This is a genomic window from Herbidospora sp. NBRC 101105 (genome assembly GCF_030269205.1).
GTDB lineage: Bacteria > Actinomycetota > Actinomycetes > Streptosporangiales > Streptosporangiaceae > Herbidospora > Herbidospora solisilvae.
In genome coordinates this window covers 1076541-1191883 of record NZ_BSSX01000001.1, presented here as the reverse complement: position 1 = coordinate 1191883, position 115343 = coordinate 1076541, and the positions used below count along the sequence as shown (strand labels likewise).

Annotated in this window: 95 protein-coding genes (2 of these 95 cut by a window edge); 40 read left to right on the top strand and 55 right to left on the bottom strand. The window is 70.3% G+C overall.

Annotation, left to right across the window (positions count from 1 at the left end; all coding sequences use genetic code 11):
• The 6 genes from scpA to QSK34_RS05310 all read right to left on the bottom strand — a co-directional run.
• Positions 1-1853, bottom strand: partial view of a methylmalonyl-CoA mutase gene (gene scpA / locus QSK34_RS05335; RefSeq protein ID WP_285580528.1) — the 5' portion only. The gene continues 265 nt to the left of window position 1, outside the view; 1853 of the gene's 2118 nt are visible here — the first part of the coding sequence; the start codon lies at positions 1851-1853; its stop codon lies beyond the left edge, outside the window.
• Positions 1850-3499, bottom strand: coding sequence for a methylmalonyl-CoA mutase subunit beta (locus tag QSK34_RS05330; protein WP_285580526.1), 1650 nt, complete (start codon positions 3497-3499; stop codon positions 1850-1852). The genes scpA and QSK34_RS05330 overlap by 4 nt, the downstream gene beginning before the upstream one ends.
• 55 nt (positions 3500-3554) lie before the next feature.
• Positions 3555-4367 (bottom strand): peptidoglycan recognition protein family protein, encoded by an 813-nt coding sequence (locus tag QSK34_RS05325; RefSeq protein WP_202609562.1) that lies wholly within the window; start codon positions 4365-4367, stop codon positions 3555-3557.
• Between the two features lie 71 nt (positions 4368-4438).
• Positions 4439-5557, bottom strand: coding sequence for a 5-methyltetrahydropteroyltriglutamate--homocysteine S-methyltransferase (locus QSK34_RS05320; protein WP_285580523.1), 1119 nt, complete (start codon positions 5555-5557; stop codon positions 4439-4441).
• A gap of 76 nt (positions 5558-5633) precedes the next feature.
• Complete coding sequence (gene mtnA, locus QSK34_RS05315) at positions 5634-6563, bottom strand: S-methyl-5-thioribose-1-phosphate isomerase (RefSeq protein WP_285580521.1); 930 nt, start codon at positions 6561-6563, stop codon at positions 5634-5636.
• Entirely contained in the window at positions 6560-7654 is a 1095-nt protein-coding gene (locus QSK34_RS05310; protein ID WP_285580520.1) for an amidase family protein, read from the bottom strand. Before QSK34_RS05310 ends, mtnA begins: the two co-directional genes overlap by 4 nt.
• Before the next feature lie 99 nt (positions 7655-7753).
• Between QSK34_RS05310 and QSK34_RS05305 the strand changes: the two genes are divergently transcribed.
• Positions 7754-8824, top strand: coding sequence for a DUF5925 domain-containing protein (locus tag QSK34_RS05305; RefSeq protein ID WP_285580517.1), 1071 nt, complete (start codon positions 7754-7756; stop codon positions 8822-8824).
• Between the two features lie 319 nt (positions 8825-9143).
• On the opposite strand, the gene QSK34_RS05300 is transcribed toward QSK34_RS05305, so the two are convergent.
• Complete coding sequence (locus QSK34_RS05300) at positions 9144-9950, bottom strand: hypothetical protein (protein ID WP_285580515.1); 807 nt, start codon at positions 9948-9950, stop codon at positions 9144-9146.
• A 70-nt stretch (positions 9951-10020) separates the two neighbouring features.
• On the opposite strand from QSK34_RS05300, the gene QSK34_RS05295 reads away from it, so the two are divergent.
• The 6 genes from QSK34_RS05295 (at position 10021) to fxsT (ending at position 20233) form a co-directional block, all read left to right on the top strand.
• Complete coding sequence (locus QSK34_RS05295; protein WP_285580513.1) at positions 10021-11268, top strand: M20/M25/M40 family metallo-hydrolase; 1248 nt, start codon at positions 10021-10023, stop codon at positions 11266-11268.
• 511 nt (positions 11269-11779) lie between these two features.
• Complete coding sequence (locus tag QSK34_RS05290) at positions 11780-11956, top strand: hypothetical protein (RefSeq protein WP_285580511.1); 177 nt, start codon at positions 11780-11782, stop codon at positions 11954-11956.
• Between the two features lie 18 nt (positions 11957-11974).
• Positions 11975-14254, top strand: coding sequence for an FxsB family cyclophane-forming radical SAM/SPASM peptide maturase (locus QSK34_RS05285; protein WP_285580509.1), 2280 nt, complete (start codon positions 11975-11977; stop codon positions 14252-14254).
• Between the two features lie 68 nt (positions 14255-14322).
• Positions 14323-15051, top strand: a complete 729-nt coding sequence (locus QSK34_RS05280; protein ID WP_285580507.1) for an AAC(3) family N-acetyltransferase — start codon at positions 14323-14325, stop codon at positions 15049-15051.
• Positions 15052-15111: 60 nt separating this feature from the next.
• Positions 15112-16344, top strand: a complete 1233-nt coding sequence (locus QSK34_RS05275) for a TIR-like protein FxsC (RefSeq protein ID WP_285580505.1) — start codon at positions 15112-15114, stop codon at positions 16342-16344.
• The gene (fxsT, locus tag QSK34_RS05270; RefSeq protein ID WP_285580502.1) at positions 16337-20233 is read left to right on the top strand and encodes an FxSxx-COOH system tetratricopeptide repeat protein; all 3897 of its coding nucleotides are present in this window, start codon (positions 16337-16339) and stop codon (positions 20231-20233) included. Before QSK34_RS05275 ends, fxsT begins: the two co-directional genes overlap by 8 nt.
• A 14-nt stretch (positions 20234-20247) precedes the next feature.
• On the opposite strand, the gene QSK34_RS05265 is transcribed toward fxsT, so the two are convergent.
• Positions 20248-21105 carry an alpha/beta fold hydrolase gene (locus QSK34_RS05265; protein ID WP_285582049.1) on the bottom strand — a complete coding sequence of 286 codons (858 nt, stop codon included), beginning with the start codon at positions 21103-21105 and terminating at the stop codon, positions 20248-20250.
• A gap of 381 nt (positions 21106-21486) precedes the next feature.
• The gene (locus QSK34_RS05260) at positions 21487-22263 is read right to left on the bottom strand and encodes a hypothetical protein (protein WP_285580500.1); all 777 of its coding nucleotides are present in this window, start codon (positions 22261-22263) and stop codon (positions 21487-21489) included.
• 112 nt (positions 22264-22375) lie between these two features.
• On the opposite strand from QSK34_RS05260, the gene QSK34_RS05255 reads away from it, so the two are divergent.
• Genes QSK34_RS05255 through QSK34_RS05245 form a run of 3 tightly spaced genes read left to right on the top strand, consistent with a single transcriptional unit; the run spans position 22376 to position 24802 of the window.
• Positions 22376-23236 carry a hypothetical protein gene (locus QSK34_RS05255; protein ID WP_285580498.1) on the top strand — a complete coding sequence of 287 codons (861 nt, stop codon included), beginning with the start codon at positions 22376-22378 and terminating at the stop codon, positions 23234-23236.
• Positions 23237-23245: 9 nt separating this feature from the next.
• The gene (locus QSK34_RS05250) at positions 23246-24049 is read left to right on the top strand and encodes a DUF4397 domain-containing protein (RefSeq protein ID WP_285580496.1); all 804 of its coding nucleotides are present in this window, start codon (positions 23246-23248) and stop codon (positions 24047-24049) included.
• Positions 24050-24064: 15 nt separating this feature from the next.
• On the top strand, positions 24065-24802 hold the full coding sequence (locus QSK34_RS05245) for a class F sortase (RefSeq protein ID WP_285580494.1): 738 nt from the start codon (positions 24065-24067) through the stop codon (positions 24800-24802).
• Here QSK34_RS05245 and QSK34_RS05240 read toward each other — a convergent pair.
• Positions 24700-26571 (bottom strand): WD40 repeat domain-containing serine/threonine protein kinase, encoded by a 1872-nt coding sequence (locus QSK34_RS05240; RefSeq protein WP_285580492.1) that lies wholly within the window; start codon positions 26569-26571, stop codon positions 24700-24702. The two genes, QSK34_RS05245 and QSK34_RS05240, sit on opposite strands and share 103 nt — an antisense overlap.
• A gap of 46 nt (positions 26572-26617) precedes the next feature.
• On the opposite strand from QSK34_RS05240, the gene QSK34_RS05235 reads away from it, so the two are divergent.
• Complete coding sequence (locus QSK34_RS05235) at positions 26618-27442, top strand: DUF4253 domain-containing protein (protein WP_285580490.1); 825 nt, start codon at positions 26618-26620, stop codon at positions 27440-27442.
• Positions 27443-27499: 57 nt separating this feature from the next.
• Here QSK34_RS05235 and QSK34_RS05230 read toward each other — a convergent pair whose 3' ends face one another.
• Positions 27500-31792 (bottom strand): discoidin domain-containing protein, encoded by a 4293-nt coding sequence (locus tag QSK34_RS05230; protein WP_285580488.1) that lies wholly within the window; start codon positions 31790-31792, stop codon positions 27500-27502.
• 267 nt (positions 31793-32059) lie between these two features.
• On the opposite strand from QSK34_RS05230, the gene QSK34_RS05225 reads away from it, so the two are divergent.
• Positions 32060-32962: a hypothetical protein gene (locus QSK34_RS05225; RefSeq protein ID WP_285580486.1), complete on the top strand. Its 903-nt coding sequence runs from the start codon at positions 32060-32062 to the stop codon at positions 32960-32962.
• Between the two features lie 58 nt (positions 32963-33020).
• Here QSK34_RS05225 and QSK34_RS05220 read toward each other — a convergent pair whose 3' ends face one another.
• Complete coding sequence (locus QSK34_RS05220) at positions 33021-33611, bottom strand: RNA polymerase sigma factor (protein ID WP_285580484.1); 591 nt, start codon at positions 33609-33611, stop codon at positions 33021-33023.
• A 107-nt stretch (positions 33612-33718) separates the two neighbouring features.
• On the opposite strand from QSK34_RS05220, the gene QSK34_RS05215 reads away from it, so the two are divergent.
• From QSK34_RS05215 to QSK34_RS05205, 3 genes are read left to right on the top strand one after another with little or no spacing between them, the layout of a single operon-like run.
• On the top strand, positions 33719-34753 hold the full coding sequence (locus QSK34_RS05215; protein ID WP_285580482.1) for a class I SAM-dependent methyltransferase: 1035 nt from the start codon (positions 33719-33721) through the stop codon (positions 34751-34753).
• Between the two features lies 1 nt (position 34754).
• Positions 34755-35768 (top strand): Glu/Leu/Phe/Val dehydrogenase dimerization domain-containing protein, encoded by a 1014-nt coding sequence (locus tag QSK34_RS05210; protein ID WP_285580480.1) that lies wholly within the window; start codon positions 34755-34757, stop codon positions 35766-35768.
• Positions 35765-36130: an ArsR/SmtB family transcription factor gene (locus tag QSK34_RS05205; protein ID WP_285580478.1), complete on the top strand. Its 366-nt coding sequence runs from the start codon at positions 35765-35767 to the stop codon at positions 36128-36130. The genes QSK34_RS05210 and QSK34_RS05205 overlap by 4 nt, the downstream gene beginning before the upstream one ends.
• On the opposite strand, the gene QSK34_RS05200 is transcribed toward QSK34_RS05205, so the two are convergent.
• Positions 36072-37091: an NADH:flavin oxidoreductase/NADH oxidase gene (locus QSK34_RS05200; protein WP_285582047.1), complete on the bottom strand. Its 1020-nt coding sequence runs from the start codon at positions 37089-37091 to the stop codon at positions 36072-36074. The two genes, QSK34_RS05205 and QSK34_RS05200, sit on opposite strands and share 59 nt — an antisense overlap.
• A 94-nt stretch (positions 37092-37185) precedes the next feature.
• On the opposite strand from QSK34_RS05200, the gene QSK34_RS05195 reads away from it, so the two are divergent.
• A complete protein-coding gene (locus tag QSK34_RS05195) occupies positions 37186-37947 on the top strand; it encodes a nucleotidyltransferase domain-containing protein (protein ID WP_285580476.1) in 762 nt (253 codons plus the stop codon).
• Positions 37948-37952: 5 nt separating this feature from the next.
• Positions 37953-38807, top strand: a complete 855-nt coding sequence (locus tag QSK34_RS05190) for a hypothetical protein (protein ID WP_285580474.1) — start codon at positions 37953-37955, stop codon at positions 38805-38807.
• An 81-nt stretch (positions 38808-38888) separates the two neighbouring features.
• On the opposite strand, the gene QSK34_RS05185 is transcribed toward QSK34_RS05190, so the two are convergent.
• A complete protein-coding gene (locus tag QSK34_RS05185; RefSeq protein ID WP_285580472.1) occupies positions 38889-39170 on the bottom strand; it encodes a hypothetical protein in 282 nt (93 codons plus the stop codon).
• 66 nt (positions 39171-39236) lie between these two features.
• On the opposite strand from QSK34_RS05185, the gene QSK34_RS05180 reads away from it, so the two are divergent.
• Positions 39237-39818, top strand: a complete 582-nt coding sequence (locus QSK34_RS05180; RefSeq protein WP_285580470.1) for a TetR/AcrR family transcriptional regulator — start codon at positions 39237-39239, stop codon at positions 39816-39818.
• Here the strand turns inward: QSK34_RS05180 and QSK34_RS05175 are convergent.
• The gene (locus QSK34_RS05175) at positions 39748-41223 is read right to left on the bottom strand and encodes a hypothetical protein (RefSeq protein WP_285580468.1); all 1476 of its coding nucleotides are present in this window, start codon (positions 41221-41223) and stop codon (positions 39748-39750) included. The two genes, QSK34_RS05180 and QSK34_RS05175, sit on opposite strands and share 71 nt — an antisense overlap.
• Before the next feature lie 723 nt (positions 41224-41946).
• Between QSK34_RS05175 and QSK34_RS05170 the strand changes: the two genes are divergently transcribed.
• Positions 41947-42492 carry an NUDIX hydrolase gene (locus QSK34_RS05170; RefSeq protein ID WP_285580466.1) on the top strand — a complete coding sequence of 182 codons (546 nt, stop codon included), beginning with the start codon at positions 41947-41949 and terminating at the stop codon, positions 42490-42492.
• Here QSK34_RS05170 and QSK34_RS05165 read toward each other — a convergent pair.
• The 8 genes from QSK34_RS05165 to QSK34_RS05130 form a co-directional block, all read right to left on the bottom strand.
• Complete coding sequence (locus tag QSK34_RS05165; RefSeq protein ID WP_285580464.1) at positions 42482-42682, bottom strand: hypothetical protein; 201 nt, start codon at positions 42680-42682, stop codon at positions 42482-42484. The genes QSK34_RS05170 and QSK34_RS05165 overlap by 11 nt on opposite strands.
• The gene (locus QSK34_RS05160) at positions 42679-43449 is read right to left on the bottom strand and encodes an acyltransferase family protein (RefSeq protein WP_285582045.1); all 771 of its coding nucleotides are present in this window, start codon (positions 43447-43449) and stop codon (positions 42679-42681) included. The genes QSK34_RS05165 and QSK34_RS05160 overlap by 4 nt, the downstream gene beginning before the upstream one ends.
• Before the next feature lie 72 nt (positions 43450-43521).
• Entirely contained in the window at positions 43522-44409 is an 888-nt protein-coding gene (locus QSK34_RS05155) for a hypothetical protein (protein WP_285580462.1), read from the bottom strand.
• A complete protein-coding gene (locus QSK34_RS05150; protein ID WP_285580460.1) occupies positions 44394-46325 on the bottom strand; it encodes a terpene synthase family protein in 1932 nt (643 codons plus the stop codon). The genes QSK34_RS05155 and QSK34_RS05150 overlap by 16 nt, the downstream gene beginning before the upstream one ends.
• 2 nt (positions 46326-46327) lie before the next feature.
• A complete protein-coding gene (locus QSK34_RS05145) occupies positions 46328-47746 on the bottom strand; it encodes a family 2B encapsulin nanocompartment shell protein (RefSeq protein ID WP_285580457.1) in 1419 nt (472 codons plus the stop codon).
• A gap of 178 nt (positions 47747-47924) precedes the next feature.
• Entirely contained in the window at positions 47925-48704 is a 780-nt protein-coding gene (locus QSK34_RS05140; RefSeq protein ID WP_285580455.1) for a hypothetical protein, read from the bottom strand.
• 102 nt (positions 48705-48806) lie between these two features.
• Positions 48807-51461 (bottom strand): ATP-binding protein, encoded by a 2655-nt coding sequence (locus QSK34_RS05135; protein ID WP_285580453.1) that lies wholly within the window; start codon positions 51459-51461, stop codon positions 48807-48809.
• A gap of 3 nt (positions 51462-51464) precedes the next feature.
• On the bottom strand, positions 51465-52760 hold the full coding sequence (locus tag QSK34_RS05130; protein WP_285580451.1) for a helix-turn-helix domain-containing protein: 1296 nt from the start codon (positions 52758-52760) through the stop codon (positions 51465-51467).
• A 148-nt stretch (positions 52761-52908) separates the two neighbouring features.
• Between QSK34_RS05130 and QSK34_RS05125 the strand changes: the two genes are divergently transcribed.
• Together QSK34_RS05125 and QSK34_RS05120 are read left to right on the top strand one after the other, a co-directional pair.
• Complete coding sequence (locus QSK34_RS05125; RefSeq protein WP_285580449.1) at positions 52909-53691, top strand: glycoside hydrolase family 16 protein; 783 nt, start codon at positions 52909-52911, stop codon at positions 53689-53691.
• 26 nt (positions 53692-53717) lie between these two features.
• Entirely contained in the window at positions 53718-57938 is a 4221-nt protein-coding gene (locus tag QSK34_RS05120) for an nSTAND1 domain-containing NTPase (RefSeq protein ID WP_285580447.1), read from the top strand.
• A 26-nt stretch (positions 57939-57964) separates the two neighbouring features.
• Here QSK34_RS05120 and QSK34_RS05115 read toward each other — a convergent pair whose 3' ends face one another.
• The 8 genes from QSK34_RS05115 to QSK34_RS05080 all read right to left on the bottom strand — a co-directional run bounded on the left by QSK34_RS05115 (position 57965) and on the right by QSK34_RS05080 (position 66911).
• Positions 57965-59596 (bottom strand): hypothetical protein, encoded by a 1632-nt coding sequence (locus tag QSK34_RS05115; RefSeq protein WP_285580445.1) that lies wholly within the window; start codon positions 59594-59596, stop codon positions 57965-57967.
• Positions 59596-61062 carry an FGGY-family carbohydrate kinase gene (locus tag QSK34_RS05110; RefSeq protein ID WP_285580443.1) on the bottom strand — a complete coding sequence of 489 codons (1467 nt, stop codon included), beginning with the start codon at positions 61060-61062 and terminating at the stop codon, positions 59596-59598. The genes QSK34_RS05115 and QSK34_RS05110 overlap by 1 nt, the downstream gene beginning before the upstream one ends.
• A complete protein-coding gene (locus QSK34_RS05105) occupies positions 61059-62006 on the bottom strand; it encodes a LacI family DNA-binding transcriptional regulator (protein WP_285580441.1) in 948 nt (315 codons plus the stop codon). Before QSK34_RS05105 ends, QSK34_RS05110 begins: the two co-directional genes overlap by 4 nt.
• A gap of 11 nt (positions 62007-62017) precedes the next feature.
• The gene (locus QSK34_RS05100) at positions 62018-62614 is read right to left on the bottom strand and encodes a hypothetical protein (protein WP_285580439.1); all 597 of its coding nucleotides are present in this window, start codon (positions 62612-62614) and stop codon (positions 62018-62020) included.
• Positions 62614-63459: a carbohydrate ABC transporter permease gene (locus tag QSK34_RS05095; protein WP_161478347.1), complete on the bottom strand. Its 846-nt coding sequence runs from the start codon at positions 63457-63459 to the stop codon at positions 62614-62616. Before QSK34_RS05095 ends, QSK34_RS05100 begins: the two co-directional genes overlap by 1 nt.
• Complete coding sequence (locus QSK34_RS05090; RefSeq protein ID WP_285580438.1) at positions 63456-64361, bottom strand: carbohydrate ABC transporter permease; 906 nt, start codon at positions 64359-64361, stop codon at positions 63456-63458. Before QSK34_RS05090 ends, QSK34_RS05095 begins: the two co-directional genes overlap by 4 nt.
• A 56-nt stretch (positions 64362-64417) precedes the next feature.
• The gene (locus tag QSK34_RS05085) at positions 64418-65737 is read right to left on the bottom strand and encodes an ABC transporter substrate-binding protein (protein WP_285580436.1); all 1320 of its coding nucleotides are present in this window, start codon (positions 65735-65737) and stop codon (positions 64418-64420) included.
• 193 nt (positions 65738-65930) lie between these two features.
• On the bottom strand, positions 65931-66911 hold the full coding sequence (locus QSK34_RS05080; RefSeq protein WP_285580434.1) for a LacI family DNA-binding transcriptional regulator: 981 nt from the start codon (positions 66909-66911) through the stop codon (positions 65931-65933).
• A 102-nt stretch (positions 66912-67013) separates the two neighbouring features.
• Here QSK34_RS05080 and QSK34_RS05075 point away from each other — a divergent pair, with 102 nt between their 5' ends.
• On the top strand, positions 67014-69449 hold the full coding sequence (locus QSK34_RS05075) for a GH116 family glycosyl hydrolase (protein ID WP_285580432.1): 2436 nt from the start codon (positions 67014-67016) through the stop codon (positions 69447-69449).
• A 103-nt stretch (positions 69450-69552) separates the two neighbouring features.
• Here the strand turns inward: QSK34_RS05075 and QSK34_RS05070 are convergent, their stop codons facing one another.
• A complete protein-coding gene (locus QSK34_RS05070) occupies positions 69553-70557 on the bottom strand; it encodes a serine hydrolase domain-containing protein (RefSeq protein ID WP_285580430.1) in 1005 nt (334 codons plus the stop codon).
• Between the two features lie 64 nt (positions 70558-70621).
• Here QSK34_RS05070 and QSK34_RS05065 point away from each other — a divergent pair, with 64 nt between their 5' ends.
• Complete coding sequence (locus tag QSK34_RS05065) at positions 70622-71074, top strand: MarR family winged helix-turn-helix transcriptional regulator (protein ID WP_285580428.1); 453 nt, start codon at positions 70622-70624, stop codon at positions 71072-71074.
• A 49-nt stretch (positions 71075-71123) separates the two neighbouring features.
• Here QSK34_RS05065 and QSK34_RS05060 read toward each other — a convergent pair whose 3' ends face one another.
• Complete coding sequence (locus tag QSK34_RS05060; protein WP_285580426.1) at positions 71124-71765, bottom strand: class I SAM-dependent methyltransferase; 642 nt, start codon at positions 71763-71765, stop codon at positions 71124-71126.
• Positions 71766-71797: 32 nt separating this feature from the next.
• Positions 71798-72721, bottom strand: coding sequence for an NAD(P)/FAD-dependent oxidoreductase (locus tag QSK34_RS05055; RefSeq protein ID WP_285580424.1), 924 nt, complete (start codon positions 72719-72721; stop codon positions 71798-71800).
• Positions 72722-72789: 68 nt separating this feature from the next.
• On the opposite strand from QSK34_RS05055, the gene QSK34_RS05050 reads away from it, so the two are divergent.
• The 5 genes from QSK34_RS05050 to QSK34_RS05030 are packed head-to-tail and all read left to right on the top strand — an operon-like array spanning position 72790 to position 77262.
• A complete protein-coding gene (locus QSK34_RS05050) occupies positions 72790-73395 on the top strand; it encodes a helix-turn-helix domain-containing protein (RefSeq protein ID WP_030453000.1) in 606 nt (201 codons plus the stop codon).
• A 43-nt stretch (positions 73396-73438) separates the two neighbouring features.
• Positions 73439-74371 (top strand): NAD(P)-dependent oxidoreductase, encoded by a 933-nt coding sequence (locus tag QSK34_RS05045; protein ID WP_285580420.1) that lies wholly within the window; start codon positions 73439-73441, stop codon positions 74369-74371.
• Positions 74319-75710: a MocR-like transcription factor YczR gene (gene yczR, locus QSK34_RS05040; protein WP_285580419.1), complete on the top strand. Its 1392-nt coding sequence runs from the start codon at positions 74319-74321 to the stop codon at positions 75708-75710. Before QSK34_RS05045 ends, yczR begins: the two co-directional genes overlap by 53 nt.
• Before the next feature lie 9 nt (positions 75711-75719).
• On the top strand, positions 75720-76190 hold the full coding sequence (locus QSK34_RS05035; protein ID WP_285580417.1) for an NUDIX domain-containing protein: 471 nt from the start codon (positions 75720-75722) through the stop codon (positions 76188-76190).
• Positions 76191-76248: 58 nt separating this feature from the next.
• Positions 76249-77262, top strand: coding sequence for an alpha/beta hydrolase family protein (locus tag QSK34_RS05030; RefSeq protein ID WP_285580416.1), 1014 nt, complete (start codon positions 76249-76251; stop codon positions 77260-77262).
• On the opposite strand, the gene QSK34_RS05025 is transcribed toward QSK34_RS05030, so the two are convergent.
• The 6 genes from QSK34_RS05025 to QSK34_RS05000 form a co-directional block, all read right to left on the bottom strand.
• On the bottom strand, positions 77217-77480 hold the full coding sequence (locus QSK34_RS05025; RefSeq protein ID WP_202609569.1) for a hypothetical protein: 264 nt from the start codon (positions 77478-77480) through the stop codon (positions 77217-77219). The genes QSK34_RS05030 and QSK34_RS05025 overlap by 46 nt on opposite strands.
• The gene (locus tag QSK34_RS05020) at positions 77477-77821 is read right to left on the bottom strand and encodes a nuclear transport factor 2 family protein (protein ID WP_285580392.1); all 345 of its coding nucleotides are present in this window, start codon (positions 77819-77821) and stop codon (positions 77477-77479) included. Before QSK34_RS05020 ends, QSK34_RS05025 begins: the two co-directional genes overlap by 4 nt.
• Positions 77822-77952: 131 nt before the next feature.
• Entirely contained in the window at positions 77953-78480 is a 528-nt protein-coding gene (locus QSK34_RS05015; protein WP_285580390.1) for a hypothetical protein, read from the bottom strand.
• Positions 78477-78803, bottom strand: coding sequence for a hypothetical protein (locus QSK34_RS05010; RefSeq protein ID WP_285580389.1), 327 nt, complete (start codon positions 78801-78803; stop codon positions 78477-78479). The genes QSK34_RS05015 and QSK34_RS05010 overlap by 4 nt, the downstream gene beginning before the upstream one ends.
• 70 nt (positions 78804-78873) lie before the next feature.
• Positions 78874-79518: a phosphonatase-like hydrolase gene (locus QSK34_RS05005; RefSeq protein ID WP_285580387.1), complete on the bottom strand. Its 645-nt coding sequence runs from the start codon at positions 79516-79518 to the stop codon at positions 78874-78876.
• Entirely contained in the window at positions 79515-79652 is a 138-nt protein-coding gene (locus QSK34_RS05000) for a hypothetical protein (RefSeq protein ID WP_285580385.1), read from the bottom strand. The genes QSK34_RS05005 and QSK34_RS05000 overlap by 4 nt, the downstream gene beginning before the upstream one ends.
• Before the next feature lie 19 nt (positions 79653-79671).
• On the opposite strand from QSK34_RS05000, the gene QSK34_RS04995 reads away from it, so the two are divergent.
• Positions 79672-80820 carry a sensor histidine kinase gene (locus QSK34_RS04995; protein ID WP_285580383.1) on the top strand — a complete coding sequence of 383 codons (1149 nt, stop codon included), beginning with the start codon at positions 79672-79674 and terminating at the stop codon, positions 80818-80820.
• Between the two features lie 47 nt (positions 80821-80867).
• Here the strand turns inward: QSK34_RS04995 and QSK34_RS04990 are convergent, their stop codons facing one another.
• The 6 genes from QSK34_RS04990 to QSK34_RS04965 all read right to left on the bottom strand — a co-directional run bounded on the left by QSK34_RS04990 (position 80868) and on the right by QSK34_RS04965 (position 87800).
• On the bottom strand, positions 80868-82139 hold the full coding sequence (locus QSK34_RS04990; RefSeq protein ID WP_285580382.1) for a glycosyltransferase: 1272 nt from the start codon (positions 82137-82139) through the stop codon (positions 80868-80870).
• Positions 82136-84376: a glycoside hydrolase domain-containing protein gene (locus tag QSK34_RS04985; protein WP_285582044.1), complete on the bottom strand. Its 2241-nt coding sequence runs from the start codon at positions 84374-84376 to the stop codon at positions 82136-82138. Before QSK34_RS04985 ends, QSK34_RS04990 begins: the two co-directional genes overlap by 4 nt.
• Positions 84377-84471: 95 nt before the next feature.
• Positions 84472-85326, bottom strand: coding sequence for an ABC transporter permease (locus QSK34_RS04980; RefSeq protein ID WP_285580380.1), 855 nt, complete (start codon positions 85324-85326; stop codon positions 84472-84474).
• A complete protein-coding gene (locus tag QSK34_RS04975; RefSeq protein WP_285580378.1) occupies positions 85323-86216 on the bottom strand; it encodes an ABC transporter ATP-binding protein in 894 nt (297 codons plus the stop codon). The genes QSK34_RS04980 and QSK34_RS04975 overlap by 4 nt, the downstream gene beginning before the upstream one ends.
• A complete protein-coding gene (locus QSK34_RS04970) occupies positions 86213-87265 on the bottom strand; it encodes a hypothetical protein (RefSeq protein WP_285580376.1) in 1053 nt (350 codons plus the stop codon). The genes QSK34_RS04975 and QSK34_RS04970 overlap by 4 nt, the downstream gene beginning before the upstream one ends.
• Entirely contained in the window at positions 87249-87800 is a 552-nt protein-coding gene (locus QSK34_RS04965; RefSeq protein WP_285580374.1) for a sigma-70 family RNA polymerase sigma factor, read from the bottom strand. Before QSK34_RS04965 ends, QSK34_RS04970 begins: the two co-directional genes overlap by 17 nt.
• A 133-nt stretch (positions 87801-87933) precedes the next feature.
• Between QSK34_RS04965 and QSK34_RS04960 the strand changes: the two genes are divergently transcribed.
• Positions 87934-88491, top strand: coding sequence for a hypothetical protein (locus tag QSK34_RS04960; protein ID WP_285580371.1), 558 nt, complete (start codon positions 87934-87936; stop codon positions 88489-88491).
• A gap of 48 nt (positions 88492-88539) precedes the next feature.
• On the opposite strand, the gene QSK34_RS04955 is transcribed toward QSK34_RS04960, so the two are convergent.
• Complete coding sequence (locus QSK34_RS04955; protein ID WP_285580369.1) at positions 88540-91518, bottom strand: lamin tail domain-containing protein; 2979 nt, start codon at positions 91516-91518, stop codon at positions 88540-88542.
• A 351-nt stretch (positions 91519-91869) separates the two neighbouring features.
• Here QSK34_RS04955 and QSK34_RS04950 point away from each other — a divergent pair, with 351 nt between their 5' ends.
• Positions 91870-92274 carry a DUF732 domain-containing protein gene (locus QSK34_RS04950; protein ID WP_285580367.1) on the top strand — a complete coding sequence of 135 codons (405 nt, stop codon included), beginning with the start codon at positions 91870-91872 and terminating at the stop codon, positions 92272-92274.
• A gap of 140 nt (positions 92275-92414) precedes the next feature.
• On the opposite strand, the gene QSK34_RS04945 is transcribed toward QSK34_RS04950, so the two are convergent.
• The 4 genes from QSK34_RS04945 to QSK34_RS04930 form a co-directional block, all read right to left on the bottom strand.
• Complete coding sequence (locus QSK34_RS04945) at positions 92415-94349, bottom strand: Xaa-Pro dipeptidyl-peptidase (protein ID WP_285580365.1); 1935 nt, start codon at positions 94347-94349, stop codon at positions 92415-92417.
• Positions 94350-94472: 123 nt separating this feature from the next.
• Positions 94473-95621 carry an ROK family transcriptional regulator gene (locus QSK34_RS04940; protein ID WP_285580362.1) on the bottom strand — a complete coding sequence of 383 codons (1149 nt, stop codon included), beginning with the start codon at positions 95619-95621 and terminating at the stop codon, positions 94473-94475.
• A 51-nt stretch (positions 95622-95672) separates the two neighbouring features.
• Positions 95673-97157, bottom strand: a complete 1485-nt coding sequence (locus QSK34_RS04935; protein ID WP_285580360.1) for a glycoside hydrolase family 36 protein — start codon at positions 97155-97157, stop codon at positions 95673-95675.
• A gap of 115 nt (positions 97158-97272) precedes the next feature.
• Positions 97273-98625: an ABC transporter substrate-binding protein gene (locus tag QSK34_RS04930; protein WP_285580357.1), complete on the bottom strand. Its 1353-nt coding sequence runs from the start codon at positions 98623-98625 to the stop codon at positions 97273-97275.
• Positions 98626-98761: 136 nt separating this feature from the next.
• On the opposite strand from QSK34_RS04930, the gene QSK34_RS04925 reads away from it, so the two are divergent.
• Both QSK34_RS04925 and QSK34_RS04920 read left to right on the top strand, forming a co-directional pair.
• Positions 98762-100081: a hypothetical protein gene (locus QSK34_RS04925; protein ID WP_285580355.1), complete on the top strand. Its 1320-nt coding sequence runs from the start codon at positions 98762-98764 to the stop codon at positions 100079-100081.
• Positions 100082-100090: 9 nt separating this feature from the next.
• Positions 100091-101248: a Gfo/Idh/MocA family protein gene (locus QSK34_RS04920; protein WP_285580353.1), complete on the top strand. Its 1158-nt coding sequence runs from the start codon at positions 100091-100093 to the stop codon at positions 101246-101248.
• Here QSK34_RS04920 and QSK34_RS04915 read toward each other — a convergent pair.
• Together QSK34_RS04915 and QSK34_RS04910 are read right to left on the bottom strand one after the other, a co-directional pair.
• A complete protein-coding gene (locus QSK34_RS04915; RefSeq protein WP_285580352.1) occupies positions 101218-102081 on the bottom strand; it encodes a carbohydrate ABC transporter permease in 864 nt (287 codons plus the stop codon). The genes QSK34_RS04920 and QSK34_RS04915 overlap by 31 nt on opposite strands.
• An 11-nt stretch (positions 102082-102092) precedes the next feature.
• A complete protein-coding gene (locus tag QSK34_RS04910; RefSeq protein WP_161478377.1) occupies positions 102093-102980 on the bottom strand; it encodes a carbohydrate ABC transporter permease in 888 nt (295 codons plus the stop codon).
• A gap of 145 nt (positions 102981-103125) precedes the next feature.
• Between QSK34_RS04910 and QSK34_RS04905 the strand changes: the two genes are divergently transcribed.
• From QSK34_RS04905 to QSK34_RS04880, 6 genes are all read left to right on the top strand, one after another.
• A complete protein-coding gene (locus QSK34_RS04905) occupies positions 103126-105468 on the top strand; it encodes a DUF4832 domain-containing protein (protein WP_285580348.1) in 2343 nt (780 codons plus the stop codon).
• Entirely contained in the window at positions 105468-107492 is a 2025-nt protein-coding gene (locus QSK34_RS04900; protein ID WP_285580346.1) for a DUF4832 domain-containing protein, read from the top strand. The genes QSK34_RS04905 and QSK34_RS04900 overlap by 1 nt, the downstream gene beginning before the upstream one ends.
• 52 nt (positions 107493-107544) lie before the next feature.
• Positions 107545-108840 (top strand): family 4 glycosyl hydrolase, encoded by a 1296-nt coding sequence (locus QSK34_RS04895; protein ID WP_285580344.1) that lies wholly within the window; start codon positions 107545-107547, stop codon positions 108838-108840.
• Complete coding sequence (locus QSK34_RS04890; protein ID WP_285580342.1) at positions 108837-109634, top strand: DeoR/GlpR family DNA-binding transcription regulator; 798 nt, start codon at positions 108837-108839, stop codon at positions 109632-109634. The genes QSK34_RS04895 and QSK34_RS04890 overlap by 4 nt, the downstream gene beginning before the upstream one ends.
• 71 nt (positions 109635-109705) lie before the next feature.
• Positions 109706-110386 (top strand): GNAT family N-acetyltransferase, encoded by a 681-nt coding sequence (locus QSK34_RS04885; protein ID WP_285580340.1) that lies wholly within the window; start codon positions 109706-109708, stop codon positions 110384-110386.
• A 1-nt stretch (position 110387) separates the two neighbouring features.
• Positions 110388-111314 carry a ThiF family adenylyltransferase gene (locus QSK34_RS04880; protein ID WP_285580338.1) on the top strand — a complete coding sequence of 309 codons (927 nt, stop codon included), beginning with the start codon at positions 110388-110390 and terminating at the stop codon, positions 111312-111314.
• Here the strand turns inward: QSK34_RS04880 and chrA are convergent, their stop codons facing one another.
• Positions 111315-112430, bottom strand: coding sequence for a chromate efflux transporter (chrA, locus tag QSK34_RS04875; protein ID WP_285580336.1), 1116 nt, complete (start codon positions 112428-112430; stop codon positions 111315-111317).
• A gap of 68 nt (positions 112431-112498) precedes the next feature.
• Between chrA and QSK34_RS04870 the strand changes: the two genes are divergently transcribed.
• Positions 112499-114289: a multicopper oxidase family protein gene (locus QSK34_RS04870; RefSeq protein WP_285580334.1), complete on the top strand. Its 1791-nt coding sequence runs from the start codon at positions 112499-112501 to the stop codon at positions 114287-114289.
• Here QSK34_RS04870 and QSK34_RS04865 read toward each other — a convergent pair.
• Positions 114286-115343, bottom strand: the 3' portion of a protein-coding gene (locus tag QSK34_RS04865) for a serine hydrolase domain-containing protein (protein ID WP_285580330.1). The gene runs 163 nt beyond the window's last position; 1058 of the gene's 1221 nt are visible here — the last part of the coding sequence; its start codon lies beyond the right edge, outside the window — the gene reads right to left on this strand; it ends in the stop codon at positions 114286-114288. The genes QSK34_RS04870 and QSK34_RS04865 overlap by 4 nt on opposite strands.

Genomic DNA, 115343 nt, shown 5'->3' with positions numbered 1-115343 from the left:
TCGGGCGTCTGGAACAGCGGGCCGACGTCGACGTCGAAGCCGAGGTCGGCGAAGCCGGTCGCGATCACCTTCTGGCCCCGGTCGTGGCCGTCCTGGCCCATCTTCGCCACCAGGATCCGGGGCCGGCGGCCCTCCTCCTCGGCGAACTCCGCGCAGGCCTTGCGCACCTCGTCGATCCTGCTCATGCCGGCGCCGGCCTCCTGGCGGTAGACCCCGGTGATGGTCCGGACGCGGGCCTCGTGGCGGCCGAACACCTTCTCCAGCGCGTCGGAGATCTCCCCGACGGTCGCCTTCGCGCGGGCCGCGTCGACCGCGAGGGCCAGCAGGTTGCCGGTCCCGGCGGCGGCCTTGGTCAGCGCCTCCAGCGCCTGCTCCACCTGCGCCGCGTCGCGTTCCGCGCGCAGCCTTTCGAGCTTGGCGAGCTGCTGACGGCGTACCGCGCTGTTGTCGACCTTCAGCACCTCGATGGGCTCGTCGGCCTCGGGGCGGTACTTGTTCACGCCGATCACCGGCTGGCGGCCCGAGTCGATGCGAGCCTGGGTGCGGGCCGCGGCCTCCTCGATGCGGAGCTTGGGCAGGCCCAGGTCGATGGCGCGGGCCATGCCGCCGGCCTCCTCGACCTCCTGGATGTGCGCCCAGGCACGCTGCGCCAGTTCCTCGGTCAGCTTCTCGACGTAGTAGGAGCCACCCCACGGGTCGATCACCCGCGTCGTGCCCGACTCCTGCTGGAGCACGAGCTGGGTGTTGCGGGCGATCCGGGCCGAGAAGTCGCTCGGCAGCGCGAGCGCCTCGTCGAGGGCGTTGGTGTGCAGCGACTGCGTGTGGCCCTGGGTGGCCGCCATCGCCTCGACGCAGGTGCGGGCGACGTTGTTGTAGACGTCCTGCGCGGTCAGCGACCAGCCCGAGGTCTGCGAGTGGGTGCGCAGCGACAACGACTTGGGGTTCGTGGCCCCGAAGTCGCGCACCAGCCGCGCCCACAACAACCGGGCCGCGCGCAGCTTGGCGACCTCCATGAAGAAGTTCATGCCGATGCACCAGAAGAACGACAACCGCGGCGCGAACGCGTCGACGTCCAGCCCGGCCTTCGTGCCCGCCCGCAGGTATTCGACCCCGTCGGCCAGCGTGTACGCCAGCTCCAGGTCGAGCGTGGCCCCCGCCTCCTGGATGTGGTAGCCGGAGATCGAGATCGAGTTGAACTTCGGCATGCGCCGCGAGGTGAACTCGAAGATGTCGGAGATGATCCGCATCGACGGTTCCGGCGGGTAGATGTAGGTGTTGCGGACCATGAACTCCTTGAGGATGTCGTTCTGGATCGTGCCCTGGAGCTGCTCGGGCGCCACCCCTTGCTCCTCGGCCGCCACGATGTAGAGCGCGAGGACCGGCAGCACCGCCCCGTTCATGGTCATCGACACCGACATGCGGTCGAGCGGGATGCCGTCGAAGAGCTGCCGCATGTCGTAGATCGAGTCGATCGCCACCCCGGCCATGCCGACGTCGCCCTGCACCCGCGGGTGGTCGGAGTCGTAGCCCCGGTGGGTCGCCAGGTCGAAGGCGACCGACAGGCCCTTCTGGCCCGCCGCCAGGTTGCGGCGGTAGAACGCGTTGGACTCCTCGGCGGTGGAGAACCCGGCGTACTGGCGGATGGTCCACGGCTGGTTGACGTACATCGTCGGGTAGGGGCCGCGCAGGAACGGCGCGCTGCCGGGGTAGGTCGGCAGGTAGCCGGGCAGGTCGGCGGCGTCGTAGACGGGCCTGACCGCGATGCCCTCGGGGGTCTCCCACACCTCGCCGTCGACCTTGACGGGCTCGGCGTGGCCGGTCCCGAGCGGGATCTCGCTGAAGTCGGGGATCATCGGTCCACTCCCAGGTCGTCGAACGTGGTCTCCAGGACCTTGAGGGCGTCACACCCCGCGAAGAGGGTGGCGTCGACACCCTCATACTCCCCCTTCCCGGCCAGCCACACCTTCGCCGCCCCCGCCTCCCTGAGCGCGGCGGCGGCCTGCGCGGCCTGGTCGGCGTACAGGCGGTCGTTAGAGCAGATGCACACGACCGTGGTCAGGGACGGATCGAAGTCGGCCACTTCACCGGACACGGTGCCGATGCCGCCGGCGGCGAAGAGGTTGGCGGCGAACGTGGCACGCGCGGTGTGCACGGCGATCGGGCCGAGCGTGGCCAGGAAGACCGTCGGCCTGCTCTCCTGCCGGTCGGCGAGGTCGCGGAGCCGCTCATAGGGCTCGGCGTGGCGGGCCGGCTCGCCGGCCAGGCCGTGGCCGGGCTCGCGGACCGGCAGCCTCTCGGCCAGGTTCGGGAACTCGCTGACACCGGTGATGGGCCATCTGCGGCGGGCGACGTCGGCGGCGCGCCTCTCGCGCGTGGCGGCGACCGCCTCCTCGATCACCGACCCGCCGTGCTTCTCGGCCTGCCGGAACAGGTCCCACGCCGTGTTCGCCAGGTCGTCGGTGAGCTGCTCCACGTACCAGGAACCACCCGCCGGGTCGGCGACCCGGGCGACCCCGGCCTCCTCGACCAGCAGCGACTGGGTGTTGCGCGCGATCCGCCGGGCGAACGCGTCGGGCAGCCCGAGCGCCGCGTCGAACGGCTGGACCGTCACCGCGTCGGCGCCCCCGGCCCCCGCCGCGAAACACGCCAGCGTGGTGCGCAGCATGTTCACCCACGGGTCGCGGGCCGTCATCATCGCGCCCGAGGTCACGGCGTGCTGCGCCTGCGCGGGCGGGCCACCGGCCACCTCGGCGACCCTGGCCCACAGGCGGCGGGCCGCCCGGAGCTTGGCGATGGTGAGGAACTGGTCGGCGGTGGCGGCGTAGCGGAACTCGACCAGCTCGAAGGCCCGCTCGACCGGCAGCCCGGCCTCGGTGAGCCGCCGCAACGCCTCGACGCCCTGCGCGAGCGACGCGGCGAGCTCCTGCGCGTCGGCCGCGCCACGGTCGTGCCAGGCCAGCGCGTCGACCACGACCAGCTTCAGCCGGCCGTGCGCCCGCCCGGCGAAGTCGGCGAGATCGGGGTCGTCCGGGGCGAACCCCAGGTTCCCGCCCGGCAGCTCCAGGTTCTCGGCGAGCTGGAGGAAGGCGTGCGCCGCCGGTGCGGCGCGGTCGCCTGCGTCGAGCACGACCGGCGCCAGGTCCAGCAGCACCCCGTCGAGCGCCACGGGCAGGTCGGCGGGATCGAGCGCGGTCAGGTCGAGCCAGATCGAGGAGACCCCGTTCTCCAGATCGGCGAGGACCGCCTCCCGGGTCACCCGGGCGTCCGGATGGGCGTGCCGCTGCCGGACGTCCCACGCCCCGGCCCGGCCCACCGGACGCGGCGCGTCGGGCAGCGTGTCGTAGAGCGGCGCGATCGTCACACCGTCGTAGAGACGGGTCGCCAGCCGCCCCTCGGGGTCGTCGCCCTCATAACCCGACTTGCGCAGCACCCCGAGCGCGAGCGCCCGCCATTCCTCCCGCGATCCGGGATCGAACCCGGCCGCCAGATCCACTTTCATGCTCCGGATGATAGGCCGAAGCCCTAAAGCGAACCTCCCCTAGCCGACCCCTGTTTCACAATGTGTAGCGAAACGAGGCGTCCCAGGTCTGTTTGCCCACGATCCCGTCGTCGGGCAGGTCGACCCGCCGCTGGAACGTCTTGCACACGTCACGCGACCGCTGACCGTAGGCGCCGTCGGCGTCGAGCTCGAACCCGATCTTCTTCATCTGCTGCTGCCACCGCTTCACGTCGTCACCGACGGTGACCGGCGGATAGGTGAACAACCGCCCCGGCCACGCCGGGATCTGCCCGCCCGGAGGATTGGCCGGGTCGCCGCCACCGGGCCGGGGCGCGCCCCGCTGCACCCACGCGTACAGCGCCGCGCCGGGGCAGTCGGTGGAGAAGCCGTCGCGGTGCCCCTTGATCTCGGTCCCGGCCCCGCCCTCCTGGCGGAGGTACTCGATCGCGTCGAGGATGCCGTGCAGCAGATCGTTGTTGGGCTTCACGAACCCGGCGTTGCCGACCAGGCCGAGCACGGCGTAGTGGTCGGAGTTGAGCCCGGAGCCGTTGGCGGCGGGCAGCCGGTCGGGGCCGCGCCCGACGAACACCCTCTTGTGCGGACAGGCGATCATGGAGTAGCCGATGTCGATCCAGCCGTTGCCGTCCATGTGGAAGTTCTGGATCGACTTGACCTGGGCGACGCACAGGTTGTGGTTGTCGACGATCTCCGGGGGCACACGGCCGCCCGTGTAGTGGACCTTGACACCCTTCGTGGACGTCAGCGGGGAGTAGGACCCCTTGGGAGCGCGGGCCCCCCATTGAGAGCGGGTCACCAGCGAGATCGCCACGAGGAAACTCCCGAACAGGTTGGACAGGACGCCGAGCATATTGGCCGCCGGATGGCGCGAGTGGCGCTTTGCCCATATCGACGGCCGATATGCCCAACTCTCATGACCCTCTAGCCCCAGACCTCCTGCGCCGTCTCGACGATCAGACGGAGCTTGGCCAACTGGTCCTCCTGGGTGAGGGAGTTGCCCTCCACGGTGGAAGAGAACCCGCACTGCGGGGACAGGCAGAGCTGGTCGACGTCGATGTACTTCGAGGCGGCCTCGATGCGCCGCTTGAGGTCGTCCTTCGACTCCAGCACGCCCGACTTGGTGGTGACGAGGCCGAGGACGACGTACTTGCCCTTGGGGACGTAACGGAGGGGTTCGAAGCCGCCGGAGCGCTCGTCGTCGAACTCCAGGAAGAAGCCGTCGACGCCGAGTTCGCCGAACAGGGCCTCGGCGACGAAGTCGTAGGAGCCCTCGGCGGCCCAGGAGGAGCGGAAGTTGCCGCGGCACATGTGGGTGGTGATCCGCATGCCCTCGGGCCTGGTCGCGATGGCGGTGTTGATCTGCTGGATGTAGCGCAGGTGGAGGTGGTCGGCGTCGTCGCCGCGGGCGGCGATCTCGGCGCGCTGCGCGGGGTCGTTGAGGTAGGCGAGCGAGGTGTCGTCGAACTGCAGGTAGGTGCAGCCCTGCGCGCCGATGCGGGCGACCTCGTTCTGGTACGCCGCCGCGAGGTCGGACCAGAACTCCTCGATGTCTGGGTAGACATCGGGGTCGATGGCGGCCTGGCCGCCGCGGTAGTGGACCATGTTCGGCGACGGGATGGTCAGCTTGGGGGTCTGGCCCTCGCCGGCCACGCTCTGGAGGTAGGCGAAGTCGTCGCCGAAGATCGTCTCGTTGAGAGTGATCTTGCCGTCGACCTTCATCCCCTTGGGGGTGAACTCGATCTTCTCGTTCTCGTTGCGGAACTTGACGACGATCTGCTCGTCGGCGGCCACGCTGATGCCGCCGAGGCGGTAGATGAAGTCCATGTGCCAGGAGGCGCGGCGGAACTCGCCGTCGGTCGCGGTCTGGAGGCCGGCCTCGGCCTGGAGGGCGACGACGTCGCGGATGGCGGCGTCTTCGACGGCGCGCAGGCCGGCGGCGTCGAGGGTGCCCTTGGCGTAGTCGTCACGAGCCTGGAGCAGGGTGGCCGGCCGCAGGAGGCTGCCGACGTGATCCGCGCGGAAAGGGGGTTCTGTGCGCATTGCGAATCATCTCCATGGATGTCTGGAACATGACGGAAGTCGTCAAGACGCTAGCGCATGCGGGCCAGTTTCTTGATCACGAAATGAGCGTTTCGCCCCGCGCGGGACGGACCACCCTCCGCTCGGTGACGATCGCCGTGATGAGCTCGGCGGGCGTCACGTCGAAGGCGGGGTTGTAGGCCGCGACGCCGGGCAGCGCGGTGACCTCGGCGCTCCCCCGGTCTTCGATCTCGATGTCGGCTCCGCCGGGCGTGCGCGGGTCGACGGTGGTCTCGGGCGCGACCACGACGAAGGGCACCCCGGCCCGGTGGGCGCCGAGGGCGAGCATGTAGGAGCCGATCTTGTTGGCGGTGTCGCCGTTGGCGGCGATGCGGTCGGCCCCGATGACGACGGCGTCGGCCGCGCCGCGCGCCAGCAGGAACGGCCCGGCCGAGTCGACGACGAGCCGGAACGGCGCGCCCATCCTCTGGAGCTCCCAGGTGGTGAGCCGGGCCCCCTGGAGCAGCGGCCGGGTCTCCAGCGCGATGGCCTCGGTGAGCGCGCCGCGTTCGTGCATGGTCTGGATCACCCCGAGCGCGGTGCCGCGCTCGACGGTGGCCAGCGCGCCGGTGTTGCAGATGGTCATGACGCGGCTCGCGCCGTAGGCGGCGAGCAGGTCGGCGCCGCGCTCCCCCATCTCCCGGCAGGCCCGGACGTCCTCCTCGCGGATCTCCAGGGCCCGCTTCAGCGGATCGGCCGCCAGGGCGGCCTCCCGCACCCCCCACGCCAGGTTCACCGCGGTCGGCCGGGCCGCCGCCAGGGGTTCGACCGGCTCTCCGGTACGGGCGGCGAGCGCCACCCCCAGCGCCCCGGCGACCCCGAGGGCGGGCGCGCCCCGCACGGCCAGCCGCTTGATCGCGTCGACGAGCTCGGCGACCGTGGTGATGCGGAGGTGGACGACCTCGCCGGGCAACCGGGTCTGGTCGATGAGGACGATCGCGTCGCCGTCCCAGCCAATCGTCGTCATGCCCCCGACGCTAGCGCGAACAGGTTCTCGTCGCCCCCCGGGGCGGCCGTCAGCGACAACCCCAGCGGCAGCCCGTCGACCCGCGTCACCGGAAGCGACAGGACGGGCGCCCCGGCGATCGGCGCCAGGCAGGTCAGCCGCAGGGTGGCCGCCCGGGTCCGGGCCGGCCGCCCGAGCGCCGGGGCCGTGACGGGCGCGCTCGGCAGCGCCATCACGGCGCCCTCCAGCAGGTCGAGCAGCCGCTGCCGCGCCTCGGCGACGGTCTTGCGGGCCAGGCTGACCTCCTCGGCGGTGAGGCTCTCGGCCCGCGCGAACCGGGCGGCGACGCCGGGCCCGAACGCGGGCCGCTCGGCCTTGACCCATTCGCCGTGGCAGGCCCACACCTCGGCGGCCTGGGTGACCGCGAACGCGTCGGTGGCGTCGAGCCCGAGCGGGGTCCGGTCGACGGGCAGCCCGAGGTCGCGGATGCCCGCCGCCAGCGCGGCGCCCACCCGCGGGGACAGTTCGCTCCAGAGGTCCGCGGGCACCCAGACCCGCTCCGGGACCGGCGGCCGGGGCGCGGGGTCGACGAGCACGCCGGCCGCCCGTTCGAGCAGCGGCAGCTCCCGGGCCAGCAGGCCGGGCACGTCGTAGGAGGGCGCCAGCGGCACGATGCCCGCGCGGGGAGCCCGGGAATGGGTGGGGCGGTAGCCGTACAGACCGCAGAAGGAGGCCGGGACGCGGACCGAACCGGCGGTGTCGGTGCCCAGCCCGAGATCGGCGCGGCCGGCGGCGACGGCCGCGGCGGACCCGCTCGACGACCCGCCGCAGACGTGACCGGGCGCGGCCGGGTTCTCGGGCGCGCCGTAGTGCTGATTGGTGCCCCCCAGGCTCCAGGCCAGCTCGTCGGTGTGCGTCTTGCCGGCGAACACGCTCATGGAGCGGAGCCGCGCCACGGCCTCCGCGTCACGCTCGGCCGGTCCCATCAGCAGATCGGGATGGCCCGCCCCGGTGGGCAGCCCCTCGACGTCGACGACATCCTTGACCGCCAGGCGAGGCCCCGCGGCCTCAGGCGTCACGGAACCCCACGGAACGAACGGATCGATCGCCATGCCTCACCTTCCTACGCGAGGCCGATTTCGCCCCCGTGTCCCTCGCGTAAACGGATAATGCGTCGACACCTCCCCCGACAGATCGGGATCATTACCCCCATGACTCCGCTCGAGATGAAAGTGTGGGTCGACGACAGCGACAGCCCCGCCGACATCATCGACGCTCTGGCCCTGTCCCCGTTCGCGACCGGAACACAGCCGTGGGCGCAGACCGCCAGCGTCGAAAGAGTACGCAAGGACGCGCCCCTGACCGCCTCCGGCGGCGTCCTGGTGCGCGCCGCCACCTCCGACGACGGCCCCGACTCCCGCCTGTACGAGGGCGAGGGCTGGACCATGCGCGTCATCCGCTACAAGGGCGGCAACGCGATGGTCGCGGTGACGGCCGTGACCGAGGACCTGGCCGCCGCCGTGGTGGCCGAGACGGTGAAGGACGCCGCCGAACCCCGCCCGACCGACGAGGACAACGTGACGATGGGCTTCTTCTGGAAGTCCGAACACGGCCGGAGGCGCTCGACCAAGACGATCGGCGCCTCGGCGTGGGCGGACGTGCGGCGCAACTACCCGCGCCTGGCCCAGGGGAAGCTGGACTCCCTGATGGCCCTGCGGCCCGGCTCGGCCCCCGGCCGCCTGCTCCTCCTGCACGGCCCGCCCGGAACGGGCAAGACGACGCTGCTGCGCACCCTGGCCCGCGAGTGGCGGTCGTGGTGCCAGGTCGACTGCGTGCTCGACCCGGAGCGGCTGTTCAACGACCCCGGATACCTGATGGAGGTGGCGGTCGGCTGCGACTGCCCCGACCACGACGAGAAGAAGTGGCGGCTCCTCGTCCTGGAGGACTGCGACGAACTCATCCGCGCGGAGGCCAAGATGTCCGCCGGGCAGGGGCTCTCCCGGCTGCTGAACCTGACCGACGGCCTGCTGGGTCAGGGACGGGACGTCCTTGTCGCCGTCACCACGAATGAGGATCTGCAGCGGCTGCATCCCGCGGTGGTGCGGCCGGGCCGGTGCCTGGCCCAGATCGAGGTCGGGCGCATGCAGCCCGACGAGGCCGCGGCATGGCTGGGCGATCCGGCCGGAGTGGGCCCCGGCGGGCTGACGCTGGCCGAGATGTTCGCGCTCAAGGCCGGTGTGGCGCCGGAGGAGACTCCGGTCGAGACCGGCCTGTACCTGTAGGTGGTGTGGCGGCTCCGCCCGGAGGTTTCCGGGGGGAGCCGCTTCTGATGGTGGTCCCTGCATAGGGAACCGGCCGCAGCGCCGTGTGCCATGCCCGGCGGTTCACGGCCCGCGGCACAGCTGAACCGCCGCTTTCCTGTGCCTTCACTTGGAAGTCGACCTGAGGCCGGGACCGCTGGGACATCGGTGAGGCCTTCTCGTGTGCCGCACCCAGACGCGCCTTCACTCGGATGACGACCCGAGGCCAGGGACGCCGGGACATCTCATGTGCCGCAACCCTCACGCGCCTTCACTCGGATGACGACCTGAGGCCGGGACCTCAGGTGCAGGTGATGTGGCCCGCCTGTTCCCGCTCGATGACCCGGTGCCAGGGGAAGCCGGGCGAGAGGGCCGGGCGGTCCAGCCGGACCGTGTCGAACCTCAGGCTGGGCACCCGGTCCAGGGCCTTCGCCAGGGTTCTGGCCCCTCCCTCGACCGCGGTGACGGTCAGGCCGGCGTGGCGGTGCAGGGCGTAGGTCTGGGCGTACACGTCGAGGAAGGTGCTCAGTCTCGTGTACGACGTGAGCAGGAACTCCGCCGGCTGAGGGGCGGGCCGCGACGGCGGCGTGGTCGGCTGGAACCGGCCCAGGACCCCCTCCAGGATGACCCTGTCGTCGAAGACGTCGGGGGTGGTGACGAGCCGGGCGTTGGGGAACTGTTCGACGTCCACGCAGTCGTCGCGGCTCGCCGACGGCCCGTTGACCTGCACGACCTTCACCGGATCGGTGGTGCGGTCGAAGTGGTCGACCCAGCGGACGCGCAGGTCGGTGACGTAGGGCCCGCCTCTGCGGAACCGCCCGAGGCCCGCGCCCCGGTTGGGCACGGCCAGAAGGACCATGCGGGAGACGTGCCCCGCCCAGGGGCGGTGTTCGCGGGAGTCGTCGTCGCCGTTGGCGACCAGGTAGGCGTGGCGGAAGACCAGACCGGCCGTGCCGTGGGCGACCAGGGCGATGCGCCCGCCGTCCCAGTTGACGTCGATCCACCGGCAGAGGCTTCTGGGGTCGTGGTGGGTGACCTTGGCGGCGTGCCAGCCCTCCGGCGTCGGGGGCGCGCCGGGGCCCTGATAGATCAGCAGATTCCGCCGCATATCCGGAGCTTGGCGCGCTTCCGGCGGGGTGGCGTGAGTAGGGGCATGCTCAATCAGGAAGGCTGACATCATGAGCGAGGCCGCCAAGATCTGTTCCGAGCTGATCCGCATCGACACCACCAACCCCGGGCCCGGGGAACGGGAGGCCGCCGAATACGTGGCCGGGTTGTTGTCCGAGGTGGGCCTCTCCCCGGTCATCGTGGAGAGCGCCCCGCGCCGGGCCAGCGTCATCTGCCGGGTGCCCGGCGACTCACCGGACGCCCTGTTGATCCACGGGCACCTCGACGTGGTGCCGGCCGACCCGGCCGACTGGGCCGTCCACCCCTTCAGCGGCGAGATCGCCGACGGATACGTGCACGGGCGCGGGGCCGTGGACATGAAGGGATCGCTGGCGATGACGCTGGCGTGGGTGCGGCAGGGGCTGCGGCCCCGGCGGGACCTGGTGCTCGCCTTCCTGGCCGACGAGGAGTCGACCGGGGAGTTCGGGTCCCGGTACGTGGTCTCCGAGCACGCCGACCTGTTCGAGGGGTGCAGCGAGGCGATCTCTGAGTCGGGCGGGTTCTCGGTGACGATGCCGTCGGGGGTGCGGGTGTATCCGATCGGGGTCGGGGAGCGGGGGACGGCGTGGATGAAGGTGACGGCGCGGGGGGTGGCGGGACACGGGTCGAAGCCGCCGGTGGACAATCCGGTGGCGGAGCTGGCGCGGGCGCTGACGCGGGTGGCCGACCACGAGTGGCCGATCCGGCTCACGCCGGCGGTGTCGGCGATGATCGCCGAGCTCTCCGGGATCCTCGGGATGGAGATCGACCCCGCGAACCTGTCAGGGGTGCCGCCGAAGGCCGCCGCTCTCTTCAAGGGCACGATCAGGAATTCCACCAACCCGACCATGATGAACGCCGGATACAAGATCAATGTTATTCCCGGGACCGCTGAGGCGGGAATTGACGGCAGATTCGTACCGGGATTCAGGGAGGAATTCCTCGACACTCTCGACCGGCTGCTGGGCCCCCGGATCACCCGGGAGTTCATCAACTTCGAGGACGCCCCGTCGGCGCCGACAAGCGGCCTGTTCCACGAACTGGGTGCGGCCCTGACGGCCATGGACCCCACCGGGCGGCCCGTGCCATATGTTATGACAGGGGGCACGGACGCCAAATCCTTCGCCCGGCTCGGCATCAAAGGCTACGGTTTCGCCCCGCTATTGCTTCCGCCCGATCTCGACTACTTCGCACTGTTTCACGGGATCGATGAACGGGTGCCGGTCGAAGGGCTCGAATTCGGCGTCGATGCCCTCCATCGACTTCTCGCATCGCGGTAAGCACGACCGCATTTGAGGTTGATTGCGTCACTCACACCCCACAACGTGACCACCTTGACCTCGATACCGATTATGCGGGTAGATTGCGATCGAGTTGCACAGACATCAACATTTGGCCGCGCCAACACAAAGGCTCTGTCCATAATTCCGTCACACAGCGGACACGAGTTGTTACTTTACGTAGCTGAACGACATCATTGGGCACTCTCGCACCAGAAGGGAGCTTCCCACAACGGACAAAAAATACTATATTATCCATTGAGTGCTACTTTGCCATATTGCGGGATTATATAACGGATCCAGGGATAAATACCCTAGATAGTTAGGGCTGGACTTGCAATCGGGTCACCGATCACGTTGACCTCGGCGCGAGAACAGCGATAATGTTTGCGCGCCACTAGGTGTAATGGCCATCGATCCCAGCGATAAACCTCTCGGTTCAGGCTAACTTGGAACACCATTTCGGCGGCACCCCCCACAAAAGTCTCAATCCCGAGAAGTTTACCGTCCTATGAAAGGTCTGGCCATGACACCCGCGTCGCTCGACGTCGTCGAATCAGTCGTTATCAACGTCACCGGAATGTCGCTGACGGACATTGAGCGAACTCATGGCCGCGAAACCGAAGCCATGCTTCAGCGCATGATCGATCAAGAACTCACCGAGACCCGCTTCAACTCGGCTCTCTAGAAACACGGAATCCGCGGAATGACTCAGCCCATTCTGCCGATCAGCCAATTTGTAGTGAAGGTCCACAGTAGATGCGACCTGGCATGCGACCATTGCTACGTATACGAGGCCGAGGACAGCAGTTGGAGGGGAAAACCCAAGGTCCTCGACCTCGACACGGCAAACGCGATCGCCCGTCGCATCGCCGATCACGCCGCTGAGCACGACTTGCCCTACGTGCAAGTGGTTCTGCACGGAGGCGAGCCGCTGCTGGCTGGGCCGGCTCGCCTGAACCACATCGCGACAACCTTGAGAGACCATCTGCCGCCGCATCGCAAACTCGACCTTCGGATACACACCAATGGGGTGACACTCAACGGTCGGTTCCTCGAGGTCTTCGATCGTCACCAGATCAGGGTCGGCATATCACTCGACGGTGATCGTGAAGCCCATGACCGTCATCGGGTCTACTCCGACGGGCGAGGAAGCCACGACAAGGTCATCCGCGGCATCGGGCTGCTACGCCCGTACAAGCACCTCTATTCAGGTCTGTTGTGTACCGTCGACGTGGCCAATGACCCGATCAGGGTTTACCGTGCTCTCCTTGAGCAGGCTCCACCACGAGTGGATTTCCTTCTCCCTCATGCGACATGGGATGACCCTCCGCCCAGGCCGTCGCCGACCGCCTACGCCGACTGGCTGATCACGATTCACGACCAGTGGGAGCGAGACGGCCGTCCAATGGCCATCCGCCTGTTCGATTCCGTGATCCGTACCCTCAACGGCCGGCCCAGCCTCACCGAAGCGATCGGCCTTGATCCCAGCACTCTCATGGTGATCGAGACAGATGGTTCCTATGAGCAGGTCGACTCCTTGAAGGTCGCCTTCGACGGCGCCCCGGCCACCGGGCAAGACGTCTTCCGGCAGTCCATCGACGAAGCCGCCGCTCACCCGGGGATACTCGCCCGGCAACAGGGCCTTGCCGGATTGTCGGCGACATGTCAGCGTTGTGAGCTCGTCTCCTCATGCGGTGGCGGGTTGTACACCCACCGGTATCGTGCCGGCTCGTTCGCCAATCCGAGCGTCTACTGCGCAGACCTCTTCAAACTGATCAGTCACATCAGAGACGCGGGTTCCATGCAGCACCACCTGCTTTCACTCAGCTCCTTCAACACCATCGCCGCCGGCTTCGGAGACCTCGACGACATCGGACAACTGGCGGCGGGTCAGCAGAGCCTGCGCCGGGTACTGATCACCGGGTTCAGCGACCATGCCGCCTGGCCGGCCCTCGTCGCTCTCGACAACCGCCGTCCAGACGCGGTCAGTAGAGTGCTTGATCACCCGTATATCCGCGAGTGGGCGATCAGGGCGCGAAAGGGGAGTGCCGACACCGCCTACTTCGGGAACATCACCGCCGCCATCGCGGCGGTCGCGGAGGTGGACGGCACATTTCAGGTTGAGGTACGCAATGGCATGGCTCACTTCCCCACCGTGGGCACGCTCATCGGCCTGACCGGCGGTTCGGCCGAGGTGACCGTCGAGAACGGGCGGATCGAAGCGTCGGGCGACCTTGGGTGGTGGCCGTCGCGCCGACTCACCTCGGGTGACTTCTCCGTGCTGCTCGACGACAGCGATCCGTTCCGTGACTGCTACGACCTGCCGATCACGGCGCGACTCACATCGGACGAGATGGTTTCCTGGCAATCGACGTTCCATGCTGCCTGGACGCTGATCGAAAGCGATTATCCGGAGTACGTGCCCGCGCTTCGAGCAGGACTGTCCACTATCACTCCGCTCAGGGCCGACGCCGACGGCGATGAGGTGAGCTGCACCGCGCGGAACGCGTTCGGGGCGATCGGTACCGCGCTGCCCGCGTCTGCCGAAACCCTGTCATTGCTGATCGTGCACGAATTCCAGCACGTCAAGCTGGGTGCAGTGCTCGACCTCGTCAACCTTTTCGATGTAGACGACAAACGCCTCTTCTACGCGCCGTGGCGTCCCGACCCGCGACCGCTGGAAGGCCTGTTCCAGGGCGCCTACGCTCACATCGCGGTGGCCGACTTCTGGCGGCGTCGCAGAAGATCCACTGACCGGCTCGCGGATCATGTGCAGTTCGCCCGCTGGCGTGACCAGACGGCAAGCGCCGTGAACACTCTTCTCGAATCCGGCGCACTCACCGACCAGGGCCTCCGATTCGTCCGCCAGATGAAGGAGACGGTGACCCCGTGGTTGAGCGAGGCAGTGCCTCCGGAGGCGAAAGTCGCGGCGGACGCCTTCACTCAAGCTCACCAGGACGCCTTCCGGGCGCAGACCGCCTGACGACGCTGTCGGCCGAATCCCTGCGTGCTGAACTGGTGCGCTTGGGAGTCCGGTCAGGTCAGACGCTGATGGTGCACGCATCGCTCAGCCGAGTCGGCATGGTCGAGGGAGGGGCGGCCGCCGTCGTCGCGACACTTCGGGACATCCTCGGCCCTGCGGGCACTCTCGTAGTGCCGACCTTCACACCGCAGAACTCCGACACTTCAACCGCCCACGTACAGATCACCGCGGGTATGAGCCCCATGGCGAAGGCCGTCTACCGGGAAAACATGCCCGCCTTCGACCCCTTGTCGACACCCTCCTATGGGATGGGCGTCATCGCCGAGACCGTCCGGCTCTCCCTCGGAGCGATCAGGAGCACACACCCCCAGACCTCGCACGCCGCCATCGGCGCCCAGGCCCAGTGGCTGATGGAGAGTCACGCGCGCGATTGCCACCTCGGCGAGAACTCGCCCTTGGCTCGCCTTTACGAGTCAGACGCGCAGGTCCTTCTGCTAGGCGTGGGGTTCGACCGTTGCACTGCTTTTCACCTAGCCGAATATAGGTACCTTTTTCCGGATACGCCCACGCGGGTCTACCGTTGCGTTGTGAACGACGGCGATGGGCGGAAGTGGTGCGAATTCGTTGACGCCGTGCTCGATGATAGCCAGTTCGCGCAGGTGGGCGCAGACTTCCTGTCAGCCGGGCCCGTATGTCGTGACCGCGTGGGAGGGGCAGTGTCCACACTGTTCCCTCTCCGCGCAGCCGTTGACCACGCTGTCCGGTGGCTGCGAAGCAACCGGAGTCCAGAAATCTGATGCCATAGAGCAAGACTCAACTCGGCTCTGTTCATATAGTGGGCAGGGGAAGGGAGGCGGATGATTCCACAGTCGGCTTCCCGGACACCTGGCCCCTACTTCTTTCTCAGCTATGCTCACACCCCGCCGAACGGTCTTGAACGGAAGACCAACCGCTGGGTCGCTAAGCTCTTCAACGATCTGTGTGATCACGTTCTAGAACTGACGAATCTCACCGACGCCTCGCAGGCCGGCTTCATGGACACCGGCTTGCTGTCAGGCCAGGTGTGGCAGAAACGGCTCGCCGAAGCGCTGGCGACCTGCCGAGTCTTCGTCCCGTTATATTCCCCGCGCTATTTCGTCAGTCAGAGCTGCGGCCGTGAATGGACGGCCTTCCTTCAGCGCGTCAACAACCAGGCCAGTCCCGATGGCCGTCGTCCTGAGGCGATCATCCCGGCACTGTGGACGCCCATGGAACCAGAGCGGCTCCCACAGGTCGCGCGCACCATCCAGTTCGCGCACGAGCAGCTCGGCACGCGTTACCGTGACGAAGGTTTCTACGGCCTGACAAAACTCAGCGCACGCCGGCATCACTACCAGATCGCCACCTGGGAACTCGCCAGGCGGATCGTCGAAGTCGGCCAGGGCACCTGGGTGAAACCGATCGACCCGCTCGAGTTCGGTACGCTTCCCAGCGCGTTCGAGGACTTCGAGGCGGAACGACCGTTGACCCTCACCGTGGTCGCCCCGGCCATCGGCCATCTTCCACCGGGACGTTCGGCCTATTACTACGGCAGGGTTCCGGAGGAATGGAATCCCTTCCGCAGTGAGGACAACTCCCGGTCGCTGTACTCCTATGCGGTCGAAATGGCCACGTCTCATGGATTCCGCCCGCAGTTGGGCCCACTGTCGGCCTACAGCGCCGAGAACCTCGCCACGAAACAACCGACGGGCCCAGAAGTGCTGATCATCGATCCCTGGGCCCTCAGAGAACCGTCGTGTTTGGAGTTGCTGGCGAGCTTCGACCGTGCGGAGATGCCCTGGGTAAGTGTGATCATCCCCTGGAACCTCCTCGACGAGGAGACCAGCTTTCACGAACCCGGCATGCGGGCGGTCATGGAAGCGACACTGAGCAGACGGCTGTCGGATCCGTACACCGAGTCGATCAACAGCTTCTCCGCCTTCGGACGGGCCTTTCCTCAGGCGCTGAGCCGGGCCGGCAACCAATTCCTGAAGAAGGCCACCCCCTATCCCCCTGAAGGTCAGCCGAGCAGGAAGCTCCGGCTCATGGAAACGGAGGGTCCCGATGGCTGACACAGAAGGACGCATCATCACGTTCTACTCGTACAAGGGCGGGACCGGCCGCACGATGGCACTGGCGAACACCGCCTGGCTGCTTGCGAGCAACGGCAACAGGGTGCTGGCGCTCGACTGGGATCTGGAGTCGCCCGGTCTTCACAAGTTCTTCCGTCCATTCCTCGACGAGGGTGTGATCACCTCCACCCCCGGGGTGATAGACATCATCAACAACTACGTGTGGGCGGCCATCCGCCCCCAGCAACGGCAGGCCGATTGGCACCTGGAGTACGCCCGGGTGCAGCCACACGCCGTCTCACTCGATTGGGAGTTCCCTCAGGAAGGAACTCTCGACTTCATCTCGGCCGGTCAGCAGAACCGCGACTACTCGTCTCTCGTGTCGACCTTCGACTGGGACAACCTTTACGACCGCCTCGGCGGTGGTCAGTTCTTCGATGCGCTACGCGCGGACATGAAGGCCAACTACGACTACACGCTGATCGACAGCCGGACGGGTCTGAGCGACATCGCCGACATCTGCACCATCCACCTTCCCGATGTTCTCGTCGACTGTTTCACCATGGCCGATCAGAGCATCGAAGGAGCGGCCAAGGTCGCCCACTACATCGACGAAAGGGTGCGCAGCCGCCCGATCCGCGTCCTGCCCGTACCGATGCGCATCGATGACGGGGAGAAGGAAAAACTCGACGCCGGCCGCCAGCTCGCCCGCAACCAGTTCGAGAACCTCCCCAAGGACATGTCCCCAGAGGAGCGCAATCGGTACTGGGGCGCGGTGGAGATCCCGTACAAGCGGTTCTACGCCTTCGAGGAGACCCTTGCCGCCTTCGGCGACACGCCAGGCTCTCCAACCTCGCTCCTGGCTGCCTATGAACGGCTCACCGATGCCATCAGCGAAGGCTCTGTCACGTCATTGGGCCCGATGGAGGAGTCGGCGCGCATCCGTGTACTCGACGCCTTCACCCGGCGGCGGCCCGCCGACCAGGCAGACATCCTGTTGAGCTACGTACCGGAAGATCGAATGTGGGCCGACTGGATCAGTTCGGTCCTGGAGCGGACGGGATGCCGCGTGGTACCCAGGTCGCTTCCGCAAACCATCCCCGAACTGCCACCCGACCCGCAGGCGCAGATGATGATCGTGCTATCGCCTGCGTACCTACGTGCGTGGACCGGCCTCGAGAGCACGACACGCCAGCCCGCCGACGCGCTGACACCTCGGCAGATCATTCCCCTGCGGGTCGCGGAAGTGCGTATGACCTCCGCGTTCGGCGATCAGCCCCCGGTCGACCTGATTCGGCTCAGCCCCGAACAGGCCACGGAATCGGTGATCCGCGCGGTCGGGCGCGATCCTCGCGACTTCCCTCTCGACCAACTGCAACTCGGCATCCGCTATCCGGGCTCCGTGCCGCCGATCTGGAACGTCGGCCCACGCAACAACACGTTCACCGGACGCAGTTCCGCCTTGGAGACCCTCCGCGACCAACTCGTCGGCGTGGGGCAGGGAGTGGTCCTGCCGCAACAGGCCACGGCCCTGCACGGCCTCGGAGGAGTCGGGAAGACGCAGGTCGCGCTCGAGTACGCGCACCGATTCCGAGCCGACTACGACCTTGTCTGGTGGGTCTCCGCGGAACAACCCGAGTTCATCAACTCCGCACTGGCTGAACTCGCCACCAAGCTGAACATCCGGTACGGCGAAAGTGTCGTCGCCGGCGCGGAGGCCGCCCGGGAGGCATTACGGGTCGGACAGATGCGCTGGCTCCTCATCTTCGACAACGCTCGCGATCCGGAGCAGCTTCAGGAATACCTGCCCGGTGGAACCGGCCACGTGGTCATCACCTCACGTAACCGGACATGGGCGGACGTGGCGGCCTCCCTGGAAGTGGACGTCTTCAGCGAGGAGGAGAGCCTGGAGCACTTCCTCCGGCGGGTGCCGACCCTCGAGCGTTCCGAGGCTCTGCAGGTGGCCCTGGACCTCGGCCATCTTCCTCTCGCGATCGAGCAGGCCGCAGCGTGGCTGGCGGAGACGGGGGTGTCGGCCTCGACCTACCTCGATCAGCTGCGGACGCAGAGCCAGCAGCTGCTGTCCACCGACCCTCCACGTGGTTATCCGGTGCCGGTGGCGATGACCTGGAACATCTCCCTCGCCCAGCTCAAGGAGCGCTCGCCGGCAGCGGTCCGGCTCCTTCAGCTGTGCGCGTTCTTCTCTCCCGAGCCCATCTCTCAGGAACTCATCTACAGCGATGAGATGGCACGTTCGCTGCTCCCCTACGACGAGAGTCTCCGCGGCGAAAAGGTCATGCTCGGCCGTCTCATCCGCGAGGTGACCCGTTTCGCACTCGCGAAGGTCGACCCCGCGACGAACACCATCCAGCTGCACCGGCTCGTGCAAACGGTGATCCGGGGCCAGATGACCACGGAAGAGCGGGAGGCCACTTCCCACGAGGTGCACCACATCCTGGTCGCGGCGCGCCCGCGAAGGGGAGACGTGGACGACCCGACGAACTGGCCCCGGTATGACCTCATCTGGCCTCATCTTCTGTCGTCGGAGGCGGAGAACTGCACCGAGGAGGAGACCCGGACACTGCTCATCGACCGTGTGCGCTACCACTGGCGACGTGGCGAGTACACCAACGGGCTCTCCCTGGGCCAGCGGCTGGCCGATTACTGGGAGCAGAAGTTCGGCCAGATCGAGCGTCAGCGACTGGCTCTGCTCTTCAACGTGAGTCACTGTCTGCGCAATCTCGGCCGCATCAAGGAAGCCCGCGACCTCAACGAATGGGTGTTCCAGCAGCAGGAGAACCTTCTGGGCTACGACCATCCCCACACATTGATGACGCGCATCGGCATGGCTGCGGACTACCGGAGCTCGGGCGACTTCACCCGGGCCCTTGCGCTGGACAAGGAGACCTACGAGCTTTGGAAGGACCTGTACGGCGAGGACAACACGTGGACCCTCAAATGCGCCAACAACCTCGCCGTCTGCTACCGCCTCGTAGGCGACAGCTTCAGCGCTCGTGATTTGGACGAGGCCACTTACGACCGGACCAGGCAGGTGCTCGGTCGCCTGCATCCCGACACCCTCCTCTCCGCCCAGAATCTCGGCCGCGATCTGCGCGAAGCCGGTTACTTCAGGGAGTCCGTGGATTGGCTGACCAACACGATCGGCCACTACCGCGAGGTGTTCGACGACGATTACGTCGAACTGCTGCGCGCCGAAAAGAGCCTTTCCGTCTCCCTGCGCAAGGCGGGTGACCTTCAGGACGCCTTCGTGTTGATGGAGCGTGTGGCCGAGTCGTTCAATCAGCTCTATCCGAGTTCTCCGGAAACACCCGCCACCGCGTTGGAGCTGGCATCATGCCGATCGGCCCTCAACGACAAGGAGGGGGCTCGCGAGCTGGCCGAGAAATCGCGGCACGCCTACAGCGAGCAGATGGGTGCAGCCCATCCTTACACGCAGGTCGCTTCCAACAATCTGGCGATCTATGTCTCTGCGCTCGGCGAACGCCAGCGAGCGTTGGAACTTGCCGAGCGAACACTGGAACGTTTCCGCAACGATCTGGGCCAGACGCATCCGTTCACGCTGTCCTGCATGATCAATCTCGCCAACATCCTGTCGGAACTGAGCGACCACGCGCGCGCCGAGAAGATCCTCAGGGAAGCCCGCGACGGGTTGATCAAGACACTCGGTGGCCGTCACCCCGACACCCTGGTCGCACAGGCCAATCTGGCGATCACGCTTCTGGAACTGGGACGCACGACACACGCCGGCGAAATGCAGGCCTCCACTCTGGACGTGATGATCGAGAAACTGGGTGACAACCATCCGTCGGTTCTCGCGCTGAAGAATTGGCGACGCATCGATCGGGAACTCGAACCACAACCCACCTGATCTTCCGCGATTCGCTACTCTCGCGTCAGCCATATCAGGACCTCCGGCAGGACATGGAGTGCCCCGAAGTGGGCCGCCCCAGGTTCGATGCGGAGCGTGGCTCCCGGAATGCGGCGTCCCAGCCACCGGGCGTGACTGACCGGGGAGAACACGTCGTCCTCGCCGTGCCAGAGCAAGGTGGGCACCCGTATGGCGGCCGGATCGAACGTCCAGTCCGAACAGAACGCGAGCACGTCGTCGACCCATCCGTCGCTGGAGTCTCGCAGCCCTTCCGCGAAATTGCGCAGAAGCATACGCCGAATGCCGATGTCCGAGACGGTTCTCCTGTCGGACTCCGGGACCTCCATTGTCAGCCCATGGATTTTGCTGGCCGGATCAGCTCGGATCTGGTCCGCCGCGGCGCCGAGGCTGGCCACGACCGCAGACAGCCCGACCTGGGCCACGGTGAACTCACGAATGTTCGAATCCGTCATTCCCTCGAACCAATCGAGTCCGTCGGCGCCCCGGGGCGCCAGTCCGACGAGAGCCGCCGCCCGTACCACGCGATCGGGCAGCAACGCGGCGCACGCAAGAGCGTGCGGCGCCCCTCCTGAGCGGCCCACGACAGCGAAACGAGCAATGCCGAGCCGGTCGGCGATGATCGCCGTGTCGTGGGCCGCGCTGGCGATCGTCCGGCCACGGTCACGGTCGGAACCGCCGTATCCAGGACGGTCGAAGGTGATCAAGCGGATGCCGAGTCGATAGAGCACGGAAGGGCGAGGAGCAGGGCCGACGCGACTACCTGGCGTGCCGTGGAGAAGAAACACCGGACGTCCGTCCGGATCCCCCTTCTCGTCAACCGCGAGTCTCCTGCCGCCAGATGTGACGACCATCAACGTCAAGTTCCCTCCCCCGTTTCCGGCCGCCGCGGAGTCCCCACTCCACTGCGCTCGACACTTCCTCAGGACGAACATGCGAGAAAGGGGCGGCGAGCAGCCCCGAATATCAAGGTGAATCAGTCGGCTTCCACGGATCAGGATCAGCGAGCTGGGCAATATGGGCATCACGGCTACCAGCCGAACGCATTCTTTACCTGAACTCAATCACCCCCCACAGACACAGGCGAGGTCACGTTGCAAATGTTGACATTGCCGCGGACCTGCGACTCGTTCAACCGTCACTTCCGGCCACGGCCTTTCATGTGCTCGTTTACATGCTCCAGCTCATCATTGGCGGTGTTATAGAGGATGATGTCCCCCTGCGATCGCCAGCTCTCACGGCCTTTCCCGTCGCGTCAAGATTTCCGGTGCGGACGCCTCCTCCCACACCCAGTCGAACTGCCGCACCCAGTACCGATACCAGCGCTCATTACGCCCCGCCACCAACTCCAGATGCATGCGCGACAACGTCGACGGATTATGAAACCCGTGAAACTCGACGATCACACGCCCGTGCGACGTGTCCGGGTCGACCAGCACCAGCGAGAACCCGGGATTGTACGGAAACAGCCGATAGGCGAACGCCCCCTCGGTCCCCCACCCCGCGATCAGTCTCAGCCGTTCGAGCGTCGAGGCGAGCGACTGCGGCAGCCGCTGGATGGGAAACTCCAGGGAGTCGTCGAGCTGCCGTGAGGCGATGGCGATCGCCCCGGTCTCGGCGGGGTCGAGCACCACCACGCGGACCGATCCGCCCCGCCGGTTCAGAACGGTCTTGCGCAGCAGTTCGCAGGTCTGCGGCGACAGCAGGTTGACCGCCGATGGCGCGAAGACCCGGACATCCCGGGCGTCGCGCAGGAGCGGGGCCAGCGGGGCCTCTTCGAAGACGGTCCGGTCGTGCAGCAGTTCGACGGGAGGGGGCGAGGCGGGCACCAGGGTCAACCGGTAGATCAGCAGGCCGACGCCGGACAGTAGGACCGCCCACCGCAGGTTCTCGTTCAGCTCGTCGCTGACCAGCGACAATATCGCGAACGAGAACACCACCAGGCTGAGGGCATACGTGTCGAGGTGGTTGCGGGCCTTGAGGTCGCCGACCAGGCGACGCCACCACGTCACGACCCTTCATATGCCCGTTTATGGAGCTAAATCCACCCGCTAGAGTCTTGCCACTGCGCGTGTTCCCGTGATGACGTGAGCGTATAAGGGACGAGCTCTAATTGGGGGTCTGGTGCTGTTCGGCCTGCCTCCGGGGCGGCAGTTGCGTGCCGCCGGAGGCCTGGCGCTCGCGGCGGCGGGGCTGCTGGTCGCGGGGGCCTTCGTGAACTCGCGGGCCGTGCAGCAGGTCGCGGCGCCGACGGAGCAGGTGCCCCAGATCGACGCGGCGGCGCGCGACCGCGAGCAGGCCGCCGCCTGGGTGGCGCGGCAGGTCAGCGGCATCATCGGGTGTGACGCGCCGGTCTGCGCGCTGCTCGCCGGGCAGCGGGTGGCGCCGTCGCGGCTGCTGCCGCTGCGTGGTCAGGAGGAGGTCCTGAACGCCGACGTCGTGGTGGTCACGCCCGCGTTGCTGGACTTCTTCGGGGCGGGGCTGGAGCCGGTCACCGCCCCCGATCCGCTCGCCACCGTCGGGGACATCAGGATCGTCCAGGTCACGCCGCAGGGAGTCGGCGCGTTCGCGAAGGCGCTGGAGCGTGACAGGCGTGAGCGGCGGGAGGCCGGGCGCGAGCTGCTGGCCAATCCCCGGCTCGCGGCGACGCCGGCCGCCACGCGGCAGCTCGCCGGAGGTGAGGTGGACGCGCGGATCCTGGTGTCGCTGGCGGCGCTGGCGGCCTCGCACCGGCTCTATGTCCGCCAGTTCGGGGACGGCGGCGAGGACCCCCGGAAGGTGCCGTACCGGACGGTCGAGATCTCCTCGGTCGACGGGGCCGAGCCGACCGAGGCGTCGGTTTCCGGGATCGTCAGGTTTCTTGAGGCACAAGAGTCACGATTTCATCCCATTGAGGCGAAGATCGCTCGACCGGTCGACGCAGTGTCAACAATCCTGCGCATACGGTACGCAGCGCCGAGCCCCACCGGCTCGTTGTCCTCATAACGGAGCACGATGAAACTCCCGCGGTTACTCACCGGCGCCCTCCTGCTGATCTTCCTCGCCGCGCCCGCGCACGCGGCGCCGCAGGTCGGGCACGTCCGGCTCGCGCACCTGTCCCCCGACACCCCGGCGGTCGACGTCTACCTCTATCCGTTCGGCGGTGACCGGCCGAAACTCGTGCTGGACGCGGTGCCCTACGGCGGGGTGTCGCCCTACCAGAACCTGGGCGCGGGGCAGTACACGGTCGCGATGCGGCCCGCCGGCGCCTCGGCGGACACGCCGCCGGTGTTGTCGGCGAACGTGCGGGTCGAGGGCGGGCATGCCTACACGGTGGCGGGGATGGGGCCGTACAAGAGCATTCGGCTGCAGGTTCTCAACGACACCATGGAACTTCCCGACGGGAAGGCGGGGCTGCGCGTCATCGCCGCGTCTCTCAAGGAGCGGGTGGTGACGGTGTCCGCCGGGGATCTGGAGGAGGATCTGCGCTTCGCCGACACGCCCGAGTACACCGAGGTCGACGCGGCCATGCAGAAGATCACCGCCGCCGCGGGCGACGAGACCGCCAGCGCCGACGTGCGGCTCGCGCCAGGGTCGACCAACACGGTCGTGGTGCTCGACGGCGACCGGGGGCTGCAACTTCTCCCGCTGACCGACGCGGCGGCGCCCGGGGTGACGCCGAAGGGCGCCGTCGACACCGGCATGGGCGGGCTCGCCGACTCCGGCCCCCCGGTCTGGCTGCTCGCGCTCGCGGGCGCGCTGGTCCTCGCCGTTCCGGTTCTGCTACGGCTCCGCACCCACTTGGGCGCGACGACGTGATCTGCTGAGCGTCACATGAGACGACTGGCGATGCCGGTCGCGGTGCTGCTGGCGGCCGGATGCACGGCGGCCGGCTCGGACATGCCCGCGGTCTCCCCCACGGTGCTCGCCGCGACCGCACAGGCCGGGACGCTCGATCCGGAGGCCGCCGAGGCGGCGGGATGGGGGCCGGTGGAGAACCAGGTCGCGAAGGTCCGGCCGCAGCGGCGGCACGCCGAGCCCGTCGAGGTGGTCATCCCGGCGATCGGGGTGCGGTCGCGGCTGGAGCGGCTGACGCTCGACGCCCACGGCGTCCTGGTCGCGCCGGAGAGGGCGGAGGTCGCCGGGTGGTACGCCGCCGGTGTGCGCCCCGGCGATCCCGGCCCGGCCGTCATCGCGGGCCATCTCGACTCGCTGACCGGGCCGGGGGTGTTCGCCGGACTCGGTGACCTGGAGCCCGGCCACCGGATCCTCGTCACCCTCAAGGACGGGCGGACCGTGAGGTTCCGGGTGGAGGAGGTGCGTACCCACGCGAAGAAGGACTTCCCCACCCGTGAGGTCTACGGGGCCTCCCCCGACGCCCGGCTGCGCCTCATCACCTGCGGCGGCGCGTTCGATCCCGGCGAGGGCCACTACGACGGCAACGTCATCGTCTTCGCCACGCTGGAGCGTCACAACCTCCAGGTGCGGACCGTTCCGTCGCGCCCGCCGGACACCACGACGGGCACGCCCTCGACGACGGCCACCGCGACCGACGTCACCCAGCCCCGGTGACCGGTCAGCGGAGGTCCGACGGGGGTGCCGCTGATCAGGTCCCAGACGCGGACGGTGCCGTCCCAGGAGCCCGAGACGACCACGGGATGCCCGTCGAGCTCGGTCGTCGCGAGGGCGCTGACGCGGTCGGTGTGGCCCCGGTAGGGGGTGCCCAGGGGCGTGCCGGACTGGAGGTCGAACACCCGCAGGGTGTTGTCGGGGGCGGCGGTCACCACGACGGGACGGGCGCCGGCCGACGAGACGGCCAGCAGCTCCCCCGGCAGGGGGAACGGGGTGATGACGGGTTCGCCGGAGTGGAGGTCCCAGACCTCGGCCGTGCCGTCGAGACCGGCCGTCACGGCGACGTCGCGGCCCTCGACGATGGTGAACGCCACCGCCGTCGCGCCGCCGCCGAGCCTGAGCAGGGCCTCGCCCGACGACAGGTCGGTCACCCGCACGGAGTCGGGGCCCGCGGTCACCACGGCGGTGCGGTCGTCGAGCCGGGTCACGCCGAGCGCCAGCACGTCGCCGGTCTCCGCTTCGAAGCCGATCTTGCGGCCCGACCGCAGGCCGGACAGCCACAACCCGGCGCCGTAGCCGCCGCAGACCACGACGTCGCCGTCGACGGCGACCGACGAGATGCTCAGCGCGTTCACGCGGCGCGGCCCGCCGATCGCGGCGCCGGTCACCGCGTCGGAGACGCGCACCGTCCCGTCGCGGCCCGCCGACACGGCCACCGGACGCCCGCCGAGGGCCCCGGCGGCCACCGACAGCACCTCTCCCCGGTGGCCGGTGAAGGGTGTGCCCACCGGCTGCCCGAACGCGGCGTCGACCGGGCGGCTCATCGGGGAGACCGTGACGACGGGTGGCGGCGGCGGATCGGCCGGGAGGACCACGACGGCCGTGGCCAGCGAGGCGGCGATCAGGCCCAGCGAACCGCCGATCAGGGCCCAGCGGCGGCGGGCGGAGCGCTCGTGGGCCTGGTGGCCCTCGTCGCGGGCGTGCACGAGCGTCACGAGCAGGTCGGCGGCCGTGGGGCGGTCGGCCGGGTCCTTGGCCAGGGCGGCCGCCAGGGCGCCGCGCAGCCGCGAGGGCACGAACGACAGGTCGGGTTCGCGGGTGACGATGCGGTTCATCACCGCCGGGATGCTGTCGTTGCCGAACGCCGGTTTGCCCGTCGCGGCGAACGTCATCGTCACGCCCCACGAGAAGACGTCGGAGGCGGGGCCGGGACGGCGGCCCGCGAGCTGCTCCGGCGACATGTAGGCGGGGGTGCCCTGCACGCGGCTGGCCTCGGTGCCGGCGGCGTCCACGACCTGGGCGATGCCGAAGTCGATGACGCGGGGGCCGTCGGCGCCGAGCAGGATGTTGGCCGGTTTGAAGTCGCGGTGGACGATGCCCGCTCGGTGGATCGCCGCCAGCGCCGCGGCGGTGCCGACGGCCAGCCGGTCGAGGGAGCCCGCGTCGCGGGGGCCCTCGCGCCTCACCAGGGACTCCAGCGACTCGCCGTCGACGTACTCGCTGACGATGAAGGGCCGCTCGCCGGTCACGTCGGCGTCGATGACGCGGGCGGTGCAGAACTGGGCCACCCTGCGGGCGGCGGCGACCTCGTTGTGGAAGTCGCGCCTGCCGAAGACGCGGGCGTGCAGGACCTTGACGGCGACCGGCTCGCCCTTGGCGGTGTGGCCGTGGAAGACGGTGCCCTGGCCGCCCTCGCCGATCAGGCCGGTCAGGGTGTAGCCCCCGACCTGCCGCGGGTCGCCCGGCCGCAGAGGTCGGGGAACCGGCATGACCACACGATAACCGCACGAACAACGCGTGAACTATTCTTTCGCCGTGCCGGTTAGAAAGGGGCTGCTGCCGCCCGAGCTCCGCGAGCTGTTCGCCGACGACGGCGTGCGGCGCGAGCTCACCGTGGAGTTGCCTCCCGGCGTGACCGTGTGGCCCGACCCGACGTTCGAACGCGGGCGCCCGCACCGGCGGCCGGCGTTCTGGCTGAGCGACGAACCCGTGTCCGGCGAACTGTGGTCACGCTTACGGGCCGAACACCCCGCCTCGGGGTTGTGGCCGCTGCTGCTGGAGGAGTCGGTCCAGCCGTGGTCGGTCGGGCAGATCGCCCCCGACGACGCCGACCGCATCGACCTGTTCCACGCCCAGGCGTTCATGGACGAGGTGTGGGCCGACTGGGTCGAGACGGCCTCCCACGACCAGATCGGCAACCTGGAGCCCTTCGGGCCGGTCTCCCCCGGTTTGGCCGAGCCCGGCGTCCCGGTCGCCCACCCCGACGTGGTCGCCGACTGGTACGCCCGCGAGCTGGCCCGCAACGGCACCCCGCTGGGCCTGGTGGCGGCCGACCGCGGCGCCGACGCGCTGGCCGTCATGGGCTGGCAGGGGGCGGTCAACCACAACGAGTGGGCGGTGCCCATGGCGGCGGTCGTGCGCTCGTGGGAGGAGCGGTTCGGCGCGCGGGTGGTCGGGGTGGGCTTCAACACCCTGGAGCTGAGCGTGGCCGCGCCGCCGACGACCTCGCTGCACGCCGTCCACGTGGCCGCCGAGCACTGGACGTTCTGCCCCGACACCATCGTCCAGGGTCCGGGCACGCTGGAGGACTACGCGGAGCTGATCAAGGGACGCAACGCCTGGTCGTTCTGGTGGGACTAGAAAAGGCGCTGCCGCCGGAGGTTGGCCTTCCGGCGGCAGCGCCCGCTCAGCGGGGGACTAGTTGATGTTGAGGGTGAACGTCGAGGTCGTGTTCTTGATGTTCTGGAAGTTGTTGCTGAAGGTCAGGTTGTTGAAGGTCGCCGAGCCGACCGCCGGGCCCTGACCCTGTTCCGGCATCTCGTTGACCCAGATGCCGAAGCCCGACTTGGCGTCGAAGGCGTCGCCGCTCTTCTGGGCGCCCGAGATCGAGACGTTGTTGAAGATCGTGTCGGTGTGGGGGTACTCGGCGGCGCCGTTGTACTTGGTCTGGAACATGATTCCCGAGTACGTCGGGTCGACGATGTCCACGTTGTTGATCCGGATGCCCTGGAACTCCTTGGAGGCCGAGAACATCCAGATGCCCGGGAAGGTCTGCGCGCCCCAGAAGTGGCCGCCCGACCGGATGATCGAGATGTTCTCCAGGGTGGTCGGCTGGGTGCCGAAGCCCTTGAACTGGTAGCCGAAGTCGAGCGAGGAGACCGTGATGCCCGAGTAGCAGAGCGTGTCGGCGATGTAGATGTTCCGGAACGTGTTGTTCTGGCCGCCGTAGACCGCCAGGCCCGCCGCACGCCACGGGGTGGTCACCGAGAGGTTCTCCCAGAGGTTGCCCGTGTTGTCGCCCTGGACGATGTCGATCGCGTTGAACAGGGCGAAGGCGTCGTCACCCGTGGAGCGGGCGTCGATGTTCCTGACGGTGTTGTTCTTGCTGTTGTTCGTCAGGTTGAGGCCGTCGGCGTACATGTTGCGGACGCGGCTGTTGGTCAGCAGCAGGTTGCTGACGTTGGTGCCCCACACCATGACCATCTGGTGCTCGATCCACATGTTGTCGATCGAGATGTTGCTCACGCCGGTCAGGTTCCAGACCTTGCCGGGGCCGTCGTTGCGCGAGGTGTAGTTGCCGAACACCGCGAAGCCGCTGAAGGAGGCGCCGTTGGCCGACGACTGGACGTCGAAGCCGATGTCGGTGTTCTCCTGGCTGGTCGGGGCGTAGAACCTGGTGTACCAGGGACCGGCGCCGACGACCTTGATGGGCTTGCCGTAGACGTTGAACTTGCTCTGCACCGAGTAGTCGCCGGCGGGCAGGTAGACGCCCTCCCAGCCGCTCTCCATGCGGGCCTTGTCGAGCGCGGCGGTGACGGCCGACTGGGTGAAGCCGGTCGGCACGACGTACTTCGCCGGGTCGGGGTTGGCGATCGGGGCGACCTGCTCGGTGTTGATGAAGTCGATCGCGTAGTTGGTCGCGTTGGCCGCGTCCTTCTGCAGCTTGATCTTCGTGCCGGCCGGGAACGAGCCGTCGAGGAAGATGTTGGCCTCGTCGTAGATGTGGCGCGGGCCGCCGGAGCCGGGCGAGTTGTTGGGGCTCGCCTCGTTGCCGTACTGCCACATGTACTTGGACGTCAGGTTGATCGACTTGTGGAAGGCGCCGTTGACGTAGACGTTGAGTTCCTCGTTGATGCCGCCGCCGCCCGCGGCGTCGGGGATCGAGAAGCGGGTGACCAGGGTGTTGGTCTGGGCCCGGGTGGTGAACTCGACGAAGGCGCCGGTGGTGTTGAGGGTGACGGCGCGGCGGCCGCTGGCCTCACCTCCCAGGTCGCCGATGGTGCGGTTCGGGCCGACGATTCCGGCGCCGCCGCCGCGGACGGCGTCCTCGGCCTCCAGGTGGTCGTACGGCATGTTGGCGCCGCGGCCCACGAACAGGCCGTTGTTGGTGGTGTTGTTGGCCTGCTTGACCGGCAGCTCGTTGGCGTCGTTGGCGAGCACGACGCGGACCGTGAAGCGGCCGTTGGCGGCCGTCCAGGTGCCGAGGCTCACCGGCGAGGTGGTCGCGCCGGCGGCGATGACGCCGCTGTACGACCCGGTCAGGGTGCGGACCACGGTGCCCTGGTCGTTCAGGACGGTCAGGGTGATGCCGTGGGCGCCGCCCGCCGAGGCGACGGTGCCCTGGTTCCTGATGCCGACGCTGAAGGTGACGGTCTGGCCGCCTGAGGGGTTGGTCGGGGTCCAGGCCACCGGCGAGGCGACCAGGTCGGAGCTGTCGACCGGGCGGACCACGAGGGCCGTGGTGTTGACGAAGGCGTTGTTGCCGTCGTTCTGCTCGATGATCGTGTTGTTCTCGTCGACCTTGGCGTTCACCGAGTAGGAGGCGGCGTCACGCGGGCCGATGTTGCTCGTCACGGTGGTCTGCGCGCCCGCCGCGAGGGCCGGGACGCTCACCGTGGCGACGCGCGTGGTGTCGAGGTAGAGGTTGACCGACGAGGCCGGGGCGCCGGCGTTGCCGTTGTTGCGGACGACCGCCGACAGCGTGATGGAGTCGGTCTCGACCGGGGAGGCGGGCGACCAGGTGGCCGAGGTGACGACCAGGTCGGGGTTGGGGGCCGGGGTGCCGAACACCTGGAACTCGGCGATCTGGCCCGCCGGGGCGCCGGTGTTGCTGGTGATGCGGAGCTGCACGTCGGCCGTGGTCGCGCTCACCGGGATGGTGACGGTGTTCTGCGAGGTCGGGTTGAAGGTGTAGTTGGCCGCCGACACCAGGTTGGTGTAGGTGGTGGCCGACTGCTCGCGGCCCAGGACCTGGATGTTCTGGGTGCGGGCGCCCCACGCCGACGACGGGTTGAGCTTCAGCACGACCGAGGTGACGTTGGCGTTGGCGCCGAGCTTGACGGTCAGGGTGCTCGGCCAGCTGCCCGACGCGCCCTCCCAGTAGGTGTCCAGGTTGTTGTCGTTGGCGTTGGCCGCGACGAACGTGTGGACGTGGCCCGACTCGACCATCTCCTTGCCGGTGGCGAGGTTGGTGCCGGGCTGGCTGGTGCCGGTGCGGGTGACCGAGTTGCTGTCGCCGGAGACGTTGCCGGCGGCGTCGCGGGCCCGGACCAGGTAGGTCACCGTGGCGGTGGCCGGCTGGGTGTCGGTGAAGACGAGCGTGGTGCCGGAGACGCTGCCCGCGGCCGAGCCGTTGCGGATGATGTCGTAGCCGGTGACGCCGACGTTGTCGGTCGAAGCCGTCCAGGTGAGCCGGATCTGGTTGGAGCCGGGCTCGGTGTAGGCGAGGTTGCCCGGGGTGGTGGGCGCCTGGGTGTCACCACCCGACTGGCCCTGGCGGGTGACCGAGTTGGAGTTGCCCGAGACGTTGCTCGCGGCGTCCTTCGCGCGGACGAAGTAGGTCACCGTGGCGGTGGCCGGCTGGTTGTCGGTGTACGTCAGCACGTTGCCCGCGACGCTGGCGATGAGCTGGCCGCCCCGGTAGACGTCGTAGCCGGTGACGCCGACGTTGTCGGTGGAGGCGTTCCACGCGAGCCGGATCTGGGTGCCGCCGGGCTCGGTGTAGGTCAGGTTGCCCGGGGCGCTGGGCGCCTGGGTGTCGACCGGGCCGCTGGGGCCGTACACCTCGAACTCGGAGATCTGCCCGGCCGCCCAGCCCGTGTTGGCGGTGATGTTCAGCCGCACGTAGCGGGTGGTCGCGGCGGAGGTGAAGTTGATGGTCACCGTGTTGCCGGTGGCCGGGTTGAAGGTGTACCCGGCGGAGGGCACCAGCGTGGAGAAGCTGGAGCCGTTGGCGCTGCCCTGGATCTCCAGGGTCTGGGTGCGGGTCTGCCAGGCGGTGGCCGGGGGCAGCTTCAGCACGACCCGGTTGACCGCGACCGAGGCGCCGAGGTCGACCTGGAGCCACTCGGGGAAGACGTTGTTGTTGCTCTCCCAGTAGGTGCTCGCGTTGCCGTCGTTGGCGTTGGGCGCGACGTAGCTCTGCGAGACGCTGCTGGCGGTCATCGTGCGACCCGAGGCGAGGTTGCCCGAGGAGCTCGTGACGCCGTAGACCTCAAGGGCGGAGAGCTGCGCGGCGGCCCAGCCGGTGTTCGCGGTGATGTTCACGCGGACGTACCGGGTGTTGGTGGCGCCGAAGTTCAGGGTGACGGTGTTGGCGTTGCCGGGGGCGAAGTTCTGCCCGGCCGAGCCGACGATCGTCGACCAGCCGCTGTTGTCGAGGCTGCCCTGGACCGAGAGGGTCTGGGTGCGGGCGCCCCATCCGGCGGGGAGCTTCAGGACGACCTGGTCGACGTTCTGGGCGCTGCCCAGGTCGACCTGGACCCACTGCGGGAAGGTGCTGCCGGCGCTCTCCCAGTAGGTCTCCTGGTTGCCGTCGGCGACGTTGGATGAGGGGTAGGGGGAGTTCGTGCTGCTCGCGGCGGTGGCCTTCCCGGCCGCGAGGTTGGGCCCGCCGGCCGCGGAGACCGGCTGCAGCGGCCCCACGGTCACGACGAGAACTGCCGCGACAAATGCCGCCAGCAGCCGTAACGGTCCGTGCTTTCTCGTCATCGCCTTCTTCTATCTCTCGGCATGGCACTACAGGGGTCGGGGGGTACAGGAGCACGGACGCTGTGCATCCCTGAAGTTGCGAGGAAAAGATAGGAATCAAACATCACCTTGCAAGATTCTTGCGCAGTGATGGCTGAATGTTACAAGTGTGCTAAGAGGGCGTCAACGGTCAGAAAACCCTGCCCTGATGAGGCGTTTCGAGCCGGCCCACTGGATCTTCAGTAACCCACAAGTCGCCCACAAGGCGACCTGAGCATCGTGGGACCCGTGACGACGGTGAGGGTGAACTGGCGGTTCTCCGCCGACGGCCGGTACGCCGCCTGCCTGGCGGCCGACGGGGGCGGCGTGCACCGCCCGGAGGTGTGGGACTTCACCGGTCCCGACCCGCTGGTGCGCCCGCTGGCCTCGGCCTGCGACGCCACCACCCAGATCAGCCCGCTCGACGGCGAGCGGGCGCTGCTGTGCCGCAACGACGACGGCCGCCACCGGATCTCGCTGGTCACCCAGTCGGCCGAGACGACGATCACGGCCGGGCGGGGGCCGTGGATGCACCTTTCCGGCGATCTGGTGATCGGCGGTGCGGTCTGCCGCGTCACCGCCCACGGGCTGGAGCGGCTGGCCGACCTGCCGCCGGGCGCGACCGGGCCCGGGGTCGTGCTCGCGCCCCGGCTGGTCGGGCTGACCCGGCCGGAGGCGCCGGGACCGGTGGTGCTCGACCTCTCCGACGGGAGCTGGGAGCTGATGCCCGGCGCCGTCACCGGTGCCCGGGTGCTCCCCGGCGGGCTCGTCGGGATGCCGCCCGGCGGCCCGCCGGGGTTCCGGTGGCGCGGCCGTCCGGTGCTGGGCGGCCTGGCCGAGCGGGTCGCCGCGATCGGCGGCGACGGCGCGCGGGTCGTGCTGCGGGTGGAGCGGGGGTCCCGCTCGCGGCTGGTCGTCTTCACGCCGTCGACCGGCGAGGTGGCCGAGCCCGCGATCCCCGACGGCGTGCTCGGCTCGGTGGCCGCCTTCGACGGAGGGGTGCTGCGGGTGCCGTTCAGCTCCCCCGCCGCGCCCGGGTCGGTGCTCTCGGTGGGGCCCGGCGGCGTGCGCCTCGACCCGCCGGCCCGCTCCGCGGTGATCGACCCGGCCGCCTACCGGACGTGGCGGGGCGCCGCCGCGGTGGCCCGGTGATCCGCCGCCCGCGGAAGGAGGTGGTCGCCAGGACGCAGGGAGCGCCTTTCTGAGATCTTCACCGGACGGGGCACAGGCGAGTCCTGTGCCCCGCCTCCGACTCTTCGTGACGGCTTTCGGCCGGTCCGAATCGCAGGTGGGCGAGCAGCTCCGCGAGCCGCCTCTGGGCCCGGAAGGTGCGGCTCTTGACCGTGCCGACCGGCACGCCCAGCGCCGCCCCGATCTCGGCCTGCGTCATGTCCTCGAAGTAGGCCATCCGCAGCACCTGCGCCTCCTGCGGGGTCAGCCGGGCCAGCGCCCGCGACACCTGCACCGAGGTCCACTGGTGGTCAAGGGAGGGCGGCGGCACCGACAGGCGGCCGGCGACCGCGTCGAGGTCGGTCGCCCCCGCGTTGCGCCGCGCCCTGCGGTGGACGTCGACGGCGGCGCGGCGGGTGATGGTGAACAACCAGGGTTCCAGCTCGCGGTCGGGGTCGTAGGTGGCGGCCTTCTGCCAGATCTTCACCAGGGCCTCCTGTACGGCGTCCGCCGCGAGTTCGGCGTCGCCGAGCATCCCGTAGGCGGCGGCGAACATGGGCCGCGAGTAGCGGCCGGCGATGTCGGCGAAGGCCTCCTCGTCTCCCCGCTGGAAGCGCGTTTCGAGTTTCATGCCACCACCGTGCGGGAGGCCTCTGTCACGGGCCCTTCGCGGCGCTGTCACGGGGAACCGATGACGGTGAAGGGCGCGTAATGGCCGGTGACCGAAGGGAATTCGACATGGACACGACCGTCGCCGGTTTCGCCGACCGGCTCTTCCGCGCCGCGCTCGGGATGACCGACGTGCTGGCGATCCACCTGGGCGACCGCCTCGGGTGGTACGACGCGTTGACGCGGGGACCGGCCACCCCGGCCGAACTGGTGGAGCGGGCGGGTGGCGACGAACGCTACGCCCGCGAGTGGCTGGAGCAGCAGGCCGTGGCCGGCGTCCTGGCCGTCGGCGGCGACGGCCGGTTCGTGCTGCCGCCGGCCGCCGCCGAGGTGCTGACCGACCGGAGCAGCCTCAACTACCTGGCCCCGCTGGCCCGCATGCTGGCCGGGGCCTCCGTCCAGCTCCCGGCGCTGCTCGACGCCTACCGCGAGGGCGGCGGCGTCGGCTGGGACGACTACGGCCCCGACGTCCGCGAGTCGCAGGCCGACATGAACCGCCCGTGGTTCGAGCACGCGCTGCCGGGCGCCGTCGCCAAGATCGCCGACCTGCACGCGGCGCTGGCCGTGCCGGGCGCGCGGGTGCTCGACGTCGGCTGCGGCGCCGGGTGGTCGACGATCGCGCTGGCCCGCGCCTACCCGGAGGCGACCGTTGAGGGCGTCGACATCGACCCGCCGTCGATCGCGCTGGCCGAGGCCAACGCCGACGTGCCCAACGTGAGCTTCCGCGCCGCCGACGCCGCCACCCTGCCCGAGGCGGCCTACGACGCGGTGTTCGCGTTCGAGTGCGTGCACGACATGCCCCGCCCGGTCGACACCCTGGCGGCCGTGCGCCGCGCGGTGCGCCCCGGCGGCCAGGTGATCGTCATGGACGAGGCCGTCGCCGACGCCTTCCACCCGGACGGCGACGACGTCGAGCGCCTCATGTACGGCTTCAGCCTGCTCATCTGCCTCCCCGACGGCCGCGCCCACACGCCGTCGGCCGCGACCGGCACCGTCATGCGCCCCGGCACCCTGCGGGCCTACGCCCGCGAGGCCGGGTTCACCGACGTCGAGACCCTGCCGATCGGCGACTTCGGCTTCTGGCGCTTCTACCGGCTGGTGTGACGTGAGAACCGACTTCGAGCAGGTCGTCACCCGCCACGACCCGGTCACCGGGCTGGACGCCGTGATCGCCGTACACGACACCACCAGGGGCCCCGCCATCGGCGGGGTCCGGGTCCTCCCCTACCGCGACCGCGCCGCCGCCCTCGACGACGCGATGCGGCTGGCCCGCGCGATGACCCGCAAGACCGCCGCCGCCGGGCTGCGCCTGGGCGGCGGCAAGAGCGTCGTCATCGCCGAGGCCGCCACCCCGGAGCTGATGCGCGCGCACGGCCGGTTCATCCGGTCGCTGGAGGGCCGCTACATCCCCGGCATCGACGTCGGCACCGGCGCGGCCGAGATGCGCCAGATCGCCGCCGAGGCGACGGTCGTCACCTGCCAGGAGGGCGACCCGTCGTGGCTGACGGCGCTCGGCGCCTTCTGCGGCATCGAGGCCGCGGTCGCCCACGTGCACGGCACCTCCCTCGCGGGCCGCACGGTGGTCGTCCAGGGGGTGGGGCACGTCGGCCACCATCTGGCCAGGATGCTCGTGAAGGCGGGCGCGAAGGTGCTGGTCAGCGATGTCGCCCCGGGACGGGCCGACGCCCTGGCGGGCGAGATCGGGGCCACCGCGATCGACCCGGTGACCGCCCTGGCCCGGGAGTGCGACGTGCTGGCGCCCTGCGCGCTCGGCGAGGTGGTGGACGACGCCACCGTCGACGGGCTGCGCTGCGGGATCGTCGCCGGACCGGCCAACAACGTGCTGGCCCACGACGACCTGGCCGGCGTGCTGGCCGGACGGGGGGTGACGTTCGTGCCCGACTTCATCATGAGCGCGGGCGGCATCACCTTCCTCGACGAGCAGCTCGCGGGCGGCGACGAGGAGTCGGCGATCCCGAGGGTGCGGGCGATCGGCCCCCGGGTGGCGGGCCTGCTGGCCGACGCGGCGGTGCGGGGCGTGACCCCGCTGGAGGCGGCCGAGGACCTGGCCGCCGCCAACCTGAAGTCCGACGTTCATCGGACTACCATCGAGGCATGACGGCGAGAGTCCTGGAGCATCCCCCGGCCGAGGAGATCCGGCTCGAAGAGGTGCTGCACGCGCTGGCCGATCCGGCGCGGCTGGAGATCGTGCGCTTCCTGGCCGCGGCGGGCGGCGAGGTGCCGTGCTCGGCGATCGACCTGGCCGTCAGCAAGTCGACCACCACCCACCACTACCGGGTGCTGCGCGAGGCCGGGGTGATCTCCCAGGTCTACCGCGGCACCTCCAAGCTCAACGGCCTGCGCCGCGCCGACCTCGACCGGCTCTTCCCCGGCCTGCTCGACAGCGTGGTCAACGCCCTGCTCAGCGACGGGAGGGGGCGGCGCGCCGATACTGGGCCGGCCACTCCCCCGACGCCCTGACCGGCCAGTAGGGGTCGCGCAGCAGCTCGCGGCCGAGGAACACCGCGTCGGCCTGTCCGGTGGCCACGATCTCCTCGGCCTGCTCCGGCTCGGTGATCAGGCCGACCGCCGCCACCGGCACCCCCGCCTCGGCCCTGACCTGGCGCGCGAAGGGCACCTGGTAGCCCGGACCGAGCGGGATCCGCTGCGTGGAGGCGTTGCCGCCGCTCGACACGTCGATCAGGTCGACCCCCCGGGCGGCCAGTTCGGCGGCGAGCATCACGGTCTGGCCGGGCGTCCAGGCCGGCTCGCCCTCGGGCAGCCAGTCGGTGGCCGACACCCGGAAGAACAGCGGGAGCTCCTGCGGCCAGACCGCGCGCACCGCGTCGACGACCTCCAGGCCGAAGCGGGCCCGGTTCTCGAACGTGCCGCCGTAGGCGTCGGTGCGGTGGTTGCTGTGCGGGGACAGGAACTCGTGGATGAGGTAGCCGTGCGCCCCGTGGATTTCGACCACCCGGAACCCGGCCCGCAGCGCCCGCTCGGCCGCCGTGGCGAACGCCTCGACGAGCTTGCCGATCTCCGCGGCGGTCAGTTCGTCCGGTACGGGGTGCGCCTCCGAGAACGGGATCGGGCTCGGCGCGACCGGGGTCCAGCCGTGGTCGGCCCGTCCGACCGGGCCGCCGCCGAGCCAGGGCCGGTCGGTCGACGCCTTGCGCCCGGCGTGGGCGAGCTGGATGCCGGGGATCACGCCCTGGGCGTGCACGAACCGGGCGATGCGCTCCCAGGCCGCCTCCTGCGCGTCGTTCCACAGGCCGGTGTCGGCCGGGCTGATGCGGCCCTCGGGTGAGACGGCGGTCGCCTCGGCCATGACGAGCCCGGCGCCCCCGACGGCGCGGGCGGCCAGATGGGCGAGATGCCAGTCATGGGGGACCCCGGTGTCCGGCCCGTCGACGGCGGCCGAATACTGGCACATGGGCGACATCCAGACCCTGTTGGGGAAGGTCAGCGACCGCAGGGTGAGGGGCTGGAACAACACGGCGTCTCCTTAGTTCGATATTTATCGTACTATTCAGCCTATGACCGGCTGGACGCGGCACAGCACCCCCGAGTTCGCGGCCATCGCCGCGGACCACTCGATCCTGCGCTGCGAGATCGGCTCACGCCTCCACGGCACCACCGTCGGCGACACCGGCGACCGCGACGAGCTGGGCATCTGCGTCGAACCGCCGGAATACGTGATCGGGCTGCGCACCTTCGAGCAGTACATCCACCGCTCGGTGCCCGAAGGGGTCAGGTCGCGGCCGGGCGACCTCGACCTGACCGTCTACAGCCTGCGCAAATGGATGAGGCTGGCGCTCGACGGCAACCCGACCGTGCTGCTGGCCCTGTTCGCGCCCGACGCGACGGTCACCCCGCTCGGCGCGGAGCTGCTGGCCGAGGGCCCGTCGTTCATCCTGTCGCGGCGGGCCGGCGACCGGTTCATCGGCTACCTGCGCGCCCAGCGCGACCGCGGCCAGACGCCGAAGGCGGCCGGGCACATGGTCCGGCTCGGCCTGCAGGGCGTGGAACTGCTGGAGACCGGGCGGATCACGCTGCCGATGCCGCGGCGCGACGTCATCGTGGCCATCCGGACCGGCGAGATCGGGCGCGAGGAGGCCCTCGCAATGGCGGCGGACCTGGAGCGGCGGCTGGCCGAAGCGGCTCCGGTGAGCGTGCTGCCGGAGCATCCGGACGAGGCGCGGGCCGACGCGTGGCTGGTGGACGCGTACCGGAGAACCTGGGCCTCCAACCAGGTGGATGAAACCACCGATGCCCGGACGCTCCGGACGATTCGATAGGGCGGGTGCGCCGACACCACCCGAAACCGTCCTTACGCCAGCGGCTGCTGCGCAAGCCCGCCCTGGTCGTCGGCGGAGCGCTGCTGACCGTCCTCACCGGCACGATCGCGGCGGTCACCTCCGACGCGGCCAAGCTCGTGGTGCTGGCCTCCCCGTCGCCCACCCCGATCGCCAGGCCGGTGGTCGTCGCGGCGCTGAAGGTCCGCGACCTCGACCCGGGTGACACCTTCGTCTTCCCGGCGGCCTACCGGCCCGACGCCGCGACGCTGCGGAGGATCAACGAGCTGCGCGACTCGCCGGACATGGACGAACTGGCGGTCCTCATGCGCTCGCTCGGCGGGGTCGACGTGCACACCCTGGGCACCCGGTTCGTGCTGGAGAACGTCTCGAAGCTCGACGTCCGGATCCTGGACCTGCGGGTGTCCGCCGACTGCCGCGCGCCCCTCGGCGGAACGGTCTTCTACTCGCCCCCGCAGGGCGGCGAGCTGCTCGTCGACCTCTCCTTCGACCTGGACGCGCGCCATCCGATCCCCCGATTCATGGAGAAGTACGGCTGGTCGGAGAAGAGCTGGTTCGACACTCAGACGGTGCTGCTCGCGCCCGGCGAGCAGCAGGTCTTCGACGTGCAGGTGGAGACCGGGCGCTACTGCGAGTACCGGCTCATCGCCGACGTGCTGCAGAAGCAGAGGACGGTGACCCTGACGATCGACGACGGCGGCGCCCCCTTCCGGGTCACCGGGATGCCGCCGCTGCGCAAGGCCCCGGCGCTCTACACCGCGAGCATCTTCAACCCCGACACCTGCGACGACTTCGCGCCGGTCGACCCGTCGACCTACGACGAGGTCAACCTGCGCTGCTGACGCAGCTCACGCCGCGCCGCCGGGTCGGCGAGGTCCAGCGGCCGTTGACGATGACGGCGGCGTACAGGACCAGATGGACGATCAGCGACGCCAGCACCCAGGGGCCACGCCGAGCCACCACGAGGCGAGCGCCCCGGCGCCCGGCTCGCCGGCGACCTGCGCCGCGCCCACCACCCGGATGACCACGAGGCCACCCAGCGACCAGCGCAAGAACAGGCGGGAGTCGGCCGGGTCGAGCAGCACCAGCGGCGGCCGGTAGCGGGCGGCGGCCTCGGCGGGGCGGCCGAAGGCATCGACGACCCGGCGGGCGGCGGCCGGGTCGATGCGGCCGCCCAATTCGGCGGCCACGTCCATGGATTTCATGATCATTACGGCGGCCGGAAGGGTAACCTAGATCGACATTTCCCACCCGATCAGGAGAACTCCGCGATGGTCACCGACGTGCCGGACCCGGCGGCGCCGGAATCGCTCCGCAAGGACCAGCGTGAACGCCGCGCCCGCATCGTCAGGACCGGCCTGCGGGCCCTGGCGGGCAGCGACTACGACAGGATCAAGGTCTCCGACGTGGCCCGCGACGCCGAGGTCGCGCTCGGCACCCTCTACCGGTACTTCTCCTCGAAGGAACACCTCTTCGCGGCCGTCTTCGACGAATGGCAGGACGGCCTGCGCCGCAGGCTCGGCCGCCTCCCCCTTGAGGGCGACACGCCAGAAGACCGCCTGCGGTCCGTCGTGCACGCCGCCATCCGCGCGTTCCAGACGCAGCCGCAGTTCTACCGGCTGATGATCGTCCTGCAGACCACCGACGACCCCCGCGCCGCCGAGGTCTACACCCCGCTCGACACACTGTTCGCCGACGTCATGCGCACGGCCGTCGACGGCGTGGACGAGACCGTCGTCTCGACTCTGCGCGCCGTCGCCGACCAGGGCTTACGCGCCTGGATCAGGGGGCGGCTGCCGATCGAGGCCGTCTACCAGGGCGTCGACGACACTCTTGGGCTGATCTACCGCTAGCGCTGCTACTTCTTGGTCTTGCGGCGCTTGGACGTGGTCTTGCGCTGCTCGCCGCCGACGGTCTTGCGCTTGGAGAACCTCGCCTCCCTCGGCTCGGCCGGATAGGCGCTGCCGATGAGCTCGGGCAGCTTGACGCCGCTGTTGCCTCGTCCTCGCTGGAGTCGTAGCCGGAATCCTTCTGGCCCTTCTGGGTGAAGGAGACGATCTCGGCGATGATCGCCTCTCGCCCTTCGGGGGTCGACATCGCCTTCACCAGGTACTCGTCGGCGCTGGTGCGGGCTTCCGCCTTCGACGGGATCTGCAGAAAGGCGCGCAGCAGCGACGGCCGGGCCAGGCTGGCCGGCGCGGGCCAGCCGGAGCCGTAGGTCTTGGCGTGGGTGCCCGACGGCGTCAGCGTGACGCCCTCGGCGCGGAGCGCCTGGATCATGAGCCAGCACTTGAAGCAGCACAACTTGGAGATGCCGATCGCGATCTTGGCATCGGTGATCCGCCGGGACAGCCGGGCCCGCCTCCCGTCGTTGATCTTGTCTTGGAGCGCCGCCTCGCGCTTGGTGAGGTCCTCGTCGTCGGACCATCCGGCCTCCTCGCCGAGGGCGCTCGACCGCTGCCGCAGCAGCACGTCACCGGCCTGCGTCTCCGCGTGGATCTTCATCCCGCGCGCCGCCTCGTGGGTCATCACCCGCAGGTCGTCCCACTGCTTCTCCAGGGAGGCCAGGTAGTCGAGCGTCTTGCGGAGCCGTCGCTCGCCCCGGCGCAGCACGTCGGGGGGCAGCTTGCCGTCCTTCAGCTTGCGGACCTCCATCTTCTGGCCGACCATCTCGTCGAACATGGCGCCGATGTCGTCGGCGGCCGCGCGCCGGCCCTCCATCGCCAGGTCGAAGGGCCGCTTGAAGTCGGCGCCGAGCCCGGCGTCGGCCGAGTTGGCGAACAACCGGATCTCGTTCTCCAGCATGGTGACCACGGCCACGCACCCACGGCTGGCCTTCAAGTTGGCGAGCACCCAGGCCAGCCGGTCGAGCGACCGCTGTTCGGCGGTGTTCACACGGACCCCGGCGACCAGCTCGTTCTTGATCTTCCGCAGCCGGGCGGCGGTGGCCTGCCTGATGCCGGCGTTCTGCCGGGTGGACGCCTTCCGCGGCTGATCGGTCGCCGGATCGCCGAGCAGCGCCAGGCCGCCGAGCCGGGCCAGCTCCAGATCGTAGAGACCGACGTCCTCGCCGATGGCGACGAAGAACTGCTCGATTTCCTGGCGGACGAACGGATCGCCGTCCAGGACGTGTTCGATGACCATCTCGGCCAGGATCTTCTCGGGCAGGACCGTGTCGGGCGGGAACCCGAGCAGCCGGGAGAGGGCCGTCCAGACAGCGCCGTCGTCCTTGTACGGCACACTGTCGAGCGCCCTCATGAGTTCCTGGGGCGTGGTTGCCCGGCTGACGCCGTAAACCTTCCCGAACCAGAACTCGTAGCCCTTCTCGCTGTAGAGCTCGGCGACCCCCGCGTCGTCGAGCAGCTTCTGGGCGACCTCGTCGCCCTTGTCGACCCGTTCGACGAAGGCCTCGAAGCCGTCCTCCCTCGCCAGGTCGAGGATCGGCAGGGGGCCGGATCGTCGAGCTCCCTCTTCTGCTGCTTCACGGGCCTGTTCTGCTTGAGCATCGCGGCACTCCCGTCGTGGTCAGGTCATCCGGAGGCCCTTGGTCTTGCGCAGGCGCTCGGCCGCACATCGCGAACGTGCCGATCCGTCTGATCATCGCCGCGCGGGCCGCAGGGTCGGGCAGGTGCCGGATCAGGGTCTTCTCGGTGATCGTGCGCTCGTTCTCGTCGTCGGGGATCTGGAGGTAGGCCCGCCGGCGCGAAGGTTCCCTCGGCCGCCTCCGCACGGCAGGTCCTCCCGATCGCGCGCGATCGTCTTGCCGGTCCCCTCGTCGTCGGCGTCGTCGCGGTCGTCGTCCTCTTCGGTCACGTTCATCGGCTGCTTGGGAGGCATGCCGCTCCTCTCGTCAGCTTGGAACGTGCCAATCCCGGCGGGAAGCCGTATCCCTGCGCAGAATGCACGCGTGCGTCCGACCCGTCAAGACGGCATGCCTCACAATGGGCTCGTCAGCGTTTCCGGAGGGGGTCGGCTCCGCCCATGCGCCACGAATACTGCCTGAACTGCGGCGCCGAGACCGTCGAACCGGTCACCGAGTCGGGCCGCGTCCGCCGCCGCTGCGCGACCTGCGGCCAGACCGCCGACCGCTCGCTGGTCGTCGACACGGCTTTGCGGATGTGGCACGAGACGGCGGGCGTCTTCGTCCGCGACCCGTCGGGCCGGTTCCTGTTCTTCAACCGGATCGCCTTCCCCTACGCGCTGACCATCCCCGCCGGCCACGTCGAACACGGCGAGTCGCCCGAGGTGAGCGCGGCCCGCGAACTCCACGAGGAGACCGGCCTGCGGGCGGTGTCCCTGAGGCCGATCGCCACCGAGCCCGTCGACGGCGACCAGTGCCGCCGGGGGGCCGACGGGCACGTGTGGCACACCTTCCTGACGACGGTCGGCACGGAACCGCCGGTGGCGCTCGACGAGGGCGAGGGCGACGCCTACAGGTGGCTGACCCTGGCGGAGGCCGCGGAACAGGACCTGACGTTCGCGGCCCGCCACCTGATCGGCCGTCACGCCGCCCGCCTCATGGCGTGAGCGCCGGTTCCCGGCGGCGCCCCGGCAGGTCGGTCAGCCACGGCGGGAGGATCCGGTCGATCAGCAGGCAGGCCGTCACCAGCGCCGCCGTGACCGCCGCCGGGTAGAGCGCGGCCACCACCGGCGGCGCGGCGGCCAGGTGGCCGGACACCGTCGTGTGCAGGAGGGCCAGCAGGGGCATGTGGATCACGTAGATCGGCAGGGTGCGGCGGCCCAGCCAGGCCAGACCGTCGCCAGCAGGGAGACCAGGGTCCACACGGTCGGGATGCGCTGGGCCGACAGCAGGAGCATGGCGGCGAGCGCGCCTGCGTACACGAGAGCGACGATCGTGGTGCGGCGCCAGGTCGTGGTCGCGGCGAGCCGTTCGGCCCAGGGGCGCAGGTGCAGGCCCAGGAGGAAGAAGACGAAGTTCTGGAGGAGGGAGCCCCGGTTGCCCGGGGTGTCGAGCACGCCGGCGGCGGTGACGACCGCCAGCAGCGCCGCCGCGCCCAGCACGACCGGGACCGGGATCCGGCGCAGCAGTTTCGCGGCGGCGAAGTAGACGGCCAGGGCGTACAGGTACCAGAGGTTGGGCGGGGTGACGAAGAACTGTTCGGTGAACTCCCCGGCGCTCCGGGCGCTCAGGGTGTCGAAATCGGGGGTGAACCACAGGATCGCGGTGTGGACGAGCATCCACACCAGGTACAGGTAGAGGAACCTGGCCACCCTCGACCGGACGACCTCCTTCCACGGCCTCCGGTACGCGCTCAGCGCGAACATGCCCGAGATGGTGAAGAACAGCGGCATGCGCAGGGTCATCAGCGCGTCGCCGACGACGCCCCACAGGGCCGGGAACGGACCGGCCGTCGTCCACTCGATCCGTAACTGGCTCTTGCCGACCGTGTGCCACACCACGACCAGCAGAATGCAGACGCCCTTGGCCGCGTCGGCCCACAGGAATCGCCGCCGGGTCTCCATCGCCGTCACGTCCTCTCCACGCCGGGGATGCAACTCTCGGCGGGAGAGGACGCGGGGTCGGTGGCGGAATGCTCAGTGCGTCGAAGTACGCACCACCTGCACGCCGTCGAGGGCGCAGACGGCGTTGGGGATCGGCACGGCCACGCCGTAGTACTCGCTCACCAGGTATTCGGTGACGGCCTGCCGCGTGGTGCCGAGTTCGCGCACGACCGGGGTCTCCGGCGGGCGCAGGCCCACCACGCCCTGGCGCCGCTCCCCCGGCCGGACGACGAGGATGCTCGTCGTGTGGTCGGCTGCGATCGGCAGCTTGTCGCACGGCAGGAACGGCAGGCCGCGCCAGCCGAGGACCCGGCGGCCCGCGAACTCGACCTCGTCAGGCCGGACGCCGAACCGGTTGCACTCGCGGCCGAACGCGGCGATGGCCCGAGGGTGGGCCAGCAGGTAACGCGGCGAGGTCTGCTTGCAGATCAGGCCGTCGAGGTCGAGCGGGGTGGGCGGGCCCTGCGCCGTGACGCGGTGGCGGGCGGGCGGGGCCTGGAGGAGCGCGCGGGCGAGGTCGAGCTCCTTGCGTTCGGCCAGGGCGTCGAGGGTCAGCCGCAGTTGTTCCCCGTACTGGTCGTACGGGTCGTTGTAGAGGTCGCCCACCCGGCGGTGCACGCGCATGATCGTCTGAGCGGCGGTCAGCTCGTACTCGCGCGGGGGGTGGCCGTATTCGACGTACATGCCGGGGATCTCCGGCTCCCCCGTGTGGCCCGCGGTGACCTGGACCCCCGGCTGGGAGCTGCCCCGGCGGGCGATCGTGCGGCGCACCGTGCTCGTGCGCCGGTAGACGCCGCCGGGCAGGTCGCGCCACTCCAGGATCTCCAGCAGCCATCGCGGGGTCGTGGACGCGGTCTTCGGCGGGGTCTTGGTCGTCGTGGCCAGGGTGCGGGCCGCACCCGGGGTCAGGCTGGTCGCCACGCGTGTGCTCCTCTCGTGCCCAGGCCCGACATGCCCAGCCGGGTGTGTTCGCCGAGGTCGCCGCCCAGCCACGTCCGCAACGCGGCCACGTAGTGGTCCGGCGCCTCGGCGGCGAGGCGGTCGAACTGGGCGCGGCGGGCGGTCAGCAGGTCGCCGACCACGTCGGCGGCCCGTTGCAGGTCGCAGCCGAGGAGCCGTTGCAGGGCCAGCACCCCGTTGCTGACCTCGGTGGGCACCCCGATCCGGTCCTGGTAGGTCACCAGGTCGCGCCGCGCCGTCGCCAGATCGGCGAAGCACTCCTCCAGCGCGCCCCGGTGGGGGGCCGGGAGGCCCAGGCCGTACACGACCAGATCCACCATCAGCCCCGCGTGCTCGGCCCGGCGGGTCTGCAGGAGGTCGACCGGGTCGGGCACCCGTTCGCGGGCGCTGTTGCCGAGCTCCCACTCGCGGACCGCGACCAGCCGCTCGAAGTGGGCCGCGTCGAGCGGGGCCCTCCCCCACAGGTCGCGCAGGCCGCGTTCGACCGGGTTGACCGGCGCGGGCGGGGCGCCGGTGAGGAACAGCGGCAGCCGCCGGAGGAACGCCCTGCCGCCGGCCGGGTCGCGGCGGGCCTTGAACAGCCGGTCGACGGCGGTGTCGAGGGCGGCGAGGAAGACGTACCACTGCGCGAGCACCTCCAGCCGGTCACGCGGCACGCCGCAGTGCGCGGTGACCGCCCACGACACCGCCTGCGGCGAATAGGGCAGCCCCATGCGCCGCGCCCAGTCGGCCGCGGCGGTCCGGGCCGCCCCGGCGAACGCGCTCGACGCGGGCCGCTGCTGCGGCGGCGGGCGGAACGACACGCGCCGGTCGACCGGGCGGTGGCCCGCCCACAACCGGGCCGCCGACGTGCCGAGCCCCATCGGGTGACGCCACACCGGCACCCTCGGGTCGGCGTCCCTGGTCGCCTCGTTCATGTACCGCGACGAGCGCAGATGCCACTCGTGGGAGCCCGCGTTGGCGTCCTGCAGCGACCGGGCGACGTTCACCACGGCCAGGCGTTCGGCCGGGGTCAGCGGCAGGTCCGGCAGCTCGGTCAGCAGCGTGCTCTCGAACTGCAGCAGGCGCGAGGTGATCAGGTCGTTGGTGGTGTCGGCGGCCTCCTGCGGGGTCATCCCGAGGAACTCGCGCAGCACCAGGACGAAGTTGTTGACCTCGCCCTCCTGCTCGGTCTCCCGCTGGTAGGAGAACACGTCGTTGAGCAGCACCTGCGCGTCGGTGAACGTGTCGCGCAGGACCTGCACCGGCCGCGACGCCCACACGTGGCCCGGCAGCGGCGTGCCGTTGACCAGCTCGATCAGGTCGGCCACCCACCGGCCCGCGCCCGCGCCGCGCCGCCGTTCGAGGTAGTCGATGGGGTTCGGCACCCGCCCTTCGGCCAGGTTGCCGAGCTCCCAGAAGGCGTCGTCCATCTGCGCGAAGGTGTTGTCGCCGAACCGCCGCCGCCACTCCTCGGTCGTGCCCGGCACGGTCCGCGCCCACAACTCCCGCAGAGTCGCCTGTACGGGGTCCTCGGCGGCCGGCACCGGCTGCGCCAGGTCCACCGGCATGAACGCCCGCACGTCGGCCAGCCACGCCGCCGCGCCCGCGACGTCGCCGGTCGCCTTGTAGTGCCGCAGGAACCAGTCGTCGAAGTAGAAGCCCCAGACGTACCAGTCGGTCAGCAGGTCGAGCTGGGCCGGGGTCGCGTCCGGGAAGCAGTAGGCCGCGAACAGGGCCAGGTCGATGGAGTCGGCCCAGGCGGCGTCCCAGACGCTCTCGTCGATGAGCCCGTGCCGGGCGGCCCAGGCGCGGTTGTGCGCGCGGGCCCCCTCGACGTGCGGGTTCAGCCTCGGCGGCCAGGGGCGGTAGAAGTCGGGCAGCTCGAAGGGCCGCACGCTCAGTCCCGGTGCCCGAGCTCGACGTTCTCCAGCACGCCCAGCGCGTCCGGGACCAGCACGGCGGCGCTGTAGTAGGCGCTCACCAGGTAGGAGATGACCGCCTGCTCGTTGACGCCCATGAACCGCACGTTGAGGCCGGGCTCGTACTCGTCCGGCAGCCCCGTCTGGTGCAGCCCGACGACCCCCTGGTTCTCCTCGCCGCAGCGCATCAGCACCATCGACGACACCCCGGTGTCGCTGATCGGGATCTTGTTGCAGGTCAGGATGGGCACGCCGCGCCAGGCCGGCACCTCCCGGCCCAAGATGTTCACCGTGTTCGGATAGAGGCCCAGCTTGGAGCACTCACGGCCGAACGCCGCGATGGCGTGCGGGTGGGCCAAGAAGACCGTCGGCTCCTTCCAGACGACGGCGAGCAGGTCGTCGAGGTCGTCCGGCGTCGGCGGCCCCGACCGGGTGGAGATCCGGTGGCCGTGGTCGGCGTTGTGCAGCAGCCCGAAGTCGCGGTTGTTGACGAGCTCGTGCTCCTGCCGCTCCCGCAGCGCCTCCACGGTCAGGCGCAGCTGCTGCTCCACCTGGTTCATCGGCTCGTTGTAGAGGTCGGCCACCCGGGAGTGCACCCGCAGGACGGTCTGCGCGACCGACAACTCGTACTCGCGCGGATGGGTCTCGTAGGCGACGTAGGTGTGCGGGAGGGTGGGTTCGCCGGAGTGCCCCGACGACAACTCGATCGCCGCCTCGCCGTCGGCGTCGGTGTGCGGCGTCTCGGCGTGCAGCCGCGCGTCCAGATGCGCCCGCAGCCCCGCCGCCCGGTCGGCGACCTCGGCGAACGCCTCCTTCGTCAACGACAGCAGCACACACGGGGTGACCGCCCGGAACCCGAACTCCCAGACGCCGTGGTCGTCGATGAGGGCCTGCTCGCCGAAGTAGGCCCCGTCGGACAACACGCCCAGCGAGACGGCGTGGCCGTACTTCCCGGCGCCGAGCCGGTCGACCTTGCCGTGGGCGAGAATGTGGAACCGGTCGACCTCCTGCTCCGGCGCGACGATCAGGTCGCCGGGGGCGTACTCGGTCTGCGTGAACCGGCTCGCCAGCGCGGCCAGCACCTCGCCGTCGCCGTACCCCCGCAGCAGCGGCAGTTCTCCCAGCTCCTGCGGGATGACCTGGACCCGCGCGCCCGTCTTCAGGCACTGGATGCGGCCGTCGCCGATGGTGTAAGAGAGCCTGCGGTTGACCCGATAGGTACCGCCGGCGACCTCCACCCACGGCAGCACCTTCAGCAGCCAGCGGGAGGAGATGCCCTGCATCTGGGGGACGGACTTGGTGGTGGTGGCGAGGTTGCGGGCCGCGGCGGTGCCGAGGCTGGAGGCGTGCTCGGCGGCAGCGGCGGCGGTGAGGTCGGCGTTGATCTCGGTGGTCATCGGACGCCCTTCACGAGGGAGGGGCGGGCCCCCTCCGACGTGGATCACGTTGACGAAAAGAGGGCGCGGGGCTCGGGGACATGGGCAAGCCTTTGCCGGTTGCGTGCGCCAGGATGCCGCGCGAGCGCACGGGAAACGGCGCCCCGCCAGAGCGGAGCGCCGTGCTCATGTTTCGGGGTCAGAAGGGCTGGACGTCCTCGCAGGCGACCGGCTCAGGGTCGAGGCCGCCCTTGTCGATGACGATCGAGTCGACGCCCTGGCCGCAGTCGAGGTCGGTGTCCTTGGCCAGGTCCTTGGCGAGCAACTCGTCGTTGCCGCCCATCCCGAACAGCCTGTCGCCGGCGCCGCCGCCGTCGTCGATGCGGTTGTTGGCGTTCGCGCCGATCAGGAAGTCGCCGCCGAAGGTGGACCCGACGATGTTCTCCACGTCGCTGCGGACGTTGTCGTTGTCGATGTTGCGGCCGTCGCCGGCGTTGTTGTCGAGGCTGACCCGGACCGATCGGTCACCGCTCTTGTACGAGATCGTGTCGGTCCCGGTGCCGCCGATCCAGGTGACGGCGTGCCCCTGGGCGGACCGGCTGCTGCCGATGAGGTTGTCGTTGCCGTCGCCGCCGTTGACGGTGCCGGGGATGGAGACCCCGACGCTGAAGGAGTCGTTCAGGTCGCCCAGGTCGGCGGAGAACTCGGTCGCGCCGGTGCCACAGGTGACCGCCCGCGGCGACAGCTGCACACAGCCGCCCTTCGGGGTCAGGTTCACCGTGTCGAAGACGGCGATCTGACCGTTGAAGAGAGTGATCGACGCGCTGTTGATGCTCTGCGCGCCGGCCGTGTAGGTGATCTTGCCGTTCCTCAGCTCGACGGTGCCGGCGGTCGCGGCGTTGCCGGTGCCGGCGAAGGTCGCGGCGAGCGCGGCGGCGGCCAGGGTGACGGTGGACAGCCGGGTGATGAAGGTACGCATCTCAGTTCCTTGTCTGTAGAAGTGATTCGCGTACCAGTACGGAGGCTGCCGACCAGGCAGTTCCGGTATGTGGAGAAGTGCACACAGTGAGCGGGACGCCTGTCACTCAAGGCCTCGGAGTGGCTGACGATCGATCAGCTGACCTGGTGCGTCACGCAGGACCCTCATCAGGCGTTCGGGCAGTGCTTCCTCCAGGGGAAGATCGACGGTCTCGCCGCCGGGGCGAAGGGTGCGGCGGAACACGGCGCGCACATTCGCCGACGCGAGAACCCGCCGGACGGTTCCCAGGTTCACGATCGCCATCCGCACCATCGCGACCGGGCGGCGCGCCCGCAGCAACGCGACAAATGTGGAGGCGAGCGCCTGGTCGGCGCCGCTCCGCTCTCCGATCTTCCGGTACAGGGCGAGACTGTCGGAGAACAGATCGACTGCTCGTGCGTGCTGTCCCGAGAGCAGCGCGCAATGCCCGAGGTTCCGCGTGGCGCACGCCTCCCCGTAGGTGAGGTCGAGCGTTCGGAATAGCCGGAGGCTGGTTTCGTGCTGTTCTACCGCCTCGGCGATCTGCCCGAGCTCTTTCAGCACGGCGCCGAGATTCTCGTGTCCCCACGCGACGCGCCGCTGGTCACCAGTGGTGCGCATCGCGGGTCTGAGATAGCCGAGGACGAATCGCAACAGTTCGGCGGCCTCGTCAAGACGACGCCGTTCCTTGAGGATGATCGCCACCTCGATCAGCATGCCGGCCGCGTCCAGGTAGCGTTCGGTGCGCACGTGCAGCGTGAACGCCTCGGCGAGTGCCAGGGCCGCCTCGTCGAGGCTGCCGAGTTCACGGGCCGCCAGCGAGAGCCAGAAATACGCGTCCGCCGCCGACTCGAACTGTCCTGCGCCGACGAAGTACACGGCGGAACGGCCGAGGACCGCGACCGAGTCCCGCAGCCTTCCGACTCTGCGAAGAACCCGTCCCCGATGGCATTCGGCCCTCATCATCAGGACCTCGTCTCCGAGGGCCGTGGCGGCCCGTTCCGCGATGTCCACGAGTTCCAGAAGTTCGCCATAGTGCGCACTGGTCTGTTCCAGGCACGGCAGCAGCGCGTTCGCGATCTCCCAGACGTCTGACGGGTCGGTCGCGCTGTTGATGGCGGCCCGCAGGTTCTGTCTCTCCAAGCCCAGCCACCGCGTCGGAGAGACATCGTTCTCGTACGCGAGTTCCAGCCTGGCGACCGGCCCCTGCCTGCCGAGGGCTGCGGCGGCCATCTTGATCTGGGCGGCATAGACACCGGTCACCCGGCGGATCACATCGAGCCGCTCGGACTCGGGCAGGAGCTCAGCAGCGAACAGCCTGATGAGATCGTGGAAATGGAACCGCACAGCGGTGCGAGCGTCCATGAGCTGGGCGTCCACCAACTCGTCCAGCGCGATCTCGACATCGCCTATCGACAACTCCGCGGCCGCTCCCGCGACCTCCAGCCCGAAGTCGGAACCAGGGGCCGCGGACAGCCGCCGGAGCACGTCGGCCGTGGCGGGAAGGAGTTCGAGGTAGCTGAGGTTGATCGACGCCCGCACCTCCAGATCGCCCAGGCGGAGCTCGTCGAGCCGGCGTTTCTCGTCGGCCAGGCGGCGGGCGAGCTCGGACACCCGCCACCGTGGCCGACTCCGCAAGCGGCCACCGACGATCCGAAGGGCCAGCGGCAATCCGCCGCAATGCCGGAGAATCTCGGCCGTCGCGCCTGGCTCCGCGTCGAGCCGCTGCTCCCCGGCGAGACCCGCGAACAGGGCGTACGCGTCGTCTGGCGGCATGGTGTCAAGAGTCACGGCCGGTGGTGCCTCGGCCAGATCGGCGAGCGGTCGTCTCGACGTCACGAGAACGACGCTGTCGCCTCCGTTCGGCAGGAGGGTGCGGACCTGATCCTCGTCGGCGGCGTCATCGAGAACGACGATCAGGCGCCGCCGCCGGAGCAGTTCCTGGTAGCGCAACTCGACGTTGTCGTCGTCACCCGGGCCCGAGTCGAGCGCGCGGGTGACCGCGCGACGCACGGCGGCAGGCAGGAGCGGATCGGGCCGCATCCCCCGCAGATCGATGTACAGCTGCCCGTCCGGGTATCTGTCGGCGATCAGATGGGCGAGGTGGATGGCCAGCGCCGACTTGCCCACGCCTGGTTTGCCGGCGATGGTGACGACACCGTGTCTTCCGGCCAGGGCGCGGACCGTGTCGAGCTCCCGGCGACGCCCGGCGAATCCGTGCACGTCCCGGGGCAGTGCCTCGACCAGTGTGGGTGCGTCGCTGCGCCGGTCACGTCTGGACAGCCGGGGCACCATCGCCGACAGCTCGTCGCCGATCCTGGCGAGGTCCCGGGCGGAGTTCCGATGGTGGAGCCGCAGGTACTGGCATCTCCCCAACTGGCAGATGTCGTGAGGCAGGGCGTCTGGTGACAACCGGCCGACGTCGTCGACGAGCACGGGAATTACCGGCACACCCGTGGAGAAGGCGAGTGCTATCTCGGTACGAACCCAGTCGCCCGCAGCGTCGATGCGCCGGAGCCCCTGCTCGTCCGGCAGTAACCAGCGGCGGCCGATGATCGCGATCAAGACGGACGAATGCCGGACGGCCTCACGCAGCCGCACCTCGAAGTCCTGCCCCGGCGTGATCGACCGTGGTGCCCGGAAGACCATGTCCGCACCGAACCGTCGGCTGAGTTCACCGTCCAGAACGACGGCCCAGGCAGCGTCCTCATTCCGGTAGTTGACGAAGATCGCCGCCATCGCTCACCTGACCAGGGCGACGGCGATTTTCGGCCGTATGGCGGCGACGGACTCATGACCGGCCCATCTGCGTAGCAGAACATCGACGTCATGGAGTTCCTTCCTGATCGTCGCCGAGTCCACCACGTCCACGGAGTGCAACAACGTCTCCAATTCCTCCGTCGCCGTCCCGACGTCTCCCACGGCCAGCCGGGCGGCGACCAGTTTCAGGCCGAACCTGGCCCGGCTCCGATGTGAGGACGAGGGAATCGAACCGACGGCGGATTCCAGCATCCGCATCCCCTCCCCGGGGCTGCCGAGCTCGACCAGGCACCCTCCGGTGACGATGGCGGTGAGATCGGGCACGGTGCTCGGGCCCAGGTCCGGAGTGTTCGTCATCGACGTGAGCGAGAAGTCCGCCAACGCACGGGCACGTTCCAAACTGCGACGGCACCCGGTCACGTCGGCCGCGAGGGCCTGCCCCTGGGCCATGCGGAGAGTCGCCAGCCACTTCAGCCTTGACCCGGTCCCACCGCGCACCGTGATGTGCTCCACCAGTCCGGCCGCCATCCGCCCATCGCGACCATAGAGGGCGATGAGCGCCTTTCTGACCTGGCAGTAGTCGACAAGCTCACGGTCGCCGCCCTCCTTGGCCATCGCTGCGGCCCGGTCGGTCCAGTGAAGTGCCAGCGTGTCGTCTCCGAGCTCCTGCGCCATCCACCCGGCGAACTCCGAGACCCGGGACCCGAGGAGCAGGGCCTTGGCCCTCATCCGGCCAGTGGAGTGCCCGACCACTTGGTCCACGCCCCGCGCGATGATCAACGCGAGCGGGAAGACCAGCCGAGGGGTCGCCGATCTGCCGAGATGGCGTGTCAGTTCGAACATCGGGGCCCAGAGTCGCAGAGCCTGCTCGCGACCGGCGACGGGCCAGCCCGCCCGGGCCGTGGACGTGACGACGGGCCCCAGGATCCCGAGCAGTTCCCGGTGACTGACCAGGTGCAGGCCCGACACTCCGGGGAAGTCGGCCCCGAGTGTCATGATCCATGTGATGGGGTTCGTCACCGGCGGGGAATCCTCCGCGACGGTCGACTCCCGGCGGCCGAACAGGTCGTCGTACACGGAGATCAGAGCCCCGTCCGCTTCGAGCGCGCCGTCGCAGTGGAGAGCGAAGGACCGTGTCGGCCGGCGTTCGCCGCGCTCGATTCTGCTGATGTGGCCGGTGTCGTAGCGAACGATTTCGGCCAGGCTTTTCTGCGACATTCCCTTGGCCAACCGCACACGCCGTAACCGGAATCCGAAATCTTCCTCCCCAGAAGTCACTTGCGGACCTCAATTCATGATCGATTGCGTATTGCCAGGATCACAGGCTAATAGGCAACGACTATTCCACAGAGGAGCCGCCGGTGATCCTTTCCTTACTTGCCCGGACCGGTGAAACGTCCGTCCGGGAAGAGCACGAGGAGGCATCTTGCCAGCAAAAAGGATCACGGCCGTCGCCGCCGGTGCCGTTCTGGTCGGGGCGTTCACCGTAACGGCTCCGGCGGAGGCCGTCGGTCTGGAACACGCGGCGGCGGCCACGAAGGCGTGCCCGTCCGCCGGAAAGGCGCCCAAACTCAACTGGGGGAAGCCGACGTTCGTCGATGACTTCACCGGCAGCGGTCCCAACAAGAACAACTGGTTCATCTACCACTATCCCAAGGACCGGATCCCCCGGGTCAGGGAAGCCATCCAGGTGCGCAATGGGGCACTCGAGATCGCGAGCGGGCTTCGCGGCGGCCGGGAGACCTACGGTGGGCTCATCCACAAACAGCGGATCAAGTATGGAAGATGGGAAGTCCGGGTCCGCGCGGACAGGGGCGCCGGCTTCCGCCCGGTCGTTCTGTTGTGGCCTCCCGAACCGATCGCGAAATGGCCGGACGACGGCGAGATCAATCTCATCGAGATGCACGACGGCGCCCGGAAGAAGGCCCTGCACTTTCTGCACTTCGGCCCGAATGACGACAAGTGCGACTGGCTCGTCAGAAAGAACTTCACCAGATGGCACACCGTCGCCGTCGACTGGCTGCCCAACCGTATTACCTTCTGGGTCGACGGCAAACAGACCGTTTCCATCACCGACCGGAAGTACATTCCCACGACTTCGGTCATGCAACTCGCGTTGCAGAACGACCCCGAATGCTGCCGGAACGGCGCGACCCCGAAGCTCGTCCGGATGTACGTCGATTGGGTGAAGGTGTATCGCCGGCCATGACCGAAGGGGGGAGTGCTCCTGACCGCATGCGGAAGGGTGCGGGCGGCGCCCTGCTCCGAGCGGTCAGAAGCACCGGCACGGCGGCATTACGAGCGGCCCCGCACACCCTTCTGCTCATCTTGTGTGCGGGGGCGTTCACCCCCGTGGCCCAGGCTCTGCTTGAGGGACAGTCGTTGCTCGGACCCGGCCTCGGCGTCGTGGACTCCGTGGGCGGGAACATGCTGGCGGCAGTGCTCGACCGGAGTATCCAGTCGATGCGCGGCCGGGTGAACACTCCCGAGCAGGTGGAGGCGGAGTTGCTCGCCCGGCTTGAGGCGGCGTTCGCGGACGCCGGAACCCGCGACGCACTCCTGTCGGAGGCCGGGGACATCGTGCGGCGCCTGGACCTGGCGCAGGCGGCGCTGGAGACGGTCAAGGAGCAGGAAGCCGCCCTGCATCGTGAGGTCGCCCAGGTCTACGCGGCCGTCGCCCGCTCTGGCCAGCAGACACACTTCCTCCTCCAATTGGCGCTCGAGGAGCTCACCCAGATCCAGATCGGGGTGGAGAGCGCCGCCCTGGACCTCCAGGCGGCCAAGAACCACCATCTCGACATAACCAGGGATCTCATCCACCTCCGCCGGGACACGGCGAGCATGCTGGCTCTCGTCCGAAGCGGCGCCACACCCGGAGACGGGAACGCGCCGGTGCTCTCAGGATCTCCCGAGCAGTGCCCCTATCCGGGGCTGCGGCCCTTCGACACCACCGAGGCCGCTCTCTTCCACGGCCGTGAAGCGCTGACGACGGAGTTGCTGATGACGTTCAGCGCACGTCTCGGCTCCCCCGTGTCCGTCGTGGTGACCGGGTCCTCCGGAGCCGGGAAGTCGTCGTTGATCCAGGCCGGCCTGCTCTCCTCGGTCAAGGACGGGCTCCTGGCCACACCGGGGTCCGCCGACTGGCCGCAGGTCGTCCTCACCCCCGGCGACGACCCCCTCGGCATCCTCGCCGCGGGAATCGCGGCCATCGGCTACCTGGACACCCGGTCCGTGCATGAGCGCCTGCTCGAATCCCCCTCCAGCGCCCACACCTGTCTGCGGGACGCCCTGCTCGCCCGATCTGTGAGCGGACTGCCCGGGACCGGCAAAGCGGTTGTCGTCGTCGACCAGTTCGAGGAGGTCTTCACCCGGGTTCCCGCGCCCGGCAGGGATCTCGTCATCCGCTCCTTCGTGGCCGCGCTGACCTCCCTGGGCGAGGCCCCGGCAGGTCTGCGCGCCGATCCGTTGGCGGCGATCGTGATCGGGGTGCGGGCCGACTACCTCTCGGCTTTCGCGTCGTATCCGCACCTCCAGGAGGCCGTTTCGAACGGGCTCTTCCTGGTCGGTCCCATGTCCGAACTCGAGTTCAGGGCCGCGATCACCGGGCCGGCGCTGGCCCATGCTCTGGAACCGGAGCAGGGGCTGGCCGACTTCGTCCTCGACGACATCGACGTCGACGGCCCCATCGACGCCGTCCTCCCCCTGCTCTCGCAGGCGATGGCGCACACGTGGGAGCGACGTCAGGGCAATGTGCTCACCATCAGGGGCTACGTGGAGAGCGGCGGTATCGCCAAGGTCGTCGAACACGCCACGGAGGCGATGTCCGCCGCGCTGACCTCCGAGCAACGGGCGTTGATGCGGCCGGTGTTCCTCCGCATGGTCGAGGACGCGGGGGAACAATCCTTCGTACGGAAGCCGGTGGCCTACTCCGATCTTTACGCCCGGCACCCCGACGCGGAGCACGACGTCGACGCCCTGCTCGACGAGGCTGCCCGCGCCCGGGTCGTGGTCATGAGCGAGTCGTCCGTCACCCTGGCCCACGATGTGCTGCTGACCTCCTGGTCAACGCTCCGGGCGTGGTTGCATGAGGAGACTTCCACGGCACGGGTCATCCACCGCGCGCTGGTCAGGGACACGAGGCGCTGGGAGGAAAGCGGCCGGAGCAAGGACTTCCTCTATCGAGGAGCGGCTCTCAGGGCGCTTCAGGTCGTCCGGGCCCAGTGGCAGACCGACGAGCCCGCCGCACAACGGCTGACGGCGGAGGAGGAGGCCTTCGTCCGCCGCAGCGTGCGGGCCGAGAGGAATTTCGCCAGGACGAAGGCGACTGTGGCCGCCACGCTGGCCGTGTCGGCCCTCACAGCCTCGTTCCTGGCCGTCCGTGCGGATCTTGCCGCGCGCGAGGCCGACCTGCAGCTTTCCCGGCACCTCGCGGAGAGCAGCGTCGTCATCGGCGACCATGATCCGGCCGTTTCGCAACTGCTCGCGGCGACTGCATGGCACTACGACCAGGGCAAGGAGGCCCATCGGGCACTGCGGGCGGCACTCGCCCGAGCCGGGCGGGCGGTCCTGTCCATCAATGCCGAGAAGGCGTTGAGCACCGTCTTCAGCCCCGACGGCAGGACGCTGGTGGTCGGTGCCACCGAGGGCAAGCTGGAGATCTGGGACGTCGCCACCCGCAGACCACTCTTCCGGGGTCTCGCCGGCCATACGGTGCCGGTCGAGTCGGTCGCGTTCGACGCGAAGGCACGGCGACTGGCCACTGCGGGAGGAGACGGGGTCCGTATCCGGGAGCCTCGGACGGGGAAGGTCATCGACTCCTTCGACGAGGCCAGACAGGTCAACGCGGTCGTGTTCGCCCCCGACGGCAGAACTCTCGCGGTGGCCGAACAGAACGGGCTGATCAGGATCTGGGACGTGGCGGCCCACCGCTTCGTCCGCGAACTCGCCGGTCATCGAGGTGCGGTGACGTCGCTGGCGTTCGATCACGGGACCGGCCTGCTGGCCAGTGGCGGTGCGGACCAGTCCGTCCGCCTGTGGGATCCGAACCGATCGACCTCCGCCGTCCACGTCCTCAGGGGCCACGGAGACCGCGTGACCTCGGTCGCGTTCTCATCCGACGGCGCCTTTCTGGCCAGCGGCGGCGACGACGGAACGATCAGGTTGTGGAACCCGGCCGCGGGCGTTCGGGTGGGGGCGCCTCTGCGGGGCCACACGGGATACGTGCGCGCGGTCGCGTTCGCACGCGAAGGCCATCTCCTGGCCTCGACCGGGCAGGACGACACTGTGCGCTTGTGGGACGCCGACGGCCGGAGGCAGGCGGCACAACCCCTGCTGGGTCATTCCGAGCCGGTCAACGCCGTCGCCTTCGGGCCCGGCGGAACGTTCGCCACCGCCGCCTCCGATGGTCGCGTCCGCCTGTGGCAGGTGCCGATGGTGACCACCTTCGGCTCCGATCTGTCGGGCGCCTCTCACGCGGCCTATTCGGTCGCGATCCGCCCGCAGGGTGACGTCGTCGCCTTCGGCTTGGAGAACGGCGGAGTCTCCCTGTACGACGTCCGTAGGCGCCGGATCACCCACGAGTTGCCCGCAGGCTCAGGCGGCGTCCCTCACGACATGGACTTCAGCCCTGACGGAAAGCACCTGGCGGTCGGCCACGAGTCGGGTGAGGTGCGGACGTGGACCACCGGTCCCGACGGCACGATGACCACCACACTCGTCGGTCGGACGGGGCCGGTGAACTCCCTCGCCTACAGCGGGGACGGCAGGAAACTGGCGGCCGGCGGATGGAGTTACACGGCGCTGGTATGGGATCTCGCCGGTCGTCCGCAGCCCCGTCAGCCGTACGCCCGTCACAAGCACTTCGTGCGGTCGGTGGCCCTCAACGGCGACGGGAGCGCTCTCGCGACCGGTGGAACGGACGCCGTCGCCGCCGTCTGGGACACGGCCACCGGGCGGAGGAGACACGTGCTCAACACCGAGACCGGCGTCGAGGCGGTCGCCTTCAGCCCCGACGGACGGCGACTCGCCACAGGGAACATCGACGGAGTCATCCGGTTATGGGATACATCGAGTGGAGAGCAGGTCGCGTGGATGCGGGCGTCGGCCAAATCCGTTCTGGCTCTCGTCTTCCTCGGCGACACCACCTTCGCGACCGGCGACGTCGGCGGGTCCGTCCGCATCTGGGACACGGTCAGTGGCAGGCAACTCGGCGCCACCCTCACCGCCCCTCATAGCGGCAAGGTCGGTTTTCTGGATTTTGCACTGGGTAACGGCCTGCTCGTGGCGGTCACGGTGTCGGGCGCCGTCCGCATGTGGAAGATCGCTCAACCGCGCGAGAACGTCCTGCACGACGAGGTGTGCCGTGGGGCGGCGCGCAACCTGACGGTCGACGAATGGGACCGCCTGGTTCCCGGGAGGCCACACGAGACGGTTTGTGAGCGGTACCGCCGCCCATGACCGGCGACGGCACCGCTCTCCGGTCGTCACACGTTCGCGTCTCCGCAGATGCGCACCTTCACGCCCAGTTCCTCGAACAGCGCCGCCTTCGCCACCAGCGCCCTGTCCGCCGTCTCCCCGTCAGGCGCGTACGCCACGTTCAGGTGGTTGGCCTTGTGCCGGGCCATGAACTGGTCGCGGCTGACCCCGTGGAAGACCGCGTGCATGATCGGCCACGCCGGTGTCGTCGCCTGGGACCGGCGTTCGGTCTCCTCCGCCGGCAGGGAGATCGCCGAGGCGCGGCCCAGGTCCACGTGGAGTTCGCCGTCCTGGATGAAGACGCGGCTCCACACGATCTCGCCGGGCTTGCAGACGCCCTTGATGGTCGAGCCGCCCAGCGGGAAGTAGACCGGGTCCTGCCGCCAGCCGACCGCGTCGGCGTAGCCGTTCTCGAAGTGTGACGGCGGGACCGAGCCGGAGATCTCGAAGACCCACACGAACTGGCCCGCGTACTCCTCGCCCCAGCGCACGTCGTGCAGGGTCGTGGCGGGGTCGAGGCCCATGGCGGTCCAGATGCGGTTGGTGACCAGGGCGTCGACGGCGACGCCTTCGTCGGCCTCGTTGAAGTGCGGGAGCGGGGCGTCCTGCCACAACACGCGGGAGCCGTCGCGGGAGGTGACGGGCGGGCGGGAGGCGTTGTTCAGCAGGCCTTCGGCCAGGTCGGAAGCCGGGGAGAGGTCCTTCAATCCCTGCTGGTACTGGATGCCTACAGCGTCCAGGCCGTAGTCGTCGCTGATGCGCAGGGCGGCGATGTACATCTTGTACTGCCACCGGAGCTGGGCCTCGGTCAGTTCGGTGGCCTCGTCGGTGCCCAGTCGGAAGGTCATGCCCTGGGAGCGGAGCCACGCGCCGACGGCGTCGGCCTCCTCGTCGGAGGTGCGGAGCATCTCGGCCCACAACGCGCTCTGCGACAGGCGTTCCTTGTAGATGCCGATCGGGTTGAGCAGTTCGTCGTCGATGATCGCGTTGTACATGCCCATGCAGCCCTCGTCGAAGACGCCGATGATCGCCTTGTCGGTGAGGAGCTGGCGGGCCAGGGCGACGCCCAGGTCGCGTTCGGGGCTTTCCGGCAGTTTCGGCAGGTCGTGGACGTGGGAGGCGTCGTGCGGGATCGTCCCGGTCTCCACCCAGCTCTTGATGCCGGCTTTGAACCAGTCGTCCTGGAAGTCGACGCTCCAGATCGTCGAGTACGCCACTCCCATCTTCGTCATGCCGGAGTTCAGGCCGAGCAGGCCGACGAGGCCGGGCCAGGTGCCCTCGAAGTTGGCGACCGTGAGGATCGGGCCCTGGTGGGTGCGCAGACCGGCCAGCACGTGGTGGCTGTACTGCCAGACCGCCTCGGCGACGATCAGGGGGGCGTCCGGCGGGATGGTCTTGAAGACCTCCAGGCCCATGCGCTGGCTGGAGATGAAACCGTGGCCGGTCGCCGGGTCGACGTCGTTGGCGCGCACGACCGTCCAGCCGAGTTCGGCGAAGGCGGCGGTCACGTCGGCCTCCATCTTGACCTGGGTGGGCCAGCCCGCCAGGTTGGCCGACAGGCGCAGGTCGCCGCTGGCGATCAGGTAGGCGGTCTTCGGCGGCGCGGCGGGGCGTTCGGGTGTCGGGGGGAAGGTGTACATCAGCGGGTTCCTCCGGTGGAAAGGCGGCGTTCCCGGGCCGCGAGGGCGTGGGAGATCTCGCGGGTGGCGGGATAGAGGTCGAGGTAGAGGGTGTAGAGCTCGTCGTAGGCCGGGTCCGGCACGGGGGTGACGGTGGTGGCCGGGGGGTTCCAGTCGGTGATGGCCGCGCCGGTGGCCGCGCGGGCCGCCAGGTAGGCGGCGCCGTAGGAGGCGCCGATTGTGGTGGTCGGGATGACCTGCGGCAGGCCGGTGACGTCGCTGACGATGCGGGTCCACAGCCCGCCCTGGACACCGCCGCCGACCGCGACCACCCGCGAGACCTCGGCGCCGGCCGCGCGCAGCGCCTCGACGTTGTGCCGGACACCGAGCGCGGTCGCCTCCAGGGCGGCCCGGTAGAGGTCACCCCGGGTGTGGCTGAGGGTGAGGCCCGCGATGATCCCGCGGGCGTCGGGATCTTGGATGGGGGTGCGCTCCCCCGCGAAGTAGGGCAGCATCAGCAGGCCGTGCGCGCCGGGCCCGGAGGCCTCCGCCTCGGCGAGCAGGGCCGGGAAACCGGTTCCGGTCAGGTCGCTCAGCCACGAGGTGATCGCGCCGGAGGTGGCCATGCCCCCGGCGAGGTTGTGGGAGCCGGCGTACGCGCCGACCGTGCCCCACATCGAGGGGGTGCGCAGCGGGCGGCCGACCGTGGCGATGAGGAACATCGTGGTGCCGTACATCAGCATGAGGTCGCCGGGGTTGCAGGCGTCGACGCTGACGGCTTCGGTCCAGGCGTCGATCGAGCCGGTGATCACGGGGGTTCCGGCGGGGATGCCCGCCAGGTTCGATCTCACCGTCCCGGCGATGTCGTCGGACCAGCGCAGCCGGGGCAGTTCCAGGCCGGGGGCGACGAGCGGGGCCCATTCGGGGTCCCAGCCGGTGCCGTCGTACATGGGGGTGCACTGGCTGGCCGAGTGGTGGTCGAGGGTGTATTCGCCGGTCAGCCGGTGGAGCAGCCACGACGCGGGCATGAACAGGCGGCGCGCCCTGGCCCACACCTCCGGCTCGTGCCTGGCCACCCACCGCAGTTTGGGGCCGACGGCCTGGGACGACAGGATCGACCCGCAGCGGTCCAGGATCGCCGCGGGGCCGCCGAGGAGCTCGTTGAGCTCGGAGATCTCCTCCGACGCCCGGGTGTCGACGCCGTAGAGGATCGCCGGGCGCAGCGGGACGCCGTCGGCGTCGGTCAGCAGGGCGCAGGGGCCCATGCCGCTCACCCCGACCGCGGTGATCTCCTTGCCGGTGGTCAGCTCCTCGGCCAGGGAGACGAACTCGGCCCACCAGACCTCGCCGTCCATCTCCACGTGGCCGGGGTGGGGGCGGGCGACCCGGTGTTCGCGTACGGAGGAGGCGAGAACGGTTCCCGAGCCGTCGACCAGGACGCCCTTGCTCGACGAGGTGCCGATGTCGACACCGAAGAACAACGTCACAATCTCTCCCGGGTGTTCGTGTCGCGCAGGATGACCGTGCGCGCGGGTCCGTCGTCGCCGGCGATGCGGGCCAGCAGCAGGGCCGCCGCGGCCTCGCCGAGGTTGCGGGCGGGCAGGTCGACGACCCGCACGCCCTCGCGTTCGAGCGACGTGAAAGGAAGATCACCGAATACGGCCAGGCCGAACCGGGGCGGTTCGAGCCCGCGTTCGCGCAGGACGTCGAGCGCCCCGGCGGCCATCAGGTTGTTGGTGACCACGACGGCGTCCGGCGGCTCGTGCAGCGACAGCAGGTCGCGCATGGCGGTCCGGCCGCCGTCGACGCGGTAGTCGGCGTAGCGGAGCAGCCGGTCGCCGGACCACGCGGTGGCCTGGCGCCAGCCCTCCATCCGGAGTTGTGCCGTCTCGACCGACCGCGGCCCGGTGATGCAGGCGACCCGGGAGAACCCGGCCGCCAGCAGCACCTCGGCGGCGACCCGGCCGCCGGCCCGGTTGTCGACGGTGACCGCGTCCACGTCGGGGCGGTGCAGGCTGCGGTCGACGGCCACCACCGGAACCCCGTGCTCGATGAGTCTCTGCACGTCGCTGGCCCCGTCGGCGGGCGCGATCAGCACCCCGGCCATGTGCTCGGCCAGGGCGATGCCCATGTACGTCTGCTCGCGCTCCGGATCGTCGTCGGTGTTGCACAACACGACCGAGTAGCCCCCGGCGCGGGCCCGGTTCTCCACGCCGCGCGCCAGCGCGGTGAAGAACGGGTTCTCGACGTCGGGGATGATCAGGGCGATGACCTCGGAATACTGTCCGCGCAGGCGGCGCGCGGCCCGGCTGGGGGTGAAGCTCAGCTCCGTCATGGCGGCCCGCACCTTGCGTTCGGTCTCGGGCGAGACGCGGGCGCCGTTGATGACCCGGCTGACGGTGGCCGCCGACACCCCGGCTTGGGCAGCCACCTGGTAGATCGTCACCTTCGGGCCGGCCACGTCCGACCCTGGAGGCTGTCGATCTCATCGAGCAGGCCGATCGTCTGCGTGGCCGTCACGACCAGCAGCAACGGCACGACGACCACGGCGAGGACGCCGGTGGACGCGGCGGCGGCGAACCCGCCGAGCCAGTAGAGGGCCACGATCGTGAGCGCCCACAGGGGCTTGAACGCCACCAGGATCGCGCCGCCCCGCAACGCCGCCAGGCCCGGCTTCCCGCGGAGGGCGCCGTAGGCGAGGGCGTACGGGAGCACGACCATCGCCAGCGCGCCCGCGACCACGGTGACGTCGGTCAGCACCGCGCACCCCGCGACGAACAGCGCGAGCACCGGATCGAATCTGCGCAGCTCGGTCAGCTTGGGCGCCTCGCCGCGCGCGACCAGCGCGCAGAACCGGGCGACGGAGGTGAGCGCGAGCGACGGCGGCAGGGCGGCCAGCGCGGTCATCCAGGAGGGGCCGCCGACCAGCGCCGAGGTGATCAGCGGCACCAGCGCGGCGAGGAAGAACACCCCCGCCAGCACCGCACGGGGCAGCTCCCGCCAGAACAGCAGGAACGCGGGTTTCAGGAACGTGGTCATCAGAGCTTCAGTCCGCTCGACGCGATCGACTGGACGATGTAGCGCTGCGCGGCGATGAAGACGATCAGCACGGGCACGATCGCCATCGCGATGCCGGCCGCGATCGTGCCGAGCGAACCGGTCGAGAACCGCCCGGCCAGCAGCACGAGCCCGACGGGCAGCGTCTGCTTCTCCGTGTCGGAGATCATCACCAGCGGGAGCAGCAGGTCGTTCCACCAGTACGTGAAGCACAGGATGCCCAGGGTGGCGATCGACGGCCCCGACAGCGGGATGATGACCCGCGCGAACGTGTGGAACCGCGAGGCGCCGTCGATCTTGGCGGCCTCTTCGAGCTCGTACGGCAGCGCCATGAAGTGCTGGCGAAGCAGGAAGATGCCGAACGCGGAGAAGATGCCCGGGAAGATCAGCGCCCAGAGCGAGTTCGTCATGCCGATCTTCGACATGACCAGGAACAGCGGCACGATCGTCACCTGGATCGGGATCATCAGCGACCCGATCACCACGGCGAACAGCACGCCCTTGCCCCGGAACCGCAACCGGGCGAACGCGTAGGCGGCGGTCGAACAGGTGATGAGCTGCGCGATCGTCACGGTCCCCGACACGATGATCGAGTTCAGGAAGAACCGGAAGTACGGCACCTGCTCGGTCACCTTGCCGAAGTTGTCCAGCGTCAGGTTCTCGGCGTGGAAGGTCGGCGGGAGGCGGTAGAGCTCGGCGTCGGAGCCCGAGAAGGCCCCCCGGAAGATCCACAGGAAGGGCGCGGTGATGGCGACGGCCGCGACCACGAGGATCACGAACGTCACGACGCGTGCGGCGACGTGCCCGGCGGTCAGTCGGCTGCTCATTGGTAGTGGGTCCATCTGCGCGAGAACCAGAACTGGATGGCGGTCAGCACGACCAGGACCAGCGCGAACGTGATGCCGATCGCGGAGGCGTAGCCGAGGTCGAAGTCGCCGAAGGCGCGGTCGTAGAGGTATTCGACGATCGTGCGGCTGGAGTCACCCGGGCCGCCCTGGGTGAGCACCCGGGGTTCGGCGAAGATCTGGAAGGAGTTGATGGTGTTGATCACGACGAGGAAGAAGATGGTCGGCGAGAGCAGCGGGAAGGTGATGCGCCAGAAGCGGGTCCAGGCGCCCGCGCCGTCGACGATCGCGGCCTCGCGCAGCTGCTTGGGGATCGACTGCAGGCCCGCGATGTAGACCAGGATCGAGAACCCGATCGTCTTCCACGAGTTGACCATGATCACTGAGATCGGCGCCCAGGTGGAGCTGCCGAGCCAGTCGATGCGGTCGAGGCCGGTCAGCCCGAGCACGTAGTTGACCAGGCCGAGGTCCTTGTTGAGCAGGAACCGCCAGATCAGCGCGACCGCCGAGGCCGACACGACGAACGGGAAGAGGAACGAGAGCCGGAAGAACGCCCTGATCCAGCGGGGCATCCTGGTCTCCAGCAGCACCGCCAGCAGCAGCCCGAGCACGACGTTGACGGCCAGGATCGCCAGGGCCATGTAGGTCGTCGACCCGTAGACCCCGAGCAGCCGCTCGTCGGTGAAGAGGCGCTGGAAGTTGTCCAGCCCGGCGAAGGTGCCGTCGCTGAGCAGGTTCCAGTCGAAGAAACTCAGGATCAGGACGCCGACCGTCGGGGCCAGCACGAACACCAGGAACGTGAGGATCGACGGGGTGAGGAAGGCCAGCGCCGCGGCCCCGTCTCCCCGGGGCCGGGTGCGCTTGGTAGACACAGTGGTGGTCAAAGTGGTCCGCCTTGGGAGGGGAACCGGGTCCGGGTTCAGGGGCCGGACCCGGTCGCTCAGCAGGTGACGATGCCCGTCAGCTCACCCTGCATGGCCTTCAGGCCGTCGGGGACCGTGGTCTCGCCGGCGAAGATCTGCTGGAGGTGACGCAGGACGGTCGACTCGAACGTGCTGTACTTGGCCGGGGCCGGGTAGGGCACGAGGGTCTCGAACTTGTCGATGCTGTCGTAGTAGAGGTCGCTGTTGGCGGGCGGCACGCCGATCTGCGAGATCGTGTGGGCCACCGAGCGCCGTGACGGGATGGAGTCGCCGGGCTTGTCGGCCGTGCCGACGTAGCCCTTCTCGATCTCGTCGCTGACCGTGAACTTCTGGTATTCCCAGGCCAGGTCGGGGTTCTGCGACGACTTCAGGATCGGGTAACCGGCACCGCCGAAGACGGTCTTGTACGTGTCGCCCTTCGGGTAGAGCTGGATGTCGAAGTCCTTGAACCCGGCGGGCAGGAAGGTGGCGATCGGCCACCGGCCCGCGCCGAACATGGCGATCTGCCCGTTCTGGAAGCGGGTGAAGACGTCGCTCATCGGCATCGGCGCCGGGGCGACGCCCTCCTTGATGAGGTCGTTGAGGAAGGTCACGGCCTTGCTGACCTGGGGCGAGTCGGCGGTGGCCTGGCAGACGTCGTCGCTGGTCAGGTTGCCGCCGGCGTTGGCGACCCACGGCATGATGCCGGGGAAGATCTCGTTGCTGGCCCAGGTGAAGCCGTATTGGTCGTTGGTGCCGTCGCCGTTGGTGTCGGCGGTCAGCTTCTTGGCGACGGCCTTGAAGTCGTCCCAGGTCCAGTCGGCCTTGGGCGGTTCGACGCCGGCCTTCTTGAACACGTCGGTGTTGTAGTAGACGACCATGTCGTTCCAGCCGTAGCTGAGGGTGAGCACGTCGCCCTTGACGGTGAAGCCGTCGATGAGGCCCTGGGCGATGTCGTCGGTGATGGCCTTGGCCCCGGCGTCCTTCTCCAGGTATTCGTTGATCGGTTTCACGAGGTTGTTGCTGTGTACGAACTGGGCGCCCTCACCCGAGATCACCATGAGGTCGGGCTTCTTGCCCGAGGCGATCAGGGTGGCGACGTTGGCGTAGTAGGTTCCCCAGTTCTCGCCGGTCACGGGGGTGAGGGTGACCTTGACGTCGGGGTGGGCCTTCGTGAAGGCGTCCGCGGTGGCCTTGTTGCCGCTCTCGGCGGCCGGGCCGTAGTTCCAGTAGACGATTTCCAGGGCTTTGGCGCCGGTCGACGTCGTTTCCGAGTCGCTTCCGCAACCCGCAAGAGCCGTCGCCGCCAGGGTGGCGGTCGCGCAGGCCAGCGCGACCTTGCGGCGGGGGATGTTCATAGGCCTGCGTCCTTACTTCTTTGGGGCAGATCGCCGACGCGAGCCACAGCCGGCCTGCGGCCGTCCGTATCTCGCTCCCATACGGCAGGTGTGGCGTGCGCCACATGAAAGTGCAAGAAATCGATTTCGTCAAGCACTCCGCGAAACGTACCTCATGAAGCCCCTGATCAGGCAAGTAACGGGATGGTATCGATTACAGCGATAACGGCGGCCGGGCGATCTCCGCCCGCAGCACGACCGTGCGGAGCGGCTGGGTGTCCCCGCCGATGCGCTCCAGCAGCATGGAGGCGGCGGTCCGCCCCAGGTGACGGGCCGGGAGCCGGACCTGCACCACGCTGGACGGCGGCGGCAGCAGGTAGGGCAGTTCGCCGAGCACGGCGACGCCGAAGTCCTCGGGGTCGATGCCGTTCTCGTGGAGGGCCTGAAGTGCGCCGATGGCCATCAGGTTGTTGGTCGTGACCACGGCGTCGGGCGGCTGGACCAGGTTGAGCAGGGCGTTCATCGCCGCCCGGCCGCCGTCGACGCGGAAGTTGGCGTGCTGCAGGAAACCGTCGCGGACGAGGGTCTTGCGGGCGGTGACGACCTGCTTCCAGCCCAGGTAGCGGTCTTCGGTCTCCTCGATCCCGGCCGGGCCCGCGATGCAGGCGACGCGCCGGAAACCGGCGTCCACCAGGGCGGTCGTGGCGGCGATGCCGGCCGCGCGGTTGTCGATCTTGACCGCGTCGACCGGGTAGGGGGTGGTTCGGTCGACGGCGACCACGGGCCGGCCCAGCGAGGCGATGGCGCCGAGGTCGACCTCGTCGGAGGCGGGCGAGAGGATCACGCCGGCCATCTGCTCGGACGCGGCGATCTGCAGGTAGCGCAGCTCCTTGGCCGGGTCGTCGTCGGTGTTGCAGAGCACCACGGAGAAGCCCGACTCCTGGGCGCGGTCTTCGACGCCGCGGGCCAGGGCGGTGAAGAACGGGTTCTCGATGTCGGGGACCAGCAGGCAGATGATCTCGGAGCTCTGCTTGCGCAACCGGCGCGCGGTCTTGTTGGGGGTGAAACCGAGTTGCTGGGCGGCGTCGCGGACGAGGCGCTGCTTCTCCTCGGAGACGGTGTTGCCGTTGAAAACCCGGGAAACCGTCGCGGGAGAGACCCCGGCGAGCGCCGCAACCTCGTAAATCGTCGCCATAGCGCCACACCATACCCGCGCTTGACACCCCTGATGAGCTCGTCTAGCGTGCCTGAAATCGATTTCAAGACAGGTGAAATCCAATCGGGAAAGGCGGGGGCCGTGAAGCGGTACTCCGGGGAGGCGCGGCGCGCGGTCGCGTTCCCTCTCGGCGGCTTCGGCACCGGACACGTGGCACTGGCCGCAGACGGAGCGCTGCGGCAGTGGCAACTCGGCGGGGTGCCCAACCATCGGGGTTTCCTGCCCGACAGCTTCTTCGCGCTGCGCGTCTCCTCGACCGAGCCGCCCGACGACGTGGTGCGCCTGCTGCGCGGCGACCCGGTGCCGCCCGGCCCCGACCCGGCGCCCAACGTGTCCGACGCCGAGGTGCCCGACCTGGGACGACTCCCGTCATGGCCGACCGTGGCCGCGACCGAGTTCCGGGCGGCCTACCCCTTCGCCGAGGTCGACTACCTCGACGACGCGCTGCCGGTGGCGGTGTCGATGTCGGCCTTCACCCCGTTCGTGCCGCTCGACGCCGACGCGAGTTCGTTGCCGCTGGTGCGCTACCGGTTCACGGTGACCAACACCAGCGCCGAGTTCCGGCACGGCTTCCTGCTGGGCACCCTGCAGAACGCGGTCGGCTGGGACGGCGTCACCCCCATCGACGGCACCCGCGGCGCGGGCTACGGCGGGAACGTGAACCGGCTGCTCAGGCGGCCGGGGCAGACCGGCGTGCTGATGGACAACCCGTCGCTCGGCGAGGCCGACGAGGGCTACGGCGAGATGTTGTTGTGGACCGACGCCCCGGCGATCGCCTTCCCCCGCGCGGTCGGCGCGGAGGCGCTGCTGCGGTTCGCCGAGACGGTCAAGCTCGTGACCCCGGTGCAACTGGGCGACTTCTCCGACGCCGCGCTGCGGGCCGCGCTGGCCGACGGTGCCTCTCCCCTGCGGGTGCCCGCCGGGCCCAGCCCGGCCGGTTTCACCTGGGACGCCGCCGTGGCCGCCGCGTTCGCGCTGGCGCCGGGCGAGACCGCGACGATCGATTTCGTGCACGCCTGGTGGTTCCCCAACCGGTTCGCCGACTTCGACCGGTTCGGTCCGACCCCGTCCTATGCCGGGAGCCGGTTCTGGGTGGGCAACCACTACGCGACCCGGTTCGGGGGCGCGGTCGACGTGCTCGACGCCTACCTGGCCGACCGCGACCACCTCGACTCGACGTCCCGGGCGTGGGCCTCGGCGGTCGCCGACAGCGACCTGCCGGAGATCCTGAAGGACGTGATCTCGGCGCAGGGCACGCTGGTCCGGTCGCCGTCGCTGTTCCGGACCGCCGACGGGCGGGCCTACGGGTTCGAGGGCGCGCTGGGGGCCTCCACCCGGAACTGGAACGGGGACGTCGGCGGGTCGTGCCCGCTGAACTGCAACCACGTCTTCAACTACGAGCAGGCGCTGGCCCGGTTGTTCCCGTCGCTCGGGCGGGACATGCGGGAGACCGAGTTCGCCGTCCAGGCCCCCGACGGGTCGATCCCGCACCGGGTGGCGTTGCCGCTCTACCTGCCGCAGTACCACGACGTCGCCATCGGGGGGCCGGTCCGGCCGGCGCTCGACGGGATGCTGGGGGCGGTGCTCAAGACGTACCGATCGGTTCTGGACGGATCGGGCCTCGACTGGCTCCGCGAGCAGTGGCCCGCGCTGCGGCGGCTGATGGAGCACGTCACCCGCACCTGGGACCCGGACGGAACCGGCATCCTGCGCGGCGACCAGCCCTGCACCTACGACATCAGCCTGCACGGGCCGAACATGTTCGTCGGCGGGTTGTGGCTGGCCGCGCTGCGGGCGATGGAGGAGATGGCCCGGCTCGTGGAACCCGCGCTGGCCGCCGGTTTCGCGAAACTGTTCACGCTCGGGCGGGACGGCTACGACACGTTGTTGTGGACGGGCGAGTACTACGGCCAGCCCGACACCGGCGAGGAGCACGACTTCGGCCGGGGCTGCCTGTCCGACCAGCTGCTCGGCCAGTGGTGGGCCCACCAGCTCGGCCTGGGCCACATCCTGCCCCCCGACCGGGTCAGGACCGCCCTGGCCTCGATCGTCCGCTACAACCTGCGCACCGGTTTCGAGCCGCACGGCTACCGCTCGTTCGCCGACGGCGGCGAAACGGGACTGGTCGTCTGCACGTGGCCGCACGGCGGCCGGCCCGCCGTCCCCCTGCGCTACTGCGACGAGGTCTGGACCGGCGTGGAGTATCAGGTCGCGGCGAGCTGCCTGTACGAAGGCCTGACCGACGAGGCGTTCCGCATCCTCGACGGCCTGCGCGAACGGTACGACGGGACCCGGCGCAACCCGTTCAACGAGATCGAGTGCGGAGACCACTACGTGCGCGCGATGGCCGGATGGTCGCTGCTCGACGCCTACACGGGCTTCCGGCGCGACCCCGCGACCGGGCAGGTCATGGCCACGCGGCCGGGCCGGTTCCCGGTGGTCGCGGGGACGGCGTGGGGGGTGCTGAACGTGTCCGCGGACGGGGAGGCGTCGATCGACGTGCGGGGCGGCCGGTGAGCGGCCCGGCCAGGCGCCGCTCAGGCCGGGGAGGCCTCTCCCGGCCGGGCCGGGATGGTGGGGAGCACCCCGCTTTCCGCCACCCGGTCGACGGCACGGCCCGTCACCGCCGCGATGAGCGTCGGTAGAGCGCCTCGATGAGCGGCGTCCAGCGCGGGTCCGGGCCGGCCGCGGTCAGCAGGGTGCGGCTCGGGGTGAAGGCGAAGGCGAAGCCCTCGTCGGGGTCGGCGAAGGCGAGCGCTCCCCCGGACCCGCTGTGGCCGAAGGCGCGCGGGTTCGGGGAGAACGGCCGGGTCGGGTTGGCGAGCATGAAGCCCAGCCCGAACCGGGTCGGCGACCCCAGCACCTCGTCGTGGCCCTCGCTCCGGGGTTCGATCATCTCGGGCAGGTTCGGCGAGGTCAGCAGCTCGCCGTAGAGGGTGGCCAGGGCGCGCGCGTTGGCGTGCACGTTGGCGGCCGGGATCTCCGCCGCGCGCCACCTCGCCGTGTTGGGCAGGCCGGGGGTCAGCTGCTCGGCGGGGTTCGCGAACGCCTTCACCGTGATCTCGCTCGCCGGCATCCGGGGCGGTGAGCCGTTCGGCTCGGGCGGCAGCACGTCCCTGACCGGGGTGCCGTCGGCCAGCCCGACGCTGAGGCCGTCGATGCCCAGGTCCCGTACGAGTTCCCTGACGGTCCGCCCCGTCGCCCGCCGCAGCACCTCGCCGACCAGCCAGCCGAAGGTGACGGCGTGGTAGCCGTGCCGCTCCCCCGGCGGCCACCACGGGTGTTCGGCGGCGAGCGCGCCGGTCATGGCCGTCCAGTCGAACAGCGACCCGTCGGGCAGCTCGCGGCGGATCGCGGGCAGGCCCGCGCGGTGGGAGAGCAGGTCGGCGACGGCGCAGTCGGTGGTGAACTCCGGCCACCACTCGCGCACCGGGCGGTCGAGGCCGGTGAGGTGGCGGTGGGCGAGAGCGGCGACCACCCCCTTTCCGACGGAGAAGACGTTGACGACGTCGTCACGGGACCAGTCGCCGGCCCATTCGTCGACGACGAGTTCCCCGTCCTTGTGGACGGCCAGGGCCGCTCCCCCGGGGCCGGCGGCGACGATCTGCTTGAACAGGTCGCGCATGAGGGCACCTCCGATACTCAACCTTAGTTGTGCAACCTTGGTTGAGTATCGGAGGATGCGAGGCGTGCCGTCAAGAGACCTCACGTTGTTGTTCACCGCCCTCGCCGCCGCCTGCGACGAACGGGTGCGCGCCCGGATGGCCGAGGCGGGCTTTCCGGAGGTGCGCTCGGTGCACGGTTACGTCTTCCAGCACCTGCTCACCGGCCCCGTCCGGGTCACCGACCTGGCCGGGCTGCTGGGGATGACGCCGCAGGGGGCGTCCAAGGTCGCGGCCGAGATGGAGCGGATCGGCTACGTCACCCGGCGGGTGTCAGGCGAGGACCAGCGGGTCCGCGCCCTCGAACTCACCGACCGCGGCCGGGAGGCCGTCGAGGCGGGCCGCGCGGCCCGCGCGGCGGTGACCGGGGAACTGCTCGCGGCCCTGCCCGACCCGGAACCCTTCCTCGACGCGCTGACGACGCTCTCGGAACAGACGGGCGCCCTGCGCGACCTCATGGCCCGGCGACTGCGCCCGTGAACGACCGGCCGCGTTCACGGCGTGGCCGCCACGGTGACCGTCGGCCGCGTCACGGCGTGGTGGGCGCGATCCTGACTGCGGCCATCACGCGGTCGTCGAGGACCTTCTCCGTGCCGTCGAAGGCGGCGACCACCCGCGAGCGCGCCTCCATCGGGATGGGACGCCACTCGGCCGGGTCGAGGACGGCCAGGATGTCGAAGTGGTCGACCACCAGCAGGGTGCCGCCGGGGCGGACGGCCGCCGCCAGCCGGGGGACGATGTCCTCCAGGGCGTGGACGTAGTTGGTGCAGACCAGGTCATAACCATCGGCCGGGGCGGTCCAGGCGGTGAGGTCGGCCTGCTGCCAGGTGATCCTGGCCGCGACGTCCGGGCCCTCCTGGTCCGCGATGGCGCGGGCGTGGTCGAGCGCCACCGAGGAGATGTCGAGCGCCGTCACCTCCCATCCCCGGCGGGCCAGCCAGACGGCCTCCGCGCCCGGACCGCATCCGGCGTCCAGGACCCGGCCCGGAGTGAGCGTCTCGGCGATCACGAGCAGGTAGGGGTTGGGCTCGTGGCGCAGGGCGGCGGGGTCGGACGTGCGGTACTTGTTCTCCCAGAAGTCCCGGTCGAACACCTCGTCGTGGTCGGGGTGGGCACCGTGACCGTGACCGTGACCGTGGCCGGTGTCCGGGTGTTGTCCTGCTGTGCTCATGTGCGCCTCGTGTCGGTGAGTGTGCTGATTTTTCATGATGCCGCCGCGACCGCCTGGCGGGTCTCCTCCGCGATGAGGTCGCCGTTGATGCGGGCGCCCGCGAGCGCCCCGGCCGCCGCCGAGGCCCCCACCTGGGCCGTCAGGTCGGTGACGTTGCCCGCCACCCACACCCCGGGCACGTCGGTCTGCCCGTCGGGCGCGGCCGGGATGTGCTCGCCGAAGCCGCCCGGGTGCGGGACGGCCTTGAGGCCGAGCGGCTCCAGGAAGTCCACCCGCGCCCTCAGGTAGGTGGCGACCGCCACGGCGTCGCGCGGCACGACCGTGCCGTCCTTCAGCCGGACGCCGGTGATCCGGTCGCCGGCGATCTCCAGGGCCGCCACCTCGCCGGGCACGACCCGGATGCCCCGGGCGCTCAGCTCCACGGCCTGCTCCCCCGTGGGCGGGTCGGCGGTGAAGAGCACGACGTCGTCGCTGAGCTGGCGGAACATCATCGCCTGGTGGATGCCCATGGGGCTGGTGGCCAGGACGCCGATCGCGCGGTCGCGGACCTCCCAGCCGTGGCAGTAGGGGCAGTGGACGGCGTCGCGGCCCCAGCGTTCCCGCAGGCCGCCGATGTCGGGCAGCACGTCGGTCAGCCCGGTCGTGACGAGCAGGCGGCGGGCGCCGATCCGCCGCCCGTCGGCCAGCGTGACGGTGAAGCCCGGCGTCACGCCGACGACCGAGCCGGTCGTGACGTGGCCGCCGTACCGCTCGACCTCGGCCCTTCCCCGGGCCCGGAGTTCGGCCGGCGGGGTGCCGTCGAGGGCGAACAGGCCGTGGACCGCGTCGGCGGGGGCGTTGCGCGGCTCGCCGGCGTCGACGACCAGGACCGACCGGCGGGAGCGGGCCAGCATGAGGGCCCCGTTGAGCCCGGCCGGGCCGCCGCCGATCACGACTGCGTCATAGGTGTCTCTCATGGCGCCCACTATGCTTCAGGGCCAGGCGGATATGCAAACTTCTTTGCCGATATGGCAAACTCGCCCGTATGACGGACGACATCGGCCAGGCCCTCGACGCGGTCGGCCCCCGGCTGCGGGCGCTGCGCAAGGAGCGCGAGACCACCCTGGCGGCGCTCGCGGAGGCGACCGGGATCTCGGTCAGCACCCTGTCGCGGCTGGAGTCGGGCGCGCGGCGGCCCACCCTCGAACAGCTGCTGCCGCTGGCCCGCGCCCACGGGGTCACGCTCGACGAGCTCGTCGACGCCCCGGCGACCGGCGATCCGCGGGTCCATCTGCGCCCGACGTTCCGCAACGGCCTGACCATGTTGCCGCTGACCAGGCGGGCGGGCGGCATCCAGGCGTACAAGATCGTGCTCGCGCCCGGAGACCGGAGCTCCGAGCCGGAGCTGAAGACGCACGAGGGCTACGAGTGGCTCTACATCCTCAACGGCCGGATGCGCGTCATCCTCGGCGAGCACGACGTGATCATGGAACCGGGCGAGGCGGCGGAGTTCGACACGCGGGTGCCCCACTGGTTCGGGGTGGCCGGTGACGAGCCGGTCGAGTTCCTGAGCCTGTTCGGCACCCAGGGTGAGCGCATGCACCTGCGGGCGCGGCCGAAGAAGGCGCGGCAGGCAGACCACTTCGACTGAGTGGACCGCGACGGGTCCGCCCGTGGTCTGGTCCGATGCCAGGGTGAACGAAGAACACGTCGGGTTCGCCGGACTGGGTCTCATGGGCCTGCCGATGGCCCTCAACCTGGCCCGCGCCGGGGTTCCGCTCGTCGTCTGGAACCGCACCGCGAGCCGCTGCGCGCCGGTCGCCGAGGCGGGCGCGCTGGTCGCGGCGTCGCCGTCGGAGCTGTTCGGGCGCTGCGCGACCGTGCTGCTGATGCTCGCGGACGAGACGGCGATCGACGCCGTGCTCGACGGCGCCGACGTCCGGGACCGGACCGTGGTGCAGATGGGCACCATCGCCCCGGCCGCCTCGGCGCGGCTGGCCGAGCGGATCACCGCCGCGGGCGGCTGTTACGTCGAGGCGCCCGTGTCGGGGTCGCGCGGCCCGGCCGAGGCCGGTGAGCTGGTCTTCCTGGTGTCCGGCCCACCCGGCGCGACCGCCCGCGTGGCCGGGCTGCTGGGCCCGATGGGGCGGGCCTGGTTCGACTGCGGCGCGGTGCCGGGGGCGCTGACGACGAAGCTCGCGGTCAACCTGTTCCTGATCACGATGGTGACCGGTCTCGCGGAGGCGTTCCACTTCGCCGAGGAGCACGGGCTCGACCCCGCGCTGGTGGAGCGGGTCCTGGACGCCGGGCCGATGGCCTCGGCCGTGTCGCGGGCCAAGGCCGCGAAGATCGTGTCGGCCGACTTCACGCCCCAGGCGGCGATCGGCGACGTGCTGAAGAACGCCCGCCTGGTCGCCGAGGCGGCGGCTTGCATCGGCTCGCCGCTGATCGACGCCTGCCACGGACTCTTCCGGGAGACGCGGGACCTCGGCCACGGCGCGGCCGACATGGCGGCCGTGATCGAGGCGCTGCGGGCCCGGACGGCCGCCCGGTCCACCCTGGCAGACTGGACCGATGACGTGGGGGACACGGCTGTCGGCACGGGCGCTGCTGCCGCTGCTGGGTGAGTGGCACGGCTCCCCCGCCTACGCGGCGCTGGCCGGGCGGATCCGGCTGCTCATCGGCGACGGCCGGATCACGGCCGGCACCCGCCTGCCGTCCGAGCGGGAGCTCGCCGCCGCGCTGGGCCGCAGCCGCAGCACGGTCGTGGCCGCCTACCAGTCGCTCCGCGACTCGGGCCACCTGGTCAGCGTGCACGGCTCCGGCAGCCGGGCCGTGCTGCCCCGGGAGCGACGCCGCGAGGTCGACTTCGCGCGGGCGGCGCCGCCGCCGGTCGAGGGCCTCGACGAGCTGCTGGCCAGGCTCGCGCCCTGCCTGACCTCGGCCCTCGACGGGCCGGCCTTCGACCTGCTGGGCAACCGGGCGCTCCGGGAGGCCATCGCCGACCGTTACGTGCGGCGCGGCCTGGCGACCACGCCCGACCAGATCGTCGTCACGACGGGCGGCCAGCACGCCATCGCCCTGGCCGCGCACACGCTCGTCCGCCGCGCCGACCACGTGCTGGTCGAGTCGCCCACCTACCCGCACGCCTGCGAGGCGCTGCTGCGGGCCGGCGCCCGGCCCGTCGTCACGCCGGTGACCACGGCCGGATGGGACACCGGCCAGCTCGTGGCCCTGCTCGGCCAGGTCAGACCGGCGCTGGCGTACCTGATCCCCGATTTCCACAACCCCACGGGCGCGTCGATGCCGCCGGACGACCGTGTCCGGGTCGCCGAGGCGGCACGGCGGGCCGGGACGACGCTGCTGATCGACGAGACCACCGCCGACCTGTCCATCGACCGCCCCTGGGACGACGGCCCGTTCGCCCGGCACGCCCACGGCGCCGACGTCGTCACGATCGGGTCGCTCAGCAAGTCGGTGTGGGGCGGGCTGCGGCTGGGATGGTTGCGGACCGACGCGAGCGTCGTCCACCGGCTGGTGCAGGCCCGCCCGGCGGGTGACCTCGGCACCCCGCAACTGGAGCAGTTGCTCGGCGAACGGGTGGTGCGGGCGCTGCCCGGCCTGCTGCCCCGGCGGGCCGCCCAGCTGCGCGTCAACCGGGACACCCTGTACGACCTGCTCGCCCGCCATCTGCCGGACTGGCGGGTGCCGAGGGTCGACGGCGGCCTGTCATTGTGGGCGGGGCTCGACCGGCCGGCGAGTTCGGCGCTCGCGCAACTGTGCCAGGCACGCGGCATCGCGCTGTCGGCCGGACCGCGGTTCGGGATCGGCGGGTCGCACGAACGTTTCGTCCGGCTGCCCTTCACGATGGCCGCCGACGACCTCGACCGGGGTGTGCGCGCGCTCGCCGAGTGCTGGGCGCAGGTCGGCGCCGACGTTCCGGGGCCCGGCCCCGTGGTGGTGTAGAACGGGACGATGGCAGCCTTGAGAAGTCTGGCGGCGACCGTCTGGCGGGCGATCGGGGGCGCGGTGCAGTGGCGCCTGCTCTGGTTGTCGCAGGCGACGTTCATGGTCGGGGTGGTGGGCGTCATCCGCGACGACGACGGCCGGGTGTTGCTGCTGAAACACCGGTTCTGGCCCGAGGGCCGCCAGTGGGGCCTGCCGACCGGCTACGCCAAACGCGGCGAGACCTTCGAGGACACCGTCGTCCGGGAGGTCATGGAGGAGACCGGGCTCAAGGTCCGGGTCACCCGGCTGGTGCGGGTCGAGAGCGGGTTCCGGCTGCGGGTCGAGGTCGCCTACGAGGGCGAACTGCTCGGCGGCACCCTGGCGCTCGACCCGACCGAGATCCTCGAAGCGGGCTGGTTCCCCGCCGAGGCCCTGCCCGGCGAACTGATGCCGGGCCACCGTCTTCTGGTGGCCGCGACCTCCGCCGGAAGTCGGTGACGCCGGTTGACCTTCCGCGCTGACGCCGGGAGGCGGTCGCACGGAACCGTGTCCTCCCATGAACCTGCTCACCGCCGCCGCGCTGACGGCCGGCCTCCTCACCGCCCCCGCACCGGCCCTGCCCGCGCCCACCGGCCCGCATCCGGTCGGCGCGACTGCCCTGCACCTCGTCGACCGCTCCCGTCCCGATCCGTGGGTGCCCGCGTCCGGCCCGCGACAGCTCATGGTGACGGTCTGGTATCCGGCGCTCTCCTCGAAGGGCGAACGGTTCCGGTACGTCACCACGGCCGAGTCGGCCAACATCCTGGCCCGTGTGCCCGGGGCGGCCGACCTGCCGCCCGGCGTGCTGGCCACGACCAGCACCCACGCCCGGTCGGGCGCCCCGATGGTCCGGCGGCCCCTGCCCCTCGTGGTGCTCTCGCCCGGGTTCTCCTTTCCCCGGGTCACCCTGACGTCGCTGGGCGAGGACCTGGCCAGCCGGGGTTATCTGGTGGCGGCGGTGGAGCACACGTACGAGTCGGTCGGCACGACCTTCCCCGACGGGCACACGACGACGTGCGTGGTGTGTGAGCGTCCGCAGACCAGGGAACTCGGCGCGCAGGTCTCGGCGGGGCGCGTCAAGGACCTGACATTCGTCATCGACCAGCTGAAGAATCGCTTCCGCGTCGACGGGGTCGCGGTCGCGGGTCACTCGATGGGCGGCAACGCCGCCGTCCACACGATGGCGGCCCGCCCGTCGATCCGCGCGGCGATCGACTTCGACGGCACCCTTCTTCCCGACGCGCCGCCGCTGAACGGGCCGGTCGTGCTGATGGGGACGGTCCGGACGGACACCACGTGGCCGCCCGTACAGGCCAGGCCGAAGACATGGCGGGAGGTGACCGGCACCGACCACTCGTCGTTCACCGACTACGCGATCCTGCGGGGGCAGGTGGGCCTGCCGTCCCAGCCGCTCGACGGGACCCGGGCCATCGAGATCACCCGGGCGTACACCGCCTGGTTCCTGGACCGGCACCTGCGCGGCCATCAGACGCCCGAGCCGGAGTTCCCCGAGGTCCGCAGGCGCGCCTGAACACCGTGGTCGGCGAGGACGTCGCGCAGCAGGGCGCGGCAGGCGGCGTCCTCGTCACGGAAGACGCGCAGGCCGGACTTCTGACCGCGTTCGCTGTAGTAGACGTGCCAGCCGTCGGACGCCGCGACGAGACAGTAGCGTTCGTCGAGGTCACGACCGATGGAGTGCACGTCGATGCCGAGAGACGCGAGATGCGCGGCGAGGTCGGCGGCGGTCATACGAGGGTCCCCTGGTGATGACGCGCGACCCAGCCGTCGGCGGTCCACGTCCAGACGGTCGACCGGCGGCTGACCCGCCCGGCCTGGTCGAGCAGATACGTCACGAGCCACGTGTCGCCTTCGAGGCGCCGGGACGTGAAGTCCGTGACCTCCCACGGGTCGTCGTGGGGACGGGAGTGACGCTCGGCCAGCGTGTCGAGGACGAACTCCCGCGAGTAGAGCCGTCCGGAGGCGCCGATCTCGAAGAAGTCGGGGGCCGTCATGCGCTCGAAGAACGCGCGGCCGACCCCGGCGGGCGCCCGGTGGAAGATCGGTTCGAGCGCGCGGAGTTCGCCGTCCATGACCATCTCCCCCAGCGTACGGACACGCTGCCAGCGGGTCCACATCCCCGGGAGCGGGGTTCGTCGGCTGTCTGATCCTGCGGGTGGCTTGCGTTCCCACTATCGGACAGCGACGAACCGGGTGAGCGACGTCATGAGTTCCTGACCATGCGCTCTCCGCCGAGCGAGAGCAGCAGGAACATGTCGAACTCGTGGACGGCGTCCTTGTCCAACCGGCGGATCGCCTCCACCGCCGTCCTCGCCCTCCTCACATGGCTGAGGGTCGCCGTGCGGCTCGCGACGTAGCCGGGATCGTAGTCGGCGACGTGCCGGAGGGCCTGGAGCTCGCCGAAGGAGTCCGCGACCAGCACGAGGTCGGGGTCGATCCGGCCGTTCACGCTGAGCAGCCTGGTCACCGCCTCGGGCGCGCTCTTGTCGGCCGCGATCGCGGTCACCCATCGGGCGGTCTGGCGGAAGTTGCCGTGGGCGTACCAGCGGCTGACGGTGTGCCGGTGGTCGTCCGTGCCGCTGGTCACCGCGCGCCGGGCGCCCTGCCCGACGAGTTCGTGGAACACGGCGTAGTAGGCGGTCGAGGTGGCCCGGCGCAGATGCGCGGGGCGGGGGCGAACCGCGATCAGCTCGGCGAGGGTGAGGTAGTCGTCCGCCTTGATTCGCTTCACGCCTGCTCCTCGTCGTCGTCATCGGCGAGGTCCCGCTCGGCCCAGTCACGCTGGGTGTAGAAGCGGGCGTAGACGTAGTGGTCGAGTCCGTGTTCGACCGCCAGCCTGTTGCCGTTCATGCTCACGGCGTGGCACATCATGGGGTCCCAGCCGTCGTCGCCCACGCCGTCCATGACGATGTGGGCCCAGAGGCCCTCTTCGCCTTCGGAGTCCACCATGGGCTCCAGGGTGACCTGGGCGATGCCGAGGTCGCCGGGGATCTCCGACGTGCGGATGGCCTCCGCGAGTTCGGTCAGGGTCCGCGTCCACGTGTCTGCGCTCATGGGGCGCATTGTTCTTGTCTGCATACGTCTAGTAGACCAGCGACATGGCCTCCCTGTCCTGTGTATACGGTCAATTGGGCAGGATGAGGTCCGGGATCTGGGCCACGCCCGGCAGGATGCGCGTGTGCGGGACCGTCCCCAGGACCGCCGCGTCTTGCGCGCCCGTCAGCACGCCGACCACGATCGCGGCGCCCGCGTTGGCACCCGCTTCCAGGTCGCGGACCGTGTCGCCGGCCGTGAGGACCCTGCGGACGTCGGTCACGCCCGTCGCCTCCATCGCGCGGAAGATCATGTAGGGCGCCGGACGGCCGGCCGGGACGTCGTCCACGCAGATCACCGCGTCGAAGAAGCCGGTCCAGCCGACCGACTCCAGCAGGCCCGTCGTCACCTCGCGGTCGAAGCCGGTCGTCAGCGCGACCTGCACGCCCGCCTCCCGCAACCGGGTCACCGCCTCCGTCACTCCGGGCAGGGGGTACGGGGGCCTGGCCGCGTACAGGGCCGCGAGACGGGTGCGGAAGTCCTGGTAGGCGGCCTCCGACGGTTCGCCGAGCAGCGCGGCGACGGCCTCGCGCTTGCCTGCGCCCATCCAGCGGTGCACCTCCTCCGTGGTGGGGGTGGCGCCGGCGGCTCTGACGGCGGCCTCCAGGGCGTCGTACACGCTGCCGTGTTCCTCGATCGTCGTTCCGGCGACGTCCAGGACGACCAGTTCGATCATGACACCTGTCCTCGGGTGCGGAGCAGGGCCGGGCGGCCCTGCTGGGAGTTGTCGATCGTGAAGGAGACGGCGTCGGGCCGGTACCGGTCGTCGGAGTGCTCGACCGGCTCCTCGTCTGACCGATGTCGGCACAAGTCGCACTACGCTCATCCCGTGCGTGGTACCCGGCTGAGCGCGGCCGACGGCCTGGTGGCCGTGGCGGTCGGGCTGTTCGCCGTCATCGAGGAACTGACCGGCGGCACCGAACTGTCCGAGCGGCCGATCCCGGCCCTGTGGGTGGCCTGGGGGGTCGCCACCGCGGTCCTGGTGCTGTTCCGCCGCGTGGCCCCCGTCTGGACGATGGCGGTGTACACCGTCGTGTCGAGCACGGTGTTCGTGTTCACCCTGGAGGACGCCGCCGCCTGGCAGTGGCTGACCGAACTGGTCTTCCTGTTCACCGTCCTCAGCCTGCACCGGCTGCGCAGCGCGCGGGCCGTTTTCGGGGTGGCGGCCACGGTCGTCTTCGTCGCCGCCATGGGCCTGACCTACGGCGGCGCCGAGTTCGCCGAGTACGCCATCGCGGCGGGCATGTCGGCCATCGCGGGCGGCGCGGGGGTGGGCGTGCGCCGCTACCAGGTGCTGGCCGCCCGCGCCGAGGAGCGCACCGACGCCGTGGTGGCGCGCAGCGAGCGGCTGGTGCGGGAGGCCGTCGCCGAGGAGCAGGCCCGGCTGGCCCGCGAGCTGCACGACATCGTCGCCAGCAGCGTCAGCATGATGGTGATGCAGGCGGGCGGGCTGCGCCGCCGGCTGCCCGCCGACCTGGGCCGCGAACGCGAGGCGCTGAGCCAGATCGAGGCGACCGGCCGGGGCGCGGTCGAGGAGCTCCAGCGCATGCTCCACCTGCTGCGCGGCCCCGCCACCGACAGCCGCCTGCCGCAGCCGGGCCTGGCCCGCGTCGGCGACCTGGTGGAGCAGTCGCGGTCGGCCGGGCTCGACGTGACGGTCGAGGTGACCGGCGAGCCGCGGCCGCTGCCGGCGGGCCTCGACCTGTCGGCCTACCGGATCGTCCAGGAGGCGCTGACCAACACGCTGAAGCACGCCGGGCCGACCCGGGTGACCGTCACGATCGACCACAGGCCGGGCGAGCTGCGCCTCGACGTCACCGACGACGGCCCTCGCGACGGCTTCCGGGCCGCGCCCCACATCCCGGGCGGGCACGGGCTCATCGGCATGCGCGAGCGGGCCGCCCTGTTCCACGGCTCCCTCGACGCCGGGCCCGACGGCGGCGGCTTCACGGTGCGGGCGGTGCTGCCGCTGAAATGAACCGGCCCGGACGGCAAGTGATCCGTCCGGGCCGGCGTCGATCGCGGTCAGGCGCTCCGGCGGAGCGCCGTCTCCGGGAACAGGTCGTCGAAGACGGCCGCGCGGTCGAACTGCATGGCCCACTCGCGGGCCCGCAGTTCCATCTCGCGGCGTTCGGTCCCGTTCATGTCGAGGACGACCCGGTCGATCGCCGCCGCGATGCCCGTGACGTCGCCCTGGTCGATGATGATGGCCGCGTCGCCGACCGCTTCGAGGGTGCCGCCGGTGTCGGTGGTGATGATCGGGCCGCCGCCCGCCAGCATCTTCTCGGCGAGGGCGATGCCGAACGTCTCGACGAAGTCGGGTTCGGGTTTGGTCGGCAGGACGTAGGCCGCGCTGCCCCGCATGAGCAGCGGCTTCTCGTTGTCGTCGACGTCGGTGAGGACGACGACGTGTTCGTCGGCCGCCGCGATCGCCTGGACCTGGGCGAGCGCGGTGCCCGTGCCGGCGACCACGAGCTTGACCTTCTCCCGGCTGCGGGCCTGCCGGTAGGCGGCCAGCAGGTCGAAGATGCCCTTCGCGGGGGTGACCCGGGACAGGAACAGCAGGTAGCCGTCGCGTTCCAGGCCGCGGTGCGCGAGGGCGGCGTCGACCAGCGCCGGGTCGGGGTCGAGGAACGCCGAGGAGTCGATCGGCGGGTAGCTGACCGTCACCCGGCGGCGGCACTGTTCGGCGAACGTGGTGCCGACGTGGGCGTCGACCTGCTCCGCCGCGTCGATGATCTCCTCGCGGGTGTAGTCGGAGACCGCCACCACCTCGTCGTTGGACAGGAACGTGGTGAACAGCGCCGTCGCGGCGCCGAAGCGGTTGTCGCGCAGGCAGTTGCGGATGACGTTGGTGACGTCGGAGCCGACGGCCTTCACGATGGTGCGGACGTCGGGGTTGAAACCCGCCGCCCTGGCCGCGTTGACGGCGTCGAGCACGACGTTGGCGTGGGGGACGATGTACATCGACAGGCAGGTCGTCGGCACCGGCTCGGCCAGCAGCTCGACCAGGCGCCCGGTGAGGCCGGCCAGGTGGCGGCCGTCGGGCACCCGGTAGTCACCGACCGGTTCGGGACGTTCGACGGTGATGCCGGGGCTGTACGGCAGCAGCCGGTCGAGCGGCTTCAACGGCAGCCCGGCGGCCTGGAGGGCCGGGATGGGCCAGGTCAGCAGCCTGACGTCGTCGTATCCACGGGTGAGCGCCACCTCGGCGAGGTTGCGGGCCTCGCCGGAATGGCCGCAGATGACCGGGTCGGCCCTGACCACGATCACGAGGCGGCGTCGGGGGTGGGTCATCGAGTCTCCTCCGATAGCGCAGGGGAATCGGACAGGGACGGCGGGCGGACACCCCGCCCCCATCCCGATGGCTCGGGGCCGAGTCGCAGGTGCAGTCTGCCGCCCCGATGGACGGTCGCGGCAGTCAGGTGGGCCGCATCCAGTGGACGGCCGTTGAGGGTGGCCGACTGGACGTATTGGACCGGGGGCTCACGCTCGGCGCCGTCGGAGCTGATCGGCGCCTCTTTATGGCCGCTGGTCTCGATGACGAACTCGCCTTCTCTTACCCGCAGCGCGGCCCGTTCGAACGCGGGCGCGTTGACGAGGAAGAGGTTCTGCCCGGCCACCGGGAAGAGCCCGAGCGAGGCCCAGATGTACCAGGAGCTCAGGCCGCCGGAGTCGTCGTTGCCGGGAAGGCCGCCGGGACCGGTGCCGAACTGCCACGTGAGCGCGGAGTGGACGACCTCGGCGGTGCGGTCGGGACGGCCCGCGTAGTGGTAGGCCCAGGGGGCCTCCATGTCGGGCTCGTTGTTGAGGCCCTCGAACCGGTTGAGGGCGTAGCCGGCGGCCATCTCGGCCTGCTGCGGGCGGCGGCCGGCCTGTTTGACCGGGGCGGCGCCGTAGCCGAAGAACTGGTCGAGCTTGCCGATGAAGCCGGCGTCGCCGCCCGCCAGCGCGATGCGGGCGGCCATGTCGTGCAGCAGCCGGAACGAGTAGTTCCACTTGCCGCCCTCGTAGAACTCCGAGTCGCGCAGCAGGCCGGTGCCGGGGTCGAAGGCGTTGACCCAGCCGTGGGCGCGGCGGGCCAGGTCGTCGGCGAGCCGGGTGTCGTTGAGCGCGCGGGCGAGCTGGGCGGTCAGGTGGTGGCCGTAGGCCAGGTCGAGGGTGTGGGTGATCGGGTGGACGACGCCGTGCTCGAAGAAGTCCTCGCCGTACATGCGGCGCAGGTCGTCGGCCATGTGCACGAGCGCCCAGCTCCACTCGATGCCGTCGAGATCGAGGGCGTGGGCGTCGGCGAGCGCGGTGTGGGCCAGCGCGCTGCCCTGGCGGAAGAACCGGTCGGCGCCGCGCGCCATGCGGTAGCCGATCGGGAAGTTGCCCTCTTCCTCGCAGACCCGGATCAGCGATTCGAGCAGGCCGGAGGCCCGGTCGGGGGCGATGGCCATGAGCAGCGGGAGCTGGGTCTTGTAGATGTCCCACATCGTGCAGACGTCGAAGGCGTAGGGCCCGTTGCTGGGCCAGAACGGGCTCTCGTCGTCGACGATGCACGGCTTGATCAGCGAGTGGTAGAGCGCGGTGGCGTAGACCGTCTGGCGGGCCGGGGTGCCGCCGTCGACCTTGACCCGGTCGAGGTGGTCGGCCCAGCGGGCGCGGGTGCGCAGCTTGACGATGTCGAACGAGGGCTGGCCGAGGCCGCACTCGCGCTCCAGGTTCCGTTTGGCCTGGTCGCAGCCGCGCAGCGAGAAGCCCATGCGGACCTCGATGGTCTGCCCGGCCCGCGTCGGGCCCATGTAGAGCATGCCGAAGGGGCGCAGCGTGGTGTGCCGGATGCTGTCGAAGTCGAGCCGGGTGCCGCCGTCGATGAGACGGCGGTCGTACCAGAGCATCTGCCGCCAGCCGGGGGCGTCGACGTCGACGTAGACCGACAGCGGCACGCCCTCCATGACGACGGTGCCCTGCACCTGGCCGTGGCCGATGTTCTCGACCTGCGCCCGCAGCGGGACGGTGCGGCCGAGGTCGATGGCGAGCCCGCCGCAGGACAGGTCGACGACCACCCGGGCGCTGCTGTGCTGAGGGAAGGTGTAGCGGTGGACGGCCACCTTCTGCCCCACCGTGACCTCGCACCGGACGCCGGTGTCGAGGGTGGCGGCGTAGTAGCCGGGCGAGGCCTCCTCGTCGGACAGCGACCACGACTGGCCGAGGTCGTCGAGGGGCTGCACCATCGGGGTGACCCGCACGTAGTTGTAGTACTTGCGGATCGCGCCGGTGCCCGACTGCTGGAAGTGGGTGAACCCGCTGGCCTGGAGACGGTCGAACATCTCCTCGGGCACGCCTTCGGTGTTCTTGGCGTAGCGACCGTAACCGGTCGGATAGGCACCGGAGTAGGCACAGGCCGAGACCATGCCGAGGGGGGAGGTGGCCCCGGGGTGGGTGTTGCCCACCTGCGGTTTCGGCCACCACCACGTGGCGGCCAGGCCGCCTGCCGGGGGCAGGTCGGTGGCCGCGGTGCCGATGAAGGGATCAACGTTGTCGAGAATGGGGAGACACTATCCGGCCCCGGACCGGACGTAGGTTTCGGCGAGGTGAAATCATTCGTTCACCTCCGCAAAAAGTCCTTGTGACCTGCGCCGGGTCACAGATCGCGGCGTCGAAGCACCAGCGCGGCCAGGCCCAGCACCAGGGCGGTCCAGGCGACCGCCCACGCCAGGTAGGCCCACGTGATCGGGGTGTCGCTCAGGAAGGGGAAGCCTCCCTTGACGGCGGGGCCGCCGAATCCCAGCAGCGCGGCGGGGTCCTGGAAGGCGTACATCGCGCTGCGCCACAACCCGTCGGTCGGGAGCAGGACCTGGGAGACCGTCCCCACGGCCGCCACGCTGTCGTTGCCCAGGCCGCGGCCCACTCCCCCGACCACCCCGGCGATCCAGGTCGCGCCGAACAGGCCGACCGCGACCACGCCCGACGCCATCGGCGAGATCAGCGTGGAGAACAGCAGGCCCAGGGTGAGCAGCACGGCCGTCTGGAAGGCGAGCAGCGCCAGCCCGGTGACCGGGTCGGAGGGCCAGTAGCCCGTGGTGGCGTACACGATCACGAACTGGGCGAGCCCGGCCAGGACGATGAAACCGCCGCCGAAGGCGATCAGGCCGAGCCACTTGCCGGTCAGGACGGTCGAGCGCCGGATCGGGCGGGCCAGGATCGCCAGGGCGGTGCCCGACTCGACCTCGCCGGCGACGGTCGGGCCGGCCAGGAAGGCGGTGCCCAGGGCGGCGATCAGGCTGAGGCCGAACATGACCAGGTTGAGCAGCTGGGAGGCGATCAGCCGCAGTTCGCCGCTGGTCAGCTGCGCGCCGTCGAACTCCTTGGTCACGAGGGTGTGGAAGCCCCACGCCGACAGGGCCAGCAGCACGACCGTCAGCACGGCCAGCGCCCGCAGCACCTTGCGGCGGGCGGCCTCGCGGAGGGTGAGGGCGGCGAAGGTGAGCACGATCATCGTTCACTTCCCAGGATGTCGAGCAGCCGGTCTTCCAGGCTGACGCGGCCGGGTTCGACCGAGTGGACCCGCACGCCGAGCGCGACCAGGTCGGCCACCAGGTCGGGGATCACGTCGACGTCCAGGTCGACGACGGTGAACAGGTCGCCGTCGCGGTGCACCGGCCCGGCCCGCCGCAGGCGTTCCTCCGCCTCTGAGGTGACCTTCTCCAAGCGGAGCCGCAGTTCCCGGCCGCCGAGCAGTTCGGCGAGGGTGCCCGAGGCGGCGACCCGGCCCCGGTCGAGAATGACCACGCGGTCGCAGACCCGCTCGACCTCGCCGATCAGGTGGGAGTTGAGCAGCACGGCCACGCCGCGCTCCTTCAGCGACAGCAGGATGTCGCGCACGTCGGCCCGGCCCACCGGGTCGAGCGCGCTGGTCGGCTCGTCGAGCACCACGAACTCGGGGCGGGCCACGAGCGCGACGGCCAGGCCCAGGCGCTGCTGCATGCCCTTGGAGAACCCGCCGACGCGGTCCCGGGCCCGGTCGGCGAGGCCGACCAGGGCGAGGGTGTCGCGGCGCTCCCCCTCGGGCACGTCGGCCCCGGCGAGCCGGACGTGCAGGTCGAGGACCTCCCTGGCGCTCAGCCAAGGCTGGTAGCGGAAGAGTTCCGGCAGGTAGCCGACCCTGGCGCGGGCCTGAGGGTCGCCGACCGGCCGGCCGAGGAGCATGACCTCGCCCGCGTCGGGGCGCACCAGCCCGAGCATCATCTTGATGACGGTGGTCTTGCCGGCGCCGTTCGGGCCGAGCAGTCCGAGCACCTCGCCCCGGGCGACGGAGAAGGAGACCCCGTCGACGGCCGTCCGCTTCCGGTAGCGTTTGCGCAGGCCGGAGGCCCAGACGGCGTTCATCGCAGCCCTCGGGCGACGGTCAGGACCTCGTCGGCGGTGAGCGTGCCGGCGACCGCGTTGACGACGCCGTCGGCCACCCAGACGACCCCGGCCATGGAGCCGCTCCGGACCAGCGTGGCGGGGCGTCCGCCGACGTCGGTGACGGACGTCTGCTTCTCCTCGATCGCCGAGAACAGCGGCAGCGTGCCGTCGCCGGAGAAGCCGCGCAACTGGGCCGCGACGTCGTCGGGGATGAAGGTCAGCGACGTCAGGTAGTCGCGGACGGTGGTGAAGGGGACGCCCGCCGAGTAGACCGACGGCGCGGTGACACGTGCGACGACCAGGGCGGGGAGTTCGTTCTCCGACGCCCACACGGCCGCCAGGCCCGGCCCGGCCGACAACCGGAACCGGCTGCCGTCGAGCCCCGGCGGCACCGGCGGGGCGGTCGTGCCGGCCTTCGCGGCGGTCCGCGCGGTGGTGTCGGCGGAGAAGGTGAACGTGCCACCGGCCCTGTCGACGACGAAGTAGCCGGGCGTGCCGCTCACCCCGGGCGGGAGTTCGGCCACCGCCGGAAGCGTGAGGCCCGAGGCCTCCTGGGCGGCGGTGACGTCCGGCGCACGGCGCACCGAGATCTCGTCGGTGACGACGAGGTCGCCGAACTCGTCGAGTTCGGGGATCTTGGCCAGCTCGGCCTGCGGCGCGGTGACCGGGGCGACCCGCTCGGCGTGGAAGATCTGGAACCAGTCGGCGGCGGCGGCCGCCCCCGCGCCGGTGACCAGGACGGCCGCCCCGGCGATGGCGACGACGGGACTGCGCAGGCGGGAGCGCCAGCGGCTCAGCACGGTCGCCTCCTTCACCGGGGGGCGGGTGGAGAAGCGGGTCCAGGCCGTGTCGACGTCCACCTCGATCTCGGTTCTCAGCACGGTGGCGGCGAAGGCGGCGTCGTCACGGGCCACGTTCAGTCCTTCCTGGCAGGCGGGGCAGTGGGCGATGTGGTCGCGGTCGGCGTCGGCGACCCCGTCCGGCTCGTCGAGGAGCCGGCGCAGCGTGCCGTCAGTCGGATGGCGCATGACGGTTCAACTCCTTGCGCAGAGCGGACTCGGCCCGTCGCACGATCGTGCCGACGCTGCCGGGAGAGAGGTCGAGGGCGGCGGCGACCTCGGCGTAGCTGAGGCCGCTGTGCCGCAGGACCAGGGCGACCGCCTGGCGGCGCGGCAGCCGGGCGAGGGCCTCGCGCACGCGGCGGCGTTCGTCCCTGGTGACGACGGCGTCGGCGATGTCGGGGGCGACGGTCTCGCCGCCGGCGTTCTCCTCCCGGGCGGTCCTCCTGCGGCCCGAGCGGAGATGGTTCAGCGCGGTGTGCGCGGCGGCGACCGACAACCAGCCGGTCGCCTCCCCGGCGGGCACCGCGGAGCGGCCGAACGCGAGGAAGACCTCCTGGGCGACGTCCTCGGCCTCGTCACGCGACCCGAGCACGCGGGCGGCCACCGCGACGACACGCGGGTAGACGGCCCGGAACACCTGCTCCAAGTCGGCCCGGACCGGCGGATCGGACCCCACGGCGACGCCCCTCCCGACCAGCACGTTCTCCTGTACGACGTTCACATTGGTAGAGCACCGCCGCCGGCTCACTTGTGACACGCGACAACCGGTTCCCTTGCCGCTTCCAAGAACGTCTCCAACGGCTCCCAAGCGGCGTGCGCCAGAGTTCCCGTCGAAGCGAACAGAAACGGGAGAGATGACGATGTTCAAGAAGGCCCTGGCCGTGGCGGTCGCCGCCGCGACTTTAGCGTCCGCCGCCCCGGCCGCCGCCGAGACGTACACCATCAGAGTGCTGGGAGGGGACATCGGCACCGTGAAGGAGTCGAACAGCACCTTCTTCTGCCCCGAGCACCAGATGCTGATCGGCCGGGCGCACACCGGCGACGAGAACGGCACCACGACCTACTACTGCGGCCAGATCTACGTCAACGACGTGCGTGTGGAGGTGCTCCCCGAACGCTACTGGGTGCGCGTGAACGAGCCCAACAGCGTGTACACCGTGCCCGACGGCTACGCGCTGACCGGCCGTTACCACTACGGCGACGAGAAGGGCTACACGGTCTACTACGCGCAGATGATGCGGTGGCAGGGCAAGGCCATGCGCATCGTCGGCCGCCACTGGACGGCGGACATGAAGGAGAGCAAGCACGTCTCGCTCTCCCCCACGGGCGAGATCATGACGGGCCGCTACCACTACGGCGACGAGAACGGCCGCACGGCCTACGAGTACGCCAAGGTCGCCGTCGACGGCTGAGCCCGCGACCCCCGGGCGAGGGGGGTCACGGGCTCACGGGGGAACCGGTCAGAAGGTCTCGCAGCGGCCCTCGACGTTGACGTTCGCGCCGCGCAGCGGACGCGCCACGTCGGCGCCCTCGCCGCAGTCGAACGTGTCGGCGTCGTTGCCACCCTGGACGAGGTCGTCGCCGCCGCCCGCGTTCACCACGTTGGCGCCGTTGCCGGCGTCGATCCGGTCGTTCCCGTCGCCGGTCGTGATCGTGTCGTCGCCGCCCTGGCCGACGACGCAGTCGTCGCCGCCGTAGCCGGTGATGACGTCGTCGGCCGAGCGGCCGATGATCAGGTCGTCGGCGCCGGTGCCCGACACCGCCGTCGCCCCGGCGGCCGCGACGACGACATTGCGGACCACGATGTCGCCGCAGGCCCCGGCCGGGACGCCGGTCGCCCTGAGGGTGACCTCACCGGTGTGCTCGATGCCGGTGATCCCGGCGACGGTGCCGTTGCCGGGCACCTCGGTCAGGGTGACCGAGCCGCCCGCGCCCGCGGTCAGCGTGACGGGGGTGCCGTTGACGGTCACCTTCACCACGGCCTGGCCGGTGAGGGCGGAGACGGTGGACGTCCTGCCGTCACCGGTGATCCGGTAGGCGCCCTCGGTCAGGGCCACGGTGCCGAACACGCCGGTGAGCTGGACCACCGCCGGCGGGTCGCCCGCGCCCACGGTGACCAGGACGCCGGCCGGGGCGGCGGTGTCCGAGACGGTCACGGTCCGGCCCTCGCGGGCGAGCACGCGGCCCGAGGTGACGCCGTCGGAGAAGGTCTCGTTGGCGGGGTCGCCCTTCTTCGGGTCGATCCCGTCGTCGATGCCGTCGTCGTCGGCGTCGAGGTCGAGGGGGGTGCAGTCGATCGTGCCGGTGCGCAGCGCGTGGCCGCCGGTGTTGGCGTCGTCGGTCCAGAAGACCGGCTTGCGGCCGCCGACACACTCGGCCCGCGCGGCGGGGGTGAAGCCCTCGTTGTTGAGGTTCGGCATGCCGGACGGGCGGTCGTACACGACCGTGGCGGCGAACTTGCCACTGGCGTTCACGTCGAACAGCGCGGCGCGGCCCTGGCAGGTGTCGTCGCAGACGACCCAGAGCTTCCGCAGTTCGGGGTCGTAGGCGAGCTCCATGACGCCGGGGAAGCCGCTGGCGATCGTGGCGACCCGGGTGAACGCGGCGCCGTTCTGGTCGAGGGCGTAGGCGTACACGCCGCCGGTGCCCTCGACGCCGACGAGGAACAGTCCGTCGCCGTGGTCCGGATAGTCGCCCGGCCGGTACGCCGCCCCGGTGCGCTCGTCGACGAAGCCCTCGGCGGTGAGGTAGGAGTCGGGCACCCACGTGATGGCCTCAAGCCCGGCGTTGGCGCCGACGGCCGGCAGGTCGGCGGTGAGCACCCACTCCTTCGTGGCGGTCAGGGTGCCGTCCCCGCCGGCCGGGTCGAACCGGAGGACGGCGGGGCGGCTGACACCGCCGACGCCGTTGTCGCGCTCGGTCGAGACGAACACCCCGGCCGGGGTCACCGTGACGCCCTCGGCGTCGGGGTCGCCGAGGCCGGTCGGGAACTTCAGCGGGTGGGTCTCGGCGGGCGTCCAGACGGCGCCCTTCCTCTCCAGCCGGTAGAGGGTGCCGGGCCCGTTCTTGACCGCCCACAAGGAGCCGGGGCCGGCGTCGCCGGAGGGCTGGTAGTACAGGCCGCTCATGTTGCCGCCGAGCACGCCCGCGGCGTCGGCCGTCGCGACGCCGGCGCCGCCGGGCCACGGAGTGCCGGCCGGTGTGGTGGAACCACACGCGTTGGCCGCGCCCTTGGTGGCGGCGGTGGTGTCGGTGAACGCGCCGGTGCCGTCGGGGCAGCGGCCGTAGGTGGCGGTGGCGTGCGCGGGCCAGGTGTGGGAGTCGACGAGGGTCAGGCCGTCGGCCGAGTAGAGCCGCGCGGAGTCGGCGGCGCCGAGGCCGTAGGAGAGCTCGACGTCCACGGGCAGGAAACCGCCGGGGGTGATCGTGCTGCCCGCCGGGATCGTGTGGACGTGGGTGTCGTCGTTGTCCTTGACGATCCAGCCCGACACGTCGACCGGCGCGGCGCCGGTGTTGGTCAGCTCGACCCAGTCGCCGGGCGTGCCGCCGTTCGACTCGACCTCGTTGATCTTCACCGTGGAGGCCGGCGCGCCGCAGGTGTTGGCCGCGCCCTTGGTGGCGGCGGTGCTGTCGGTGAACACGCCGGTGCCGTCGGGGCAGCGCGCGTAGGTGACCGCGGCGTGGGCGGCCCAGGTGTGGGAGTCGACGAGCGTGACGCCGTCGGCGAGGAAGACCCGCACGGAGTCGGCGCCGCCGAGACCGTAGGCGACCTCGGTGTCGAGCGCCAGGAAGGCGCCGGGGGCGACGGTCGTGCCGACCGGGACGGTGAGGACGTGCGTGTCGTCGTTGTCCTTCACGAGCCAGCCGCCGATGTTCACCGGGACAGGTCCGACGTTGACCAGTTCGACCCAGTCGCCCGGGGTACCGCCGTTGGACTCGATCTCGTTGATCTTCACGAACGCCGAGGGGGTGCCGCAGTCGTTGGCCGCGCCCTTGGTCGGGGCGACCGTGGCGGCGAACTCGCCGGTGCCGTCAGGGCAGCGGCCCCAGGTGACGGGCGCGTGCGCGGCCCAGGTGTGGCTGTCGACCAGCGTGACGCCGTCGGCGAGGAAGACCCGCACGGAGTCGGCGCCGCCGAGACCGTAGGCGACCTCGGTGTCGAGTACTAGGAAGGCGCCCGGGGCGACGGTGGTGCCCGCCGGGATGGTGAGGACGTGCGTGTCGTCGTTGTCCTTGACGAGCCAGCCGCCGATGTCGACCGGGACGGTGCCCGTGTTGGTCAGCTCGACCCAGTCGCCGGGGGTGCCGCCGTTGGACTCGACCTCGTTCACCTTGATCGAGGGGACCGGGTCGGCCGCCCATGCCTGGGTGACGAGCAGCGGGACGGCGGTCAGGAACGGGAGGGCTAATGCGACGGTCCGCCGCCAGGTCTTACGCAATGTGGGCTCTCTTCCACGGGGAACGTGCCAAGAGCCTGGTGGACGCTGCTGACGGGAAGGCGAATGTCCGGCGAACAGTGGGTCCTTTTCCTGGTGCTCTCAGGCGAGTCCGCGGCCTTGTCGCCGAAGGGGTCGCCGTGCTGAGCCAGGAGGCGGCAGCGCGAATCGGCGGCGCCCGGCCGCAGACCATGCTGACCGAGGTCCAGACGTGAAAGCCTGCGGCAGGCGCTCGGGAAGGCTGTCCTCCCGGAGTGATCGTCACTGGATTTCGAGGGCGCAATGCCCTGGTTTACGGGTGCACGTTTGGACAGTCCTGGACAGATCGGATCGCGAGGGTCGTACGGTGCGGGCATGGAGCTACCGCCGAAGAAGAAGACCAGCCTGATGTGGAAGGCCTTGGGCGGTGTCGTAGCCGGTGGGGTGGCATTCCTGGTGGTGGACGGCTATCTGGCTGATCCTGAGCCTGTCTCGGCGCCGGACAGGACGATCACGCTTGAGGTGTCGAGCCTGCCGAGAATGACGGGAGAGCAGCGAACCGAGTACCTCGCGACTTTGTCGACGATCGATCAGGGGCTGGTCGTGAATGAGGATCGGGCGGTGAGCCGCGGCGAGAGCACGTGCCTCGACATTCAGCAGGGCGTGCCTGAAGGTCAGGTACTGAAGAACCTCGAGGCCCGGATCACTGAAGGGGACACGACCGTGAAAGTCGAAGGTGCGGCGTTGATCCTCGACGCGGTCAAGGCGTGGTGTCGCTGACCTGCACCATGTGATGGCCTGGTGGTGTCGCTGACGGAAGGCGAATGTCCGGCGAACAGTGAGCGAGCAGGTGGCCCGGGAGAACGAAGCGACGGCCCGGCGGCGTGGAGCCGCCGGGCCGTCGCCGGTTTCGGAGCGGTTTACCAGAAGCGGTATTCCGGAGCGGGCCACTCGGGCTCGGCCGGGGCGACCCACGGAGCCGCGCGGCGGGCGCGGACGTCGGCCTCGGTGATGGTCTCACCGGGGGCCAGGACGAGCGGGATGCGGACGCGGCTGCGCTGCAGGTCGACGGTGACCTTCGCGCCGGTGGCGGGCTCGCCGCTGTAGGTCGAGTCGGTGCCGGCCAGGACCAGGCCGATGCGGTGGCCGGCCTTGAAGGTGTAGTCCTGCGGCAGGGTCAGCCACTTGACCTCGCCGTACGAGCCCACCGTGAGGGGGTTGGAGGTGCTGATCGAGTCGCGGTTCTGCACGTCGATCCAGCCGCGGGCGACGATCTCCAGGGGGGCGGTCGTCATGTTGGTCTCGACGTCGAAGTAGCAGCCGTCGTCGGCGGCGGTCGACTCGCCGTAGCAGCTCTGCGTGGTCAGGTTGCGGATGCCCTGGTTGCTGCGCCAGTTGATGCGGGTGTCGGTGCCGAAGTCGACGAGGAGCGCGGTCAGGTTGCTGGTCGGCTTGTCGAGCTTCACCTGGAGGCTGATCTCCGGGGTGCCGGACATCCGGATGTCCTTGGACAACTCGCTGGTGGTGAAGGCGACGCGGCCGGCGGCGGGGGTGGTGATGTTGGCGACCATCGTGTTCTCCGACTGGCGGACGTCGGTGAAGGTCGCGGTCTCGCCGTTCTGCGCCTGGACCAGGCCGAGGGTGCCGTCGGCGGCCGGGCGGAACAGGTGGTTCTGGGCGGCGGGCTCGGGCCAGTCGCGCAGGGTGATCCAGTCGGTCCGGCCGGTCTGCACGTCGGCGCGCGGCTGCTTCATGACGTCGTTGCTGACGCCGACGAGCCAGTAGTCGAACCAGGCGTGCAGGGTGTCGACCCAGCGGTCGCGCTGGCCCTCGAAGTCGAAGGGGTCGACGTGCTGGGTCTGGCCGACCCAGATCTTGCGCGGCACGCCGTTCTTGGCCAGCGCGTCCCACCAGACGGAGAAGTTGTCCGGCTTGACGTTCAGGTCGTTGACGGTGTGCACGACGAAGACCGAGGCCTTGACCTTGGAGACGTCGGCGAGGCTGCCCGCGATGTAGTCGCGCTCGGCCCAGTAGGCGTTGTAGTTGCCGGTGTCGTCGCCGTCGTTGGCGTCGGCGTAGGCGCGGACCGCGGCGCACTTGGCGTCGGGGTCGGTGTCGACGGCGTTGCCCAGGTAGGACTGGTAGTTGAAGTTGTAGATCACGCCGTTCATGCGCTGGTACTTGTACCAGGAGCTGATCGCCGAGATCGGGACGATGGTCTCCAGGCCCTCGACGCCGGTCGCGGCGACGCCGTTGGCGAGCGTGCCGTCGTACGACTTGCCGATCATGCCGGCCTTGCCGGTGCTCCAGTCGGCCACGGCCGGGGTGACGCCGTCGAGCTTGGTGGCGGTGGCGCGGCCGTTCAGCCAGTCGATGACGGCCTTGCCGCCCAGGATGTCGGCCTTGCCGCCGACGTCGGGGCAGCCGGTCGACTTGGTGGTGCCGATCATGTCGACGGCGAGGAAGGCGTAGCCGCGCGGCACGAAGTAGTTGTCGTACCAGAGCGGGAACTTCACGATGTTCCCGTTCGCGTCGTAGACCTTGCGCTCCGCCTCGTTGCCGCGGCCGGAGTTGTCGTAGTAGGGGCTCTCATCGATGATCGAGGCGACCTTGAGACCGGGGCCCGACTCCTTGGGGCGGATGATGTCGACCCGCACGCGGTCGAGGACTCCGTCGGAGTCGCTGTCGACGGTCGACTCGACGAGGACCGACTCGCGGATGGCGTCGGCGTAGGAGAAGACGGGCTGGGTGCGTCCGTTCTCCACGGAAATGGCGGGGGCGGCACTCGCCTGGACGGGGGTGGCGATGGCCACGACCAGTCCGACGGCGACGAGGGCGGCTCGCAACGGTGGCACGAAGAGCCTCCAGAGACAGGGGAATTACCCCAAATCTCTTTGAAAACCCTCATAACAGACAAGATCAGGTTACGGCTTTGACACCACCTCGTACTGGATGTGTGACATGGCACTAGGCGCGGGTCACGTTGTCAGAGGCGCGGGCATTCCGTCGGCGAAGAGCTGGGCGTCGATCTGGTCGAGCGCGATGCGCAGCGCGCCGAGCGCCACGCCGTCGGCGCCCAGGTTCGAGGCCCTGACCTCGGGGACCCGCAGGCACAACCGCTCCAGTTCCTGCAGGAGCGGGTCGATGATCAGGTCGGCCGACCGCGAGTAGCCGCCGCCGAGCACCACGACCTGCGGGTCGAGCGTCAGCACGAGCGCCGCCGTTCCGACCGCGAGGTCCTTCGCGTAGCGCCGCAGCGTGGTCAGGGCGTCGCGGTCGCCCTCGCGGGCGCGTTCGAAGACCCAGGCCGCCTTGTCGTTGGGGTGGACGTCGGCGGGCATGCCGGGGCAGTTCTCCAGGCGGGAGGGGGCCGTCAACCAGCGAAGCGTCTTGAGCGCGCCGATCTCCCCGGCCGCGCCCCCGAAGCCCCGCCGCAGGGTGCCGTCGATGATGAGGCCGGCGCCGATGCGCATGCCCGCCTGGAGGTAGACGATGTCGTCGGCGTCCTGCGCGGCGCCCTGCCAGCGTTCGGCCACGGCGGCGAGCTTGCAGTCGTTCTCGACCGAGATCGGGCAGCCGAACCGGGCCGCCAGGTGGTCGGCCGGGGAGACGCTCGCCCAGCCGGGCAGCGGGGTGAACAGGGAGGTCCGGCCCGACGCGTCGACCGGGCCGGTCACCCCCACCGTGATCGCCCAGATCTGGCCGGGCGAAAGGCAGGCCTCGGTCAGGCAGTCGGTGAGGGCGGCGTCGAGGACCGCGAGCCGTTCGGCCGGGTCGGCGTCGGGGTCGACCGGCAGGCGGCGGCTGCGCAGCACCTCGCCTTCGAGGTTCGACAACAACACCAGTATCTTGTGCGCCCCGATGTCGACCCCGAAGACGTGCCCCGCGTCGGCGTTGAAGCGGTAGCGGCGGGCCGGGCGGCCGACGGTGCTCCCGTCGGGTTCGACGACCTTCACCCATCCGTCGGTCACCAGGCCGCGCACGACGACGTCGGTGCCCGGCCGCGACAGGCCGGTGCGGCCCGCGAGTTCGGTGACGGTGGCGGGCGGCTGGCCCCGCATCGCCCGGACGATGCTGAGCGAGTTGAGCTCGCGGAGCCTGCTGACATCGGCTCCGGCCGCGTCCACCACCATTGCCCCCTAATTATGCTTTGAGAAAGCGTAATTCTACCGGTCGTCTCACGAGATCGGATACTGCTGGCCGGGACTCAGCGCCCCGGTGAAGTCGACCTCGCGGCCGTCGACGGTGAACCGGTAGCGACTGTTCTGGACGATCTCCGGCCGGTCGGTCAGATAGGCGCGCAGGCGTTCCAGCTCGGCGGGGTTGAGCCACGAGGGCGGGTCGGAGATCGCGCGGAAGCCGCAGATCGCCGCCAGGTCCTGCAACCAGGCCATCTGGGTGTCGGTCAGCAGGTTCAGGCGGCTGCGGAAGTAGACGATGTCGGGGTCGACCTGGAGCAGCGGCGCGTGCCACAGGCGGTGGAGGGTGTTCACGACGGCGTTGTAGGCCATCGCGTCGGAGGGGTCGTCGGTGGCGTAGTTGGCCCACATCGGGGCGACGTCGGGGCCGCTGCGCATGCCGTCGACGAGGCCGAGCGAGGGCAGCAGCAGGCCACCGCTGCCGAGCAGGTAGACGTCCGGTCCGGCCGCCTCCCGGATCAACCGGAGCCCGTCGCGGTACGCCCGCTCCCGCGCCGCCCCCGAGTGCCGCACCCCCGGGACGGCCCCCGCGTTGATGAAGTCGAGCTTGAGATAGGTGAAGCCCCACTCGTGCACCACCCGGTGGATCAGCGCCCGCAGGTGCTCCTGGACGCCGGGGTGGGTGAGGTCGAGCGCCCAGTAGGCGGCGCCCCAGTTGTGCCCGGCCTCGACCGGGTTCCCCGCGGCGTCGCGCAGCAGGAACTCCGGGTCCGGCTCGGCGCCGGGCAGCACGATGAAGGGGGCCAGCCAGAGCCCCGGCCGCATCCCCGCCGCGCTGATCCGCCCGGCCAGCGCCGCCATGCCCGAGGGGAACTTGGCGTTGGGCTCCCAGTCGCCCACGATCCGCTGCCACCCGTCGTCGACCTGCACGACGTCGTAGGGCAGCCCGGCCAGCCCGGCGATGTCCTTGCCGAGCTGCTCCTCGGTGATGCCCTCGTAGTAGGCGTACCAGGTGCACCAGACGTTCCCCGCTTGCCGGTCGCTGCTGCCCAGCCGCCCGGCCAGCTCCCGCGTGTAGGAGGCGAAGACCTCCCTCTCCGGCCCGTACGCCAGGAACCACGGCGCGCCGTCCTCCTCGCACCACCCGGCGAGGGTGTCGTGGTCGGCGGCCAGCCGGGGGGTGCCCAGGCCGAGCGAGCCCAGCAGGAGCACGTTTCCGTCGGGCCCCTGGAGGGCGGCCACGGCCGAGGAGTGGTGGCGGGCCGGGTCGTCCCAGACGGTGTCGTCGGCGGTCAGGCGGCGTTCGGGGTTGGCGATCCGCAGCGGGGGCTCGCTGAGGCGGCGCCAGCCGCAGGGGCTCCACGAGTTCTGGCCGTGCCGGTAGAACAGGGCGTCGGCGAGACCGTGCAGGACCGCCACCCGGCCCGGCGGCAGGATCAGGCCGCCGGCGACGGGCTCGACGGACGCTGAACCGGTCAGCTCGACCGCGAAGACGCGGCCCGCCAGGTCGACGAGTTGGGGCATGGCTCTCCTCATGGGAAGCGAGACGCGGACGGCCGAAGGCCGGCCGCGTCTCGCGCTCGGAATCTGCCTTCAAGACAGGGCCCGGCGGGGCGTGTGAGTCCGGCCGGGCGGGCGGTCAGACGAACAGGGCGTTGACCTGCTGGTTCGCCTTGGTCAGGGCGTCGGCCGGGGAGATCTGGCCGAGGATCACCGACTGCAGGGCGTCCTGGACGATCTGGCTGATCTCGGTGCCGTGGTCGGTGATCGGCAGCAGGAAGGTGCCGCCGGAGGTCTTGGTGTAGTCGACGTACACCTGCACGTCGCGGCCCTTGGCCTTGTGGGCGGCCAGCGCGCGTTCGGTGGCGCTCTTGACGGCGGGGAAGACCACGGCGTTGTCGCCGACCAGGTTCTGGCAGTCGGCCGAGCCGAGGTACTTCACCCACTTCCAGGCGGCGTCCTTGTGCTCGGTGCCCGCCCAGATCGCGTCGGACAGGCCGTTGATGGCGCTCTTGCGGGTGCCCGACGGGCCGACCGGGAGCGGGGCGAGCGCGAACTTCTGCTGCGCGCCCTCGCCGAGGTAGGTGTTGATGGTCCAGGAGCCGGCGATGGTCAGCGCGGCCTTGCCGGAGTTCATCACGGCGTCGATGCCGAGCGTCGACTGCTTGTCGAACTTCGGCGCGAAGCCCTTGTCGGTCAGCGCCTTGTACCAGGCGATGGTCTCGACCAGTTTGGGGTCGTCGTACTTGTACTGGGTGCCCCACGGGTTCTTGTCGAGGTAGACGAACCCGTTGGCGGCGGCGAGCTCGCCCCAGCCGTTCTGGCCCTGGGAGCCGTCGTTCCACTCGGGCAGGTAGCCGTAGACGGCGACGTCGTCCTTGTCGAAGGCCGGGTCGAGGCCGTTGCGCCCCTTGGAGTCGACGGTGAGCTTGGCGATGACCTGCTCGAAGGTGCCGCCGTCCTTCGGGTTCCAGGTCATGTCGGCCAGGTCGGCGGGGTCGACGCCGGCCTTGGCGAGCAGGTCGCTGTTGTAGACGACCGCCTCGGTGTCCCAGTCCTTGGGCAGGCCGTAGCGCTTGCCGTCCTTGGTCCACAGGTCGGCCAGGCCGTCCTGGTACTGGGTCAGGTCGACCTTGTCGGCGTCGACGTAGGGCTGGATGTCGAGGATCTGCTGACTGGTGACGAACTGGGGGTAGTAGCTGACCTGGTTGGTCCACACGTCGGGGGCGTCGCCGGCGGCGAGCTGGGTGGTCAGGTTCTGCCAGTACTGCGCCCACGCCGTCTGGGTGATCTTGACGGTGATCCCGGGGTTGGCGGCGGCGAAGGCGTCGGCGCAGGCCTGGTAGCTGGCCTGCTGGTTGTCGTCCCAGAGCCAGTAGTCGAGGGTGACCTGGCCGCCACCGCTTCCCGGCTCCTCGTCCGCGCCGCCGCAGCCGGTGAGCGCCAGCAGCCCGCACAGCAGGGCCGCGCCGACCCGCTTCCTGTCGATCATCGAGGTACCTCTTCCTGGGGGGACGTGGCCGAGGGGCCAGAAAAGTTCCCTCTTGCCTTGGTGGCTCTCCCGAATAATGATGTGGCTCATCGAAAATTTGTCAAGGCTGACTCATAAGTCTCGCACTGGAGGCCCGATGGTGCCCCGACCTGCCCGGATGCTCTTAGCCGCCCTGATCACCGCGGTTCTGCTGGTCACCCCGGCTGAGGCCCACCCCGGCTGGCGGCCGCTCGCCGCCGGTCAGGAACCCGCCGCCAACCCCCTCAAGGGCTTCATCCCGTACGCCGGCGACCACACGACGTTCCCGCACTCGATGGAGTGGTTCTACCTGCCGCTCAACGCGGTCATGACCGGCCCCCGCCGGTTCGACTGGCGCGCCCTGGAGGAGGGACTCGACGCCATCGCGGCCCGGGGACACCAGACCGCGTTCCGCTTCTACCTCGACTATCCCGCCAAACCGAGCGGCATCCCGCGGTTCCTGCTCGACCAGGGGCTGCTCACCCGGCCGTACGACGACTTCGGCAACGACGGCCTCAGCGTGTCCCCCGACTACGACGACCCCCGCCTGGTCGCCGCGCTCGACGCGTTCATCGCCGCGCTCGGCCGCCGCTACGACAGCGACCCCCGGATCGGCTTCGTCCAGCTCGGCCTGCTGGGCTTCTGGGGCGAGTGGCACACCTGGCCGCACAACGGCGACCCGGGCACGGAGAACTGGTTCGCCTCCCCGGCGTTGCAGCAGCGGGTGCTGCGCGCCTACGACGCGGCCTTCGACGAGACGCGGCTGATGGTGCGTTATCCGGGCGCCGACAACGCGCCCCTCGACATGGGCTACCACGACGACTCGTTCGTCTTCTCGACGCTGCCCGGTCCGGGCTGGCACTTCATGGACCTGATGAACCAGGCCGGCACGGCGGACAAGTGGAAGACCAACACGGTCGCCGGGGAGCTGCGGCCGGAGCTGCAGGGCTGCCTGTTCTCGGGGGCCTGCGAGGGCGACTTCGCGGGCAGCGTCGCGCAGACCCACGCGACGTGGCTGCTCAACCACTACGCCTTCAGCCCGGGATACACGGGCGCGGCCTACGACACCGCGCTGGCCGCGGCCAAGTCGCTCGGCTACTCGTTGCGGGTGCGCGAGGTGCGCATCGGGGGCCCGGAGGTGGCCGTACGGATCGAGAACGACGGAGTCGCCCCGTTCCCCTACGACTGGCCGGTGCAGGTGGCCGCCGTCAGGAACGGCCGGATCGCCCGGACGTGGACGACGTCCTGGAAGCTGACCGGCGTCCTGCCCGGCGCCCCGGTCGAGCTGAGCACCCGGCTCCCCGGCCTGAAGAAGGGCGACCACACGCTGGTCATGCGGGCCGCCAACCCGCTTGGGAACGGCGTGCCGCTACGCTTCGCCAACGCCGGGCAGGACACCACCCTGACCGGCTGGCTCACCCTCGGCCGAACGCACTAAGGACGCGACATGCATGACCTCCGCCTGGGCGTGATCGGCGCCGGACAACGCTCCACCCTCGCCGCGACCGCCCACCGCCCAGGCCGGGGGTGCCGGATCACCGCCGTGTGCGACACCGACCCGGCCGCCCTGACCCGGCTCCCCGCGGAGCGCACCTTCACCGACTACCGCGACCTCCTGGAGAGCGACGTCGACGCGGTCCTCGTCGCCACGCCCGACGACACCCACGCCGAGATCGCCGTCGCGGCGCTGCGCGCCGGCAAGACCGTCTACCTGGAGAAGCCGCTCGCCATCACGATCGACGACTGCGACGAGGTGCTGCGCACGGCCGCCGAGACGGGAACCCGCCTGTACCTGGGCCACAACATGCGGCACATGGGCGTGGTCCGGCTGATGCGCGAGGTCGTCGCCCGCGGGGAGATCGGCGTGCCGAAGACGATCTGGGTGCGGCACTTCGTCGGGCGCGGCGGCGAGTACTACTTCAAGGACTGGCACGCCGACCGCCGCCGCACCACGGGCCTGCTCCTGCAGAAGGCCGCCCACGACATCGACGTGATCCACTGGCTGGCCGGCGGCTACACCGAACGGGTCAGCGCCTTCGGCGACCTCATGGTGTACGGCGACCTCGACCGCCGCCCGCCGGGCACGCCCCCGGCCGAGGGCTGGCTGCGCGAGTGGCCCTGGCCGCCGGAGTCCTCCACCGGCCTGCACCACCGCATCGACGTCGAGGACGTGTCGGTGATGAACATGCGGCTCGACAACGGCGTCATCGCCGCCTACCAGCAGTGCCACTTCAGCCCCGACTACTGGCGCAACTACACCGTCATCGGCACCCGCGGCCGGCTGGAGAACCTGGGCGACGGGCCCGGCTCGGTCGTGCGGGTGTGGAACAGCGGGCAGTCGGCCTACCGGGAACCGGACGCGACGTACCGGGTGCCCGAGGCGGCGGGCGGCCACGGCGGCGCGGACGAGGCGATCATCGAGGAGTTCCTCCGGTTCGCCCGCCACGGCGGGCCCACCGACACCTCGCCGGTGGCGGCCCGGATGAGCGTCGCGGCCGGCTACCTCGCCACCCTGTCGCTGCGTGACGGCGGCACGCCGTTCGACGTGCCGCCGCTCGACGCCGCGACGCTGCGCTACTTCATGCCGGAGAAGTTGAGCGACTGAACCAGCCGACGGCCGAGGAAGACGAGCAGCAGCAGGACCGGGACGACCGACAGCACCGACCCCGCCATGAGGCCGGTCCAGTCGGGCGCCCGGTTCGGCGACTGCTGGAGGAACACCCCCAGCCCGACGGTGAGCACGCGGGTCTCCTCGGCCTTGCCGACGAGCAGCGGCCACAGGTAGTCCTTCCAGCTCCACACGATCGTGGTCAGCCCGATCGTGATGAGCGGCCCCCGGCTCATCGGCAGCACGATGCGCCAGAACATGCCCCACCGGCCGATGCCCTCCAGCGTCGCGGCCTCCTCGACGTCGCGCGGGATCGACAGGAAGAACTGCCGCAGGAAGAACACCGCGAACGGCGTCATGAGCAGGCTCGGCAGCACCAGCCCGGGGAAGGTGTTGACCAGGCCGAGCTGCTTGACCAGCACGAAGTTGGGCAGCAGCGTGAAGATCGGCGGCACCATCAGCGCCGCGACGATGACGCCGAACACCAGGTCCCGGCCCGGGAAGCGCAACCGCGCGAACGCGTAGCCGGCCATCGCGCAGCAGAGCGTCTGCACGACCGCGATGAGACCGCTGTAGAGGAGCGAGTTCGCCGTGTAGAGCAGGAAGTCGATCTCGGCGCCCGACCCGCCCGCCGCCCTGGCCTCCTCCGAGGAGACCAGGCCGAGCACGCGGGTGAAGTTGATCAGGGTCGGGTTCGACGGCCAGAGCGCGGTCGAGTCGCGGAACAGGTCGGCGGCCGGGGTGAGCGCCGTCCGGATCATCCAGTAGAAGGGGAAGACGGTCACGACGAGCGCCGCGGCCAGGGCGAGCCAGGAGACGCGCTTCAACATGGGGGGACTCCTTAGCCCAGGTCCGACCGGGACGCGCGCAGCATCCGCATCTGCACGGCGGTCAGCACGCCGAGGACGACCACGAGGACCATCGCCACGGCGGCGGCGTAGCCCATGTGGAAGTAGGTGAAGGCCTGCTGGAAGATGTAGTAGTAGATGACGCGGGTCTCCGGGATGGGCGCCTTGCCGCCGTAGACGACCGCGACGGTGTCGAAGATCTGGAACGAGCCGATCAGCGACACGACCAGCACCAGCGCGATGATCGGCCGCAGCAGCGGCAGCGTGATCGACCGGAACATGCGCACCTCCCCCGCGCCGTCGATGGAGGCGCTCTCGTAGAGGCCCTGCGGGATCTGCAGCATCCCGGCGTACAGCAGCAGCGCCGTGTAGCCCGTGTAGGCCCAGCTGTTGACCAGCGCGACCAGCGGCATCGCCCACGTGGGCGAGTTGAACGACAACGTCGTGTCGAGGCCGGCCAGCCCGAGCAGGTGGTTGACGAAGCCCAGGTCGGGGTCGAGCAGCCAGGCCCACAACAGGCCGATGGTCACGTTCGGCACCAGCCACGGGACCAGCAGCGCCGCCCGCAGCACGACCGACCGGGTCAGCCGGTGCATCAGCGCGGCCAGGCCCAGCGCGATCAACGTCTGGGAGCCGATGTTCACCACGACGTAGTAGGCGGTGACCTTGAGGGCGTTCCAGAACTGCTCGTCGCCGACCAGCTCGCGGTAGTTGTCGGCGCCGACGTAGGCGGGGTCGTTGAGCAGGCTGTAGTCGGTGAAGGAGTACCAGACGCCGCGGACGGTCGGATAGGCGTAGAAGATCAGGAAACCGATCAGCACCGGCAGCAGGAACAACCAGCCGGCCACCCGGTCGTCACGCTTCCTCAGAACCGCCTGCATGCGCGCCCCTTTCCGGAAGTAATGATGTAGGCTAGCGAAAATTTGTCAAGAGCTAATCATAAGTACCTCACGGAGGGTTGCGAAAGCGAAGATTCCTGTTTGTAATTCGTTACGTCCAGGTTTCGATGTGAAAACCGAGGCCCCCATGAAGCGATGGCTCGCCGCCCTGACCGCCCTCACGACCCTGCTCCTGGGCCAGGCCCTCCCCGCCGAGGCCGCGGCCGGTCCGCCGCCCCGGCCGCCCGCCGGTCCGGCCCCCGACACCTCACTGACCACCCACACCTACACGTACGCCAACACGCCGGTCGGCCAGCCCCTCAAGGGGTTCGCGCCCTACCTGTTCCCCGGCGACGACTACGGAGCGAAGTTCCCGGGCGGCGTCCTGTGGAGCTACTTCGCCCTCAACGAGGTCATGAAGGACCCGTCGAGCTGTTCGGTCTTCGACTGGACGGTCTTCGAGAAGGCCCTCGACGAGGCCGCCGTCTGGGGCCGCCAGCTGGCCTTCCGGTTCTACGTCGAGTATCCCGGCGGCACCGGCTCCCACCCGGGCAACGGCATCCCGCCCTGCCTCAACGGCAAAATGGCCCTGCGCACCAACGGGTTCTGGGGCACCGTCAGCCCCGACTACGACGACCCCGACGTCATCGCGGCGTTCGTCGGCTTCATCAACGCCTTCGCGGCCCGCTACGACGACGACCCCCGGGCCGGCTTCATGTCGCTGGGCCTGGTCGGCCTGTGGGGCGAGTGGCACACGTGGCCGTACGACCGCGACACCGCCGACGGCTACCCGAACCTGATGCCGAGCGACACCACGATCCGCACCCTGATCAACGCCTACGACAACGCCTTCGACCACCTCCAGCTGGAGGTGCGCTACCCCGGCCTGGCGGGCGCGGAGTCGGCCGACATCGGCTTCCACGACGACTCGTGGCCCTACAAGGAGTGGCGCGGCAACCAGCTCAAGAGCATGACCCTGCCCCGGTCGATGAACGGCTGGGACGACGCGTTCACCCAGATCATGCTGGACACCGGCACCGAGAACCGGTGGACCGAGCAGTCGATCGGCGGCGAGGCCCGGCCCGAGATCCAGGGCTCGCTGTACGCCAACTACCCCGCCGGCGGCGGCCAGGTCGACGACGTGCTCGCGGCCACCGAGCTCACCCACATCTCGTGGATGATCAACCAGACCGGGGCGGGCGGCTACAGCCCGACCGACCCGAAGGTGGCGGCCGGGGTCCGCAAGATGGGCTACAACCTGCACATCCCGCAGGCCAACTTCAACGCCTCCGCCGGTTCGACGTTCAAGGTCGGGGTGACCGTCCAGAACGACGGGGTGGCCCCGTTCTACTACCCGTGGACGTTCGTGCTCGGGCTGCGCAACAGCGCGGGGACCGTGGTGAAGACGTGGGACACCGACTGGGACATCCGGACGGTCCAGCCGCTGCGGATCCGCGCGTTCCCCGACTGGAACACCGCCGAGTACCTCGACTTCGGCCGGCCGGTGAACTTCTCGGCGAACCTCAGCACGTCGGGGGTGCCCGCCGGGACGTACTCGCTGGTGCTGCGGGTGCGCAACCCGCTGGAGGCGGTCACCCAGACCGTGCTGCGCAACCGGCCGGCCGCGACGCGGTTGTCCGACTTCACGATCGACCGGTGGCGGCCGCCCTATCCGCTGTCGTTCGCCAACGCCAACCAGGGTTCGGACGGCTGGGTGAACCTCGGCGCGGTCAGCACCGGTGGCGGGCCCTGCACCGGCGACTGCACCGCGCCGACCGCGCCCACGCTGACCTCGACGGGCAAGACCTCGTCGTCGGTGTCGCTGGCGTGGAGCGGGGCGACCGACAACGTCGGGGTCACCGGCTACCAGGTGTACCGGGGCGGCACGCAGGTCGCCGCCGTCACCGGGACGACCTACACCGACTCCGGCCTGCCGGCCTCGACGAGTCACGCGTACACGGTCAGGGCGCGCGACGCGGCGGGCAACCTCTCGCCGGTCAGCAACACCGTCACCGTCGTCACCGACCCCGGCGCCTCCTCCGGCCTGGTGCTGGACGATTTCAACGGCTCCCCGGCCTATCCCTCGCAGAACGACCTGGGCAAGTGGACCGGCGGCAACTGCTTCCTCGACGGCGGCGGCTCCGGCGTCGTCACCGGCGGCGCGCTGAGCCTGCGGTACAACAACTGCGGCTGGTTCGGCAGTGACGTCGGGGTCGACCTGACGTCCAAGACCCACCTGGTGATGCGGGTCAAAGGCGCCTCCGGAGGCGAGCAGACCCACTTCAACCTGGGGCTGGGCGGCTCGACCAAGGTGTTCGCCGACTACACCCTCGACGGCGGCGGGCACCCGGTCATCACCACCGCCTACCAGGACATCCGCATCCCGATGGCAGCCAACGGGATCAGCAGGAACTCGCCGAGCCAGCTCGCCATGGGCTTCTGGTACGGCGGCAACTCCACCGTCACCATCGACGAGATCCGGTTCGAATGATGCCGAGAAGAACGATCGCCGTGGCCGCGGCGGCCGCCCTGGTCGTGACCGGGCTGGTCATCGGCACCGCCGAGGCCCAGACCCGCACCTACCAGGCCGACCTCGCCACCGTCATCGCCAACCCCGAGCGCGGCTACCACAACCGCTACGAGATCATCGACGACCCGGCCGTCAACGACTACGTCAACGCGGCCACCATCCCGGGCTTCAACCCCGACCTGCTCGACCGCACCTTCACCCGGGCGAGGCAGAACGGCAACACGCTCGTCCACAGCTACCTGCACCTCGACAAGTACAGCGGCACCGACACGCTCCCGCAGGCCCTGCTCGGCAACCTGGCGAGCGGTCTCGCGGCGGTCCGCGCGGCCGGCCTGAAGATCGTGCTGCGCCCGGCCTACACCTGGGACGGCTGGGCCTCCGTGCCCGAGGCGCGCATCCTCGGCCACATCACACAGATCGGCGCGGTGCTGACCGCCAACGCCGATGTGGTGGCGCACCTGGAGACCGGATATCTGGGCGCGTGGGGCGAGTGGCACACCGGCAGTTACTCCGACCCGTTCAACCAGGACCAGTACGCCACCCGGCTCCGCATCGTCACAAGGATCCTGGAGACGACCCCGGCGACGATCCCGCTGGCCATGCGCTACCCGATCTTCATCAAGGAGATGCTGGACGCGCCCTCGCTCACCCAGGCGCAGAAGGACCGGATCGGCTTCCACAACGACTGCTTCCTGGCCGACTACAACGACATGGGGACCTACGACAACAACTCCTGGATGGGCTGGTTCGACATCGAGGTCAAGAAGCAGTGGATGTACGACCGCATGACGTCCACCGGCTTCAACACCATCACGGGCGGGGAGACCTGCAACTCCGACGGCTACAACGACGCGGCCGGGGTCAACGTGCAGGCCGAGATGTCGAAGCTGAACTTCACCGAGATCAACGAGGACTACGCGGCCGTCAACACGAACAAGTGGAAGGCCACCAACCTGGCGGCGTCGGGCAACGACCCGGCGGAGACGGCGTTCGTCCGGCTCAAGCGCAAGATGGGCTACCGGCTCCGCCTGGTGAACGCGGACTTCTCCGACTCGGCGCAGCCCGGCGGGCAGCTCACCTTCTCGGCGAACCTGAGCAACGACGGGTGGGCCGGGCCGGTCAAGCAGCGCCCGGTGTTCCTGGTGCTCGACGACGGCGCCCGCCGGTACGACATCCCCGTGCCGGGTCTCGACCCGCGCCGCTGGACACCCGGCGCGCACACGCTGGCGACCCAGACGGTGACGGTGCCGCCGAACGTGGTGCCGGGGTCCTACCGGCTGGGCCTGTGGCTGCCCGACCAGGCCGCCGGCCTGCGGTCGCGGGCGGACTACTCGATCAGGTTCGCCAACACCGGGACCTGGCACGCGGCCGGCGGCTACAACGTGCTGGCCACGAGCTTCACCGTCGGCCAGTGCGCCCCCACCTGCCCCTCACCCTCGCCGTCACCGTCACCGTCACCGTCACCGTCACCGTCACCCAGCCCATCTCCGTCACCTTCTCCATCGCCCTCACCCTCGCCCTCGCCGTCTCCGACGGGGCTGGTGCTCGACGACTTCAACGGGACACCGGCGTGGCCGTCCCAGAACGACCTCGGCAAGTGGACCGGCGCGAACTGCTTCCTCGACGGCGGCGGCTCCGGGGTCGTCACGGGTGGCGCGCTCAGCCTGCGGTACAACAACTGCGGCTGGTTCGGCAGTGACGTCGGCGTCGACCTGACGTCCAGGACCCACCTCGTGGTCCGGGTCAAGGGCGCCTCCGGCGGCGAGCAGAACCACTTCAACCTGGGTCTGGGCGGCGCCACGAAGCTGTTCGCCGACTACACCCTCGACGGCGGCGCACACCCGGTCATCACGACCACGTACCAGGACATCCGCATCCCGATGGCCGCCAACGGCATCAACCGCAATTCGCCGAGCCAGCTCGCCATGGGCTTCTGGTACGGCGGCAACTCCACCATCACCATCGACGAGATCCGCTTCGAGTAGGAGCGCGCGGCCACCGTCCCCGGGCGGTGGCCGCCCCTCCCGGGAGGTTCCGATGACCAAGATCGTCATCACCGGAGCCGGCAACGTCGAACTCACCCGCAAGATCCTCTCGGATCTGTTCTCCTGTACGGACCTCGCCGGCGCCCTCCACATCGCCCTGCACGACGTCGACCCCGGACGGCTCGCCACCGCCGAGGCGCTGGCCCGGCGGCTCGACGCCGAGAGCGGCGCGCACGCCCGCCTCGACGCCGCGCCCACCCGGCCCGCCCTGCTCGACGGCGCCGACTTCGTGATCTGCCAGTTCGACGTCGGCGGCTACGACGCCCTGCTCCGCGACCTGGAGATCCCCCGCCGGTACGGCCTCCGCCAGACCCTGGGCGACACGATAGGCGTCGGCGGCCTCTTCCGCGCGCTGCGCACCATCCCCGAGATGCTCGCCCTGGCCGCCGACATGGCCGCACGCTGCCCGGACGCGTGGCTGCTCACCTACACCGACCCGATGGCCGCGCTCTGCTGGGCCGTCCGGAAGGCCGGTCCGCCGCTGAACCTGGCGGGCCTGTGCCACTCCGTCCGCGACACCCACGCCCTGCTGGCCGACCTGGTCGGACGGGAACTCGACGAGATCGTCTTCCGGACGGCCGGGGTCACCCACCAGTCCTTCGTGTTGCGGTTCGAGAGCGAAGGCCGCTCCCTCTACCCCGACCTCGACCCCCTGATCGCGGGCGACCACGACGTCCGGAGCGAGATCTACCGGCGCTTCGGCCACTACCCGACCGAGTCGAGCGAGCACGCCGCCGAGTACGTGCCGTGGTTCCTCCCGCACGACGACGAGGTCAAGCGGCTCGGCCTGCCCGTCGACGAGGCGCTGCGGCGCAGCGCCCGCAAACTGGACTCCTACGAGCGGCTGCGCGGGTCGCTGGCCGCCGGCGAGCCGCTGCTGGCGCGGTGGAAGCACTTCGAGATGGCCTCTGAGGTGATCCACTCGATGATCACCGGGGTGCCGCGCGAGGTCTACCTCACCCTGCCGAACCACGGCCTGATCGACAACCTGCCGGCCGAGGCCTGCGTGGAGGTCCCGGCGCGGGTGGACGGCGCGGGTGTCCACCCGGTGCCGATCGGCGCGCTGCCCGTCCACCTGGCGGCGTTGAACCGGACCTACCTCAATGTGGTTGAGTTGACCGTGACCGCGGCCCTGGAGGAGAGACGATCGGCGGTGTACCAAGCGGCGATGCTCGACCCCAACACCTCCGCCACCCTGCCCCTGGCGGCCATCGAAGAACTGTGCGACGAACTCGCCGACGCCCACGGCGCGCTGCTGCCGCCGGGCCTGCGGGGCGGGCGCCGATGACCGACGTGGCGGACGTCGCCGCGGACACCCGCCGGGAGCGCATCGTCTCGATGGTGCTGGAGCACGAGTTCGTCCGGGTGACCGACCTGGCCGGGCTCTTCGGCGTCACGAGCGTGACCATCCGCGCCGACCTGGAGCTGCTCGACCGGCAGGGCTCGCTGCGCCGGGTGCGGGGCGGCGCGATCCCGGCCAGGCCGGTCCGCCCCGCCGAGCCGTCGTTCGAGGTGTCGCTGGGCAGCGCCGCGGTCGAGAAGACCCGCCTGGCCCGCCACGCCGCCGGCCTGGTCGCCAGCGGCGAGAGCCTCGTCATCGACGCAGGCACCACCACGACGTTCCTGGCCAGGGCCCTGGTCGCCCGCCCCGAGCTGACCGACGTCGTGGTCTTCACCAACAGCCTGCGGGTGGCGGTCGAACTGGAGCCCGCGATCCCCCGCATCACCGTGCTGCTGACCGGTGGAACGCTACGACCGGCGACCCACGCCCTGGTCGACCCGCTGGGGGCGCTGATGCTCGACCGCATCAACGCCGACACGCTCTTCCTGGCCTGCCACGGGGTCGACGCGGCGTCCGGCATCACGGGCGTGAACCTGCTGGAGGCCGAGATGAAGCGCAAGATGCTCGGAGCCTCGCGCCGCCACGTGGTGGTCGCCGACTCCTCGAAGCTGGGCCGCACCGGCCTGGCCCCGGTCTGCGCCCTGTCCGAGGTGGACGTGCTGATCACGGGCCGGGAGGCCGACCCGGAGACGGTCGGCGTGCTGCGCGACGAGGGGATCGCCGTCGAACTGGTCGATTAGCGGACCATTCCACCCAACTGTCCCGCTTGCGCTATCGCCGGGAGCCCGGCCGACCGGCGAGCCTGGTGCCCATGACGGGGATCTCCTACCGCCGACCCGAGGTCCGCGAGCTCGCGGACGCCTGCGCCGAACGGGCCGGACGCCACGGGCTGAGCCTGCACCTGACCGACGACCTCCAGAACTGGGCCGGCGTCGTCGGCGCGGCCATGGGGGCCGACGGCGTGAACCCGACCTTCGACCCCGCCCGCAGCCGGATCGCCCCCGGCTCGGCCTTCCACCTTTCGGCTCTGGACGAGAGCGGCGACGTCGCCGCCTGCGGCGCGGGGCGGCTCTTCGTGACCCGTGACTTCGCCGCCCTGATCGAGTCGCTCGCCCTGTGGTTCGACCCGGTCCCGCCGGACATGGCGGCCGGGATCGAGCTCGCCACGCCCGTCCCGGCGCTGTCGGGCCGGATCGCCCACGTCGGCGGGTTGTGGGTGCATCCCCGGTTTCGCGGCTCGGGGCTGTCGCTGACGATGGCGCGGCTGGTCCGCGCGACGGCGCTCGACCTGTTCGACGCCGATTGGGACACCTGGGTGGCCTTCCAGGACGTCGCGTTCAGGTCCACCTACGGAACGGCCACGACGGTCCTGTGCGTCGACGGCTTCTTCCCGCCGCGCGGGCGCGCCGAGCGGGTCTTCCTCAGCTACGCGACCGGCGACCAGGTCATGGACGTCGTGCGCGACACCGTCGGATATACCGCGGCGGTGTGACGTGGACGAATGGCGTCCCTCCCTGCTCACCGAACCCGAGGCCACGGAACTGCTCGACTCCGGTGTGGTCCGCCGCGTCCACGACCCCCTCGGCTTCGGGACGTGGGTCTGGTATCCGTGGTCGGCGGTGCTGGTGCGGACCCACCCGGCCGAGGAGTTCCGGCGGCTGCGCACCGACCGCAACCGCAACAAGATCACCCCTGAGGAGCAGCGGCGGCTCGGCGCGGCCCGGGTCGGCGTGGTCGGCTTGTCGGTGGGCAACGGCACCGCCCTCACCCTGACGATGGAGGGCGTCGGGGGGTCGTTCAAGATCGCCGACTTCGACCGGCTCGACCTGACGAACCTCAACCGCATCCGGGCCGGGCTGCCCGACCTCGGCCTGGAGAAGACGGTCGTGACCGCCCGCCAGATGTACGAGATCGACCCCTACCTCGACATCGAGCCCTTCCACGAGGGCGTCACCGCGGCCAACGTCGAGGCCTTCCTCGACGGGCTCGACCTCGTCGTCGAGGAGTGCGACGACCTCTACGCCAAGGTGGCCGTGCGGGAACGGGCCCGCGCCCGGCGCATCCCGGTGCTGATGAGCACCAGCGACCGGGGCATGCTCGACGTCGAACGGTTCGACCTCGAACCCGGCCGCCCGATCTTCCACGGCCGGCTCGGCGAGGTCAGGGCCGACGACCTGATCGGGCTGGAACCCAAGGACAAGATCCGGTACGTCCTGGCGATGTTCGACGAGGGGTCGCTCAGCCCTCGGATGAGGGCGTCGCTGCCGGAGGTCGGCCGGACCCTGGCGAGCTGGCCGCAGCTCGCCTCGGACGTCGCGGTGGGCGCGGGCGCCGTCACCGACGCCGCCCGCCGCCTCCTCCTCGGCGAACCGCTCGCGTCGGGGCGCTACCACCTCGACCCGGCCGCGCTGCACGGGTGATCACGTGAGCAGGGCGTGGGCCAGGCCGACGATCGCCCCGGCGGCGATGTACCAGGCGTTGTTGAGCCGGGTCGTCGACAACAAAACCAGCGTGACGACGGCGACGGCGGCCGTGAGCGGATCGACGATCGCGGTGACGCCGAGTTGCCAGGAGACCCCGGCCATGAGGGCCAGGGCGGCGGCGTTCAGGCCGTCGAGCAGGGCGGAGGTCCAGTCGGCGGAGCGGAGCCGGTCGGTGAGCCGGGTGAGGAGGCCGACGAACAGGAACGACGGCAGGAAGATGGCCACGGTGGCCAGGAACGCGCCGACGGGACCGGCGACGAGGTAGCCGACGAAGGTCGCGGTGGTGAAGACGGGGCCGGGGGTGACCTGCCCGATGGAGACGGCGTCGACGAGCTGCTGCTCGGTGATCCAGCCGAGCCGTTCCACGAAGTCGCCGCGCAGGAAGGCGAGCAGGACGTAGCCGCTGCCGTACAGGACCGAACCGATCTTCAGCATGGTCAGGAAGAGCTGGGTGAGCTGCCCACCGGTCGGATCGGGGAAGACCGGCAGGCCGCCGGCCATCGGGCCGATCAGCGGAACGGCGAGCACACCCCGGCGGGCCGACCGGGCGGCGGCGGCCAGCAGCGCGCCCGACGCCAGGATCAGCAACTCGTTGACGCCCAGGAAGTACGCCGCCAGGGCCGCGACCGCCAGGACGGCGAGCCAGACGTTCTTGATAGCCGTGCGCAGCAGCGCGAACAGGGCGTGGGCGATGATCGCGATCACGGCCGGGACGACCCCGTACAGGACGCCCTGGACCTCGGGGGTGCTCCCGTAGGTGACGTACGCCCAGGCCAGGGCCGTCACCATGAGCGCGGCCGGGACGATGAAACAGACCCCGGCGATGACGAGCCCCCGCCACCGGCCCCGGTCGTAGCCGAGGTGGATGGCCAGTTCGGTGGAGTTGGGGCCCGGGATGAGGTTGGTCGCGCCCATCAGGTCGACGAACCGCTGGTCGGTCACCCAGCCCCGGCGGCGGACCAGCTCGTCGCGCATCATCGCGATGTGCGCGGCCGGCCCGCCGAAGGCGATGACGCCCAGCTTGAGGAAGACGGCCATCACCTCGCGCAGCACGCCGGTCCTCTCTGGTTACCCGCCGTGGTGACGGGAAGTAGTCGATCGATCACGTTCGGGGGGTTTCGGTGAAGTTGACCAGAAGACAGTTCGCCCAGGTCGCGCTGGGCACGGGAGCGGCCTTCACCGGCCTGCACGCCCTCGAACAGCTCGGCCGCGAAACCACCCTGGCCAAGTATGTCGACCCCGTGCCCCGGCTGCCGACGCCGACCCCTCAGCGGTCCGTCTTCCCCGGTTCCGACTACTACGAGCTGACGATGCGGCAGGCCTCCTGGAGCTTCCACCGCGACCTGCCCGCCACGGAGGTCTGGGGTTACCAGGCCCCCGGCGGGGTGGGGCCGGGCTATCTCGGCCCGGCGCTGGTCACCCGGCGGGGCACGCCCGTGGTGGTCCGCTACCGCAACGACCTGCCGGCCACCCATCTGCTCCAGGCGGCGGTCGACGACACCCTCTGGCGCGAGGTCCCGGGCGTGCCGCCCGACCCGCCGGGCGGCCGGAACCCACAGGACTTCCCCGCGCTGCCGAACGTCTGGACCGTGCCCCATCTGCACGGCGGCTTCGACCCGCCGCAGTTCGACGGCCATCCCGAGGCGTGGTTCACCCCCGACGGACGCCACGGGCCGACGTACACGACCATGCCGGGGGCCCGGCCGAACGAGGTCGTCTACGCCTACCCGAGCGAGCAGCAGGCCACGATGCTCTGGTACCACGACCACGCCATGGCGATCACCCGGCTGAACATCTACGCGGGCCTGGCCGGGCTCTACCTGATCCGCGACGAGGTCGAAGAGGGCCTGGCCCTGCCGGAGGGCGACTTCGAGGTGCCGCTCGTCCTCCAGGACCGCGACCTGACGCCGGGCGGGGCGCTGTCCTACCCCGGCACCGGCCCGACGCCCTACCACCCGAAATGGAACCCGAACTTCTTCGGCGCGATCCCGGTGGTCAACGGCAAGGCCTACCCCTATCTGGACGTCGAACCGCGCCGCTACCGGCTGCGCCTGCTCAACGGCTCGAACCAGCGCTACTTCCACTTCTGGTTCCAGGACGGCGGCGCGCGGCGGCCCTTCTGGCTGATCGGCACCGACGGCGGCTTCCGCGCCGCCCCGCTGCGGCTGACCGACGTCCTGATCCCCCCGGCCGGTCGCCTGGACGTCGTCCTCGACCTCACCGGCGCCGCCCCGGGCAGCAGGATCACCATGATGAACGACGCCCCCACGCCCTACCCGCAGGGCGGCAAGGACGTCCCGATGCCGGAGATCATGCGGTTCCACGTCACTCAGCCCCGGTCGGGCCCCGACCCCAGCGTCCCGCCCGACCGGCTGCGCCTGCCGCCCCTCCCCTCCCCGAGCCCCACGCCGGGCCTGCCGCGACGGCGGTTCGTCCTGATCGCCAACCGCGACGCCAAGGGGAAGTCCACCCACCTGGCCATCAACCAGCGCTTCTTCGACGACCCGGTGGAGGACTTCCCCAAGCTGGGGACGACGGAGATCTGGGAGTACGTCAACCTGTCCGGCGACGGGCACGCCATGCACGTCCACCTGGTGCAGTTCCACGTGCTCGACCGCCAGCGCCTCGACACGAAGGGCTATCGGGCGGCGTACGACGCGTGGATCGCGGGCGGGCGGCGGCCGGAGGGCCGGCCGGTGCTGGAGCGCTACCTGCGGGGCCCGGCGGTCGCGCCCGAGGAGCGGGAGCGGGGCCGGTTGGACACGACGGTGGCGCAGCCGGGGATGGTCACCCGGATCGTCCTGCGCTTCGACCTGCCCACCGGCGCCGCGACGCCCGCGACGTACATCCAGCACTGCCACATGCTGGAACACGAGGACAACGAGATGATGCGCCCGTGGCAGGTCGTCTAGTCGATCGCCTGGTAGAGGGTGGTCCAGAAGTCGTGCATCAGCCGGATCGGGTCGGGGACCGACGCGCCGACCTGGGTGAGCAGGATGCCGGTGACGCCGGTCACGGGGTCGGCGTAGGTGGAGGTGCCGCTGCCGCCGTCCCAGCCGAACTGGCCGATCGGCGCGTAGTCGCCTCGGTAGGTGCGCACGGCCATCCCGAGGCCCCAGCCGCCGTGCTGGCCCTGGCCGAAGGACACGTGCACGTTGTCGACGGCCATGGCGTGGCGGGCGGCCTGCTGCTCGGGCGTGAGGCGGTTGGTGGTCATCAGCTCCACCGCCGGGCGCGACAGAATGCGTTCGCCCTCGTGGACGCCGCCGTTGAGCAGCATGCGGAAGTAGGCGTGGTAGTCGTCGGCGGTGGAGACCAGGCCCCCGCCGCCGCCCTGGAACGCCGGGGGCCTGCTCCAGCGTCCGTCCCGGGCCTCGTCCCACACGTGGAACTCGCCGGTCTGGGGGTCGGGGGCGTAGAGGGCGGGCAGCCGGTCGATCTTCTCGGCGGGCACGTGGAAGCCGGTGTCGGTCATGCCCAGCGGGCCGAAGACACGCTCCCGCAGGAACGCCTCGTACGTCCGGCCGGTGACCCGGGCCACCAGCACGCCGAGCAGGTCGTGGCTGATCTGGTACTGCCAGCGCTCGCCGGGCTGGTACATCAGCGGAAGTGTGCCCAGGCGGCGCATCCACTCGTCCGGCTCGGGCATCTCCACCGGCAGGTTGGGGGTGAGGCCCTGCTCGAAGACGGCGTTCATGATCGGGGTGCCCAGCGCCGTCATGTCCATGCCGAGGCCGAAGGTGGAGGTGAGCACGTCCCGCACGGTGATCGGGCGCCGCGCCGGCACGGTGTCGTCCAGCGGGCCGTCGATCCGCGTCAGCACCCGGCGGCCGGCCAGTTCCGGCAGCCACTCCTCGACGGTGTCGTCGAGGCGCAGCCGGCACTCGTCGAGCAGCACCATCGCCGCCGCGTGCGCCACCGGCTTCGACGTGGACGCCATCCGGAAGATCGTGTCCCGCCGCATCG

Bases quoted from the DNA above. Each gene is read 5' to 3' on its own strand.
- QSK34_RS05330 (WP_285580526.1), bottom strand. From the start codon at position 3,499: ATGAAAGTGGATCTGGCGGCCGGGTTCGATCCCGGATCGCGGGAGGAA.
- QSK34_RS05325 (WP_202609562.1), bottom strand. From the start codon at position 4,367: ATGCTCGGCGTCCTGTCCAACCTGTTCGGGAGTTTCCTCGTGGCGATC.
- QSK34_RS05320 (WP_285580523.1), bottom strand. From the start codon at position 5,557: ATGCGCACAGAACCCCCTTTCCGCGCGGATCACGTCGGCAGCCTCCTG.
- mtnA (WP_285580521.1), bottom strand. From the start codon at position 6,563: ATGACGACGATTGGCTGGGACGGCGACGCGATCGTCCTCATCGACCAG.
- QSK34_RS05310 (WP_285580520.1), bottom strand. From the start codon at position 7,654: ATGGCGATCGATCCGTTCGTTCCGTGGGGTTCCGTGACGCCTGAGGCC.
- QSK34_RS05305 (WP_285580517.1), top strand. From the start codon at position 7,754: ATGACTCCGCTCGAGATGAAAGTGTGGGTCGACGACAGCGACAGCCCC.
- QSK34_RS05300 (WP_285580515.1), bottom strand. From the start codon at position 9,950: ATGCGGCGGAATCTGCTGATCTATCAGGGCCCCGGCGCGCCCCCGACG.
- QSK34_RS05295 (WP_285580513.1), top strand. From the start codon at position 10,021: ATGAGCGAGGCCGCCAAGATCTGTTCCGAGCTGATCCGCATCGACACC.
- QSK34_RS05290 (WP_285580511.1), top strand. From the start codon at position 11,780: ATGAAAGGTCTGGCCATGACACCCGCGTCGCTCGACGTCGTCGAATCA.
- QSK34_RS05285 (WP_285580509.1), top strand. From the start codon at position 11,975: ATGACTCAGCCCATTCTGCCGATCAGCCAATTTGTAGTGAAGGTCCAC.
- QSK34_RS05280 (WP_285580507.1), top strand. From the start codon at position 14,323: ATGGTGCACGCATCGCTCAGCCGAGTCGGCATGGTCGAGGGAGGGGCG.
- QSK34_RS05275 (WP_285580505.1), top strand. From the start codon at position 15,112: ATGATTCCACAGTCGGCTTCCCGGACACCTGGCCCCTACTTCTTTCTC.
- fxsT (WP_285580502.1), top strand. From the start codon at position 16,337: ATGGCTGACACAGAAGGACGCATCATCACGTTCTACTCGTACAAGGGC.
- QSK34_RS05265 (WP_285582049.1), bottom strand. From the start codon at position 21,105: ATGGTCGTCACATCTGGCGGCAGGAGACTCGCGGTTGACGAGAAGGGG.
- QSK34_RS05250 (WP_285580496.1), top strand. From the start codon at position 23,246: ATGAAACTCCCGCGGTTACTCACCGGCGCCCTCCTGCTGATCTTCCTC.
- QSK34_RS05245 (WP_285580494.1), top strand. From the start codon at position 24,065: ATGAGACGACTGGCGATGCCGGTCGCGGTGCTGCTGGCGGCCGGATGC.
- QSK34_RS05240 (WP_285580492.1), bottom strand. From the start codon at position 26,571: ATGCCGGTTCCCCGACCTCTGCGGCCGGGCGACCCGCGGCAGGTCGGG.
- QSK34_RS05230 (WP_285580488.1), bottom strand. From the start codon at position 31,792: ATGACGAGAAAGCACGGACCGTTACGGCTGCTGGCGGCATTTGTCGCG.
- QSK34_RS05220 (WP_285580484.1), bottom strand. From the start codon at position 33,611: ATGAAACTCGAAACGCGCTTCCAGCGGGGAGACGAGGAGGCCTTCGCC.
- QSK34_RS05215 (WP_285580482.1), top strand. From the start codon at position 33,719: ATGGACACGACCGTCGCCGGTTTCGCCGACCGGCTCTTCCGCGCCGCG.
- QSK34_RS05205 (WP_285580478.1), top strand. From the start codon at position 35,765: ATGACGGCGAGAGTCCTGGAGCATCCCCCGGCCGAGGAGATCCGGCTC.
- QSK34_RS05200 (WP_285582047.1), bottom strand. From the start codon at position 37,091: ATGTCGCCCATGTGCCAGTATTCGGCCGCCGTCGACGGGCCGGACACC.
- QSK34_RS05195 (WP_285580476.1), top strand. From the start codon at position 37,186: ATGACCGGCTGGACGCGGCACAGCACCCCCGAGTTCGCGGCCATCGCC.
- QSK34_RS05185 (WP_285580472.1), bottom strand. From the start codon at position 39,170: ATGAAATCCATGGACGTGGCCGCCGAATTGGGCGGCCGCATCGACCCG.
- QSK34_RS05180 (WP_285580470.1), top strand. From the start codon at position 39,237: ATGGTCACCGACGTGCCGGACCCGGCGGCGCCGGAATCGCTCCGCAAG.
- QSK34_RS05175 (WP_285580468.1), bottom strand. From the start codon at position 41,223: ATGAGGGCGCTCGACAGTGTGCCGTACAAGGACGACGGCGCTGTCTGG.
- QSK34_RS05170 (WP_285580466.1), top strand. From the start codon at position 41,947: ATGCGCCACGAATACTGCCTGAACTGCGGCGCCGAGACCGTCGAACCG.
- QSK34_RS05160 (WP_285582045.1), bottom strand. From the start codon at position 43,449: ATGGAGACCCGGCGGCGATTCCTGTGGGCCGACGCGGCCAAGGGCGTC.
- QSK34_RS05145 (WP_285580457.1), bottom strand. From the start codon at position 47,746: ATGACCACCGAGATCAACGCCGACCTCACCGCCGCCGCTGCCGCCGAG.
- QSK34_RS05140 (WP_285580455.1), bottom strand. From the start codon at position 48,704: ATGCGTACCTTCATCACCCGGCTGTCCACCGTCACCCTGGCCGCCGCC.
- QSK34_RS05135 (WP_285580453.1), bottom strand. From the start codon at position 51,461: ATGGCGGCGATCTTCGTCAACTACCGGAATGAGGACGCTGCCTGGGCC.
- QSK34_RS05120 (WP_285580447.1), top strand. From the start codon at position 53,718: ATGCGGAAGGGTGCGGGCGGCGCCCTGCTCCGAGCGGTCAGAAGCACC.
- QSK34_RS05115 (WP_285580445.1), bottom strand. From the start codon at position 59,596: ATGTACACCTTCCCCCCGACACCCGAACGCCCCGCCGCGCCGCCGAAG.
- QSK34_RS05100 (WP_285580439.1), bottom strand. From the start codon at position 62,614: ATGACCACGTTCCTGAAACCCGCGTTCCTGCTGTTCTGGCGGGAGCTG.
- QSK34_RS05095 (WP_161478347.1), bottom strand. From the start codon at position 63,459: ATGAGCAGCCGACTGACCGCCGGGCACGTCGCCGCACGCGTCGTGACG.
- QSK34_RS05085 (WP_285580436.1), bottom strand. From the start codon at position 65,737: ATGAACATCCCCCGCCGCAAGGTCGCGCTGGCCTGCGCGACCGCCACC.
- QSK34_RS05080 (WP_285580434.1), bottom strand. From the start codon at position 66,911: ATGGCGACGATTTACGAGGTTGCGGCGCTCGCCGGGGTCTCTCCCGCG.
- QSK34_RS05070 (WP_285580430.1), bottom strand. From the start codon at position 70,557: ATGCGCGACCTGTTCAAGCAGATCGTCGCCGCCGGCCCCGGGGGAGCG.
- QSK34_RS05060 (WP_285580426.1), bottom strand. From the start codon at position 71,765: ATGAGCACAGCAGGACAACACCCGGACACCGGCCACGGTCACGGTCAC.
- QSK34_RS05055 (WP_285580424.1), bottom strand. From the start codon at position 72,721: ATGAGAGACACCTATGACGCAGTCGTGATCGGCGGCGGCCCGGCCGGG.
- QSK34_RS05050 (WP_030453000.1), top strand. From the start codon at position 72,790: ATGACGGACGACATCGGCCAGGCCCTCGACGCGGTCGGCCCCCGGCTG.
- yczR (WP_285580419.1), top strand. From the start codon at position 74,319: ATGACGTGGGGGACACGGCTGTCGGCACGGGCGCTGCTGCCGCTGCTG.
- QSK34_RS05035 (WP_285580417.1), top strand. From the start codon at position 75,720: ATGGCAGCCTTGAGAAGTCTGGCGGCGACCGTCTGGCGGGCGATCGGG.
- QSK34_RS05030 (WP_285580416.1), top strand. From the start codon at position 76,249: ATGAACCTGCTCACCGCCGCCGCGCTGACGGCCGGCCTCCTCACCGCC.
- QSK34_RS05025 (WP_202609569.1), bottom strand. From the start codon at position 77,480: ATGACCGCCGCCGACCTCGCCGCGCATCTCGCGTCTCTCGGCATCGAC.
- QSK34_RS05020 (WP_285580392.1), bottom strand. From the start codon at position 77,821: ATGGACGGCGAACTCCGCGCGCTCGAACCGATCTTCCACCGGGCGCCC.
- QSK34_RS05010 (WP_285580389.1), bottom strand. From the start codon at position 78,803: ATGAGCGCAGACACGTGGACGCGGACCCTGACCGAACTCGCGGAGGCC.
- QSK34_RS05005 (WP_285580387.1), bottom strand. From the start codon at position 79,518: ATGATCGAACTGGTCGTCCTGGACGTCGCCGGAACGACGATCGAGGAA.
- QSK34_RS04990 (WP_285580382.1), bottom strand. From the start codon at position 82,139: ATGACCCACCCCCGACGCCGCCTCGTGATCGTGGTCAGGGCCGACCCG.
- QSK34_RS04980 (WP_285580380.1), bottom strand. From the start codon at position 85,326: ATGATCGTGCTCACCTTCGCCGCCCTCACCCTCCGCGAGGCCGCCCGC.
- QSK34_RS04975 (WP_285580378.1), bottom strand. From the start codon at position 86,216: ATGAACGCCGTCTGGGCCTCCGGCCTGCGCAAACGCTACCGGAAGCGG.
- QSK34_RS04970 (WP_285580376.1), bottom strand. From the start codon at position 87,265: ATGCGCCATCCGACTGACGGCACGCTGCGCCGGCTCCTCGACGAGCCG.
- QSK34_RS04960 (WP_285580371.1), top strand. From the start codon at position 87,934: ATGACGATGTTCAAGAAGGCCCTGGCCGTGGCGGTCGCCGCCGCGACT.
- QSK34_RS04950 (WP_285580367.1), top strand. From the start codon at position 91,870: ATGGAGCTACCGCCGAAGAAGAAGACCAGCCTGATGTGGAAGGCCTTG.
- QSK34_RS04935 (WP_285580360.1), bottom strand. From the start codon at position 97,157: ATGCCCCAACTCGTCGACCTGGCGGGCCGCGTCTTCGCGGTCGAGCTG.
- QSK34_RS04930 (WP_285580357.1), bottom strand. From the start codon at position 98,625: ATGATCGACAGGAAGCGGGTCGGCGCGGCCCTGCTGTGCGGGCTGCTG.
- QSK34_RS04925 (WP_285580355.1), top strand. From the start codon at position 98,762: ATGGTGCCCCGACCTGCCCGGATGCTCTTAGCCGCCCTGATCACCGCG.
- QSK34_RS04920 (WP_285580353.1), top strand. From the start codon at position 100,091: ATGCATGACCTCCGCCTGGGCGTGATCGGCGCCGGACAACGCTCCACC.
- QSK34_RS04915 (WP_285580352.1), bottom strand. From the start codon at position 102,081: ATGTTGAAGCGCGTCTCCTGGCTCGCCCTGGCCGCGGCGCTCGTCGTG.
- QSK34_RS04910 (WP_161478377.1), bottom strand. From the start codon at position 102,980: ATGCAGGCGGTTCTGAGGAAGCGTGACGACCGGGTGGCCGGCTGGTTG.
- QSK34_RS04905 (WP_285580348.1), top strand. From the start codon at position 103,126: ATGAAGCGATGGCTCGCCGCCCTGACCGCCCTCACGACCCTGCTCCTG.
- QSK34_RS04900 (WP_285580346.1), top strand. From the start codon at position 105,468: ATGCCGAGAAGAACGATCGCCGTGGCCGCGGCGGCCGCCCTGGTCGTG.
- QSK34_RS04895 (WP_285580344.1), top strand. From the start codon at position 107,545: ATGACCAAGATCGTCATCACCGGAGCCGGCAACGTCGAACTCACCCGC.
- QSK34_RS04890 (WP_285580342.1), top strand. From the start codon at position 108,837: ATGACCGACGTGGCGGACGTCGCCGCGGACACCCGCCGGGAGCGCATC.
- QSK34_RS04885 (WP_285580340.1), top strand. From the start codon at position 109,706: ATGACGGGGATCTCCTACCGCCGACCCGAGGTCCGCGAGCTCGCGGAC.